This window comes from Lonsdalea quercina subsp. quercina (assembly GCF_000688655.1).
GTDB lineage: Bacteria > Pseudomonadota > Gammaproteobacteria > Enterobacterales > Enterobacteriaceae > Lonsdalea > Lonsdalea quercina.
In genome coordinates this window covers 57,672-160,371 of the sequence record NZ_JIBO01000003.1, presented here as the reverse complement: position 1 = coordinate 160,371, position 102,700 = coordinate 57,672, and the positions used below count along the sequence as shown (strand labels likewise).

Here is a 102,700-nt window from a genome sequence, read left to right as displayed (position 1 = left end):
CGGTAGTGGTCACTTCCGCGTGGATCTGGCTGTTACCGGCCAGCACCTCGCCCGGTACAGAGACGCTCCACACGTTGCCGCTATCGGAGGCGGTCACCGTAGTCTGGTAAGCCTGATCGCCGATAGTCACGGTCACCGTATCACCCACCTGCACGTCGTTGCCGACGCGACCGGTCACGTTCTGGCTCTGACCCGCTTCCGAGATATTGACGGTGTTGTCGGCCGTCACATCGTCGATGGTGATCGAAGCTTCCGGCGCGGCGGTATCGACCGCGTAGCTGTGGTCAGCACCGGCAGTCGTGGCGTTGCCTGCACCGTCGGTAGTGGTCACTTCCGCGTGGATCTGGCTGTTACCGGCCAGCACGTCGCCCGGCACGCTGACACTCCACACATTGCCGTTATCGGAGGCCGTCACGGTGGTCTGGTAATCCTGATCGCCGATGGTCACGGTGACCGTATCGCCCACCTGCACGTCGTTGCCGACGCGGCCAGTCACATTCTGATTCTGACCGGCTTCGGCGATATTCACCGTGTTATCACCGGTGACGTTATCGATAGTGATGCTCGCTTCCGGTGCCGCCGTATCAACGGAATAACCGTGGTCGGCCGTGGCAGTCGTTGGGTTACCCGCCGCATCGGTGGTAGTGACTTCGGCATGGATCTGCGAATTACCGGCCAGCACGTCGCCCGGCACGCTCACGCTCCACACGTTGCCGTTGTCCGACGCGGTGACGGTAGTCTGGTATGCCTGATCGCCAATGGTCACGGTCACCGTATCGCCGACCTGCACGTCGTTGCCAACGCGGCCGGTGATAGCCTGCGGCTGACCGGCTTCAGCGATATTCACCGTGTTGTCACCGGTGACGTTATCGATAGTGATGGACGCTTCCGGCGCGGCGGTATCTACCGCGTAGCTGTGGTCAGCACCGGCAGTCGTGGCGTTGCCAGCACTATCGGTAGTGGTCACTTCCGCGTGGATCTGGCTGTTACCGGCCAATACCTCGCCCGGTACAGAGACGCTCCATACGTTGCCGCTATCGGAGGCGGTCACCGNAGTCTGGTATGCCTGCTCGCCGATGGTCACGGTGACCGTATCGCCGACCTGCACGTCGTTGCCGACGCGGCCAGTCACATTCTGGCTCTGACCTGCTTCGGCAATGTTCACCGTGTTGTCAGCGGTCACATCGTCGATGGTGATGGACGCTTCCGGCGCGGCGGTATCTACCGCGTAGCTGTGGTCAGCACCGGCGGTAGTGGCGTTGCCTGCNCCATCGGTAGTGGTCACTTCCGCGTGGATCTGGCTGTTACCGGCCAGCACCTCGCCCGGCACGCTGACGCTCCACACGTTGCCGCTATCGGAGGCGGTGACGGTAGTCTGGTAAGCCTGATCGCCGATGGTCACGGTCACCGTGTCGCCCACCTGCACGTCGTTGCCGACGCGGCCGGTGATGGCCTGCGGCTGTCCGGCTTCGGCGATATTGACGGTGTTGTCACCGGTGACGTTATCGATAGTGATCGACGCTTCCGGCGCGACGGTATCAACGGAGTAACCGTGGTCTGCCGTGGCAGTGGTCGGGTTACCGGCCGCATCCGTGGTGGTGACTTCAGCATGAATGTCATTGTTACCGGCCAGCACCTCGCCCGGNACGCTGACGCTCCACACGTTGCCGTTATCCGACGCGGTCACCGTAGTCTGGTAAGCCTGATCGCCGATGGTCACGGTCACCGTGTCGCCGACCTGCACGTCATTGCCGACGCGACCGGTCACATTCTGGTTCTGACCCGCTTCGGCAATGTTCACCGTGTTGTCTGCCGTCACATCGTCGATGGTAATGGACGCTTCCGGCGCGGCGGTATCGACCGCGTAGCTGTGGTCAGCACCGGCAGTCGTGGCGTTGCCTGCATCATCGGTAGTGGTCACTTCCGCGTGGATCTGGCTGTTACCGGCCAGCACCTCGCCCGGCACGCTGACACTCCACACATTGCCGTTATCGGAGGCCGTCACGGTGGTCTGGTAAGCCTGATCGCCGATGGTCACGGTCACCGTATCGCCCACCTGCACGTCGTTGCCGACGCGGCCAGTCACGTTCTGGTTCTGACCCGATTCGGCGATATTGACGGTGTTATCACCGGTGACGTTATCGATAGTGATCGATGCTTCCGGCGCCGCCGTATCGACCGCGTAGCCATGATCGGCAGATGCCGTGGTCGGGTTACCGGCTGCATCCGTGGTGGTGACTTCAGCATGAATTTCATTATTACCGGCCAGTACCTCGCCCGGTACGCTGACACTCCACACGTTGCCGCTATCAGACGCTGTCACGGTGGTCTGGTAAGCCTGATCGCCGATGGTCACGGTGACCGTATCGCCCACCTGCACGTCGTTGCCGACGCGGCCAGTCACATTCTGGCTCTGACCCGCTTCGGCGATATTGACGGTGTTATCTGCCGTCACGTCATCGATAGTGATGCTCGCTTCCGGTGCCGCCGTATCAACGGAATAACCGTGGTCGGCCGTGGCAGTCGTTGGGTTACCCGCCGCATCGGTGGTGGTGACTTCGGCATGAATTTCATTATTACCGGCCAGCACCTCGCCCGGCACGCTCACGCTCCATACGTTGCCGTTATCGGAGGCCGTCACGGTGGTCTGGTACGACTGATCGCCGATGGTCACGGTGACCGTATCGCCCACCTGCACGTCGTTGCCGACGCGACCGGTCACATTCTGGCTCTGACCCGCTTCGGCGATATTGACGGTGTTATCTGCCGTCACGTCATCGATAGTGATGCTCGCTTCCGGCGCCGCCGTATCAACGGAATAACCGTGGTCGGCCGTGGCAGTCGTTGGGTTACCCGCCGCATCGGTGGTAGTGACTTCGGCATGGATCTGCGAATTACCGGCCAGTACATCGCCCGGCACGCTGACGCTCCACACGTTGCCGCTATCGGAGGCGGTCACCGTGGTCTGGTAAGCCTGATCGCCGATGGTCACGGTGACCGTATCGCCCACCTGCACGTCATTACCGACGCGACCGGTGATGGCCTGCGGCTGTCCCGCTTCCGCGATATTGACAGTGTTGTCACCGGTCACATCGTCGATAGTGATGGAGGCTTCCGGCGCGGCGAGGTCCACCGTATAGCCGCGATCGACCGATGCCGTGGTGGCATTGCCCGCGTCATCGGTGGTGGTGACCTCCGCATGGATCTGTGAGTTATCGGCCAGCGTGCTGCCCGCAACATCCACACTCCAGACGTTGTTGCCATCGTCATCATCAACAACGGAGGTTTTGTAAGTGTTGCCACCAATGGTCACCGTCACGGTGTCGCCGATCTTAACCTCACCACCGACACGCCCTGTAATAGTTTGCGTCTCGCCGGATTCGGCCAGGTTGATGCGATCGTCAGCAGTAATCGGATCAATGGTGATGGTCGCTTCCGGCGCTAGGGTATCAACGGACACGGTACCTTCCGCGCCCTGACCGGCGTTGCCTGCGTCATCCGTATAGCTGCCGTCAGGCACAGTAACAGATACCGAACCTTCGTAATCGCTATCCGGCGTCAAAATCGCAACCCAATGCGTAGGATCATTAGGGTCCTGTGTCAGGCTCGTAATGGAGCCGTGATCAACTGCGATGTCCGTGAGGTCAAAACCATTCGGCGTTTCCGAAAATTTGAACTCGACCTTTCCATCTTCAGCGAAGGAGATGACAAGCGACGGAGCCGTAGTATCGGCAGAAGCCGCTTCAGAAGAAGTATCAGTCGACACAGCTGAACTACGAGTGCCGCCGGAAGTGTCTTCGGAAGAAACATCTGATGCAGAAGTCAGCGTTCCGGTCTCATAACCAGAAGTGGGATCCACCACGTTGCCCGTCAGGTCCAATACGACGTTTTCACGGTGACCGCCGCCATCGCCGGCTTCACCAATGTCAGTACTGGTATTGCCGCCGGCGGCGGTTGCCTCCAGTGACTGCGTCGGGTCCAGACCTTTCTCGATGGCCTCCTGAACGCTAGCGACATCCTGTGACTCTGACGCACGATGCTCTGTTGTCGTCCCCATGCTCTGGGACTCGCTCCACTGGCTATCTCGTCCCAAGTCCAGAGTCCGTCCATCCGGCAGTGAAATGGAAACGGCGCCAGCATTGCCTGTGGCCACTTGCTCGCCGCGATAGATATGGTCGCCAGCAGATACCTGACGTTGAGTACCATCCTGCGCTATGACAAATACTTGTCCAATGACGAATTTGATGGTACCGATAACGCTACTCACAATGGCATCTCCTCAATATTTCCGATGGAATCCACCGAATGAAAAAACCGATTAAATTTATATGTAAAGCCTTTCCATAACTCAGGCTTTAAAGGATGATTTCAATCTCTTGTTATTACTTTATTATTGCACCTGAAAGTATTTAGCTGACGTCAATGACTTGACTCAGCCCCTAATATAATAAAAAATTTGGAACATTCTTACCAAAATTTTTACTCGATTAGAGCAAAGAATTTGCGGTAATGCGCCAGTTTTTTCGATAAGCGACTAATGGATTGACAGCTATCTTTTTTTACCGGGGTGTTGTTTCCTTAGGTCATTATTGAAAAAGAAATAACTCATTATTAATGGCATTCAGGAAAAAGCGTTATATGAAGCGTAAAAATCCATTTGTTTCTTTACTTTTATTAATCACGGTTTCCCCTATTTCATTTGCTGATACTTTAAAGGATGCAATTGAAAACACGCTAAATACTCACCCAGAAATAAGTGCGGCAAGTAACAGCCGCTATTCAGCGGAGAGAAATGTGCGTGCCGCCCAAGGGGGCTATCTTCCGAGTATTTCTCTCAATGCCGGCATCGGTAAAGAGAACCTCGACACACCTTCCACCCGAGCGCAGAACAGCAACAACGACATTCTTACGCGTAGAGAAACATCAATCAACCTTAGTCAGAGGGTCTTTGATGGTTTCGAGACGTCGAATACCGTTGCGCAGCAAAAAGCGACCGTCAATTCCAGAGCCTACAAAATGCTGAATACCAGCGAGGCTCGCGCGCTCGATGCGGTCCAGGCCTATCTTGACGTCTTACAGCGTCATGAATTTCTGCGTCTGGCTGAAGAGAACCTAAGTACTAACCAGCGCATTTACGATCAAATCAAACTGCGTTCCGATCAGGGCGTCGGTCGTCTGGCTGACCTGGAGCAAGCAGAAGCACGTGTTGCGCAAGCGCGTAACAACGTGCTGACCGAACAAACCAACCTGACCGATGCGGAAAGCAACTATTTCAGCGTCGTTGGTAAAGAACCGGTGGGGTTGCAGATCCCGAGCAACGAGTCGTTGAACGTTCCCGCCACGTTGGTCGATGCCAAACGCGTGATGGTCGCAAATAGCCCGATTCTGAAGTCTGCTGAATCGGACATCGAAGCCACCCGGAAACAATATGAAGCGCAAAAATCAGGATTCTATCCTAAATTTAACGTTGAGCTTGCCCGTACGTTAAACGAAAATATCGACGGTACGCGTGGTAAGTACAACGAATGGCAGGCAATGCTACGCATGCGCTATAACCTGTATGAGGGCGGCAGCACCAAAGCGACCCTGGAATCGAAAGCTTTCCAGGTCAAGGAAGCGGAAGATGTGCGTAACAATACGCTCCGTCAGTTAAACGAAGAGTTGCGTCTTTCCTGGTCTGCGATGAATAATGCGCGCCAGCAGCTACCTATCGCGCAAGAATATGCAGAACGCAGCCGCCGCGTGCGCGACGCCTACCAGAAGCAGTTTAGTCTGGGCGAACGCACCCTGTTGGACGTGCTGGACAGTGAGAACGAACGCTTTACGGCACAGCGCCGAATGGTGGAAATTCGCTTCCTGTCTCTGTATAGCGAATATCGACTGAAAGCCCGCATGGGCGACCTATTGAACAGCCTGTCTATTCCTGCGCCATCCGCAGGTCAAAGCCTGAGCGCTGTCAATACGCAGGTAGATTTGCCTGACTTACAATAATGTTTTAGTCAGCCTATGCCTTTTCCGTCCGCGGGAAAGGCATTCTTAGTTAAGGAATGTTTGGTTACATGATGCCACAGCATGAACAACCACCAGGCAGCGCCGACGTCGCTGCCGCTTCCGTAAACCACGATCCACGCAATCGTCACGACGACCCTTTACTCGACAGCCTGTTGATACTCTGCAAACTTCAAGGCAAAACCGCCAGCCGAACCACGTTGACCGCCGGATTACCTCTCGCAGAGCAAAGATTGACGGTTGAACTGTTGCCGCGTGCCGCGGCGCGCGCAGGCCTGCAGGCTCGGGTGCTTAAGCGACCACTGAATGCGATCTCCGGCATGTCACTACCCGCCATGCTCCTGATGCGAGAAGGCCGTTCCGTCATCCTGCTGGGGTGGAACAATGACGGCAGCGCCCGCATCATGCCCAGTGAAACCGAGGGCGGCGAGATCGTCGTCGATCACAGTACGTTGCAGCAAAACTATCTGGGCCTAGTGATGTTCGCGCAGCCACGACATTCGTTCGATCTGCAGCAAACCTCGTTGATCCCCCGGACAAAATCCTGGTTTAAGGACACGCTGAAGCTGTCCCGCTTCCTGTATATGGATGCGATCCTCGCCAGCCTCCTGATCAATCTCATCGCGCTCGCCACCCCACTGTTCGTGATGAACGTTTACGATCGCGTCGTCCCCAATCAGGCGACGTCTACGCTGTGGGTTCTGGCCCTCGGCGTCAGCGGCGCTTTCTTGTTCGATTTGATATTACGCACGCTGCGCAGCATCTGCCTGGATATTGCGGGTAAAAAAACCGACCTTATTCTTTCCGCCACGCTGTTTGAACGCATCACAGGAATGGCGATGAAAGCGCGTCCTGCCCGCGTGGGCAGCTTCGCGCAGAATATTCATGAATTTCAGCTACTGCGGGACTTTCTCTCCTCGCTGACATTGACCACGCTGATTGACTTTCCCTTTACCCTGCTGCTGTTGCTGGTCATTGGCATCATCGGCGGCCCGCTGGTATGGATCCCTATCCTCGCCTTCCCGCTGGCCTTGCTGGTGAGCTGGGCGCTGCAAAAACCGCTCACCTCAACCATTGAAAAATCGCTGCATCTGGCGAGTGAACGTCAGGCGACGTTGATTGAAACGCTGACTGGGCTTGATGCGATTAAGGTCAATAACGCGGAAAGCGAACGACAGCATCAGTGGGAGCAGACGATCGGGAGCCTGAGCCGTTTGGAGATGCGGGCGAAAACGCTCTCTGCACTAGCGGTCAACCTGACCCAGTGGTTCCAGCAGTTGGCGGGCGTCATCATGATCGTCGTCGGCGTTTATTTGTTGATTGACGGCAAACTGAGTATGGGGGCGCTGATCGCCTGCTACATGCTGAACGGACGCGCCTTGATTCCGATGGGGCAGCTTTCGGGTCTGGTCACTCGCTATCAGCAGGCCAAACTGACGATGGTGACGACCGAGCAAATGATGGAGCTGCCTCAGGAGCGCAAGGAGGACGAACGCCCTCTGAAACGCGAAAGCATCGTCGGCGGTATTGAGTTTCGCGATGTCACCTTTGATTACCCGGAACAGAAGATTCATTCGCTGTCTAACATCAACCTGGTCATCAAGCCAGGCGAGAAAGTCGGCATCATCGGACGTACCGGGTCGGGCAAAAGCTCGCTGGAAAAATTGCTCGTCAATCTGTATCAGCCTACCAGCGGCAATCTGCTGATCGATGGGGTCGACTCGCGGCAGCTGGACGTCAGCGATCTGCGCCACAACATCGGTTACGTTCCGCAGGATATCCAGCTGTTTAGCGGCTCGCTGCGCGATAACCTGATTTGCGGCGCGCGCTATGTGGAAGACGAAGCCATGTTGCGCGCCGCCGAAATCGCAGGCGTCAGTGAGTTTGCCCGCCTTCATCCCGACGGCTACAACCTGCAGGTCGGCGAACGCGGTCAACAGCTCTCGGGCGGCCAACGCCAAGCGGTGGCCATTGCACGGTCCCTGCTACTAGAGCCGCCCATTCTGGTGATGGATGAGCCTACCAGCTCGATGGATAACAGCAACGAAGATCGCCTCAAGCAGGCACTGCAAACCACATTGATCAACAAGACGCTGCTGCTGGTGACGCACCGTGTGTCCATGCTGTCGCTGGTTGACCGCCTGATCATCATGGATAAAGGCCGCATTATTGCCGACGGTCCGAAAGCCATCGTGATGGATGCATTAAAGAAGGGGCAGATCAATGCGTCTCGTTGAAACGACTAAAAAAATACTGGCCTATTTTCAGGCCTCCCGTAAAAACAGCGACGCGCAGACCATGCCCGAAGTCAGCCAGGCCATGGTGGAAGATGCGCCCCGCATTATTCGCGTCACCCTGTGGGTGATTCTGGCGTGCATCGGTTTTTTCCTGCTGTGGGCGGCCTTCGCCGAAATTGACGAGGTAACACACGGAGAAGGAAAGGCCATTCCCTCGACTCGGCTGCAAAAAATTCAGAACCTTGAAGGGGGGATCGTCAGCCAGATTTTCGTCCATGAAGGGCAAATCGTTAAGGCGGGCGAACCGTTGTTGCGTCTGGACGACACTCGCTTTGCGTCCAACGTCGGTGAAACCGAGGCTGACCGGTTGTCTCTGCTGGCGCGCATCGCTCGCCTGAATGCGGAGATCAACGACACGCCGTTCACGCTGCCCCCCGAAGTAGAAAAGCAGGCCCCGACCATCGCCTCGGGCGAACGGGATCTCTACAATAACCGCAAGCGACAGTTCAACAATGAAATCTCCGGCCTGAAAGAACAGCTGGTGCAACGACGCCAGGAGCTGCGCGACTATGTTTCCAGACAAGAGCAGTACCGTAACAGTCTGAATTTGCTCCAGCAGGAAATCAGAATGTCCGAGCCGTTGATCAAGGAAGGCGCTATTTCGAAGGTCGAAATTCTTCGTTTGCGTCGTTCGGAAGTGGAAACTCGCGGTCAGATGGATTCTGTTTCGCTGTCAATCCCGCGCGCCGAGGCGGCATTGAAGGAGATCGATAATAAGATCGAAGAGACTCATGGCCGTTATAAAAGCGAAGCCTTGGCGCAATTAAATGAAGCACAGAACAACCTCAACAAGATCACGGCGACGGGCAAAGCGCTGGAAGACCGGGTCAACCGTACGTTGGTGGTGTCGCCCGTCCGTGGCATCGTGCAACAAATTCTTGTAAATACCATTGGCGGCGTTATCCAGCCGGGTAACGATCTGGTCGAGATCGTGCCGTTAGACGACAACCTGCTCATCGAAGCCCGTATTCGACCACAGGACATTGCCTTTTTGCACCCCGGTCAGCAGGCTGTGATCAAATTCACCGCCTACGACTACACAATTTATGGCGGGTTAAAAGGACATCTCGAGCAAATCAGTCCGGATACCGTGACGGATAAAGAAGGACACAGCTACTACGTGATCCGCCTGCGCACCGAGAAAAATCATCTGGGCAACGAAGACAAACCGCTGATCGTCATCCCCGGTATGGTCGCGACCGTCGATATCATGACGGGTAAGAAAACCATTCTGCGTTACCTGCTCAAACCTATCCTGCGAGCCAAGGCAGAAGCGCTACGGGAAAGATAATTTCCTGTTATTCACAATCGGTAATTGTCGATTGGGATATCTACGTAAGNCGGGCAACCTCGCGAGGGTTGCCCGTTTTTTTTGCATCGCTCGCAGCCCCGCTAGTTTCGAGCGCCTGCCACCTCTACTGAACACAGGGGCGCTGAAGTGAGTATGTATTCACGTCGAGAGTCGGCTGGAATCGCATGCGTGCTAAAGTCTGGCGACACAAAAACGAGCAAGCGCCGTCGCGTTGCCCGTTATTCACCCCTGCCCTTTTCTTCTTTCGTTCAATGCGCCGACGCCCCTCAGCCGGTAGCGCAGTACGACAGGAATTAGTGAGTATTGACATCGTGATAAATCATCGTCTGGCTACGTCCCAACGTTTTGGCCTGATACATGGCGGCGTCTGCGTTGATAGCCAGCGATAGCGCGTCAGCGCCGTGCTCCGGATAAAGCGCAATCCCAATACTGCAGGATATATCCAACGTTTTACCTTCAATTTCGAAAGGCTCATTCAGCGCATAGTGGATCTTGTCCGCCACATACAGCGTGTTCTCCTGCGCCTTAATGCCTTGAAGGAGGATGATAAACTCGTCGCCGCTGCGGCGATACACCGTATCGCTATCGCGAACGGCAAGGCGCATTCGAGCAGCCGCTTCCTTCAATAACAGGTCGCCCACGGCATGCCCGAAGGTGTCATTGATCTGTTTGAATTTGTCCAAATCCAGGAACATCAGAGCAATCTTGCGCCCCGTCTGTTTAGAAAGCTGAATCGCCTGTTCCATTTGCTCGGCAAAAGTCAGACCGTTGGCCAGAGACGTAAGTGAGTCGTAATGCGCCAGCTGGCGGTAGTGTTCCTCGCTACGACGCAGCATATCGATGGCGCGATAGCGTTCAATGGCGACGGAAACCAACTGAGCAGACTTCTCGATGGATTCGATTTCATCTTCAGCCGGAGAGTAGACTTTGCGATGATAAACACTAAGCACTGCTAATACTTCATCATTCTGGCCGAACACAGGTTCTGACCAACAAGAACGTAATCCGGCATATAGTGCCAGACCTTTATAAAGCGACCAGCTTGGATCAGTGGAGATATCTTCTGCGATAACGCGTTTACCGGTATATGCTGCCGTTCCGAACGATGCGGCCCCATCAGCAATCTTCACATTATGAATGGCATTTTTATAAAAGCCCGGCAGACTGGGGGCGGAACCGAGGGTTAAACATTCCTTATCCTTATCAATAAGCAGGACAGAGCAGACAATCCTTCCTGGATTTTTTTCTTCTACGCTGAAAATAATGGCATCAAGAATATCTTTAAGAGGCGCCCCGCTAGACAACAATTCCAGCGCGCGATTGTAGGAATTATCGTGATACTCTTTTGTCTTTCTCTCCGTAATATCCATTTTAATGCCGACATACTGAATAGCGTTACTCGCCTTATTATATATTTTTACTATGCTGGCTTTTTCCCAATATAACTGACCATTCTTTTTGCGGTTAATAAACTCCCCACTCCAAATTTCGCCTTTATTGAGCGCATCCCAAAGCTCCTCATAAACGCTGGCGTTGGTCATCCCCGAACTAAGAACACGGGGATTTTTTCCAATCACCTCTTCGGCTTCATAGCCGGACATGGAGACGAACTGTCTGTTGACATAGATGATTTCGCAATTTTCGTTGGCAATCAGGAGCGCGGCAGGGCTATATTCCGCAGCAAACAGAACCATGTTCAAAAAATCCAGTTTTTTATTTTCGATACTGAACTTTTCCTGGTGTTTACGGTTCCGGAATGAAGAGACACCCAAGAGAATAATCAATAGAGTTATTATAATTTCATACACAATTATACTCTCCTCAGGGCCTCAGGGTCCTGAACGAACACAGCACATTACTAAAGACGCAGGAACCCGGTAATAACATCCCCCTATTCAGTTTTTCAGCGTTGGAAGATTTCCGGAGAGCAAAAGGGGTAAATGGAAGAAATATCCGGTCAGGCTGAGAGTTCAGAAACATAGAAACGTAAGCATAAAGCCCCCCAAATATCACTGCGTGAAGATAGAAACAATCAAATAAAAAGATTCAGCTTATTTGTTATATATATCACTAACACTGTCATAAGATTTACTAATAATCTAAAGCTAATCTTTATGCCTTTAGCATGCGCTGTATTTTGACTATCAATTGCGCTGAAGCAAATCAATTATACCAATAATTAATACCCTTTTAATCATAAAAACCTATCATAAAGAAATTATCGATCGTTGTAAGCAAACATTAAGATTTTTATTGTTTATAATCAGCAAGTTAAAAATCAATCTTTGGCCAATGATGACACAGGCAACAAGCACCATTTCGTATGGCGGAAATCATCAAACCGCAGCATTATTAGCCGCAGAATTAAAAAAGTTAACTATTATTAATTAAAACTAAAGAATTAAACTTCATTAGATTAATATTTATTAATCAAATATTTTGTTTTGAGCGTTGTCATTCTCACGTCATGTTGATCCGAATAGCCCACTATTTCAGGCTATCCGAACACTGTCTTGCCAGGCGTGGAATTAAAAGGAAGGGTAACGTTAAAAAGAGATAGGAATGACTATCGGCGCCGTTAGAATTCGAGTTTTAATGACTCGAAATATTCAAATGACTGAGGACGAGAGAGGAAATAGCCTTGTGCTGCCGTCGCGCTGGATGCTTTAACCATGCCCCATTCTTTTTCCGTTTCCACGCCTTCAACGACAATGTAATTGCAGTAACGGGTCATCAATGTGATTAGTAGATGAAAAATCTGGCGTCCTTCTTCAGTTTGCTGAAGCATGACGAACAGCTCTCGAGCGACTTTGATGCAATCGTGCCGCACCATCAACAGCGATGAAAAGTTGGCTACGCCGCAGCCGAAATCATCCAGCCATAGCCGGCTGGCTTCAGGCAACGCGTTTAGCAGCTCTTTAGACAGACCTTCATGACACTCCACCAGCTCAAAACGCAACCAGGGCATACTGGCAATCAGCTTTTTGGCCTGCAGATTTTTCTGCAATGCCATCAGCACCGGTCCATCAATATTGACGGAGGCCAGCAGGTTGTCCCGAACAAAACGATCATTCAGTCGACGCAACAACTGCATCTGCTCGATGACGATTTTCAGGCGCATGCCAACATCAATGCGAGCAAAGTAGACTTCGGGGGAAAGCGCTTGATGAGGGATGGTCGGATGTGAAATGGCCGTTAATAACTCAATGCCCAGCAATCGTCCGGATGTTCGATAAATCGGCTGAAAAGTGTACTTTCGGCGGCAACTGAGCAAAAAATCAACGTCATCTTTTGTCTCCGGCCCACAATCGGGTGGAATAGGCCCAAACTGATTAAGCTGACTGATTTGCTGCACTCTATATTCCGCCGTTAGACATACGCTGAATGACTAAAATAATCCCACAGCTCCTGAAAACAGCCCTGACCGCGATGAAAGTGAATTCGGGGCAGTTAACGTAATGTGGGCTACATTACGTTGTAAACGTGACGGACACATTGCTGTGTTGCGAATTTGACCGGTTTATCAATGGGCTGTGGGAATCGTAATTTTTAGCACTTTATGATAAAGACTAATTCACATACCGCCTAGGGCCTCAATCCAAAGAGTAAGCGATGATTTTACGCTGTACTCCACCGGATGCTCTACACAGTAAAATGCCGCCCCACGAATAAGGCTGGTTATTGATTATTTCCTATACAACCAGTCAGTTAGCATCGTTCGCTCTCTCCTGGTGCGCGGTATAATACAGCACATAATTGAACGGTATATAATAATGATAAAAACAATTACCCCACTTATGGTAAGCGCGCTAATGGCGATAATCTCAGCAGCGACCCATGCTTAACTGCAAATTGTTGATCAACTCAATCGCAACGTTCCCCTTCCCGACGACGTCAAGCGCGTCGTCGTTTTACAACATCAAACACTCAACCGACTGGTCAAACTCAACGCGAGCGAAAAAATTATTGGTGTTCTACGCAATTGGGAACGACAGCGGGGCCATCACTATGCGCACCTTGTCCCGCCGTTAGTCGGCAAACCTAAAGTGGTCAACCTGGAAAGTCTTGCCGAGCACCATCCTCCGGTCGTTTTCGTCATAAACTATGGGCCGCAGGAGATGATCGATCAGATGACCCAGCTCGGTATCGCCGTCGCAGCTGTTTCTCTACGTCATGACGCATTTGGTCAGGAAAGATAGCTGAATCCCAATCTATTAGCCTTGATAGATAGCACCAAAGGGGCTAGCATTAGAATCAATAACATAATAAATAATTTGCAACCCTCCCTTATCACACAAGAGGTTTTGCAGGTGCAATGATGCGACTAATTAAAGAGTATTCACCACCAACAACTGATGATCTGCTCCGTCTCAAGAAGCAGTTAAGCCATACAGGTAATCAAATGGCCGATTTAGCCGGAGTAGCAAGCAACAGTCAGTGGAGAAAATACACTGGTGGAGAGTCCCCACGTACACTTAGCCTACACATTTTATTTTACATAGCAGCTCAGTTATCATTATCCGATCAACAAATAAATATAGTTGTTAATAAAATGCGAGAAATGGGTGCGGAGATAAATAGTGCGAACTGAGAAGATAATATTTGCCGACCAACTAAGATCTCTCGCTTTTTTGAGTGTAGTTATTGTTCATTGGATTGGTGTATATTCAATACATAAAGACACAGTGTCTCGTTTGACATTTTCTCCAGTATCTGAGAGTGACTTTGGATATATTTATAGAGCCATAACATTACCACTGCCTGAATTTAATTACGGGCCATTTGGTGTCTCTATATTTTTTCTTATTAGCGGTTTCGTTGTCTCATTTTCGTTAAAAAATCGCGATTCTAAAAAATTTTTGACCGCGAGATTAATGAGGATCTACCCCACATACATTATATGTCTTATCGTAATGTTGGCAGTCCTTTATTCAACTTCATATTTTTATTGGAATGTAATACCCTCTCTAGGTTTTGGTAATATCCTTTCAAATGCGTTTTTGATTAACAATCTTATTGGGGTACCGTCTATAGATGCAGTAAACTGGACACTAGCAATAGAAGTTAAATTCTATATAATTTGCGCAATCTTTAGACACTTCATAATAACAAGAGGCCTTACCTCTGCTTTTCTATTTTCAGTGCTATCTTCTTTGCTTTCATTTTTGGCGCGTGAGGTCAGGTTTCCTTCGTGGCTCGTTGAATTATCACATGAATTTTCTTTTATATCATACATGTTTATAGGGTTATGTTTCTATCTCGCTTTATCTGGAAAAGCTAGCAAGTTCAGCGCAGCAGCTACAGCATTAATATGTTTTACATCATTCTCATATTTTATATATGCAAACCATCCGATTAAGTTATTTTTTGTTTTGTTTTGCAATTACTCTTATTCTATATTGTTATTCTTAGCATGCTACATCATCAAAAACAAGTTCAAGAAGATAGGAGTAATTTCATACTTATCGAAAATAAGTTATCCATTTTATGCATTACATTCCGTAATTGGATACGCTATCCTTAGAATATTAGAAGATATAGGTATTAATTTCTACATATCTCTTGCGTTAACTTTTACTTTTGTTCTTATGACATCATCGATAGTATGTTTAACAATTGAAAGGCGCACTATGACAATGCGACAGGGTTAATCAGTTAAGTCACTATTCAACCATGAAACGCCCCTATTTTATCAATAGATAAAAATCGGTTAGAGTTTTTTATTTCAACTCATCATAAAAAGCATCTTTATAAAACTTTCTGACGTAGCGATTTTCATAATTTATCTGGCTGGAGGTCAACCACTATTTTTAGATATATTCGTCGGTAAAAATGTGGGTATGGTGTCGTTGTCGATGACCATGGTCCACATCTGATCCAGTCATAATCGGAATTCACCGGTTTCAGGTTCGCTGCATATTCTGGCAACCCACAAATTGTTCGGCAAGTTCAGAAGGGATACCCCGCCAGCGTTCAATAACTCTCATCGTTGGGCTTTTCGGGGTTCTGTGCTAAAGTGCGCGCCGCCGCCGATGCCTCTTTTAATAAAGCGCGCAGCCTCCCCTGTCTACCGACTGATGCGGAGACCGCGTCGAAAGTGGTGGCTAAGGCGAAGATGACTTCATCGGGTGCGATGGTTGCGGACAGGCCGCTGAATAGCGGCAAGAAATGGGAAAGACCTCTAAATGGCGCTGTTAATTACCAAACGATGCATCAACTGCGATATGTGCGAGCCAGAGTGCCCGAATCAGGCTATATCAATGGGGATTGAGACGTACGAAATCGATTCCGAGCGCTGCACAGAGTGCGTCGGTCACTACGAGACCCCAACCTGCCAGAAAGTGTGCCCGATCGATAACACCATCATCATCGATCCGGCGCACGTGGAAAGTCAGGAGCGGCTGTGGGAAAAATACGTTCAGCTACACCACGCCGACCAGCTCTAAAACTGAATCAGCTTTCCACAATGACGGTGGCGCACGCGTAGCGCCGCTCATCCGCCAGTGATACATGCACATGCCGCACGCCAAGCGCTTGCGCAAACTCAGCCGCTCTCCCCAGAAAACGCAGGCATGGCTTGCCCAAATCGTTATTGAACACCTCGAATTGGGCGAACGCCAGCCCCTGACGAATCCCCGTACCAAACGCTTTCGACGCCGCTTCCTTTACTGCAAAACGTTTTGCCAAAAAACGAATCGGCTGTTGATGCTCCCGGTAAATCCCCCATTCGGCGTCGCTCAGAATGCGCCGCGCGAGACGATCGCCGGAGCGTTCAACTGTCGCTTCAATGCGGGCGATTTCTACGATGTCGGTGCCCAGACCCAAGATCGCCATTAACGACGCGCTTCCCGCATTAAGGATTTCATTTCGGCGACGGCGGCCGTCAAGCCGCTCATGACGGCGCGTCCGATGATCGAGTGACCAATATTCAGCTCATGCATTTCCGGCAGAGCGGCAATGGGCTGAACGTTATGATAGGTCAGACCGTGACCGGCATTGACGAGGAGCCCTTTTGCTGCTGCATAGGTCGCGGCATCACGGATGCGCTCGAATTCATGTTGGCGCGCCTCATCACCGTCGGCATCCGCGTAAGCGCCGGTATGCAGTTCGATGTAGGGGGCGGCACAGGCGACGGCGGCATCAATTTGGGTGCGAGCGGGATCGATAAACAAAGAAACGTTAATCCCGGCAGCCTTCAACCTCTTCACGGCATCCTGCATCTTGTTTAGCTGTCCGGCGACGTCCAGACCGCCTTCCGTCGTCACTTCCTGCCGTTTTTCCGGCACCAGGCAGCAGAAGTGTGGCTGTAGCTCACAGGCGATAGCCACCATCTCATCCGTGACCGCCATTTCCAGGTTCATACGCGTCTGAATAGTCTGGCGCAGGAGGCTCACATCGCGATCTGTGATGTGGCGACGGTCTTCACGCAGATGCACGGTAATGCCGTCCGCCCCCGCTTGTTCAGCGATAAAAGCGGCCTGAACCGGGTCGGGATACGCTGTACCCCGAGCGTTACGCAAGGTCGCGATATGATCGATATTTACACCTAACAACAGCTCAGCCATGATCCATCCTTACTCTCTGTCTCATCAATGACGTCAGTTTACACCGCCGCCGATCCTGTTGGGTACTCCCACGCCTATTCTTCAGGCGGCGCAGGCTTAGGGGGTTTGATCACAAACTGCCGGAACAGCTCTCGGCTTTTGAGGGGTTTACCACCAAGGTAGGGCTTGAGCGCCATGCGGGTAAACCGTTTGGCTGCGCGCAGCGTGTCCGTATCAGGAAACTCCCGAGCCGCCAGCGAACGTAGTTCGCGTCCGGTAAAACTGAGGCGGTCCACCACCAGACTGGCAATAAACCCTTTCTCTTCCCGATAGCGATAGGTCATGCCGTCCGCGACACTCTCGCCGCTGCCTGCGCAGTGAAGAAAGTCGACGCCATAGCCAAGATGCCCCAGCAAGGCCAGCTCAAAGCGGCGCAGCGCAGGTTCAGGCGAACCGTCGAGCGCGGCCAACTGTTGTAGGCAGTGCAGATAATCGAAGAAGAGCGCGGAGAAGTTGGTTTCGAACTCGAGAACCCGAGTCAGCAATTCATTGACATACAAACCGCTGTAAAGGGTGCTGCCGCTGATGGGAAGAGCCAGCGAAACCGGCTCGGCGTTACGAAGCGTTTTGACATCGCCCCGGCCGCTCCAGCGCACCAGCAGCGGCGTGAACGGCTGAAGGCACCCTTTCAGGCTGGAACGCCGTGCCCGAGCGCCTTTCGCCAACATCCGGACACGCCCCTGATTTTCCGTGAACAGATCCAGCAGCAGGCTGGTTTCGCTATAGGGGCGCCCATGCAAGACAAATGCGCGCTGCCAGCCTTCCATAGGCCGACCCCTTAGAGGTCGTCGTTGTAACCCAGACTGCGTAGCGCACGTTCGTCGTCCGCCCAGCCGGATTTCACTTTAACCCACAGTTCCAGATGCACTTTTGCCTCGAACATCTGTTCCATATCCTGACGGGCTTCAATGCCGATGGTTTTGATCTTGGAGCCTTTGTTACCGATTACCATTTTTTTCTGGCCTTCACGCTCGACCAGAATCAGACCGTTGATATCATATCCCCCGCGTTCATTCGTCACAAAACGCTCGATTTCCACAGTCACCGAATATGGCAGCTCTTCCCCCAGAAAACGCATCAGCTTTTCACGGATAATCTCGGAAGCCATGAAGCGCTGAGAACGATCGGTGATGTAGTCTTCCGGGAAGTGGTGTTCCGCCTGCGTCAGGTGCTTACGGACGATGCTGGCGATAGTGTCGACATTCATGCCTTTCTCGGCGCTCATCGGCACGACATCCAAAAACTTCATCTTCTGGCTAATCATCTGAATGTGCGGCAGCAGTTTGCTTTTGTCCGTCACGTTATCGACTTTATTGATAGCCAGCAGCACGGGATGTTTCTGATCGCGAAGTTTGTTGACCACCATTTCGTCGTCTTCGGTCCAGTGCGTCCCTTCAACAACAAAAATAACCAGTTCTACGTCGCCGATGGAACTGCTGGCGGCGCGGTTCATTAACCGGTTGATCGCCCGTTTTTCTTCGATATGCAGCCCCGGGGTATCCACGTAGATCGCCTGATAAGGCCCTTCGGTGTGAATACCCATAATACGGTGGCGCGTCGTCTGCGGTTTACGGGAGGTAATTGAAACCTTCTGACCCAGCAGCTGGTTCAGCAATGTGGATTTACCGACGTTAGGTCGGCCTACAATCGCGACAAAGCCGCAGTAATTCTGTTCTTCGCTCATTCAAGCTCCAGCTGTATTAACGCTTGTTCTGCCGCAGCCTGCTCGGCTTTACGACGGCTCGACCCCGTGCCAACCACCGGTTCGTTAAACCCGCTGACCAGACAGTGTATGGTGAACTCTTGATCGTGCGCTTCACCACGCACCTGCACCACCAGATAGGTAGGCAGCGGTAAATGCCGTCCTTGCAGGAACTCCTGCAAACGGGTTTTGGGATCTTTCTGCTTGTCGCCTGGGCTAATTTCGTTCAGTCGGCTCTGATACCACTCGAGGATCAGCTTCTCTACCATTTGGATATCGCTGTCCAGAAAGATGCCGCCGATCAGCGCTTCGACCGTGTCCGCCAGAATGGACTCACGGCGGAAACCGCCGCTTTTCAACTCTCCCGGCCCCAGACGCAGGCACTCGCCCAGCTCGAACTCGCGCGCAATCTCCGCCAATGTATTGCCGCGTACCAGCGTGGCGCGCATTCGGCTCATATCCCCTTCATCAACGCGAGGAAAACGGTGATAGAGCGCATTGGCGATCACAAAGCTCAGAATGGAGTCCCCAAGGAATTCCAGCCGCTCATTGTGTTTACTGCTGGCGCTTCGATGCGTAAGCGCCTGCAATAGAAGATCATATTGTCGGAAAGTATAGCCCAGTTTTTTTTGTAAACGATTTATGAGAATGGGGTTCATGTGTTACCAATATCAATCGTGCTTTTGACCACAGCATACGGAACAGCCCTGCTGAACTCTTGATTCGTGCCAAAACTGTTTCGTTTGCACTGGCTCCCGGTAGGGAGCCTGCGTTTATTTATGTCGAAAATATTCTACAACGGAAGGCGCAAAGATATCGCGCGTTTATTACGTTGTATTAGTGAATACCGCCAATCCGGCTCAGGCGTACGCCAGTAGGCCATTGGCCTTCCTGTTTTTCAAAGCTCATCCAGATTGCCGTGGCTTTACCCACCAGATTTCTCTCCGGCACAAAGCCCCAGTAACGGCTGTCAGCGCTGTTGTCACGGTTATCGCCCATCATGAAATAGCTGCCTGCCGGTACGACCCACGAGCTCAACGGCTGATGAGGCTGGTGATAGTACAGGCTCAGCTGATCCTGCGCGATCGGCACGGTAAGAATGTCGTGCGTGACATCGCCCAAGGTTTCTTTACGCGTCATCAGACGAATACCATTCGCCTGCCCGCCCGTCGGAACCTGATAAAAACCGTTGCTGCTTTCGCCGCCCATTCCATTGAAAGTCTGGACAAAGTCGCTTTGCTGCACGTTGCTATAGGTTACGGCGAGCGTTTTATCGCACTCGGAGGAAGGTGAACACGCCGGCTGGATCGTCACCTGCTTGGCGACTGGATCGTAACTCACGCGATCGCCCGGCAAGCCCACAACGCGTTTGATGTAGTCCAGGCTCGGGTTTTCCGGGTATTTGAAGACCGCGATATCACCCCGGCTTGGATGGCCGGTTTCAATCAGCGTTGTCTGGGTAATCGGATCTTTGATGCCATAGGCAAACTTTTCCACCAGAATAAAATCGCCGATCAACAGCGTAGGCATCATCGAACCTGACGGGATCTGAAACGGTTCGTAGATAAACGAACGCACTACCAGCACTACCGCCAGAACGGGGAACACCGAAGCGCAGGTTTCAATCCAGCCTGGCTGTTTGATGCTGCTGGAAAGCGTTTGCTCTCCGGCCGTACCGTCCGACTGCTGGCTTGAATGAGCCAGTCTAGCGCGTCGAGCCGGCGCCCATTTAAAACGGTCCAGACACCACACCACGCCGGTGACCAGCGTCGCGAGCGTCAGAATCAAGGCAAACATATTGGCCATGCCAACTCCTCTGAGATTATTTACTGTCCTTGCCCACGTGCAGAATGGCCAAAAACGCTTCCTGCGGCAGCTCAACGTTGCCGACCTGTTTCATTCGTTTCTTACCGTCTTTCTGTTTCTGCAGCAGTTTTTTCTTACGGCTCACATCGCCGCCATAACATTTGGCCAGCACGTTTTTACGCAGCTGCTTGACGGTGGAACGCGCGATAATGTGGTTGCCGATCGCCGCCTGAATCGCAATATCGAACTGCTGACGCGGGATAAGCTCTTTCATTTTTTCCACCAAGTCGCGACCGCGATACGGCGCATTGTCGTGGTGTGTGATCAACGCCAGCGCATCGACACGCTCGCCGTTGATCAAAACGTCGACGCGTACCATGTTGGAAGCTTGGAATCGTTTGAAATTATAATCTAGCGACGCATAACCGCGTGATGTGGATTTCAGGCGGTCAAAGAAGTCCAGCACCACTTCGGCCATCGGAATATCGTACGTCAACGCCACCTGGTTACCGTGATACACCATGTTGGTCTGCACGCCGCGCTTTTCCACGCACAGCGTAATGACGTTGCCCAGAAACTCCTGCGGCATCAGCATGTGACACTCTGCGATAGGCTCGCGCAGCTCTGCGATATTGTTAATCGCCGGCAACTTGGACGGGCTGTCTACGTAGATGACTTCACCTGCTGTGGTTTCCNCTTCGTACACCACCGTCGGAGCGGTGGTGATCAGGTCCAGATCGTATTCACGCTCCAGACGCTCCTGAATGATCTCCATATGCAGCAAGCCCAGGAAGCCGCAGCGGAATCCAAAGCCCAGCGCCGTCGAGCTTTCCGGCTCGTAGAATAAAGAAGCATCGTTCAGGCTGAGTTTGCCCAACGCGTCGCGGAATGACTCATAGTCGTCGGAGCTGACGGGGAACAGGCCTGCATAAACCTGAGGTTTGACTTTTTTAAAGCCAGGCAGCGCGTTTTCCGCCGGTTTACGCGCCAGCGTCAGGGTGTCACCGACCGGCGCGCCCAGAATGTCTTTGATGGCACAGACTAACCAACCTACCTCGCCGCAGTTAAGCGTATCGCGATCCACTCGTTTTGGCGTAAAGATGCCCAGACGCTCGGCGTTGTAAACTTGTCCGGTGCTCATGACCTTGATTTTATCGCCCTTGCGCAGGGAGCCATTTTTAATACGGATCAGAGATACTACGCCCAGATAGTTATCGAACCAGGAGTCGATGATCAACGCCTGTAATGGCGCTTCCGGGTCGCCTACCGGCGGTGGGATATCCCGCACCAGACGTTCGAGGATGTCAGGAACGCCGACGCCGGTTTTCGCGGAGCAACGCACGGCATCCGTCGCATCGATCCCGACAATGTCTTCAATTTCTTCCGCGACCCGATCCGGATCGGCAGCAGGAAGGTCAATTTTGTTAAGGACCGGCACCACTTCCAGATCCATTTCGATCGCCGTATAACAGTTAGCCAGCGTCTGCGCCTCAACGCCCTGTCCCGCATCCACCACCAGCAACGCGCCTTCGCAAGCAGCCAACGAACGGGATACTTCATAAGAGAAGTCAACGTGTCCCGGGGTATCAATGAAGTTCAGCTGGTAGGTTTCGCCGTCGGGGGCTTTATAATCCAGCGTTACGCTTTGCGCTTTGATCGTGATCCCGCGTTCGCGCTCGAGTTCCATAGAGTCCAGAACCTGCGCCGCCATTTCACGCTCGGTTAAACCACCACAAATTTGAATAATGCGGTCAGAGAGCGTCGACTTACCGTGGTCGATGTGGGCAATGATGGAAAAATTTCTTATATGCTTCATTATTAAAGTTTTTCTACCTTGGTATTTCTGAAATCTTGCCGATCGGCATGCGCATTAGCCGACAACGCTGACCGTTGTCATAGGCCCGAATCGCAGCATTCTACATGCCATACGGGGGAAAACCTAGTCATGGGCCGTCTATTAAGACTGTTTATCATCACGTAACTACACCTATTCACGTTGCGGAAGAAGACCGGTCGCTACGCGATATGAAATCCGAGAGTTGATGGCTGAAAAAGACGGGTCACCTTGCCGCCATCAGGCCATTCTGGCCAGGAAACAAGGAAGCGAATCTTATCGCACAGGAAGCCTGGTCGGCTCGTCGGCAATGTATTCAACCTGATGCACGGCACAGCTCATCCGATATTGCGTCCCCTTTCCGATGATCGATCAGGGCGCCGTGAAGGACACACTGTCCGCAATGCGCTTGGCCGTTGCCAACGGCAGTTCGCCAATCACGGTAATTTCGTGTTTTTCTCGCACAACGGAGTGGATCATCCGCCGTCCGAGCAACGCGTTCTGGTCCGGGTGCGTGTCGCCAACCGGGCTAACGTTCACCGAAAAGCTGAATAAACCGTCGCTGTAGAGCCGAGATTCTACCGGCACACCCCCGCTGGGAAGCGGNCGCTGGCTGCGAGAGATCTCTTCAACGCCGTTCGGCAGCCACTGCGTCGACCACGCGAAATCGGCCGATGCCGCCGTGGGTACGCTAAGGAGCGGGGGAAGGCTCATGCGCTCAAGGCTTTTCATCTCTGACTGAACAGAGCCGTCCACCGTCATGGAAAGGACGCGATACTGCTCCAGCAGTTCGCCATTCTGATCCAGCAAATCGACGCGCAGCGGCAGCCTTGTGGTCGCATCCAGGCAAATCACATAGCTAAAGCGCGTGCCGTCCCGGGAGACGATGCGAACGACGTCGCTCTGACGATCGGCAAGGCGAATACGCCCGGTGGGAATAAAGNCGTAATAAGCAGACAGCCGGGGAAAATTGGCATAGATCAATGCAGGCAGCGCATCGACCATGTGATCGCCGGAGAGCGTGAAAGGGTCGAGATTAGCTTCAAAGTAGCTGATATTACGAGCACGTTGAACCACTTCCCGACGAGGGCCGTCAAGATGAAGCAGCTGAGCCAACGTCTCTTTTCCCGCTAACATGTGACGATAGCGGAAGGACTCGATCCCCTGGCGGGACACATTGATAAAATAGATTTCGTAGCTCAGAGACTGACTGGCTCGGCTCATTTGTTGCAACATCGCCCCGGAGTTGTCCTGAGCCGGGGCGATGTTGGAGTAGCCTGCGCCGCCGAAAAGCAGCGCGGTAATAAACAAAAAGCGCTTCATTACTGCGGCTGCATTCCTAATGATTGATTTCCAGGCACCTGAACGGCAGCCTGTTGTTCTTCATGTTGGTCGAAACGCAGTTGGTCAGAATGGACTCGGCGCTGCAGTTCATAGTCCTGCAGCAGCGCATTGATGCGCTCATGCTCAGCCTGTTGCTGACGCTGTCCAACCCTATTGACGCTGTTTTCAGCCGGTATGCTCAGACTGACCGGCGATGCGGAGCCTAAAGCAGGAAGCGTGCTGAACGCCGGAGCTTCAACCGCCCCGTCCGTCGCGACGCCGCCTTGCTGATAGTGCTGCACGCCAACGATGACCGCCAAAGAAACGCAGGCGGCGACACCAATTTGCGTCAGGTTCGCCGCCAATGGACGCACCTTATTCCAGAAGGACAGGTTTTGCCAGGTCCGAGGATGTGGCTGGGATTCGGGCGCCGCCTGCGGGTTGAAGAGAACAGGTTCCTGCTCTAATGCGGCCGCGACGCGGGCTGCGACATCTACGTGCAACATGTGTTCACTGACATCATTGCGCATTGTGTCGCGTATTACATGGTAACGCTGCCAGCTTTCTTGCAGTGTTTCGTCTTTCGACAAAGCGCTCAGCAATTCGTTGTCGACGGCCTCACCATCCATTAAAGCGGAAAGTTTTTCTTTCTGCATACCTTACACCCTTACCTTGTCAAATCGGTCATGATGAACGTTCACAACAAGTTAACGCTGAATAAGCGGTTGTACCTTATTATCAATAGCTTCGCGTGCACGGAAAATACGCGATCGTACAGTGCCCACCGGACAATTCATGATGTCGGCTATCTCTTCGTAGCTCAGCCCATCCAGTTCTCGCAGCGTGATTGCCAGTCTTAAATCTTCCGGCAATGACTCAATCGTGCGGAACACTATCCTACGCAACTCATCAGACAGCATTAAATTCTCAGGGTTCGATATTTCTTTCAACGCGCTGGCATTTTCATAATTTTCAGCGTCGCTGGCGTCTACGTCACTCGACGGAGGGCGCCGTCCCTGCGCAACCAGATAGTTTTTCGCCGTGTTCACAGCAATGCGATACAGCCACGTATAAAACGCACTATCGCCGCGAAAAGACGCGAGCGCGCGATAGGCTTTAATAAATGATTCCTGGACCACGTCCGGAACGTCGCCCGGGGGGACGTACCGAGACACCAGGCTCGCTACTTTATGCTGGTAACGAACAACCAGTAAATTGAACGATTTCCGATCGCCTTTCTGGACCCGTTCANCCAGAACCTGATCTGTCAACTGCTCGCTCATCCGAGGTAAGATCTCCTCAAATTTGTCTCCACGCCTAGGTTACGTAATGCCAGCCACGTTCTAAATCTTTGAGCAAGCACTCGCTTGGAGTCCATACACATCATTAAGTTCCGTTTTAAAAGTCTTTTCTAGTTTGTGTGATCGCTAGTGTAGTTTTCAGTACCAGCCCCGCCTCAACTCTTGCGGCTAGTTGTACCACACTTCCCCCCCTCACGTGCGCCGAATCCCGCTATTCCGGGGTCTATGCATATGTAACACCGTCTTTCCACGCGTTACATCGACAGATAAAAGGCGCGAGTCAGCGCCTGATAGTCAGTGGAATATTGACCATCATCATCTCGAATAATCAGCGAAGACCGTCGGGGGGTGCCCGGCTGCAGTGAGAGCGCAATCAGCGTGCGATGTGCGGGACGTGACGCATACTCCCGCACATCCGTCCGAAGTGACAGGTGCCATCCTTGTTTTTCAGCCAGTGGCACAACCCCCTCCGCGACATCGCAGGGCAACACCACACAAAAAAGCCCCTCAGCCGTCAGCTTCGCTTTGGCGCAACGCAATAACTCTTGATGAGTCAAAGAGGTAGTATAGCGGGCCTGAGCGCGTGACTCCGAACGACAGCTGACTCCCGGAGCAAAATAGGGGGGATTGCTAACAATCAATGCGTAGCGTTCGCGGGTTCGTCCTACGAAGTCGGCGATATCAGTTGTGTGAATGGTCACCTGCTCGCGCCAAGGAGAAGCCACTGCGTTCTCCCTCGCCTGTTGTCCTGCGGCGGCGTCCAGCTCCACACCATCCACCGCCAGCTGGCCTTCTGTGCGCTGCGCTAACATCAGCGTAATCAATCCTGAACCGCAGCCGATATCCAATAGACGTCCCTCTTTCGGCAGCGGCGCCCATGCGCCAAGCAGAATCCCGTCCGTCCCGACTTTCATCGCGCAGCGATCGTGCGCCACGAAAAATTGTTTAAAGGTGAATCCGCCGGAACGTATCGCCGGCGTCGATAAAGGCTGAGTCATTTTACGTCTTTTCCTGTTAAACCGCGGTAGCATAGGAGAAACGCTGACGCAGTAAAAGTCATCTGCATCGCTTAAAGAGATGAACAACCGGGCCAATGAGTCTATAATCGGCGCCCCAAATAGAGGTAGATAATGACAGCGACCAATTTTTCCGAGTTTGATCTTGATGAAAGCCTGCTTAACGCCCTGCAGGATATGGGGTTCTCCCGCCCAACGGCAATTCAGGCTGCCGCCATTCCTCCAGCGATGGACGGACGGGACGTTCTAGGCTCTGCACCAACAGGAACCGGGAAAACGGCCGCCTATCTGCTACCGGCATTGCAGCATCTGCTCGACTTCCCACGTAAAAAATCCGGGCCGCCGCGCATACTGATTCTGACGCCTACGCGGGAATTGGCAATGCAAGTCGCCGAACAGGCAAAAATCCTGGCCGCCCAGACGCATCTGGATATCGCTACCATTACGGGTGGCGTTGCCTATATGAATCATGCCGAAGTCTTCAGCGAGAATCAGGATATCGTCGTCGCAACGACCGGTCGCTTGCTGCAATACATTAAAGAAGAAAACTTCGACTGCCGCGCGGTGGAAACGCTGATCCTGGATGAAGCCGATCGCATGCTCGACATGGGATTCGCGCAGGATATCGAACATATCGCAGGGGAGACTCGCTGGCGTAAACAGACATTGTTGTTTTCTGCGACGTTAGAAGGCGATGCGATTAAGGATTTTGCTGAACGCCTGTTGAAAGAACCAGTAGAGGTCGAGGCCGATCCCTCTCGTCGCGAGCGTAAAAAAATCCAGCAATGGTACTACCGTGCCGACGATCTCCAGCATAAAACCGCGTTGTTGTGTCATCTGCTGAAACAGCCGGAGGTGACTCGCTCCATCGTCTTTGTTCGTAAACGTGAGCGTGTTCATGAAATGGTCGCCTGGCTGCGTGAAGCCGGTATTGAGACCTGCTATCTGGAAGGCGAGATGGTGCAGGCTAAACGCAACGAGGCGATTAAACGTCTTAGCGACGGCCGAGTCAATGTGCTGGTGGCAACCGACATCGCCGCCCGCGGGCTGGACATTAATGATGTCAGCCATGTATTCAACTTCGACCTGCCACGTACCGCAGATACCTATCTGCACCGCATTGGCCGTACCGGGCGTGCCGGACGTAAAGGTTGCGCCATCTCGCTGGTCGAAGCGCACGATCATTTGCTACTGGGAAAAATTAGCCGTTATTTAAACGAGCAGATGAAAGCCAGGGTGGTCGATGAGCTACGACCTTCAACGCGTGCTCCGAGTGCGAAAATAACCGGTAAGCCGTCGAAAAAAGTGTTGGCCAAGCGCGAAGAGAAAAAGCAGAAAGAGAAGCCAAAGACCAAGGCTAAAGTGCGTCACCGCGATAGCAAGAATATCGGTAAACGTCGCAAGCCCAGCAATAGCACAGAAAAGCCGGCTGAAAAAAATAAGTGACAGTCATTTATTAACGAAGAGGCTTAGCTCAAAGGTAGATCCTACTGCGCCCGATGAACATCAGTAGGCCTTCTCGTATCTGACATGTTCGCAAATAACAAAAAAGGGAGCCGATGGCTCCCTTTTCTATACAATTCATCTGTCTTGAATCGTGTTGCTGGCGATTAGAGGCTTTCTGTGAAAGTACGAGTAATCACGTCGCGCTGCTGTTCCGGCGTCAGCGAGTTAAAACGTACGGCATAGCCAGAAACACGAATGGTCAGCTGCGGGTATTTTTCCGGATTCTGAACGGCATCTTCCAGCGTTTCACGGCGTAGCACGTTCACGTTCAAATGCTGACCACCTTCAACGCGAACTTCCGGTTTCAGCTCCAAAGGAATTTCACGATATTCGAACTGTCCCAGATCGCTAACCGGCACAACTTGGTCTTCGTTGTAATCCGCTTTTGAACATACGCAACGCGCTTCTGATTTCTCATCGTCCAGTAACCAGAAAGAATTAACTAATGCGCTGTTGTTTGCTTTGGTGATTTGAATACCTGTAATCATGATTGCCTCCGTAGCACGGCGTGTAAGTCTTAAAGTTGATCTCGTATCCAGTAACAAATCTGCCTGTTGTTTAACATCAGGGTAAACCCGACTGAATCTGCTAACCTGTATACCAGCCAAGCACGGCACAATCATTGATGTAAATCAATTTACGCCATTTATAGATTTCACACCTGAAATCAATCTTTTGTTTTATATCAATTTTAGCATTTCCCCTTCACTGCAAAAAATTCGATATTTTTTCAATTTTTTTGTTAAAACGACGCTTACGCCGCGAATAGTCAGGTTATGGTTTTACCTCTTCAGGATAGAGCGGTAAGCTAGCCCGATTGATCGAATGGACAAGGGCGCATTGATGGCAACTACCCTGACCTGGCACGACGTACTGTCCCAGGAGAAACAACAACCTTACTTTATTGACACGCTGAAGTTCGTTCACCAGGAACGAGAAGCGGGAAAAGTGATCTACCCCCCTCAACAAGATGTGTTCAACGCGTTTCGCTATACCGAATTTCACGATGTAAAAGTCGTTATTCTCGGTCAGGATCCTTATCACGGTCCGAATCAGGCGCACGGCCTCTCTTTTTCGGTTCGGCCTGGGATTCCCGCGCCGCCGTCTCTCGCCAACATTTACAAGGAACTGGCCAGCGACATTCCCAGCTTTGAAATTCCACGACACGGTTTTCTGCAGAGCTGGGCTAAGCAAGGCGTTCTACTGCTTAACACGGTACTGACGGTGGAAGCTGGAAAAGCGCACTCACATGCCAATCTGGGGTGGGAGACGTTTACGGATAAAGTGATATCAGCGCTGAATTCACATCGGGAAGGGATCGTTTTTTTGCTGTGGGGATCTCACGCGCAGAAAAAAGGCAACATTATCGACCAGCAGCGCCACCACGTACTGAAAGCGCCCCACCCCTCCCCGCTTTCAGCGCACCGCGGATTTATGGGATGTCGCCATTTCTCGCAGGCCAATCATCTGCTCGAACAGCAAGGGCTACCACCTATCGATTGGATGCCGCATCTGCCTGAGGAAAACTGATTGTAACGATGGCCTTCGTTCATTCGAACGGGGGCATTTCGTTATAAAACTTGCCGAATTGAAAGATAAGATGCGTTAAAGAAAGTCTGACAGAGGAAAAACGGGGAGGAATATTGGTGGAGCTAAGCGGGATCGAACCGCTGACCTCTTGCATGCCATGCAAGCGCTCTCCCAGCTGAGCTATAGCCCCACACGATAGATAAATTTCAGTTACTCCCAAACATGAAGTTTGGTGGAGCTAAGCGGGATCGAACCGCTGACCTCTTGCATGCCATGCAAGCGCTCTCCCAGCTGAGCTATAGCCCCGTCCTGACACGATATCTGTGTGAACGGGCGCATGATATGCAACGCTACTGGTAGTGTCAACGGCTAAATCTATTTACTACGTCGACCGCTGAAAAAGCCGTCAAGGTGAGCAGAACGCAGCCATCACATCCCCTTGCATCGGACTGTTACCGGCGAGATAGACGTTGAGCAATGAGGCCCATGTCGGGACGAAACCACCTCAGAATGACGGCATCACCGAGGCGTAAACTCGCCGGCAATGTCATCAAGCCCATAAAAAAACCCCGCGCAGCATAGGCCCGCGGGGTCCGATGATGGCAGGTTTTCTATCGTTGATTTACTGCTGAGCTTCGCGTTCAGCAATAAATGATAGCGCGCGTTCGATGCGAGCCAACGCGCGTTTTTGACCTACGCCATGAACGGTGACATCAACACCCGGCGACTGACCTGCGCCCGTGACCGCGACACGCAGCGGCATACCCACTTTGCCCATCCCTTGCTGTAGCTCATCGGCCGTGCTTTGGATAGCATGATGAATATTTTCGGGCGTCCACTCTGTAATGGCAGCCAGCTTGGCGCGAACCAGTTCCAACGGCTGACGAGCGACCGGGCGCAGATGCTTTTTCGCAGCGTCGGCATCGAATGCGTCGAACTCTTCATAGAAATAACGGCAGGATGCCGCCATTTCTTTCAGCGTTTTGCAACGCTCACCCAACAGTTTGACCAATTCACTCAGCTGGGGACCATTGCTCGTATCAATGCCCGCTTGCTCAATATGCCAGGACAGCTGCGTCGCTACATACTCGGCCGGCAAACTATTAATGTAATGGTGATTCAGCCACAGCAGCTTTTCCGTATTGAACGCACTAGCCGACTTGCTGACGGCGTCCAGAGTGAACAACTGTTTCATTTCGTCTATAGAGAAAACTTCCTGATCGCCATGAGCCCAACCCAGACGGACCAGATAGTTTAACAATGCTTCCGGCAGGAAGCCGTCGTCGCGATATTGCATCACGCCTACAGCGCCATGACGTTTAGACAGCTTTTTACCGTCATCGCCTAAAATCATGGAGACATGTGCATATTCCGGGACTGGCGCGCCCAGCGCTTTCAGAATATTAATCTGACGAGGCGTATTGTTGATGTGATCTTCCCCACGTATGACGTGGGTGATTTCCATATCCCAGTCGTCGATCACAACGCAGAAGTTATAGGTTGGCGAACCGTCTGTGCGGCGGATAATCAAATCATCCAGCTCTTGGTTACTGAATTCGATGGGGCCACGGATGTTATCATCAAAGATGACGGAACCTTCCTGCGGATTACGAAAACGCACAACGTGCGGCTCGTCGNCGGCATGGTGTTCGTGGGAATCACGGCAGCACCCGTCATAACGGGGCTTTTCACCATTAGCCATTTGTTGCTCGCGCAGCGCCTCGAGACGCTCCTTGGAGCAATAACATTTATAAGCAGTTCCGTTTTCCAGCATTTCATCAACAACCGCATTGTAGCGATCGAAACGTTTAGTCTGGTAATACGGGCCTTCATCCCAGTCCAGACCCAGCCAGTTCATACCATCCATGATGGCATCGATCGCCTGTTGGGTTGAACGCTCCAGATCGGTATCTTCTATACGTAATACGAATTCGCCATCCTGATGACGGGCGAACAGCCATGAATAGAGTGCGGTACGAGCGCCGCCGACGTGAAGATAGCCAGTAGGACTGGGCGCGAAACGGGTTTTGATTTTCATTGGGATTACGGCCTTATTACTCAACGGCTGTCAGTGAATACCGACGTAAGCTCATATTAAAAGTGGGCAATATTCTATCACTCAACTTCGATTCCTCAACGCAATAACATCGCCTGCCCCGGCACTGTCCCGCCAAAATGCTTACGATTTCAACGCCAATGCACACAAATACGGCTCTCTGACTAATTTTACGACGAACAACCATTTAAGTTTTAAAAAGCGTTGACTCACTATGAACTATCCCTATAATGCCACTCCACACAGCGCGGGTGATTAGCTCAGCTGGGAGAGCACCTCCCTTACAAGGAGGGGGTCGGCGGTTCGATCCCGTCATCACCCACCACTCTTTACTTAGTAAAGAGCTCCGCTGTGAAGAGATTAAGTGTGATAAGTGGGTGATTAGCTCAGCTGGGAGAGCACCTCCCTTACAAGGAGGGGGTCGGCGGTTCGATCCCGTCATCACCCACCACTTATCAGCCAGCGCCTTGGTCTCTAAAATGTGTTACAGAAGNGGGTGATTAGCTCAGCTGGGAGAGCACCTCCCTTACAAGGAGGGGGTCGGCGGTTCGATCCCGTCATCACCCACCACTTCTGCGGGTCGTTAGCTCAGTTGGTAGAGCAGTTGACTTTTAATCAATTGGTCGCAGGTTCGAATCCTGCACGACCCACCATCCCAAGTTTGTTTTCAAATCTCAATAAGCACCTCCGTCTCACATATCGCACGCATCGTGCGGGTGAGAATCTGCGTTCAGATTCGAGCCGAGCGAAGCGAGACAGCCCCCTACCTATCAACACAATCAATTGATTATATTGATATATATTCAGTATATATTTATGTCCCTGTGTTCAAAATCTTCCACCATCAGCACTGAATTAAAACTTTGGACTCTTCATGGCAGCCATACTCCATTCCCTTTTTGCTCAGAACTTAGCCTCTTCTATCACCTGATCCCAGCCACAATAATTCTCGAGGAAGGTGTGTGATAACTGTAGGTAGACGGTTTTTCCGTGGTTGCAACGGATTTTCGGCGGTTTTTTAGCCGGACAATTGTGGAGAGAGGAAAAAGCCGTCACTCATGTGCCGCGGATTTTCGACTCTGGTGCCTCCAACGTTACGCTCGCCCTCCTCTACCTCGACTTCAATATAACCTTTCAACGCGTGACAATTGTCTGCGTCGGTTCGTTTGGGTGGGATGAATCCTGGGAGAAGTCACGGAGTATAGGGTGTCCGAGACATCATTACGGTAGCTCCCCGTCCAAGAGCACAGTGAGCGATGACGAGTTTCAGCGTTATGACCTTTGGGAAGCGGGCATCATATTCATGCGGACGGCCACGTCGATTTCACGAATCATAAGCGTCACAACCGGCCGAACCTCATCGCCTCTTTCGATAACCCATTGATTATTGACTGCGGAAACCACAAACATTCGCCAACGATGATGGACTGCGCTTCAGGCACCGTCTGTCTTTTTCCCGGCAGGGAAATAGCGATAGAGCGTGGATCGACCGATGCCGTATGTAATCGAAATCTGTTGTCGATTATAACCATTAGCCAATAGACGGCCGATCATCTCGCGGTCCGTCGGAGACAATGCCCTCGGCCTTCCTCCTATCCGCCCCTGCGCGCGAGCGGCGGCCATGCCCGCCAGTGTGCGCTCGACGATCAGCTCTCGTTCCATCTCCGCCAGCGCGCTCATGACATGAAAGAAAAAGCGGCCCATCGCCGTGCCGGTATCGATACTGTCGGTCAGGGAACGGAAATGTATCCCGCGATCGTGCAGCTCAGAGATCAGCGCGATAAGATTCTTCACGCTGCGCCCCAATCGGTCCAGCTTCCATACGATAAGCGAATCGCCCTTTTCCATGCACTTCAGCGCACGTTTCAGCCCTGGTCGGTTTTCGACCTTGCCGCTCATTCGGTCTTCGAAAATCTGGTCACAACCTGCGCTAATTAACGCATCGCGCTGTAAATGGTTGGATTGGTCAATTGTTGACACCCTCATATAGCCGATTTTTGCCATTTTCCCTCCCGATCAACGGCTGTGATGACGGGGGATTGTGGCAAATCATGTCGCTATAAGCATTCTCGAAAACCTTGGTTTGGGGGAAGGCTCTGCGCTACCGGTGGGGACCCCGATTCCCTGGCCGTCCGCGACGGTCCCTGCGGGATGGCTCCAGTGCAACGGTTCGAGCTTTACCGCCGCCCAATACCCGAAGCTGGCGCAGGTGTATCCGGAACTCAAATTACCGGACCTGCGCGGCGAGTTTATCCGTGGTTGGGATAGTGGGCGCGGGGTCGATGGCGGGCGGGCATTACTCGCTGCTCAAGGCGATGAGCTCAAATCGCACAACCATGGTTTCATTAATGAATATGGAACAGCCACAACAAGGTTCATTGCTTTCACTGATCAAAACAATGAAGGCGTAGATGGCGGACTTAGAGAAGGGAGTCGAGCGTGGACTTACGTCTGGTTGGGAAATACCGGAGGAAATGAAACAAGACCCCGCAACATCGCATTTAACTACATCGTGAGGGCCGCATAATGTCGACAGCCGAATTGAATCATGACCTGATCGCCGTGGTGGCCGGGGATATCACCGTCTACCATTTTAATGAGTTAACCGGTGAATATCATTTCCCGACTACACAATATCTGCCGGTGGGCGTCGGCCTGCCCGCGCATTCCTGTTTCGATGCGCCGCTGGTGCCTAAAGAGGGATACGCCATTTGTAGAAACGCCGAGCGTTCCGCATGGGAATATATCAGCGACCATCGCGGCGAAACGGTTTACAACACGCAAACCCGGCANCCCATCACGCTGACGACGCTGGGAGCGTATCCGGAAAATACCACGCTGCTTGCGCCCGCGACGGAATACGATGTTTGGGACGGGACAAACTGGGTGTTGGACGTTGCTGCAAAGCATGAAGGCGAGATCGCGCAAGCAGAACAACGCCGGCAAACGCTGCTGACTGAGGCAGATACCGTGACGTCGGACTGGCGGATCGCGCTGATGCTCGGCGATATCAGCGACAGCGACAAAACCAAACTGTCGGCGTGGATGGCCTATAAATCCGCGGTCAAAGCCGTCGATGTATCAACGGCCCCTGACGTGAGCTGGCCTGCGCAACCAGAAGAGTAATTTCTCCATCAGCGCTCTACAGGGGCCAGTCTGGAAACAGGCTGGCCTTTTGTTTCTTTGGATAGTGATATTGCCCTCTGGGGAAAATTAAGAATAAGCATAATTCTCTTATTTTCATTACGTTGACGGGGACTCTGATAGCCCTGACTTGGCACTTACTACTTACTTGATGGCCCCGGCGGCGCAATATAAAAGCGGGAAGGTAAACCTTCCCGTAGTGGTCAAAATAACGATGACTCTTATTTGATGGATTCGTTTATTTAGATGGTGACTCAGGCCACTCAATTTCACTCTCAGCCGCCGAGTTTGTATCTAATCGATTCAATAAAACTCGATACTTACGCCATGCGTTAAGCATCGCTGACTCACCCTCGGACGCTATCCCAAGGTCCACTGCATCTTGAAGTGGCGCAATAGCCGAATCTGCAGTGGCACGTAGTACCGACTTTTTCGCTTCAGCTTCGACGATTAATTCCTCAGCAGAGGGGGCTGGCCGTTCAGTCGCAATCGGCAATCCACCATTGTCAGCCATGATGATTTTACCTGCGGCCTGCGCCGTCAGTAATTCATTCCATGTTGATTCAGGGATTTCTATCACGTCCGCAGGAATCTCGTAGTTTATCGTATCGATGTAAAATCCATTTTCGTGAGCGCTGTAATAGATCTTCATTTAGTACCCCACCGCAATGTAACTGACCACTGGTACCAAACCTTCCTGAGCGGTTGAATATATCCATTCAGCTCCGGTTTGAGTTGCGGCTTCAATTGACGAGCTTGTAAACAAAGCAGGAGCAATCCCAGTACTGATTGAATTGGATAACGCCACTATCGCTGTTGGAAACGTGATCGGAAATGTAAATTTTTGCCTATTAAATGAGTTCACCACTATCGAAGACATTCTCAAAGATCCCCACTGCACAATGAGATTCTTTCTCACGCCACTAATCATCAAAGGTAAAATCGCGTAGCCGGGCGTCGCTAATAATCCTGTGGCAACCCCCGCTTTGGACAAATCCCCCAAACCAAGGTTTTCGAGAAAACGCGTTTTATCCGGGATATCCGCGCCGTTTTGGCTTTTTTCCATTTTTCCGGACAGCGAGTTCGTCACCGTGGCGGCGAAGTTGGCATCGTTGCCCAGCGCGGCGGAAAGTTCCTTCAGCGTGTCCAGGGCGGCCGGCGAACCGTCAACCAGCGCATTGATAGCCGATTTCACGAAGGCCGTCGTCGCAATCTGCGTGGTGTTCACGCTTTGTTCGGCGGTCGGCGCGGTCGGAATACCGCTCAGCGCTGGGCTGTTTAGCGGAGCTTTTTGCGCGATGCTGTTGGTTATCGTCGTCGCAAAGTGCGGGTCGTTGCCCAGCGCGACGGACAACTCTTTCAACGTATCCAGCGCCGCCGGAGAGCCGTCGACCAGCGCGGCCACCACGCTTTTCACAAACGCCGTCGTCGCCAGCTGATCGCTGTTGCTGTCGCTCGCGGGCGTGGGCGCTTTCGGCATGCCGCTGAAGGTCGGGTTCAGCTTCGGCGCGTACTGGGTATGCGGGTCGGCCGCGGCCTCATGCTGCGCCAGACCGGCGCTGGTCGCGTCCAAATTGTCTTTCAGGTAACGCGTGCGGTAGGCCAGTTCCTGCGCCTGACGGTTGGATATGCCGCCGGGGCCGCCCACCACCGGGTCCGAGGTTTCCAACTGGTATATCCCGTCGGTCCACTCGGCTTTTTCTGTTAACTCTGCCATTAGGCACTCCCGTAGTTGTAACTATTGTCATAGATTGCCGTGCGGTTGTAGCGAATCGGCACGGCGGTATATTCGATGCTGGCCAGATGGCAACGCGCGGGGGCGATGGCCTCTAGCGTGCGGCGCAGCATCTGCGCCTGATCGTTGGTGATCGGCTGTTGCAACAGCACGCGGTAAACCGCCCATTTGCTGTCGTCGCCGTACACGAACAGGTTGTTGTAACGGCGTTCGCCGTCGTAATTGAGGCGTCCGATATGCTCGATCAGCTCGACCTCGCCGAAGCCCAGGCTGCGGATCACCGCACGGATCGCCCAGGGAGTACCCTTGTAGCGATGCATTTCGATGGCGGTTTTGATCATCGCCCGGCGCGCGTCTTCCGACTCCGCCAGCACCCAGCCGTCTTCCTTCAGCGAAAACTGTTCGGCCAGCGCGTCCAGGGCGCTGCTGTCGACGATGTCGACGAGGTAAACCATCAGCGCCGACAGATCCAGCTCATCCCAGCGCTCGGCCAGATTCGCCAGCGCGGTCAGGCTGGCGTCCCCCGCCAGCGGGGGAGGAAGCGGCAGATCACTCATCCGACACCCCCGTCGCCACAATGTCGATACCGGTGCAGTGCGCCCACTGATGCTCTTCCACCGTCAGCGACTGCGTGGGCGACGTCAGCGAGACGTCGTAGACGCCGCTCACCGACAGCGCCGCCAGGATCTGGCTGAGCACGATGTCTTTGCCGAGCGTCGCCGCCCGCGCCTGAACCCACGCGGCGGCTGCGGTTTCCGCCGCGGCTTTCACGGACTCGGAGGACTCGCCGCGCTTGATGACCAGCTGCGCATGAATGGCATAATCCACCCGTTCCGGCGCGCTGACGGTGACCGTATCGGTCAGCGGACGCACCTTCTCGGCCGAGCACAGGCTCTCGACGGCGGTGAGCACCGCCTCATCCGGCAGCCCGTCGGACATCAGCGGGTACAGCTCGACCGTCCCCGGCGTCGGCGACACCNCCGCGACATCGACGATGTCCGGGTGCGCGCTCAGCGCGTGGTAGCGGTACGCCAGCCGGGAACCGGCGGTGCTGAAGGCTTCAGGGGCCAGCATGATGCGTTCGCGCAGCTTCTCGTCATCTTCCTGCTCGGAACCGCCGCTGGTGGCCGTCAGGTTGCTGACCTGCAGGTCGAGGAGGTCGCTCACATCGTCCAGCAAGGTACTGATCTGCGCGGGTTGCCAGCCATTGCCGACGGTGCCCGCGTCGGTGCAGGTCGCCGTGGTGCTGACGCTCGTCTCGCCGGCTTTCAGCACGGCGTCCGTGTCGGTCGCGAAAATGACGCTGTCGGAGGCGCTGACCCGCAGCCCGGCCGGGATCAGCACGTCGGNCAGCGGCGCGGCGTCGACGCTAAACGCCAGCGTCGTCTGCGCGGACTGCGCGGCCAGGCGATAAACGCCCACCAGCTCGCCGAGATAATCCAGCATCGGCGCACGCGCGTAGCGCACCAGATTCTGTTTCGCCGCATCCTGAATGGCGCTGCGCAATAGCATTTCGCGATAGGCGATCAGGTCGATCAGCAAGCGCTCCGCCTGCGCCGGATAGAGGGTTTTGCCGCTGTCCGCCTCATAGCGGGCAATCATTTCAGCCGTGATCGCCTCTGCATCACGTTCGATAAACACAGGCTCTGTTGTTAACGCCATACCAGCTCCGTTTGTTGTTCCACGCCTGCGACCGTGCGCCACTGCACCCGCAGCGTCAGATGTTCGCCGTCCACCGTGGGTTTCACGCCCAGCAGTTTGCAGCGCGGCTCCCAGCGCTTGATGGCCTCAACCGACTCCCGCACCACGTGCGGAATAGCCCGGTCGATCGGGTAGTCGAGGTAGCGATGCAAATCGCTGCCGAACTCCGGACGATGCGGGTCGCTGCCGCGCGGGGTGCGCAGAATAATGAAAATGGATTGAGCAATATCGGCGGCGCCCTCGACTAAATCGCCGGGGTGTTGCAGTGCCGGTTGCCAGAAGATTGAGTTCGTTTTCATGTGCTCAGTATCCCCGCCAGCCCGCGCCAGTGCTTGTAAACACAGTTAAAGGCGCACGAGGGACGTAGCGGGAAATTACGCGTTGGCCGCCCTTGCCCAGCCAGGGATCGCCTGAGCGAAGCACGGCCTCAAAACGGTCAAAAAGGGAGCAAGAACGCGTCGAAAAATGGCGTAAACCGGGAGTGGAGAACGCGCCTCAAACGACAAAAAAGGATGCCCGGCGACAGGCTGTTCTCCCGCCGCCCCTCGTGCTGGGATGGGGACACGATCAAGGGGGAGGTCGAGTTATGGCACAACGTGTGGAGTCTCGGTGGTGAGAGATGAGAGAGTGGAATGTGGGTGTCGGAGAAGGGCCGTTTCTGCCCGCCCTTCTCCGCATACCGTTAGTGGGAGTGGTGGTTGGAGTTGCCGCCCGCGTCCATGACGGAACCGGAGGCGCTGACGTTGCCGTTGACGGTGACGTTGCCCTGAATGCTCGCCGTCGTACCGACCATGCCGCCCTGATAGGTGAGCTGCCCCTGAACCAGCACGTTGCCGGTGAAGGTGGTGTCGGGCGCGTCAACGGTAGCTCGCGGCGTTTTAATCACCACGTCCGCCTGCGTTTCGATGATGATGTGCTGAATACCGCCGTTGACCGTCAGCGTGTGCGTGGCGCGATCATAATAGAACGCCGCGCCGTCCGAGTAGGTACAACCGCGGGCCTGCGCGTTGTCGACCGGCGGCGTGTCGACGCTGGAGTAGATGGCGCCGAGGATCACGCCGTCTTCCCCGTTATCGTCCAGCAGCACCCGCACCTGTTCGCCGACGTCCGGCAACCAGTAGTCCTTGTTATTTTGCGTGTTGCGCTGCAACACCTCCAGCCAGGCGGTGCGCAGGTTATCGCACTCCGGCAGCCGCACCCGGGCGCGTACGCCCGCGGCATCCACGGCACTCACGGTGCCGACACGTAACGAAGTCATCGGTCACCCTCCTGACGATTGGCCCGTGCTCGCACGGCGTAAATGCTCGCGTGGTTCGCTTTTTTCATCATGCTCAGACCTCTTTTTTTGTGATGGACGTGGTACGGATGTCAGGCTGATAAACGGCCGACGCCCTGCGAGCGCCTTGGGTTACCGCGCTGCGAACGGCTTCATGGTTCGTTCTTATCATGATGCGCCCTCTTTTTTCGTGGTCTGCGTGGTACTGCCATCAGGGTGATAGACGGACAGCGTGTTGGATTGCCCGGTCGTCGCCGTGCGTGCGCCCTTGGTGACCGGGCCGCGGACAATCTCCNGCTCGCTAACATAACCGCCGTCGCGCGTGAGCGAATGTCGTACCTGATTCAGCAGCCAGTTGCCGGAAAAGCGGCCGAAACCGCTCAGTGAAATTTTGTTGCCGGCGACCAGAGACGTCGCGCCCATCACGGTCAGTTGGCCGCTTTCCTGCTGTTCGTTGTGCTGGTCCAGCGCCGCGTTGGCCTTCGCCTCCGCCGTGTCCTTGTCGGTCGTGCGGCTGTTGACGTTGAGCGTGTCCGCGCTGGTCTCGCTGTCGTCGGTGGACTGCGTCCCGTCGGCCTTGTAAGTCACCAGCTGCTTTTTCGCGGGGTTCTGATGCTTAATCTTCGCCCCCTCATAGACCTGATTGATGGTGTCGCGCACCGAAAAGCTGGCGACGTCGTTGCGGGTCAGCGTCTTCACCGGCTCCTGGCTGCGCAGCGCGCCGAGATGCGAGAAAATCAGCTGGGTGTTGGTCACCTTCACCGCGTAGCCGTACTCGCTGGCCAACCGTCGCAAAAAAGCGACATCGGTCTCCGCGTACTGCGTGATGCGGTCAAAGCGGATCGGCGCGATGCTGCCCACCAGCGTCAGCTTATGTTTCTTGGCGATGCGGTTGGCGATGGCCGCCAGCGTGGTGCCTTCAAACCCCCGGCTGGACTTGGTGCGCAGCGCGGTTTTGACCGAGGTCGCCACCCCGCGCATCGAGACGGTCGAGGGCGGCGAGCGCACGTCGATCTCGTCGATGCTGAAGGTGCCGCAGTCCCGCAGGGCGTCGCCGCGATAGCCCAGTTTTAGCGACAGGGTGTCGCCTTTTCCCGGATACCAGGCGTCAATCCAGCGGCCATCGGTGTCGTCCAGCTCCACTTCCAGCGTGTCTGACTCATTTTTGATGCTGTCGGTATAAGACAGCCGCGTGACGTAGGGCGCGATATCGTTGGTGATATCTTTTTGCAAATACCACAGCGTGAAAATCGGCTGCGGCACTTCCCGATTGGCCGTCGATGCGGCCTGTTGAGCGATCAGCGTAGCCACGGCGGCGTCTCCTCCGTCAGCNCGACATCAGCCTGTTCAATCACCGGGATCGACAGCATGATGCCGGAGTCCAGCACCGGCGTGACGGCCACGTGCGGATTGGCGGCGATAATGCGGTCATAGCCCAGCGGATCGCCGTAGTAACGGTAGGCCAGCGCGTCCCAGCGCTCGCCCTGTGTGGTGATGTGCTCGATAAACATCAAATCCTCCTCGTCGTGATGGCGGCGGTCAGCGAACTCACGACCGGCGCGACTTTCTCCAGCGTGTCACCGGCGGCGCTGAGCTGGGTGGCGACCACGTCCAGCGCAGGCGACAGGTCGTCGATGTTACTGACGCTAATTCCCGACAACGCCGTGTGGGCGCTCTTCACAAAGGTGATGGCCTGATCCGCCGCCTTGGCCACCCGGCTGACTTCCGGGAAGGTCGCGGTGACCGCCGCCAGCGCCGGCACCGCTTTCTGCAACGGTTCAACGGCGGTGCCGATCTGGGTCAGCAGCGTCGGCACCTGGCCCAGCGCCTGCGATGGATTGTTCTTTATCTTCTGCACCGTCTGCACTACCGCTGAGACGTTTTTCACCACCGACTGCGCCGTGCGAACGTAGCCCACCGCCGTGCGGATCGCGCTGGCGATGCCGGATGCGGCGGCCGTCGCCGTCGCTACCGTCTGGCTGTTCGGCACGCCGGTGTTGACGGCGGGCGCCGCCAGCGGATTTTTCGGGTCGCCGACATACTCGCGTAGCGTCACTTCCGCCGTCAGCGCCAGCACGTTACCGGACTTGTCGGTCTGCTCACTGGTGGCGCGCACCTGGGTCAACACAAACCAGCCGCGATAGTCGCCGTTGCCGAAGACCAACGCCTGCGCCTGATGCGATCGCAGCAGATTGCGCAGCCGCGCCAGCTCGACGTCCGGCGTACAGAACATCTGGTTGAACACCAGGCTGATGCTGATCTCATCCAGCTTTTCGCCGATGAACTGTAGGCCCGGCTTGCCTTCGATGCGGGCGTGTTCGGCGTAATCCGCGCCGAACTGCGCTTCGAAGCCGTCCCAATAGGCGATCAGCTCGAATTCAATATCTCCCAATACGGCAAACATTATGCGTACCCCCGACGTTGCTGCTGTTCCATCACCTTCTGCATCATTTTTTCCAGTTCATGCAGGCTCAGATTGAGCGCATTTTTAATTTCCGGCGTCGCCGTCGCAGGCTGGCCGTTGACATGGATGGTCGGCGAAAACGACAGCTTCAGCCCCTCGCCCGCGCCGGCCTTCGCGTTGGCGTTGGCCCCGGTCGTCGCAGGCATCTGCGGGACGTCAGCCGCAGTCTTGCGGGCCGGCGGCGGCGTCACCACGGGGTGTTCACGTTGGGTGATCGTTTTGTTCGAGCTCTTGTCGTCGTCCTTCGGCTNATCGTTAAACCAGCCGCTGATGCTGCTGCCCAGATTCGAGACGACGCTTTTCAACTTCTCCCATTTATCCGTGATGCCTGAGATCAACGAGCCGATCAGATTGCTGCCAAACTCACTGAAGCTGGCCGGCAGATCCACGCCGAAATAGCTCAGAACCCCCTCGAACAGCTTGTGGAAAATGCCGATGGGCGACCAATCCACAAGGATTTGGGTCAGGCGGCCAATACCGCCGCTGAAATTGGTTTTCAGCCCTTCCCACAGCTCGGAGGCCCACTGACTGAGCGAGCTGCCGAAACCGCTGAACACGGCTTTGACGCTCCCCCATTTTCGGCTGATGGCCGCCGACAACGCGCCGATCATTTTGCCGCCCGCGTTGCTCAGATTACTGGGCAGTTTGATGTTGAAGTAGCTCAGTACGGCGGCGAAAAGTTTGTAAATGATGCCGATTGGCGACCAGTTGAGCAGCAGTTTGCTCACGCTGCCGATACCGCCTCGGAAGGCTTTTTTGACGTCTTCCCAACGCGCGCTGAACCAGTTGCTGATGGGCTCCCAGTAGCGGTAAATCAGGTAGGCGCCGACCGCAATGCCGGTAATCAGCAAGCCGATGGGGTTCATCAACAGCGCGCGGCCGAACACCATTACCGCCCGACCGGCGATCAACAGTCCGCGTCCCAGCGCGCCGCCAAAGCGCATAATGCCGGACTGCGCCAGGCTCAGGCCGGATCGCACTAGCCCTGAAACCACACGCATACCGCCCATCACCACCCGGCCGACGGCCAGCACACCCTGCCTCAGCGCGCCGCCGAAACGGGTGAAGACGGACTGCGCCAGCGTCAGGCCGGAATGCAACAGGTTCAACGCATAACGCACCCCGCTGAACACGGCCTTGAAGACGGAGAACGCCTGTTGGGCCACGACGACAGCCTGAATCAGGCCGGGATGCAGCTGAAGCCAACGGGCAAAGCCATCCAACACCGGCATCACGGCGTCGCCGACCGCCATCAGCGCCGGCGCGAGCGCTTCGCCCACGCTGAGACTCATGGTGTCGCCCGCCACCTGCATATGCTGCCACTGCCCTTTCAGCGTGTTGTTCTGCGCCGACGCATCCCGCGCCATCGTCCCTTCCGCCTCCGGGCTGAGCATCGCCTGCTTATTCTGCTGATAGTCGTCCCAGTTCTGACGCATATTGAGCAGATGCGACACCGCCTGGTTGTTGTCGAAGACCTTGGACAGACCGGACTTCGCCATCAGGCGCTCCTGCGTCGCCATATCGCCTTTCGCCACGGCGGCTTGCCATTCCGACTTGAACTTCTCGCCTTTGTCGTCGATAAGCCGTTGGCCGATCATCAGCGAGGCTTCGTAGGTGGAGAATCCCTGCTTGATGTAGTCCGCCATCGACGCCTGATAATTCACGCCCGCCGACGCATAGCGCTCGCCGATGTCGTTGCTATTAACGCTCTCCAGCCATCCTTTGAGATTGGCGACAGCGGTGTCGTCGCTGCCCGACGCCGCTTTGCCGACCGCCAAACTGGAGACAATCTGGCTCAGCGCCGCGTCGCCGGTGATGCCGTTCTGTTCGAAGCTGCCCGCCAGTTCCGGCAGCGATGACGACAGCGAGGCTACGTCGAGATCGCCCGCTTTGGCGCCGGACAGCATGTGGTCGAACGCACCGGTGACGGCTTGTTTACCGTCAAATTTCAGGGTATTGAAGGCCGCGCCCAGTTGCGCCATCTGCTTGATGTCCGCCTGCGTGGCCGCAGCGGCCGTGCCGACGACCCCCAGCAAGTCTTTGCCCTTCATCGGGTCGACACCGCCCTCGATCAGCGTCTCAAGCCCGCTTGTCAGGGCCGACTGCCGCTGACTGCTTTGCAGCGAGTACTCCCGCAGCGCGTCGGCAATCTGTTGTTCCTGTGTGCCGGACAACCCGCTGCTGACGGTGATATTGCGCAGGCTGGCCTGCTGTTCCGCATAAGCCTTGACCCAGTCCACGATGGGGGACGCCGTCTCTTTGACGTTGTCGACGGACTCGGACAAGTCCGCACGCAGCGCTTCCCGCTGCTCGGACAGCGCGGTGTACTTCTCGCTGAGTTCAAGCAGCCGGATCTGCTGCGAAGTGAGGGTGTCCTGAATGCGGCTGACGTCTTGCAGGTCGTCGTTCAACCGCGGTAAATGGCGGCCGCTCTGACTCGCGGCCCGCGCCATCGACTCCATCATCCGCACCTGCGACGTCATNATGCGTTGATACGCCTGGTTGAAGGACGCCATCGAACGGCTATATTCCAGCAGCGACTGCCGAAACGCGGCGGCCCCGCTAGAGGATTCATCGAAGTTGGCCATGATCGTTCTATCCTTAAGCCAATGAAAAAAAGGGATCGCGAGAGGGATTCGGGTGTGCCCGGCCGGGCAGGAAGGGAAAACGACCGACGTTGGCCGCGGACGGCGAACGGCCCGCGCGACGGCGGCTGATGCGAGGGTCGGACGGCGGTCGGCAGGGTCTGCCCGTCAATTTATCCGTCTCGTCCGACGCCGCGCGGAGCGTGTTTTGGTATTCCCTCCTTCAGTCGCCGTGCTCACGTTTAATCTGGTCCCTGGCCATCTCCAGCCAGTCTTCCAACTCGTCGATCGTTAGGTTATTCAACTCACTCGGCTGAAACCGAAACCACCTCGCCAGCAGCGCCTGTGCTTCCATCAGTCCCTTCGGACTTAACCACGCCAGACAGTTTTTGAAATCGTTTGGACAGCTCCATGAAGTCGGCCAGATCCATCTCATCCAGATCTTCCGGCACCATATTGCTGGCGCGAGCCAGCAGCAAGCTGTCCCAGTCGGAGGCGTTGTCGGTCAGTTTCATGACCGCTTTCAGGTCTTTGGCCTTCAGGCGTCGCAGCGTGAGTTCCGTCAGGCGCTCGCCGGCCGGCGNGGAGTAAGGAAACTGCAACAGGTACTTTTCGCTATCGGACATCGTGTGCTCCAGAGTGTGATTGGGGGCCAGCCGCAACGGCGGATGGCCGATATTCGTGATAAAAGGTCGGCGTTTCACCGACGTTCGCGTTCATTTATCTGCCTTAGACGGCCCGCGCGCGCCGTTTGCCTTCGCCCGTGGGCGACCGAGCCGAACGGCGCGTTCTGTCGCGCTTTCGTCGGTCGGCGCAATCGTGCTGCTCGCCAAAACAGGTCGGTTCTCGTAAGAGCCGGGGTGCTTGCCCGGCCAAAGCCGTGCGGCACATGTTTGCTTGGGACGGTCGGGCCGCCGTGAAGGCCCGCCGCGACCGTGGGTGTCGCCTGATGACGACGTTCGAAAATTCGCTGTCGTCCCCAGGCGACGCGGCATTAGCCGCCGATATTGGTGCGGTAGTCGCTCAGCTGATCGACGCCGTTGACCATGAAGATGTTGGCCAGATAATCCAGCTCAAGGATGTCTTCGCCATCCATCACCTGCTTGACGTAGGTGCAGTTGAAGCTGGAGCTGAACTCCGCGTTCTCGTGCGGTTTGAAGGTGCCCAGCGGGTTCTTCTTAAACATCACGGTCAGGTAGGTGATCATCGGCACTTCATCGACGCGGCCCTGCGCGGTGTAGCGCTCCACGCTGGAGCGGCACTGCAAAGACAACGCGCTGTACGGGTTGGCGGTGGCCAGCATCGCTTCGCGGTAGAAGGAGTTCCATTTGATCTCCCCTTCCAGCTTGTCGAACCCGGAAGGCAGTTCGATTTTGCCCACCATGCCGAGCGCTTTGTGCTCCTGCATGGTCATGCTGATGTCCGGCAGTTTGATTTCTTCCGCACGGCCCAGCAGATTCGCTCCGCTCAGATAAATATTCGCATTGGTGATGCGATTGACTTCGATTTTAGCCATTAGCTATTCCCCTTCAGCGTCACCAGATATTCGGAGGTGATCTCGGATTCATAAGACAGACGTTCCAGCGGCGGCGGCGGCGTGAACTTGTAGCTCAGCAGCACGTGGCCTGCGGCCAGCTCGGTTTCTTCGTTGCGCGCGGCGTCGTACCAGCACTTGAAGCCCAACAGCGCGCCGTTGCCGATCAGCGTACGGCCATAGGCGTTGACGGATTCGGTCAGCGCGTCGATCAGCGCCTGGCTAATCGGCTGGTCGATGAACTGGGTGCTGAAGTAGCGGATGGATTCGTTGATCACATCGGCGGTACGGCGCACGTTTTCGAAGTTGCGCATGTGGGTCACGGACGGCCAGGCCGCCTGCCGGTTGCCCCACAGACGCAGGCCGCTGCCGTAGCTGTTGAACACCGTGGTGATGCCCTGTTCATTCAGCAGGTTCACTTCGCAGTTCGGGTCGTCGATCATGGCTGACAGCTGGCGCTCTACGCCGGTGATGCCGGAGATCTCCTGGTTGGAGCTGCTCCACCAGTAGCCTTTCTCGTTGTCCACCTTGGCGCGCAGGCCGGCGGCGCGCTGAGACAGCGGCTCCAGACGTTCGCTGTTGGTGTTCGCGTCGTAGACTTTGACGTGCGGGTAGCAGAGCTTCACGCGGTCAGAGCTGGTGTTGAAGTTGATGGTGCCTGTCGGTCCGCGGCCGCTGATGGCCTGCTGGAACGTGGTGCCGATCGGCGCATCGACGTAGGCGACGGCGCCCAGTTTGTCGGCCAGGGACACCAATTCGGTGACGATGCTGGTCTGCGTGCAGTACACCGGCGCAATCAGGATCTTCGCGAAGAAACCGAAGGCGTTGTAGGTGTCGTTCAGCAGCTTCATGCCGGTGCGGTTGCCCGCTTCGTTCACGCTGCCGATGATGTCGGCCGCGGTGACTTTCGTCGGGTCGGCGAAGTCGTAGCTGGCGATCACGGTGCTGCCGCTGTCGATGTTGGTGCCGACGCGGGTGATTTTCCCGGTCTGCGCATCCAGCGTGTAGTCCTGACCTTCCACGTACGGCTGAGCGTCGTCGCTCTTACGCAGCACCAGGTTGGAGACCACCGGGTTGACCAGCTGGGCGACGCCCGTGCTGTCGAACGTGACCGAGGCATTGCTGACCGAGGTCTTGTGTTTGGCCGGGTCGAGCACGTTGATCACCAGCACCGTACCGGCGCCGTGGTCGTAAATGGCGTCCAGCGCCTGCGGGATGGTGAATCCGCTGACCTGAGAGCCGAACTGGGCCGCGTTGGTTTCCGACACGCACAGCGTGACGTCGTTGACCGGCCCCATGGGCGCGGTGCCGATCAGGCCGATGACCGCGGATTTAACGGTCTTAATCGGGCGAGCGCCGGTTTCGACCTCAACGGTTTCGACCCCATGCAGATAGTTAGCTGCCATGGTTTACCTCATCGTTAGTAGTGATAGAAGCGCCGTTTTCCAACGATTGCAGAAAGCCCAGAGCGACCAACGTTTTCACGTAATCATGCTCGGCGGGCAGTTCCACCTCATGCTGGGGAAACAGCAGCACTTCGGTGCCGTCAGCCAGCGTGACGCCGCTGGTCGGGCCGGTGTAGCGGTATTTCATATTTCGCTTTCCTTGTAAGTGACTTGTGTGAGTAATGGCCCGTCGGGCAGCGACGCGTCCTCGGTTTGCAGGGTTTCCGCGGTGAACCGAAGCGTGTAACGCCACAGTCCATCGCTACTGCCCTTGCCGACGACCGTCTCTTTCTTCAGCCGGATTTTGCGGTTGCAATTCGGAAGCCGGAGTCCGCACAGCACGCGCCGCAGCGCATCCAGCACGGTCACGGCCCCGTTTTGTCCGCTGGATTCGCGGCACACGACGGTGGCGCGCAGCTTGACAAGCTGCGTTTGCAGCACGATCCCGCACTCCTCCGGCTTGCGAAACGCAGAGCCGGCGTAGCGCACCAGAATCGCGCCGTCAGGATGGCTGAGGACGTACTCAGCCGGTTTTCCGGGGAAAGATTCCACCTGCAAGCCGGGAAAGGCCTCGGCAATCCGGGCAACCACGGCATCAATCATCGGTGAGACGTCCATTACGCGTTCCCCCGCGCGGCACGGCGGCAAAGGCCGTTCGTCGTCTGAGCGTCGCGGCGCCCACATGCCGGAAGCGCGTCGCCGCGCCGCGCGGTACGGGTGATGAACTGAACAAATTGAATCGACTGCATGACNCCGTCCTGTTTTCGTAAACTGAGGTCAGTATCGCGGGAAATGGGGGATTGGGCTTTTAACCCTATTTAGAAACACATTGAACATCAACAAGTTGCAATTTTTTCGCCGAGTAGCGGTCCGTCGCGGAGTGCGCGCGCCGCAGAGCCAGCCAGAAAGACGATAATGCGTGGAATGACGTTGAGGTTGGAGGTTCGGAAATGGGGAGTTCGGCGTCGGACGCTGGGAATGAACAGTTCGGAGAGGGGAAAAGTGACGAATGAAAAATGGAGACAGTAGAATTTGAGATGTCGGGTACAGGCGACAACGCTCTAAGCAAAAAGCGACATCGAGATCGAGCCGTCGGGTACAGGCGACAATGCTCTAAGCAAAAAGCGACATCGAGATCGAGCCGTCGCGGAGTGTTGACGTTGGGGGAGAGAAGGAGGGGCGTCGTCGCATCATAAAAACGTCTCCGCAATGAAGAGGACGTGCGAAGACGCTTGGGTTTAGTCGTGCCAATATTTGGTGGGGTGGGCGATGCCGGGCAGGCTGTCGACCGTGTAGTCGACCAGATCCGCGCCAAGGCGGGTCAGGCTCACGGTCCCGCTGCCGTACGGCTCCGGATTGACCGAAAGCGTATGGCTTTCAGTCAGATAGTCCAGCGCCCTACGCAATTCGGGCGCCGTGACATCGGGATATATCCCGCGAATCACCTCCAGCAAAAAAAACAGGCTGACGGGATACGGCCGCGCACGGCTTAGCGTCACCAGGACATGCCAGCGCATGGACTCCTGACGCAATCGAGATATTTCCACCGCTAAGTTCTCCCATGTTGTTGCACCAGCTCCAACTTGTTGTAGAGCGCATCAAGCTTGGCTTCAATCACCGTCTGTCCGCGAATGTAATCCTCGCGGCGCACATAGTTCAGCGGCAAATCGGCCTTGAACGCCATAAACTCGCGCTCCAGACTGTTAAGGTCGCCCATACTGGTTCTGAAGCTGGTGTCCAGCGCCAGGAATTGCTCGGCCTGACGCTTCTCCATTTGGGCAAAAAACATCTTCGCGACCGCGAAAACAAAGCCCATGAAGGAGAGAAGCAGACCGACCAGCGTCCAGAATTCAATCTCGACCTTCATCTTTCCAGCCCCGCGATATAGTCCAGTAGCCCATTCACCTGGGCGGCGAGCCGTTGATAGGCGGCGCCGACTTCAGTGGCGTGAGCGAGGAGATCGCGCTGGGCGACGCCGGAATCGCGTAGCCGGGGATCAACGGCGGCACCGGCTCCGGACGCGCCGCCAGCGCGGCGGGCGGCGGCGGCGGCGTTTCCCGCATCGGCGGTGAGGGAAGACAGGCCGAAGGCGGCGTTGTACTGCTGCACGAAGCCAGCAGTAAACACGCACTCGATAGCGTGACTCTGGCCGCGTTCATCTTGCCAACGATGGGTAACATCATCAATTTTCCTCTGTAGCTGTTGATGGGTACGACGCAGGTCGGACAGGGTGGCGAGATAACGTTTTTCCGCCTCCGCCGCTGAAACAACCTGTTGTTGATAGCGCTGCTGCCAAGCCGTCAGGGCCTCGTTATCCTCTTCGGCCTGCGCCAGCAGCGCCTGCTCGTGGCGGTTTCGCAGCTCGCTCAGCGCCAGCTCGCCGTCGCGGGCGGCCTGAGCCTGTCCGCGCGTATAGCCGTTGTGATACAGGCCCCAGGCCAGCAGCATGACCAGCGTGAGAGCGCCCAGCCAGCGCCAGGGGATCAGATTAGTGAACACAGCTGGCGTCTCCCCATGTCAGATAGCGCGGCGCCAGCTCCTTCAAGATGCGCTGCGGATAGTGGCGATTTTCGCGGAAGTTGGCGGCGCTGCGGCCCGCGTTGACGTTTTCGACGTGGGAGAACCAGCGCTGACCGTTCAACCCTTGCTTCTCCGCCAGACGCCGGTCACGCTGCACCCAACCGAGTCCTCCGTTGTAGGCCGACAACGTCATCGCCATCCGCTCACAAGGGTTAACGCCGCGCAGACGCTCCCACAGCCAGTGGTCGTACTGCGTGAGCGCGCGAATGGCCCATCCGGGATTAAAGGGTTGATTTTTATCGAGTTCCGGCATGATGCCGCTGAACCATTCGGCGGTGGCGGGCATAAACTGCGCCAGCCCCTGCGCGCCGACGGGCGACACGGCCTGCGGATTCCAGCCGCTCTCCTGATGCAGCTGGGCGGCGAAGTCGGCCACCGGCGCTGACAGCCCCCACTCCAGCCGGGCGCTGCGGATTAGCTCGCTGCGATAGCGCTGCGCGGCGGCGGGCGTTTGATCGTCGGCATGAACGAAACGCGGCACGCCGCTCCACGACGCCAGCAGCAGCGCGGACAACAGCAGGCCCACGGTTTGTGGCGATAGCATGATTACAACCCCGTCGCCACAGACACACACACGGCCGCGACGATCATCGCGCGTCGCAGCTGTACGGCGGCAAAGATCAATTCACAGCCTGCCCGCACCGGATAATGCCCGTGCGCCATCTGCTCCGGATCGTGCTCCAGATACTGCCCCAGCGAGGCTTTCGGGAACAACGAACGATCCAGCCAGTAGCCCAGCACCGCCGCCAGCGTAATCAGCGAGATCTTATAGACCACCACCGGCAGCTGCTGCGGCGACACCAGCGCGATGAGCACCAGCAGCAATACCGCCGTCAGTTGCCAGCCCAACAATCGTTCCAGCCGCATGATGCGGCGTTTTTTACTTTGCATAACAGTCTCCTTGAGAAGTGAAATGCACACAGCATTACGGAGACGATCGGGGCGTGATTGTAAACGAGGTTATAGCGTCCACCGCCTTGCAAGCCGCGTGGCTCAAGGGTTTCCGCTCATTTGGGCGAAGAAAAAATCAGCAGAAGTTTTACTCTGAGGGGGCGAAAATGCGCGGTGGATGTGAAAATCCCACGATGCTAAAGCGCCTTGAAAGCGAGCATTTACGGTAGGCCACGAGCGGTGTAATCAACCTGTATCAACACGGCGACACTCGCGCAGCCGGTCTGTATCAACACGGCGACACTCGCGACACCGGCGCAATTCGCTTGTATCAAAAAAGCGACAGGCTGAGCACCACCCACCGTCCGGCCAGTTTTCATACAACGGCCAAGGGTAGACGCACGGATAAAAATCCGCCACCTGCTTTGTCCGTCATTTTCTAATTTATGCAACGGCGGTCACGCCCCGCTTCGCCGCGCCGCTTACCTGTTGCGCGTATCTTGGGCATCGCGATCTGCCGACGCAGGCGCGTCGGGCACTGCCATCCGCCAAAGGAGAGCAAGACAATGGCTCGCTTGATTCGCTCGCGGCTGTCGTCCGTGTGACCTCGGGGAACCACCAACGCCGGAACGCGTGCTAAGGCGGGTCATGCGGCGAGCGGCGAAGCATCATGATGACATCGCTCTTACCGCCGCACGCAGCAACAATATCGGGTGGCGGTCCGTATTCGAATAACATGAAAAATGACATCATAAGAGGGGCCATGTTCCGCACGGGAGGGTGCCGTTGCCGCCCACGCTCCCACGCGGAACTTTATTGGTCTATTTCAGGGAAATAACAATGAATCCAATAAATACATCAGCCTGCGGTTATTGTTGATAGGGACTATCCACAGTCTTTTTTTCGCCTTCGCTTATTTTATGGTCCGGCCGCACAAGCTTATTTTCGCACATCGCCGGATCGCGAGTACGTTACGGCGCCATGAAATGACTTCGGCAAAGATGATGAATGTCTATGCTCGGCACGGAAATCAGGGATAAAACCGCTCCCACCGCGCGATATGGCTTCTGGGGACTCCGCAAGGCGTCAGGTGTTTCTCTTACATGCCTCGGCGAAACAAGATGACATCGATAGTATCAATAATGGTCTGGTTTTCCGTGGCTATCTGAGATTCGATTTTACGAATTTTCTCCAGATGTTTACCCGCCACCGTGACCAAACATACCCAGCTGGCATAAATAATCAGTTTCTTTTCGTCTAAATCTAACAAGGTGGGTTTTTGGTGGAGTATAAGAAAAATATTCCACAGAACAAAAATAAACGCGCCAGAAATCAATCCGAATAAGAGGATGCACGGGATATTGAAATAACAGCGGCGCGAGGATTCATTACGGTTTGATATCAGTGCTTTTTTCATATTCAGTAAAGTGCGGTTATCCATCTCGTGTAACTCTGGGGGTCTCACCGGCGCGGGATTTATATTCACGACGGACCCGACATGTATGGACCCCGGATTATCCCCCCCGACGCTTATCGTTATTTGTCGCTCCAGGTTCTCTTGAGGCAGCATTTTTAAACTGCCCGCGACCTGATCTGCAAGCTCCTGTAATTCATTATCTCTTCTGTCCATGATTAGTCCTTTATATTATCAATGATTTATAACCAACTTCAGCACGCTATCAATCCTATCATTATCGATAGCAGGTTCTTTGATTAGGAAGTTATATATTTTTGCTGATTGTAATACGAGTTCCGCTGACGTCCAGCGTCGTCCCGCTTGTTTAGCCAGCATTTCCAATTTTAGGACAATATTTGCGAGCAGCTCCGCATCCAATGCGTCAGCTCGCGTCCCTGAGGACGCGCCCTGCTCGCCGGTCAAAATGAATTGCACGTTAGCGCCCGACTGCGCGAACGCAGCGAACACATCGCCTCCTGGCACCGCAACGCCACGTTCGTATTTGCTCCACATTTCACGAGAAACGCCACATCTGGCCGCGGCTTCGTCCTGTTTTAACGCTAGCCGACTTCGCTCAGATTTTAGACGCTGAGCACAAAGAGAATCAAAGTTCACAAAAACTCCGTTGACAATGAGAACTAAAGTTCACAAAATCTATTGCACAAATAGATACTTTCTTCGTAGAAAAAGGAGCCATCTCGATGAAAACCCCCGAGCAGGTTAAGCAGCTGTTCCGGCAAAACGGTTGGACCTTCAACCGGTGGGCCGAGGAAAACGGCTACCGCCCCTCAGACGTCTACCGCGTATTGAACGGACTCACGAAGGCGAAATACGGAAAAGGCCATGAAATTGCTGTGAAACTCGGCCTAAAAACGCCCCAACCCGTTTGATGGTTATCAACCTCCGTAACAGATTATCACATATTAAAAAAAGGAGAATGTGGCATGAGCAAGGCAAACGTATCCAGCGCAGGCGTTCGTATTCTGCGCGTTCTCAAAGCACTGCGCGGTCATACCCTGGGCGGCGTTGCGAACGGTGAACTGGCGGCGGCGCTGGATGAATCGCCCGCCAACATCCACCGCGCGCTGCACACCTTGATCGAAGAAGGATTGGCGCAACGGTTAGACAACGGGCGTTTCGCGCTGAGCATGCAGACCCTGCAAATCGCTCAGGCTCATGCCAACGAAATCGCACTCGCACAAGACCGCATCAACGAAATGAACCAGCGCTTGCTGGCCGGCAGCCGGNAGTAGAAGGACACACACACATGGCAAGAATAAAAACTCCCCCGCTTGAATTAGTTGCGGATGCCGCGTTGGCCCGCGATCTGGATGAAAACCTGAACGCGCTGTCGCAGCACCAGACGCGCATCATGCAGCAATACGGCGAAGGCCTGCCCTACGAGCGCGACCGCATCATTCACGAAGCCCGCTTTTACATGGCGCAGAGCGCGGAAGCGATGCTGGAAGCCGGTAAACGATTGGTGATCCTCAAAGAAAACGAGCCGCACGGCACCTTTACGACCATCGTCGAAAACGAACTGGGACTGGCGCCGCAGGTGGCGCGCCGCATGATGCAGGCCAGCGTCAAGTTTCTGGGCTACGGCGACGGCTCGCAGCCAAAGCGCTCATCGCTGCGCGTTCTGGGCAAAACCAAATTGTATGAACTGATGGNGCTGGATGACGACGAACTGGACCAGCTGGCGGAAGGCGGCACGGTGGCGGGCGCGACGCTCGACGAGATCGACCGCATGACCAGCCGCGAACTGAAGGCCGCCCTGCGCGAATCCCGCGAGAACAGCGCCGCTCAGCAGCGGGTGCTGGCGGACAAAAACAGCAAAATCGACGAGCTGGCCACTCAGCTGGAGAAAAAGTCTCGCATCGCCACTCCCGAACCGGACCCGCAGAGCGCCCAACTACGGNCCGAAGTCAGCGCCATCGCCTTCGACGCCGAAGCGCATCTGCTCGGCAAACTACAGGCCGGTTTCAGCGAGCTGCTCAACAGCAACGACGCCCTGGAGTCGCCGCCGACCGAATTCATGAACGGCCTGCTGTGCCAGCTGGAGCGCGCCATCCACCAGCTGCGCGAGCGCTTCTTCCTGGACGAGGCGCCGAACGCCAGCCTGAAACCGGCCTGGCTCGACGCTCCCGAACCTCGACTGCCCCACACCGAGACGGTCTGAGGAGTGATGATGAACGCCGCCCTGACGGAAAAACTGGTCGCCGTCGCCCGCGCCGCGCGCGAAGCCGGACATGGCCGCCGCGGTCCGATCTACGACGCCGCGTGCGCCGAACTGGGGATGTCCCGCGGAACATTGCTGCGCAAGCTGAAGACCGTGGCGATGCCCCGCCGCCCTCGCAAGCAGCGCAGCGACGCCGGCCACAGCGCCCTGACCCGCGAAGAAGCCGCCATGCTGGCCGCCACGCTGATGGAAGCCACGCGGAAAAACGGCAAACGCCTGTACGCGATTGCGGACGCCGCGGACACCCTGCGCGCCAACGGCCTGATCGNCGCCAGCCGCATGGACCCGGCCACCGGCGAGTGCATCCCGCTGTCCCCCTCCACGCTGAGCCGCGCGCTGCGCAACTACGGCCTGCATCCTGACCAGCTCAGCGCCCCCGCGCCGGTCACCGAACTGGCGAGCCGTCACCCCAACCACGTCTGGGAAATCGACGCGTCGCTGTGCACGCTCTACTNCCTCAGCAACGGCCGCAAAGGGTTACAGGTGATGGACAGCGCGCGCTTCTATAAAAACAAGCCCGCCAACCTGGCGCGCATCGCCAGCGACCGGGTATGGAGCTACGAAATCACCGACCACGCCACCGGCTGGATCTACGTGGAATACGTGATGGGCGCGGAGTCCGGCGAGAATCTGTGCTCGGTGCTGATCAACGCAATGCAGGCGCGCGGCGGCGCCGACGTTCTGCACGGCGTGCCGAAAATCCTCTACCTCGACCCCGGCTCCGCCAACACCGCCAGCATGACCCGCAACCTATGCCAGTCGCTCGGCATCGAGCTGATCGCCCACAAAGCGCACTCGGCCCGCGCCACCGGTCAGGTCGAGAAAGCGCGCGACATCATCGAACGCAAGCTGGAGCCGGGCCTCAAGTTCCAGCCGGTCCACAGCCTGGAGGAGTTAAACGCGCTGGCCGCCAAATGGCGCAGCCACTTCAACGCCACCGCCGTCCACAGCCGCACCGGAATGACCCGCACCGCCGCGTGGCTGAACATCAGCGACAGCGAGCTGGTGAAAGCGCCGTCGCGCGAGGTATGCCGCGAGCTGGCGGTCTCCTCGCCGGAGACCCGCAAAGTGACGCCGAAACTGCGCGTCTCGTTCCGCGGCGTGGAGTACGACGTGTCGTCGGTGCCGGACGTCATGGTCGGCCAGACGCTGCGCATCACCCGCAACCCGTGGCGCAGCCGCTGCGCGCAGGTGGTGATGATGGGCGAGGACGGCTACGAGCACTACTGGCAGGTCGAAGAGGTCGAGAAAGACGCCTACGGCTTCGCCGCCTCCGCGCCCGTCATCGGCGAGCGTTTCCGCGCGCAGGCCGCCACGCCCGCGCAGACGGCCAAAGCCGAGCTGGAGCGGCGCATCACCGGGACGGACAACGCGACGGACGCCGCCGATGCCCGCCGACGCCACGCCTTGCCGTTCGGCGGACGGCTCGACCCTTACAAGCAGATCGACGACGCCGTATTGCCGAGCTACCTGCCCCGGCGCGGCCAGCCGTCTCCCGTTCGCGCCCCGCGCGTGGAGCAGCGACCGCTGAGCCACGTCGAGGCCGCCCGTATGCTGCGCGAGCGCTTCCTGGCCCACGGGCAGAGCTGGACCTCGGCGCACTATCGCCAACTTGCCAACCGCTTTCCCGACGGCGTGCCCATCGAGGCCTTGGAGCCGCTGGCCGGCGAGCTGCTTACGCCGCCCGCACGCCTCGTCAACGGGCCTTGATCCCTCGGCGCAACCGCGCCGCAACCTGACCGGGCCGACTCCCTAAGCGGCCTTCCCCGCCGACCCAGAGCGACGCGACATCGCGCCGCCCAGGGGACGCTCAACTTTTTTTCGGCGTGACGGCACGTCGCAGAGACAACGCGAGACGGCAAGTCGCCCCGACGGCACGCCGTCAGGACACGATCGCCACACGTTATGGAGGCAAGGATGTTATTGAAAAAACAGGTGCTGCACCCTGAGACCCGCAAAGCGTTCGGACTGTTCCGCGATCCGTTTGCGGAAGACGCACTGCAAGGCCCCGAGGACGTGTTCATCACGCCCGACATCCGATATGTGCGCGAAGCGCTGCATCAGACCGCATGCTACGGCGGCTTTCTGGCGGTGATCGGCGAGTCCGGCGCGGGCAAGTCCACGCTGCGCCGCGACCTGATTGACCGTCTGGAGCGCGAGCGCGCCCCGGTCGTCGTCATCGAGCCGTACACGCTGGCGATGGAAGACAACGACGTCAAAGGCAAAACGCTGAAGGCCGCGGGCATCGCCGAGGCGGTGATCAGCACGCTGGCGCCGCTCGAACGCATCAAACGNACGCAAGATGCTCGCTTCCGCCAGATGCACCGGTTGCTGCGCGATAGCCGCCGCAGCGGCTACAGCCATGTGCTGATCATCGAAGAAGCGCACAGCCTGCCGATCCCCACGCTCAAGCATCTCAAGCGCTTTTTCGAACTGGAGAGCGGCTTCAAAAAACTGCTCTCCATCGTGCTGATCGGCCAGCCGGAGCTGGCGTCGAAGCTCAGCGAACGCAACCCCGAGGTGCGCGAAGTGGTGCAGCGCTGCGAAGTGGTCGAACTTGAGCCGCTGGACGGAACGCTGGCGGACTTTCTCAGCTTCAAGCTGGGCCGCGTCGGCAAAACGCTCGACGAGGTGCTTGATGACGGCGCGCTGGACGCGCTCCGCGCCCGACTCAGCTTTCACACGGGCGGCCGTCAGACGGTCAGCCTGCTTTACCCCCTTGCTATCGGCAACCTGATGATCGCCGCCATGAATCTGGCAGCCAGCATCGGCATCCCCCTCATCAATTCAGACGTCATTAAAGGACTCTAATCATGGCCAAAATCATCATCAACATCACGCATAAAAAAGAAACAGCGGCGCGCGGACTGAGCGCGGTGGACCTGTCTTGCGCCGTCACGGCGGAGCTGGAGGACCACGAAGAGCAGGTGACGCTGCTGATGACTCAACTGCTGGGCGCCGGGCTGCCGGACCTGATCGAGTCCGCCAACGACCAGTTGGTCATGCTGCTGGAAGACCAGGGGGTGCGGGTGGCGGAGGCGACCGTCACGCCGCTGGACGACGATACCGCCGCGGCGNCGAACGACGCGGGAGGCGCCCGCCCATAAGACATTGACCGGCGTCCGCGCCGGTCGCCATCGCTCCGCTAACGGGGAAAATCGTAGTGATATCAATAACGTTCACATTAAGAAGAGGAATGCATCATGACAAATAACAACAGTTTTCGCAGTAAAGGCCCAGAGCTGCTGGTCGAGCTGGCTCAGCACACGTCCAACATTCTGCACGAGGCCGTGGACATCGACATCCGCACCGCCGACCAGATAGGCGAAGCCGTCGCCAGCCGGATGATGCAGGTCTGGGGCGGACAAAACGTCTACTTCCCGATGGGGATGGCCTGGAGAGTCAGCCAGCGCGACCAGGAGATCTTCAACGACTTCAACGGCAAAAACCACCACGAGTTGGCCCGTAAATACGGCGTTTCGTTGCAGTGGATCTACAGCGTCGTCAAACGCGTCCGCAAAGAGGAACAGGCGCGCATACAAGGCTCGCTGTTTGAAGGCGGCGCCGCCAGAGACAGCACCGAAGACGACTGATTTCCCCGCCCGGACCGCACGCCTCCGCCGTCCGGGCGGGGTTTGTCCCCTCAAGACGCCTCGCCTGAATCGCGTCAAAATATCCTCACGTATCACTCGCCGCCTCCGCTGCACAACTCCGCGCCCCCTTTCACACCGCAACGGCGTGACGTCAATACGCCCACCGATCTCACCACCGTTGGGGCGCACTAAATCCCCCAGGTCTGAGGCAAAGGTGAGACGATAACGCCGCCAGCCACTGCGTCTGGTCTGATCGCAGACGAAACTCCCGTTGACGGGGCAAGCGCTCCCCCCGGAGTCTGCCTATGGGGATCATCAAAGCGGGTGTACTGAGCGCATAGCGGCACTGAAGGCCAAGCGTCGGTATTGGACGCGGAACCGCCGCACAGCGTCAGCGGAAAGCGCGCGTTCCCGTGGGGATGGCGGCCGCTTCCAACCACTTCCCTCACGTTTCTCTACGCTGGCGATAGGTCTAAACCGGCCCGACTGCGCTGGCTCGGCTGATCACGGTAAATCGCAGGCGATCCAGGGCAACACTCCCGCGCCGAAGGCCCGCCGAGGCGCTGGCCGGAGGAACATTTGCATGAAGAACGCAGGACGATAAAACGTGAGGAGATGAGGCGGAGACGCCACGGATTGACAGGCTTACCGGCGGTGGATTCCCAAAAGGCCGCCGCGGCCCGGCAATAGAGGGAGAATACAAGGTTGAAAAAGCAGAGGCGCCCAGACAGAGGCGCTCAAAACCGCGCTCAAAAAACGACGGCGGTTGCCGATCTCTCACCGGCCGTTCGTCACGGGAGTCTTGCCGCCGGATAGTCTACTCCGCGGTCCTCTGACCTGTTGCAATTCATCGCGAGTCTTTATTTCCCGGATAATCCGGCGCTTTGCTTCACGGCTATTCGCTGAATAAAGGTCGCCCACTTCGATCGCACACCCTTTATGGCTATTCTCTATTTGCACTAAGCCTGCTCCGGCGCTCAGCGAACAAAAAATAAAAATACTGATAGGACCAGTTCCCTCGGCGACGCTGAATAACCAATCAACAAAAAAATAAAGAACCCCAAAAATAGACTGGCAACGCGCTTTTATCAAAAAAACGACAAAATGCTAACGAAATAGTTAGTCAAAAAAAGAGAAAATAAAGCCGAGTTATTTTTCGCCTGTCCGTATTATCGACCAGCGATCAATAATAATAAAAAATTCATCTTTCCATTTTCGGGCGGATAATTATTCAAATTTATTTCTTTTTCCACATAGCAAAATATTTTTCACTCATCCGAGTTTCCCATTCTTGCCCCCGCATTCTCAACTCTCATTATCTCTCTCTTTGGACGGGGATTATATTGGGGGGGATCAATAGGATATATCTCTAAATATCATGCAGAAAATAAATAGTGTAAGAACAGAAAATGGACATTGCTGAGACATTATTTTTTCGAGGCTCGTTAAAGATAAAAAATATCTCCAGAGCAAAAAGCCAGCGATAAAGAATAACAGCGAGGTTCAATGCGATTGATAAATAGGTTAATTGAATAGGGAGGTAATAATTTATTGGGTTACTACTGGACTGCGTCTGTGGAATGTCATGACCCGGCTTTGCTTATCGACGCCGGGTCATTCGAAGGAGTTTAAATTTCCCAGTCGTGGTTGTAGGTTTTGGGTTTAAATTGAATAATGTCGCCCCGATGTAGTCCGGCCAGCGTAGTGTCGTCGTGCGCAACTTCTGCTTCAATCAGCTCGGGATTCCCCTCAATCTGCAATGTTAAACGCGTTAACGCCCCCAAAGGTCGGATATCTTTGACGGCAACAGGCTGGTAGTCCGGCTGCGGATCTTTCGACAACACTACTTCGTGCGGACGGAACAAGATAGATTGGTCGGATTCAGACAACGTCAGGCGGTTGCTGTCGCCGAGGAAATGGTACACAAATTCGCTGGCGGGATGGTTGTAGACCTCATGCGGCGTCCCAATCTGTTCAATCACCCCTTTGTTCATCAACACAATTCGATCGGCCACTTCCATCGCCTCTTCCTGATCGTGAGTCACGAACACCGACGTCAAGTTAATATTCTCGTGCAGGCGAGACAACCAGCGACGCAGCTCTTTACGCACTTTCGCATCCAGCGCCCCGAAAGGTTCATCCAGCAGGAGGATGCGCGGCTCGACAATCAGCGCTCGGGCAAGAGCAATACGCTGGCGCTGGCCGCCGGAAAGCTGCTCTGGATAACGATCCGCCAGCCAGTCCAATTGCACCATGTTCAGCAACTCATGCACTTTGGTTTCAATGTCGCGTTTGGACGGACGTATCGCTTTCGGTTTCATCCGCAGGCCAAAGGCAACGTTGTCAAAGACCGTCATGTGGCGGAACAGGGCGTAGTGCTGAAAGACGAAGCCCACATTGCGATCGCGTACGTCGTGTACGGAAACGTCCTCGCCGTGGAACACGATATTGCCGCTGTCCGGCTGCTCTAGCCCGGCGATGATCCGCAGAAGGGTCGTCTTGCCACAGCCCGACGGCCCCAACAGCGCCACCAGCTCGCCGCTTTGAATGGACAGATCGATGTTATTCAGCGCCCGAAACTGACCAAATTGCTTGTTAACGTTGTGGACTTCAATGCTCATTTTTGGTCAGCTCCTGTTGTTGCTCTAACTGTTTCGTCAATCGTGCCTCGCTCCACTGGCGCAGCAGCAGTATCACTAACGACATCACCAGCAGCAGAATAGCCACGCTAAACGCCGCGACAATGTTGTATTCGTTATAGAGAATCTCGATGTGCAGCGGCAGCGTGTTAGTCATGCCGCGGATGTGTCCCGACACCACGGAAACCGCCCCGAACTCCCCCATCGCTCTTGCCGTACACAGCACCACGCCATAAATCAGCGCCCATTTCACGTTCGGCAACGTGATGTTCCAGAACATTTGCCAGCCATTCGCGCCCAACAGACGTGCGGCCTCTTCTTCCTGCGAACCCTGCTGCTCCATAAGCGGGATCAACTCGCGCGCCACATACGGTAGCGTCACGAAGATAGTCGCCAATACGATGCCCGGCACCGCATAGACCACCTGCAAATCGTGCTCCATCAAGAACGGATAAAGTTTACTCTGCGCCCCAAACAGCAGCACATAGACCAGACCGGTCACTACTGGAGAGACTGAGAACGGCAAGTCGATCAAGGCCAGCAATAGCGTCTTGCCGCGAAACTCGAACTTGGTCACACACCATGCCGTCGTCAGGCCGAAAATCATATTTAACGGCACGGAAATCACGGTGGCAAACAGCGTCAGCTTGAGCGCCGACACGGCGTCAGGCTCGGAAATCGCATTCCAGAAGGCGCCCACGCCATTGTGTAGCCCCTGCGTCACCACCATGACCAGCGGCAACACCAACACCAGCACGAAGACCCCCCAGGCAAGCCCGACCAAGGTGTAATAAGTCACAGGCCGCCGGGAAACAGAGCGTGTCGAGTCAGACACGGAGACTGTGTTATCCATCATCATCCCTTAGCGATTCGGTTGAATTCGGCGCTGCAACAAGTTAATCAGCAACAGCATAATGAACGACAGAATCAGCATGAACACGCCGATGCCCGTCGCCCCTCTGTAATCGTACTGGTCCAGCTTGGAGACGATCAGCAGCGGCATGATCTCCGTTTTGAACGGGATATTGCCGGCGATAAACACCACGGAACCGTACTCCCCCACACCGCGAGCGAAAGCCAGCGCGAAGCCGGTCAACCAGGCAGGCAGAATGGCGGGCACCAGTACGTGACGGAATATCTGCAACGGTCTGGCGCCAAGACAAGACGCCGCCTCTTCTACTTCCTTCGGTATGTCCGCCAGCACCGGTTGTACCGTTCGCACGACGAACGGTAGCGTGACAAAAATCAGCGCCAGCGTTATCCCCAAAGGGCTATAGGCGATTTTGAAGGGAAACAAACTGCCCACCAGCCCCGTTGGCGCATAAAGCGACGTCAGCGCAATACCGGCCACGGCGGTAGGCAATGCAAACGGCATATCGATCATGGCATCGATAATTTTGCGTCCTGGGAAGGTATAGCGCACCAGCACCCAGGCCAATAGCGTGCCAATAATGCCATTGATCAAGGCGGCAGACAGCGCCGTGGAAAACGACAGCCGTACAGAGGACAACACCTGTCGGCTGGTGATCAAATCCCAAAACTGGGTCAGTGTGAGTTGGCTGGCGTAGAGGAACATCGCCGCCAGCGGGATTAAAACAATCAGCCCCAGATAGGTGAGGCTAAAACCTAACGTCAATCCAAAACCGGGCATCACCGGCGAAGCACGTCGCGACATAACAAGCCTTTCTTTTATCTACCAGACCACAAAGGNCTCCCGCGTCCCTGCGTGACAAAACCATCCCGCATCGGGACGGTTTAGATCATGAGATACCTTACTGATTAATTTTTTCAAAGATGCCGTCGAATATTCCGCCATCAGCGAAGAACTTGGGTTGCGCTTGCTTCCAGCCGCCAAAGTCGCCGTCTATCGTCACCAGTTTCACCGGCGCGAACTGGCTCTTGAACTCCTCCGCGATTTTTTCGTTGCGCGGACGGTAGAAGTTTTTGGCGATAATACGTTGCCCTTCATCGCTATAAAGGTAGTTCAGATACGCTTCAGCCTGCTTCTTCGTCCCTTTTCTTTCGACCACATTGTCGACAACGGCCACCGGCGGCTCAGCCAATATGGAAAGCGACGGAGTCACGATCTCCAGATTTTCACCGCCCTGCTCTTTTAAAGACAGATAGGCTTCGTTTTCCCAGGCGATCAGCACATCGCCGAGTTGCCGCTGTACAAAGCTGACGGTCGAGCCACGCGCACCGGTATCCAATACCGGCGCATGGCGATAGAGTTCAGTGACGAATTTCAGCGCGCTTTCATCGGTTCCACCCGGTAAATGCCTGGCATAAGCCCAGGCGGCCAGGAAGTTCCAACGCGCGCCGCCGGAGGTTTTCGGGTTAGGCGTAATCACCTGCACGCCGGGTTTGATCAGGTCTCCCCAATCCTTGATCTGTTTGGGGTTTCCTTTACGCACCAGGAACACGATGGTAGAGGTATAGGGCGTGCTGTTATCCGGCAAGCGCGCCTGCCAATTCGGGTCGATCAGCTTTTTGTTCAGATTGAGCGCATCGATATCGCCCGCCAAGGCCAGCGTGACGACATCCGCCTGGAGACCGTCGATAACCGAACGAGCCTGCTTGCCGGAGCCGCCGTGAGAATTCTTTATAGAGATATCTTCACCCGTGGTCGCCTTCCAGTGCTTGCTGAAAGCGGCGTTGTACTCTTGATAGAACTCCCGCGTGGGGTCGTATGACACGTTCAGCAGTTCTGTTGCAGCAGAGGCAACGCCTGAAAACAACAGGGTTGCGGCAGCCAACGACAGCCCCAGACGACGCTTTGACATAGATATCACTCCCTCAAGAAGTCATTCAGTTCGATACCCGCAGGCAACCGGGCTAATAATGGCCCTTCCTGATAGTGTCTATCGTTGCGATAATCTGAGGAAGACATCGCCAGAGCCGTAAATAGCGATAGGCTCAATGTGTTATCAGGCAGGTGGTAAGACTGGACAATAGAGGATATGGGAGGGCGGCAAAAATACTGTTTCGCGATAATTTATGCTATCCCGTTATATTCTTCGCACAATTTTTGGGGTTTTAGATTTTGAAGGCCGCGCGCGAAAATTTACGGGGTGAAAACCGGCGCCGATAACGACGCCGGCCAGGTTAGATTACTGCAGTAGCAGATACAAACTGCTGTCGCCACGGCGGATATTCAACGCCAGAACAGGCGGTTTGCTGTCCAGAATCTTGCGCAATTCGCCGATATTAGCCACGGCCTGCTGATTCACGCCAAGGATGACATCGCCCGGTTTCAAGCCGATGCGCGCGGCGGCGGAACCCGGTTTCACCTTCTCTACCTTCACGCCTTTCTTTCCGTCCAACTGCGTATTGCTCAGTTCAGCGCCTTCAATGCCGGAGTTCAAATTACCCGCGGCCACCTGGGCCTGACTGCTTTGCTGCAACGAGACATCCACGGAAACCGGTTTACCGTCGCGAAGCAGGCCTAGTGTGAGCTTGGTGCCGGCAGGCAGGGATCCCACCTGGGCGCGCAACGCCGCGAAGCTGCTGACCGTTTTACCGTTCAGCGACACAATGACGTCGCCCGCCTTGATCCCGGCGGCTGCCGCGGCCGATTTCGGCTGAACCTGGCTGACGAATGCCCCGCGCTGAGCGTCGATCTTCATCGCCTGCGCCAGCTCAGAGTTCAACTCCGTACCGACGATGCCTAGTTCGCCGCGTTTCACTTCGCCGAACTCAACGATCTGATTCACCAGATTTTTCACCATATTGCTAGGGATGGCGAAACCGATGCCGATGTTGCCGCCGTCCGGCGCCAGTATCGCCGTATTCAGTCCGATCAGCTCGCCGTTGAGATTGACCAGCGCGCCGCCGGAGTTCCCACGGTTGATGGCGGCATCCGTCTGGATAAAATCTTCATAGTTTTCGATATTCAGCCCGCTGCGGCCCAGCGCGGAAATGATCCCGGAGGTCGCCGTTTCGCCCAGACCGTAAGGATTGCCGATCGCCACGGCATAGTCGCCGACGCGCAGTTGATCGGAGTCCGCCATTTTCAGCGCGGTCAGATTGCGGGCGTCTTTGATCTGCACCACCGCGATATCGGAGCGGGGATCCTTACCGATGACCCGCGCATCGTATTTGCGGCCGTCGTTAAGACGCACCTGAATCTTGTCGGCGTTATCAACCACGTGATTGTTCGTCACCACGTAGCCTTTGGCCGCATTGATAATCACGCCTGCGCCCAGCGCCTGGAAGGTCTGCTGCTGGCGCTGCTGCGGATTAGCGTTGCCGTCATCCTCTCCGCCTTGACACATCGGCGAGGACTGGAACGGAGAACCGTCCTGACAGAACGGAGAATCTTCGCCAAAGAACGGTTGCAACTGAGGAGGAATGCCACCGGTGCTGCCCGTCCGGCTGACTGGCGCATGTCCCTGGACGGAGATATTGACGACCGAAGGCATGACTTTTTCAAGCATCGGCGCCAGACTGGGAAGCTGTTGGCTAGAGGAAGAGACCGATTCCGCCGCTATTGCCGGAACCGTCCCTGTTGCCATTGCCAGGCTTAACGTCAATGCACTCAGAACCAATAATTTTCTTTTCATAGGAATAGGTCTCATAGTCAATCAACACGCAAATTTTACGGCCTTTTTGCTGTGGTCGTGAAGATAAGATAACGAAGCGCAGGGGAAGTTCCTCTGCGCAATCCTGTGAAACGTAAGGAAATATTGTCTTTGTTTACAAAATGGACGCCTAGGGCGTATGGCCCCTCGTTTACTCGGCCGCCATCAGCCTGCGATATTCGTCGTAGGCGTAAAGGTCGGTCATGCCGCTGATATAGTCTTGAATCAGGCGACCGCGATAGTAAAACTCCAGGCACTCCTGCTGCTCTGCCGGTTTCTTCTCCAAGGACGCCACAGCCTCTCGATAAGCCAGACAGTGCTTGCGCGACAGCTTATGATAAAGGCGAGTCTCAATAGGATAGTCGCGATGAAACTCCTCCTCCACCAGCGTTCTGAAATCGGCCGACGGCATTTTCAGCAGTGGATGATAGATATCGAGCAAACCGCGCATCACCCGGCTTCCCTGTAATTCCAGCTGTTCGACTTCGTGATGATTAAAGACGTGTTTGAACGCCACGCGCTTAAAGCTTTTCAAGAGGCGGTTCTGCGGACTGTCATCTTCCAGCAGGGCCTGATTGAATGCGCCGTTGAAAATGTCGGGCAGATGTTTGATAAAACGTTTCGACGCATGGGGCACCAGGCGCCCAACGGTGTTGACCCGCAAATTCATGAAGAATTGGTCGTCGCTGCTGCGCCAACGATGATACTCACGGGACTCGAACGCCTTCCCANCCGTTTCCGTAAATAAGTCGCCCGGTTCAATCTCGCCCCAGGCCTCTTCAAGCAGTTGATAGAGGCGCTCGATAGAGAACAGTTTTTTCTCCACGGCATCTTCCAGATCGGCAATGCAATACGAGATATCGTCCGCCGCTTCCATAATGTAGGTCAGCGGAAAACGATGGAACTCTTGCATGTCCAGCTCACGTCGGAGCTGACTCACGAATGCCTCTTCTGACAGATAAAACCCCGGTTTTTTCATCAGGTAGTCATAGTCAGCTGGCAGCTCAGCGACCCAGTAGGCGGGCTTGGTGTATTTGAGGATGCAGGCAACTTGCGAATAGGTCAGATTCAGTTTCAACAGCGTATGCACCATCCGCACCGCCTGGGCATTGCCCTCAAACTGACTCAGATCCTGACGAATACGGCAGCGGAGTTCGTTCAGCGCGCCCTCCCCCTCCTTCAGCGTCAAACAGGCAACCTGACAAGCGTCTTCCCGCTTGTTCGATTGCGTGCAGAACTCGGCATCCATCTGCGTGGAAAACCAGTTTTTCAGCGCAGACTCGCCGAAATGGCCGAACGGCGGATTGCCGATGTCATGCATCAGGCAGGCCATTTCCACCATGCTTTCAAATGGGATTTCATAGTGGCTTAGCCCGCAGGTATCCAGCTTCCCCTGGCGCCTCAGGCTATCAATAATGTTTTTAGCGATGTAGCGGCCAATCTGCTGCACTTCCATCGAGTGCGTCAGACGGGAGCGCACGGCCGCATTTCTCTCCAGCGGAAACACCTGCGTCTTCTGTTGCAGCCGACGAATGGCGGCGGAGTTAATAATACGGCCGCGATCGCTCTCAAACTCCCGGATGACGCCATACTCATCCTTCTTGTCTTTAGGCTTGCTCAACGCCCGTTGATAGCTGATTTTCTTGGCAAAATCGATGTCGGACATGCTGTTCTCCGTTTCTGGCCCTGACCGGTGATAGCATGCCCGACCGGGCGATACAACGGTTAAGGCGTTTTGTTCGCGTGCTCTCGCTATCATACCGGCCATGATAGACTACCGGCCACGATACACCTGTTAATTCGAGCAAAACTTGTGGGGAATCCTATGAAAGTTGGCATCATCGGCGCAATGGAGCAAGAAGTTATCCTGCTGCGGGATCAGATCCAGAATCGCCAAACCATACAGCGCGCGGGCTGTGAAATTTACACCGGACAGCTGCACGGCGTGGACGTGGCGCTGCTGAAGTCTGGGATCGGTAAAGTCGCGGCGGCGCTGGGTACGACGCTGCTGCTGGAACACTGCCGTCCAGACGTTGTGATCAATACCGGTTCGGCCGGTGGTTTGGCTTCCAGCCTGAAAGTGGGCGATATCGTGGTATCCAGCGAAGTTCGCTACCACGACGCCGNCGTCACCGCGTTCGGTTATGAAGCCGGCCAAATGGCGGGCTGCCCCGCCGCTTTTGTCGCGGACGAAAACCTGATCGTTCAGGCTGAACAGGCTATCGCCAAGCTGGCGCTTAATGCGGTACGCGGTCTGGTCGTCAGCGGCGATGCATTTATCAACGGCGCGGAACCGCTGGCCCGCATCCGTAATACCTTCCCGCAGGCTGTGGCCGTAGAGATGGAAGCCACGGCTATCGGCCACGTGTGCCACCAGTTCGGCGTGCCTTTCGTCGTCGTGCGCGCCATTTCCGACGTGGCGGATCAGGCCTCTCACCTGAGCTTCGATGAATTCCTGAGCGTGGCGGCCAAGCAGTCTACGCTGATGGTGGAAGCCCTCGTACAGTCGCTGGGCCAACAGGGCTGATTCGCCTGCTCGCCGCTGCATTCGCTGACGAGTGTATGCAGCGCGCATAAACAAAAAAACCCGTGCGGCAGCCACGCTGAGCACGGGTTTATTAATAAACGCCACCAGGCGTGGCTGAGCTTGAGGATCAGATGCTGAAAGAAGAACCGCAGCCGCAGGTAGTTTTGGCATTCGGGTTGGTGACCACGAAGCGCGAGCCTTCCAGCCCTTCGGTATAGTCCACCGAACCGCCGACCAGATATTGCAGGCTCATCGGGTCCACCACCAGCGACACGCCCTGCTTCTCAATCATCATATCGCCCTCGTTGACCTTGTCGTCAAACGTAAAGCCGTATTGGAAACCGCTGCAGCCGCCGCCGGTGATGTACACCCGCAGTTTCAGATCGGGATTTTCTTCGTCAGCAATCAGGAATTTCACCTTATTGGCCGCGGCATCAGTGAATTGCAGCGGCAGTGCTGTTACGTCGCTCATCTTTCGTACTCCCAAACTCAGTATCGGGCGGTGGTTATCCAACCCGGTGATGCTTCGATTATCTAATAGCCCCCGACAACGTTCAAGAGACGATCGGTTCGCGGCGGGGCGGCAGTGAATGACGCCGCGCTCAGGCAGGCATGTGATTCGGCAGGTAGTGGCGACGATTATCGGCCTTTTACCGCGCCAAAACAACGTCGTTCGCCTACATTGCCCTCCCATCTTGGTCACAAGGATTTCACAACCGCCCTCTCTTCATTAGAATGAGGGCATACTCTGTGACATCAATCCCCAGTCAGGAATCTGTAATGAATAAATCTGAAAGTCTGTACGCGGCCGCGCAGCAGGTCATACCGGGCGGCGTGAACTCGCCGGTACGGGCATTTAACGGCGTCGGCGGCACGCCGCTGTTTATCGAACGCGCCGAGGGCGCCTATATCTATGATGCGGATGGCAAGGCGTATATCGACTACGTCGGTTCCTGGGGACCGATGGTGCTGGGCCACAACCATCCGGCTATTCGCGATGCGGTGATCGCCGCCGCGGAGCGCGGACTGAGCTTTGGCGCGCCCACCGAAATGGAAGTGACGATGGCGAATCTCGTGACCTCGCTAATGAAAGGCATGGACATGGTGCGCATGGTCAACTCCGGAACGGAAGCCACGATGAGCGCCATTCGTCTGGCCCGCGGTTTTACCGGCCGCGATAAAATCATCAAGTTCGAGGGCTGTTATCACGGCCATGCGGACTGCCTGCTGGTGAAAGCCGGCTCCGGCGCGCTGACCCTGGGACAGCCGAACTCCCCCGGCGTCCCCGCCGATTTCGCCCGCCATACCCTGACCTGCACGTATAACGATCTGGACTCGGTACGCGCCGCTTTCGAACAATACCCCGAAGACATCGCCGCCATTATCGTTGAACCGGTCGCAGGCAACATGAACTGCATTCCGCCGCTGCCGGCGTTCCTGCCGGGACTACGCGATCTGTGCGACGAATTCGGCGCACTGCTCATCATCGACGAAGTGATGACCGGCTTCCGCGTCGCGCTGGGCGGCGCGCAGGCTTTTTATGACGTGCAGCCGGACCTGACTTGCCTGGGGAAAATCATCGGCGGCGGTATGCCTGTCGGCGCATTCGGTGGGCGCCGCGACGTGATGGAAGCGCTGGCTCCGACCGGGCCGGTCTATCAGGCGGGTACGCTGTCCGGCAACCCGATCGCCATGGCTGCGGGCGTCGCCTGCCTGACCGAAGTCGCCAAACCGGACGTCCATCCGCGGTTAACCGCGCTGACGAACCGGCTGGCGGAAGGGCTGCTGGAGGCGGCTCGGGCAGAAAACGTGCCGCTGGTCATCAACCGCGCCGGGGGCATGTTTGGTCTGTTCTTCACCGATGATGAAACGGTAACCCGCTATCAGGACGTGCTGAAATGCGATGTGGAACGCTTCAAGCGCTTCTTCCACCTGATGCTGGATGAGGGCGTTTATCTGGCGCCGTCCGCGTTCGAAGCGGGCTTTATGTCCATAGCGCACAGCGAGCAGGATATCGATCGCACCGTCGCCGCCGCGCGTCGGTGCTTCTCACTGCTGTAACACGTTTACTGCCTCAGAACGCATCCGGCTCTGAGGCTCAACGCGCCTGCGTCCTCAGCAGGTAAATAAAGTACGGCGCGCCGATGAACGTCGCTAACAGCCCGGCGGGGATCTGGTACGGAAACAGCAACATCCGCCCGGCCCAGTCGGCCGCCGCCATCAGCCCGCCCCCTATCGCCGCCGCACAGACAATATGCGACATCACCCGATTGAATCCCAGCATACGCGCGAGATGCGGCGCCATCAGCCCGACGAAGCTCATGGGTCCGACGATCAATGTCGCGCCAGCGGTGAGCATCGCCGCCAGCAGCAGAATAGCCAGACGGGCCAATGAGACCGGTACGCCGAGCGTCCTCGCGGTCACGCCGCCCAACGGCAGGATCTGTAACCAACGTTGGCAGAGCGGCGTCAACAATAGCGCCGCTAACGCCAACGCGCCGGTATAGATGACCTGCTTGCCATCCACGCCATATGTGGAGCCAGTGATCCACGTCAGTACGGCGCCCATGCGCGGATCGCCGCTTGCCAACAGTAACGTGACCAGTGTGGTCAGCGCCGTGCCGACCGCAATCCCGGTCGGTAATAATCTTTGTGTGGAAAAACCGCCCCGGCCCGCCGCCGCCATCATCACGGTCAGCGTCAGGGCGGCGCCGATACTGCCTGCGGGTAGACGCCATGCCAGCGCATTGCTCGGCCACAGCAACATCAAAATAACGACGCCAAACGCCGCGCCCGAGCTGATCCCCAGCACTTCGGGACTCGCCATCGGATTGCCCGTTAACCGCTGAATCAAGCATCCCNCAACCGCCAGCATGACGCCCGCACAGAGCGCCGCCGCCAGACGCGGCCATCGCCACGGCAAGAGTTCGGAAAAGACATTGCCGCTGGCCCATTGCCAGCCCTGAGCGTCCCGCCCGAGACATAGTGCTATGATGATCACCGCCGCCAACACTACGCCGCCGCCCGTTAGCCAAAGCGGGCTAAGGCGACGTTGCCGCACGGCGACAGGCGTGTCATTGACCGGAGCGGTTACGCTATTGCGCAAACGCGGCAACAGCCACAGCAGCATCGGCGCGCCGACCAGCGCCGTCGCGGCCCCCGTCGGCACCTCGCGCCAGNCGTCCGCCAGCCAGAGCGTCAGCCGATCGGTGAGGCACAACAGCAGCGCCCCCAGCAGCGGCGCCAGCCACAGCCGCTGCCCGAGACGACGCGCGCCCAACATTTTCGCCAGCAGCGGCGCGAACAGGCCGACGAAGCCGATCATGCCGGCGGCGTTGACCCACTGGGCGCTCAGAAAGATCGCCAGCGTCAGCGTACCGAAACGCGCCAGTCCCAGCCCAAGACCTAAATTGCGCGCCACGCCGTCGTCCAGCCCCAACAGCGTCAACGGCCGCACCAGCAGCCCGGCGGCGATAAAGCCCAGGATGAGACGCGGCAGTACGAACGACACGTTGCGCCAGTCCTGCTGGTTCAACGAGCCGCTGCTCCACAAAAACAGGTTGGTCAGTTGGTCAAAATGCAGCAAGGCCAGCAGGTGATTGACCGCGCCGCAGTACAGGCTCAGCACCAGACCTGCGAGGATCAGCGTCACCGGCGATAAGCGCCGTCCCCAGGCGACGCCGAACACCAGCGCTCCCACCAGCAATGCGCCCAACATCGCCGCCAGTTGCGAAGTCATGGCCCCGCCCGGCAGCGCCCACAGCGTCGCGACGGTAATACCGAGCTGCGCGCCGCTGGCGACGCCCAACGTGGCAGGCTCCGCCAATGGATTGCGCAGCACTTGTTGAAACAGCACGCCGACCAGCCCTAATCCCGCGCCAATCAGCAGAGACAACACCAAACGCGGCAGCTGACTGTAGTGAAATAGCAGTTGTCGGATATCGTCCTGCGAGGGAGCGGCAATGCCTTGTCGCCAGAGGGCGAACGGCAGTTGTCGATTCAGTTGGCTCAGCGTGATCGCCAACATCAGCAACGTCAGCGCACCGACCACCAAGACGGTAAAACGCCGGGAAAATGTCGACATCATCGCGACGCCTCCCGCGCGTCAGCCAGCGTCTCGCAAAAACGCATGGCGGAAAGCGTGCCGCCGTAAAACCAGACCGGCTCCACCCGCCGCCAGCGATGGTGACGCACGAACGGCAGCGCTTGCCACAGCGGATTGGCTTCAACCTCTTCCATTAACGCGCTATTGCCGTGATCAAAACACATCGCTTCCGTTTCAGCGCTCAACGTCGCCAGCCGTTCCATGCCCACGATAATGCTGCCCCAGGCATTGGTTTCCCCCTCCCAGGCATTGTCGATACCGAGTTCATCCATTATCGACTGAAACAGGCTGTTACGGCCAAGGATCAGAACATGGCGCGCATCCATCACGGTAAACAGCAGTAAAGGCCGACGGGTATAAGCATGCAAGTTAATCCGCGCCTGCGCCATGAAACGACTGAACAACGCCAGATGCTGCTCCGCCGCCGGGCGCAGATCCAGGCGATCGCCCAGCGCCCGCAGCGAACGCCGGGCGCTTTCCAGCGGGCCGTCGTCACCGTGAATAAATGAAAAGCCCATGCACGGCGCGATGCGGGCCATCTGCGCTGGCGCGGGACCAAAGCCATCGGCATACAGCAACAGGGACGGCCGCAGTTGCGTCAACAGCTCCAGATTGGGTTCGGTGCGAAGCCCCACGTCCACCACACTGTCCGGTAACGTCGGCGATTTTACCCATCGTTGGTAGTTATNTTTATCTGCGATGCCCAGCGGAGTGACGCCCAGCGCCATCAGCAGTTCCAACGGCTGCCACTCCAGCGCCACGATGCGCCGCACATCGCTGACCGCGGCCCGGCCCCGTAGCGCATATGCGCAGGGCGACAGCAGCAAAGCGGTCAGCAGTCGGCGGCGAGAAAGTCCGCTGGAAAAAAGTCCGGTGGAAGGTGTCATCGTCAGCATACAAAACTTATCGGCGAACCATCCGCCGGATGCGTCAGAATCCCCATAGGGATCCCATAAATTTCCTGTAACACCGATGGCTGCATCAGCGCTGCGGGCGTTCCCTGCGCAATCAGTTTTCCCTGACGCAGCGCCAGCAGGCGGTCACAGTAGCGAGCGGCCATGTTCACATCGTGCAGAACCGCGATCACGGTCAGCCCGCGCTCACGGCTGAGCTGTCGGATTAACGCCAGTACGTCGACCTGATGCGCGATGTCCAGCGCGGAGGTCGGCTCATCCAGCAACAGACAGCGGCTGCCCTGCGCCAGCGTCATCGCCAGCCAGGCCCGTTGACGTTCGCCGCCGGACAGGCTGTCCACCAGCCGCGGTGCAAATGGCGTCAAACCGACCAGCGCAATGGCTTGATCCACCTGCTCCCGGTCTGCATGACCGAAACGCCCGAGCGCGCCGTGCCATGGATAACGCCCCACCGCCACCAGCTCGCGCACCGTCATGCCCTCGGCGGCGGGCAGTTGCTGTGGCAGATAGGCCACCTGACGGGCGAAGGGCGTGTTGCGCCAAAGCGCCAACGGGCGTCCCGCCAGCGAAAGTTGACCGGCGCTGGCGGGTTGGTGACGGCCCAACATCTTGAGCAGGGTGGACTTACCCGATCCGTTATGGCCAATAAGCCCGTAGACTTTCCCGGCGGGAAACGCGACCGACAGCGGATGCAGTAACGTACGGTCGCCAACGCTGAAGCTGGCTTCCTCAAGGGTAAATGTCATCTCGTCATCGACCGGAAAATTACTTGGCATCAGACAGGCCCTGAGCGAAAGCAGAGGTATTCGCCGTCGCGAAAGGTCGTGCGGTAGGACATAACAGGCAAGCGGGCGTCGGCATGGGTCGCATCTCTAATGAAGTATCAATGAATGCAAACGAGAATAGTTATTATAAGCATCGCATTTTTGCAAAAGGGAACGGCTACCGCAAGCGCCTTAAGTCCCTGCGACACAGTCAGCGCCAAGCCAGGCTGATTCATTCCATTAGCACCCGACAAAGAGGCGACGCCGTCGGCATCACGCCTCATAAATCTGAGCGATGCGTCCCGCTGCTGTGCTTTCACTCTCCACAGGACGAGAAGCCTCGGTGACAGGGTTTGTTCATGGGAGGGGAATTCAGACTCTCTCATCCAGAAACCATTACGCGTTCTCTCTGGCGGTTGAGCCTGATAACAAAAAGCCCGCAACCAAGTTGCGGGCTTTGAAGGTCAGGGCGATAGTCACGCCTTAGGCGGCATTACTGCCCGAACATCTCTTTGATCCAGCCGGCGACGCCCTGTCCGTCTTTCTGCTCATCTTGCTGTCCACCCTGCTGGCCTTCCTGCGGTTGCACCGTCTGAGGCGCAGATTGGCACAGGGACTGCGGGTTATCGCTCCAGACCGGCAGCACGCGGCCCGCGCTGCCGTTGCAGATGACATTGCCGTTGCCATCGACCGTCATCGTGCTGATGCCTTCCGGCGGCGTCAGCGTTAACGCCAGCGGCGTCTGGTTTTCCAGATAGCGGCGGTAGAGGGTCAGCGCGCCGTTGGCGCCGGTCAGCTTGGCAGGGCCGTTATTGTCTCGCCCCNCCCAGGCGATCGCCACTTCCTTGCCGTCCACGCCGGCGAACCAGCTGTCGCGCAGGTCGTTGGTCGTCCCGGTTTTCGCCGCCAGATGATAGCGCCCGAATTTCGCCGTCAGCGAGCGGGACGTCCCGCGTTCAACCACCTGTTGCATACCGTACAGCGTCAGATAGGCTGCCTGAGCCGGTACGGCGCGTTCCGCCTGTGGAAAGCTCTGATACAGCACCGTATTGTCTTCCGCGATCACAGAGCGTACCGCCGACAGCGGGGCACGGTTGCCGCCGCTGGCAATCGTCTGGTACTCCTGCGCGACTTCCATCGGCGTCAGGCTGATCGCCCCCAGCAGCATGGACGGCACTGGCTGAATCACCTCTTTGGGGATCCCCAATCGCTGCAGCGTGGCGCTGACCTGATCCAGCCCAACCGCCATCCCCAGATTCACCGTTGGGACATTCAGCGAGTTGGCGAGCGCATCCACCAATAGCACCTGACCGCGGAACTGACGATCGTAGTTCTTAGGCTCCCATATCGCGCCGTTCGGCTGTTTCAGCGACAGCGGTGCATCCGCCAGCATGGTATTGAGGCGATAGTGATCGGGGTCGCTAAGCGCCGTCAGATAGGTTGCGGGTTTCGCCAGCGAGCCGACCGAGCGACGCGCCTGTAGCGCGCGGTTGAAACCGGCGAATTGGGTATCGGCGCCGCCCACCATCGCACGGATTTCTCCGCTGAAACGGTCGACGATCACCATCGCCGCTTCCAGATCGCCCACGTTACGCGCGGCACGCAGCGCAGGAACGCCTGTTTCCACCGCGCGTTCGGCGGCATCCTGCGATACCGGGTCCAGCGTGGTGAAGATCTTCACGCCGGACAGGTCGTTGACCTTGTCGCCAAGCCGCTGCTGAAGCTCCTGACGCACCATCTGCATAAATGCGGGTTGCGGGCTGATCACGCCGCCTTTCGGCTGGACGCCCAGCGGACGCGCGCTCAGCATGTTATAGAGATCTTCGTCGATTACCTGCTGATTTTGCAGCAGACGCAGCACCAGATTGCGGCGCTCCAGCGTCAGTTTCGGGTTACGCCACGGGTTGTACAGCGAGGCCCCTTTGACCATACCGACCAGCATCGCCTGCTGATCGAGGCTCAGCTCATTGACCGGACGCCCGAAGTAGTAGAGGCTGGCCAGCGGGAAACCGCGGATCTGATCGCTGCCGCTCTGACCGAGATACACCTCGTTCAGATACAGCTCCAGAATCCGATCCTTGCTGTAGCGCGCGTCCACGATCAGCGCCATATAGGCTTCATTGAGCTTACGCCACAGCGAACGCTCGTTGGTGAGGAACATGTTTTTCACCAACTGCTGCGTCAGCGTACTACCGCCCTGCACCGCGCGTCCTGCGGTCAGGTTGGCCAGCACAGCTCGGCCGATGGAAAACAGACTGATGCCGTCATGCTCGTAGAAGTGACGGTCTTCGGTCGCGATCAACGTATCCACCAGCAGATCGGGGAACCCTGCCCGAGGAACGAACAGACGCTGTTCGCCGTTCGGCGATTGCAGCATGGTGATCAGTTTAGGATCGAGCCTGAAGAAACCGAAGCTGCGCTGGTTATCCAGATTCTGGATCTGCGACAGACGATCGTTGTTGAACACCAGACGGGCGCGGATCTGACCCTCTTTGCCATCCGGGAAATCGAACGGACGACGCAGCATTTCGATGCTGTTGGCCTGCACCGTAAACTCGCCGGGGCGGGTCATGCGGGTGACTTCGCGATACTGCATCCCTTCCAGCAGATGCACCATTTCCTGCTTGCTGTAGGACATGCCGGGTTCAAGGTTCACCATCCGGCCGTAAACCGTCGCCGGGAGTTGCCAAACCTTGCCGTCGATGCGGCTGCGAATTTCGCTGTCAAGATAGATGCCGTAGACCGCCATGACGACCACGAACACCAGCAGCAGTTTTAGCGCCAGCCCCAGCCAGCGGCGCTTTTTGCCAGGCTTGCGGCTCATTTCTTCGTCGTCCTCGTCATCATAATCATCATACTCTTCGTAATCATCATCATAGTCATCGTCATCCCTGCGACGCCTTACCACCTGTTTACGTGTAGGTTTTCGCGGCGCTTTTCCCTTGCGCCCGATAGGTTCGCGATCGTCCCGAGCCATTGCTGTGACATCTCCATCAGGTTGCTAACGGCACCCGTGCAGTACCTGGCCGTCTACTCTGTGTCTCCCGCCTTCCTCAAGAAAGGGGGAAACGTCCGAAATTACTGATTCTGATACTTTCTAGTGCGCCGGGTCGGCACGGCGTTAGCCGGGTCGTCAGGCCAGACGTGTTTGGGATAACGCCCTTTCATCTCTTTCTGCACATCGCGATAGGCGCCCTGCCAGAAGGCGGCCAGATCGCGGGTGATCTGCAGCGGACGCTGAGCCGGTGACAACAGTTCCAGCACCAGCGCTACCCGGCCCTCCGCCACGCGTGGGCTTTCCCGCTCGCCGAACATTTCCTGCAACCGCACCGCCAGCGCCGGCGCGGTACCTTCAGCATAGCGGATAGGCAAACGGCTGCCGCCGGGCACCGTGTAATGGCTTGGCAACGCGCTATCCAGACGCTGTTTCTGTCGCCAGTCCAGGCAGCGGTGAAGGGCTTCCGCCAGGTTGAGCTGATTCAGCCCTCGGCGATCGCGCACGCCCGTCAACGAAGGCAAGAGCCACTGTTCCAGCGTTGTCAGCAACGCGTCGTCATCCACGGCGGGCCACTCGACCTCAGGCAACCATTGACGGGCGCACTGAATACGAGCGCGCAGCTGCAAAGCCGCCGTGTCCCAATTCAAAACGGACAACCCCTGCTCGCGCAGCCAGTTCAGCATTGCCTGCTGCAGGTCGTCGTCGGAGGGTTTCGCCAATGGCTGAGTACGTAGCGTCAGACAGCCGATTTGGCTACGCCGACTGGCGCGCAGCGTACCTTTTTCTTCATCCCAGTGCACGATATTCCGCTCGCTTAACAACCCCGGCAAATGTTGCAGCAAGCGGTCGATATCCACCGGTAGCGCCAGCTGAATTCGCGCATCGGCATGCTGTGGACTGTGCATCAGCGCGGGGACGATCAGCCACTCGTAGGACGTCAGCGGATCGTCCACCGCCAACTGGGCGCCGACGCCGTTCGCCAACTGGTAGCGACCGTCCTGACCCCGCCGTCGGGCGAGGCGGTCAGCGAAGCCCTGCGCCAGCAACGCCGCCGCCAACCCGTCGTCAAAACGGCCTTTGGCCCCGCCCAGCCGCCGCGCCAGCTGCGAGGCCCGACGCTGCCAATGACCGGCCGGACGGCGCAGACCATCGAACAGATTCGGCGAACCGCTGCGGGGCGGCTCTTCAATGATGGCCGCCAGCAGCGCCGCCGTGGACAGCGCGTCGCCGCCCTCCCGCGCGGCGGCATGCAGCATCACCGCCAGACGCGGATCGCTGCCGATACCCGCAATCTGCCTGCCGGTGGTCGTCAACTGCTGCCGATCGTCGACAATGCCCAGTTGCAGCAAAAGACGCTGAGCAGCGGACAGGGCCGGCGCGGGCGGAGTATCCAGCCAGGTGAGCTGGCCGACGTCGCGACACCCCCACTGCAATAAATCCAGCCAGAGGCCCGACAGGTCGCTATGCAGTATCTCCGGCTCGCTCTGCGCCGCCGCGCGCTCCGCCTGCTCTTTCGTGCACAGATGCCAACACACGCCCGGCTCCAGNCGTCCCGCCCGGCCCGCGCGCTGCGTCATGGACGCCTGACTGATTCGTTGGGTCGTCAGCCGCGTCAGGCCGCTTTTGACGTCGAACAGCGCAACGCGCTCCAGACCACTATCGACCACCACGCGGATCCCTTCAATCGTCAGGCTGGTTTCGGCGATGTTGGTCGCCAGCACCACTTTGCGCCGCCCCGCCGCCGCCGGACGAATAGCCTGCTGCTGCTCCGCCAGCGCCAGCGCGCCATACAGCGGACACAGGTCGATATCCGCCGCGATGCGTTCGTTCAGCAGAAGCTGCAACCGCTTGATTTCCGCCGCGCCCGGCAGGAAGACCAGCATCGAACCGCTTTCCTGCTGTAGCACCTGCGCAATCAGTCGGGCCAGCGAAATCTCCAAACGCTCATGCGCGCCCGGCGACTGGAAGTATCGCGTCACCGGGTAGGCGCGCCCCTCGGAACTGACCGTGCGCGCATCCGGTAATAAAGAAGAAAGACGATCGTTGTCGAGCGTGGCCGACATAATCAGCAGTTTGAGGTCGTCGCGCAGTCCCGCCTGCACATCAAGCAGCAGCGCCAGCGCGAGGTCGGCCTGCAGGCTACGCTCGTGAAATTCATCGAGGATCACCAGAGAGACGCCTTCCAGCTCGGCGTCCTGTTGCAGCATCCGCGTCAGAATACCTTCGGTCACCACCTCCAACCGCGTCTGCGTACTACAGCAGGTTTCGGCGCGCATCCGATAGCCCACCGTCTGTCCGGGCGTTTCTCCCAGCTGTTCCGCCAGCCGGAACGCGACGCTTTTGGCCGCCAGACGGCGCGGCTCCAGTAGAATGATACGACCGGGCAGTTCGGCAGCCTGCAACAGCTGTAATGGCAGCCAGGTGGATTTTCCGGCGCCGGTCGGCGCATGCAGCAACACCTGAGGCGACTGGCGCAACGCGTGGATGACGTCATCCAGCACCTCGCTGACGGGCGGTAAACTCACAGAATTCTCCGTAATGATTAACTTTAAGCGGCTCGCATTGTAGCATCGGAGCACCCTATTATAGAGAGAGCGTCATGACTGCCACCCGCCGCCTGTTTTTTGCCCTGCCGCTGCCGGAAAACACCCGCCGCCAGATTATCCGCTGGCGCGCAGCGCATTTCCCGATGCAGGCGGGGCGTCCGATAGCGGCGGCCAATCTCCATCTCACGCTGGCGTTTCTGGGCGAGGTCGGCGACGGTCAGCAGCGCGCGCTGCAATCACTGGCAGGGCGTATTCGTCAGCCGGGGTTCACCCTGACGCTTGACGACGCGGGTCACTGGCCGCGTCCAGGCGTGGTCTGGTTGGGATGTCGCCGCGCGCCGCGCGGTCTGTTGCAGCTGGCGGAACTGTTGCGGGCGCAGGCGGCGCGNCACGGCTGCCGCCAAAGTCTGCAGCCGTTTCATCCGCACGTCACCCTGCTGCGCGGGGCGACCCACCCTGTGGCCTTGCCGCCCGCCACCTTCGGCTGGTCGACGCAGGTCGACAGCTTCTCCCTGTATGAATCGCAGTTTGAACACGGCAGAACCCGTTATCGGTCGTTGGCAAGCTGGCCGCTTATCGCCAAAGAGTAATCACTATGCAGTTTTCGCCCCCGTTGCAGCCCGCGACGCTGATTAAACGCTACAAACGCTTTCTGGCTGATGTGGTCACGCCCGCCGGCGACGTCATGACGATCCACTGCCCGAACACCGGCGCGATGACCGGCTGCGCCACGCCGGGCGATACCGTCTGGTACGCCACCTCCGAGAATCCCAAGCGCCGCTATCCCTGCACCTGGGAACTCACCGAGACGCAGGCCGGCGATCTACTGTGCGTCAATACGTTACGCGCCAATCAGGTGGTCCGTGAGGCGATTCTGGCGCAAGAGATTCCGCCCTTGAACGGCTACGACTCGCTGAAAAGCGAAGTGCGCTATGGCGAAGAGGGCAGCCGCATCGACTTTCTGCTCAAGACGCCGGGAAAAGCGGACTGCTATGTCGAGGTCAAATCAGTCACATTATTGCAACAAGCACAGGGTTATTTTCCTGATGCGGTGACGCTGAGAGGACAAAAACATCTCCGTGAACTACAGTACATGGCGGCCAGCGGAGCGCGCGCTGTTCTCTTTTTCGCCGTGATGCATTCCGGCATCACGCGGGTCTCTCCCGCCGGCCACATAGACAGACGTTATGCAGAATTATTATGGCAGGCACAGCAACTAGGGGTTGAAATCCTCTGTTACGGGACCCATCTTGCTGCGACAGGGATGACAGTCAATGGCCCGTTACCATTCGATAACATGGCGGCGATACGCGAATAGCGTGATAGGTTATGTTTACGGATGAATTAAACGCTTCCTCACACTTTATCAGGCCGGTGTCAGGAATGATTGCCAACCCAACGTCCATCTGTTATTTATAGCGGCCTGTTTTTTCCCCTCGGGGATCGATACTGCGTGTCGTGTTATGTAGGAGAAGCAACATGCAAGAAGGGCAAAACCGTAAGACATCCTCTCTGAGCATCCTCGCGATTGCCGGAGTGGAGCCATACCAGGAAAAGCCGGGCGAAGAATACATGAACGACGCTCAGCTGGCGCATTTCAAGCGCATCCTGGATGCATGGCGCAACCAGCTGCGTGGCGAAGTTGATCGCACCGTATCACACATGCAGGACGAAGCTGCTAACTTCCCAGACCCCGTTGACCGCGCGGCCCAGGAAGAAGAATTCAGCCTGGAACTGCGTAACCGCGATCGCGAGCGCAAGCTGATTAAGAAGATCTCCAAGACGCTGCAAAAAATCGAAGACGAAGACTTCGGCTTCTGCGACTCTTGTGGTGTCGAGATTGGTATCCGCCGACTGGAAGCCCGTCCGACCGCCGACCTTTGCATCGACTGCAAAACGCTGGCGGAAATACGCGAAAAACAAATGGCAGGATGATCTATTCCTGAACGGGAAGGCTTCGGCCTTCCCGTTTCTTTATATGACCTTCTTCGACATGACGCTCCCGCAGTAGTATGTCCGCATTACATCGAGAAAATCATTACGTCGGACGCTTTGCCCCTTCTCCGTCCGGCGATCTGCATTTCGGTTCCCTGATAGCCGCTCTCGGCAGCTACCTGCAGGCTCGCGCCTGCGGGGGACGTTGGCTGGTCCGCATCGAAGATATCGATCCCCCTCGAGAAGTCACCGGCGCCGCCTCGCGCATTCTGCGCCAGTTGGAGCACTACGGNCTCCACTGGGATGGCGACATCGTTTACCAGTCTCAGCGCCACGACCGCTACCGCCAGATCCTCGACAGCCTCAAACAACAGGGACGCTGCTACTATTGCACCTGCACACGTCGGCGAATACAGCGTCTCGGCGGCCGTTACGACGGCCACTGTCGCACGCTGGCGCACGGACCGGATAACGCCGCGCTGCGGCTGACGCAGACCCGCCCGGTCATGCGCTTCCACGACCGTCTGCGCGGCTGGTTGGACGCGGACCCGGCGCTGGCGCGCGAAGACTTCATCATTCATCGCCGCGATGGCCTGTTCGCCTATAATTTAGCGGTGGTGGTGGACGATCGCGATCAGGGCGTGACGGAAATCGTCCGCGGGGCGGATCTGATCGAACCCACCGTGCGCCAGCTGTCGCTGTTTCGTCAACTCGAGTGGGACGCGCCGGACTATATACATCTGCCGCTGGCGCTGGACGCGGCAGGCAAAAAGTTATCCAAACAAAATCATGCCCCGCCGCTGCCCCAGAGCGATCCGCGGCCGACATTGGCGCAGGCGCTTGCGTTTCTACGCCAACCCTTGCCGGAAAGCTGGCAGGACCTGACGCTTGCGGCGCTTTTGACGTGGGCCGAGACCCACTGGTCTCTCGCGACCATACCAACGGAAGCGGCGATTCCTTTGCCCAAAATCACATCAGCATTCTCAAAGCGCTGAGGGTGAGCTATGATTAGCCGCTATTTTTTGGTTGGGCCGTTCATTTTTCATCATTATCGAGGTGTATTATCTTTACCCGAGTAGCTAATTTTTGTCGTAAGGTACTGAACCGTGAGAACGAGTCCGGCGCTTCCTCAGCACCGCGCGAGTCCATGACGGTCATTCCGCGTGACCAACATACTATTTCACGCAGTGACATTAGCGATAATGCCCTGAAAGTACTTTACCGCCTGAACAAGTCAGGCTATGAGGCTTACCTTGTCGGCGGCGGCGTACGTGATCTGCTGCTAGGCAAAAAGCCCAAAGATTTCGATATCACGACCAACGCAACGCCGGAACAGGTTCGCAAACTCTTCCGCAACTGCCGTCTGGTCGGACGCCGTTTCCGCCTGGCTCACGTCATGTTCGGTCCTGAAGTGATCGAGGNCGCGACGTTCCGCGGTCATCACGAACAGCATCAGGAACAGCTGCTGAAAAACACGTCCCAGCAGGGGCAGAACGGCATGCTGTTGCGCGATAACATTTTCGGCACGATCGAAGAAGACGCCCAACGTCGCGACTTTTCCATTAACAGCCTCTATTACAGCAGCGCGGACTTCACCGTGCGCGACTACACCAATGGGCTGAGCGACCTGAATCAGCGCATCATCCGCCTGATCGGCGAGCCGGAAAAACGTTACCGCGAAGACCCGGTGAGAATGCTGCGCGCCGTGCGTTTCGCCGCCAAGCTGGATATGACCATCAGCCCGGAAACCGCCGAGCCGATCCCGCGTCTGGCCTCGTTGCTGCACGATATTCCGCCGGCTCGCCTGTTTGAAGAGTCGCTTAAGCTGCTACAGGCAGGCTACGGCCATCCGACGTATGAACTGCTGTGCGAATACCAGCTGTTCCAACCGCTGTTCCCGCTGATCAGCCGCAACTTCACCGACACCGGCGAAACCGCGATGGAGCGGATGATCGTGCAGGTGCTGAAGAACACCGACCAGCGTATCCAGAATAACATGCGCGTGAACCCGGCATTCCTGTTTGCCGCCATGCTCTGGTATCCGCTGATCGAGCACGCCCAGAAGCTGGCGCAGGAAAGCGGTCTGGCCTATTTCGAAGCCTTCGCGCTGGCGATGAACGATATCCTCGACGAGCAATGCCGTTCACTCTCCATCCCCAANCGCATTACCTCGCTGATCCGCGATATTTGGCAATTGCAGCTGCGCCTGTCTCGCCGTCAGGGAAAACGCGCCTTCAAGCTGATGGAGCACCCCAAATTCCGAGCGGCTTACGACCTGCTGTGCCTGCGCGCTGAAATCGAACATCAGCCGGAGCTGCAGCGTCTGGCGCAGTGGTGGGGCGAATTCCAGGTGGCTGCGCCGCCGCGGCAGCAGGTCTTACTGAATTCGCTGGATGACGGCCCTACGCCGCACCGCCGCTCTCGTCGTCCGCGCAAGCGCCCGGCAGCGCCGCGCCGAGGTCAACAATAATGACGTGCGTGTATCTGGCGCTCGGCAGCAATTTGTCGCAGCCGTTACAACAGGTACATGCCGCGCTGACAGCGCTGGACGCGATTCCGCTTACCCGGCGGGTTCGCTGCTCGCCCTTCTACCGCAGCCGCCCGCTGGGTCCGCAAGATCAACCGGATTACCTTAACGCGGTGGCGGAGCTTCACACCGAGCTTGAGCCGGAAGCGCTGCTGGACCACACGCAGCGCATCGAGCGAGAGCAGGGGCGCGTGCGTAAGGCGCACCGATGGGGGCCTCGCACGCTGGATCTGGACATCCTGCTGTTCGGCGATAAGGTCATCAACACCGAGCGCCTCATTGTCCCCCACTACGATATGAAAAATCGCGAATTCATGCTTTATCCGCTGGCCGATATTGCCCCGATGCTGATTTTCCCCGACGGTGAAGCCTTGGCCGATCGCCTGACGCTCGTACCGCCCAACGGGCTGACCCTGTGGGATCACTTAGCGCGATAACCGCAGCCGTAAAGCGGCCCACTGCCTTGCCATTTCCAGTAGAATATCGCCGCCCCTTTTCACGTCCTCATTTTTATTCAGGAAGGCAGCCATGAAACCAACGACCCTCACCCATCTGCGCCAGTGGAAGCAAGCCCGTAAAAAGTTCGCCACTATCACCGCCTATGACGCCAGCTTTGCCCGTCAGTTCTATGAACAAGGCATCAAAGTCATGCTGGTGGGCGACTCCTTAGGAATGACCGTGCAGGGGAACGACTCTACGATCCCCGTGACGCTCGAAGATATGGTCTATCATACCCGTTGTGTCCGACGCGGCGCGCCGCGGTGTCTGCTGCTTTCCGACATCCCGTTTATGGGCTGCGCCACGCCGGAGCAAGCCTGTCAGCAAGCGGCCGAATTAATGCGAGCAGGCGCCAACATGGTGAAAATCGAGGGCGGCAGCTGGCTGGTGCCTACCGTACAGATGCTGACAGAACGTGCCGTACCGGTGTGCGGCCATCTGGGCCTGACGCCGCAGTCGGTCAATATTTTCGGCGGCTACAAGGTGCAGGGCCGTGGTGATACCGCCGCGGAGCAGCTGTTGGAAGACGCGATCACGCTGGAGCGCGCCGGCGCGCAAATGATGGTGCTGGAGTGCGTACCGGTCGAGCTGGCCCAGCGCATCACCGACGCGCTGACGATCCCGGTGATCGGCATCGGCGCAGGTAACGTGACCGACGGACAAATTCTGGTGATGCACGACGCATTGGGTATCAGCGGCGAGCAAACGCCAAGCTTTGCCAAAAACTTTTTGGCCCTGGCGGAAGACATCCCCTCGGCCATTCGTCTTTACGTGCAGGAAGTAGAGCAGGGACTGTACCCTGACGACCAGCACGCCTTTCACTAACGCAGGAGAAGCGGAGTGTTAATTATTGAAACGCCCCTTTTGCTAAGGCGCGAAGTCCGGCGCTGGCAGCAAGAAGGGAAGAGAGTGGCGTTGGTCCCCACAATGGGGAATCTGCATGACGGCCATATGGCGCTGGTTGACGCCGCCAAAGCGAGCGCCGATATCGTCATCGTGAGCATCTTCGTCAATCCGATGCAGTTTGAACGCGCGGACGACCTGGATCGCTATCCGCGCACGCTGCAAGAAGACTGCGAGCGCCTGACCCAACGCGGAGCCGATCTGGTCTTCGCGCCGGCCGCGCAGGACATCTATCCCGCCGGACTGGATCAGCAGACTTTTGTCGAAGTCCCCGGTCTGTCGCAGATGCTGGAGGGCGCCAGCCGTCCCGGCCATTTCCGCGGCGTCGCCACGGTAGTCAGCAAACTGTTTAATCTGGTGCAGCCGGATGTCGCCTGCTTTGGCGAAAAGGATTACCAGCAGTTGGCGCTGATCCGTCGGATGGTGGCGGATATGGGATACGACATCAGCATCGTGGGCGTCCCGATTGTCCGGGCGAAAGACGGCCTGGCGCTCAGCTCCCGTAACGGCTACCTCACGCCTGAAGAGCGCAAACTGGCGCCTCAGCTGCCGCGAATTATGCATACCATCGCGGAAGAACTGGCCACCGGCAATCGGCAGATTGACGAAATTCTGGGGCGAGCGGAAGAGGCGCTACGCAATGCGGGCTTTACGCCGGATGAACTGTTTATCCGCGATGCGGACTCGCTGGAACCGCTGACGACAGAAAGCGCGCGCGGCGTCATTCTCATGGCTGCGTGGCTCGGAAAAGCGCGGCTTATCGACAACCTGCAGGTGGATCTCACCGCATAATCAACACCCGGTATTCGCTTATGATAAGAACTATGCTGCAAGGCAAACTACACCGGGTCAAAGTGACCCAGGCGGACCTACACTACGAAGGATCTTGCGCCATCGACCTCGACTTCATGGATGCCGCCGGCATTTTGGAATACGAGGCCATCGATCTGTACAACGTGGATAACGGCCAGCGGTTTTCCNCCTATGCTATCGCCGCCGAACGCGGATCGCGCATTATTTCCGTCAACGGCGCGGCCGCACGCTGCGCCTGCGTCGGTGACCGTATGATCATCTGCTCCTACGTGCAAATGTCAGACGAACAGGCCCGCACTCACCACCCGAAAGTCGCCTATTTCAACGACAACAACCAACTCCAGCGCACTGCCAAAGCCATTCCGGTGCAGTTAGCCTGATCTCCACGGCGTCGTATCTGCGGCGCCGTTTCTCCTCAAGATCCTTCGCTAGTTGGCCAGCCGCGCCGCCATTGTCTCAATAGAGTCTGTACGCAGCAGAAACAGTCTTTTCAGCGTAAACGGATTATCCCCCGGCAGCACTTTTCCCTGTTGCGTCGTCAACGCCATATGAAAACCCGCAGCCTTCGCCGCCTGAACCGCCGTCGGGGAGTAACCGCCAAAAGGATAGGACAGATACCACACCTGAGCGTTAAACGGCGACAATGCGCGCCGCGTATGCTCGAAATCCAGCTCGATATTACGCAGCGTGCGACTCAACAAGACCGGCCGATGGGCGGGACCGAGGCGATGCAAAAAATGGGTATGTGACTGGAGATCGAATACATCAGCGATCTGCTGTAGCTCGTCGATACTCATAAACTGGAGCGAGTCCGGATCCCACGGCTGCGGATGCCGTTTGATGCGCGAGGTGATAATGAACGCGGTGGCGTGAAAGCCATACTGCTTGAGCCGCGGATAGGCGTAGCGACACACGGACTTGAGCCCGTCGTCAAATGTCAGCACCACCGCCCTGCCCGGCAGGTTGATACGATTGTGCAGGTAATCTTCCAACTGATATAGCGAAAGCGTCGTGTAGCCCGCCTCTTTCAGGTAGGCCATCTGGCGATTGAACGCGTCATCGGACGTCGTCGTCGACGTGTGCAGAAAATGGGTGTTTTCGACGTCGGTCAGCAGGTAGTGATATGTCAGCACCGGAATACCGTGATCCAGTTCGCTGTCTTGCTCCCTGACAAACACAGGCCTATCGCCCAGGAAGATTTCATACCAGAGGTGATTAAATCGATCGTGAATTTGCCCTGCAACGGGATAGCGCAGATTTCCTGCCATCATCCCCATCGTCGGGCTATCGTCATCCGGCGCCGTATAGAGCGTCACCGGTCGCGACGTGATGAGATTACGCCGAGGACACGGCGTCATTAGACTGACCTGTGCCGGGGGAGCGTCGACAGGCTCGCCCAGCGCGTGCTTATCAACGAATCCGCTGCCGAACCCGAAGGTCAGCGCATCGCGTTCCTCGGTTCCGGGATAAACCCGGACTATCTCGCCGCGTTTGATGGCGGCGACGATTTTCACGCTATCGCCAATCGACGCGTAGACGTCGCTGTCGCGGATGAGCGTTCGGTATTCGGAAAACGGTTCGTCGTGGCGAGATAAGGNATTGACCCCGGTCAGCAACGTCAGGAGTGCGATGCCAATAGCCGCCGTGGATTGAACGTGCATTGAGAATTGACTTATTGATGCCGATAATTAAAACGCCCCCCGAAGGAGGCGAACACATTAGCCGCGCAGGCCGCGTCCCCGTTGGATAAGCCACCACGCCAGCACGTAAAAGACGATGATGAAGCTCACCAGCACGCCCAGCGTCAACGTCAGCGAGACATCATTGATCCCCAGGAAGCCGTAGCGAAAACCACTGATCATGTACACGATGGGATTCAGCTGGGAGACCGACTGCCAAATTGGCGGCAACAGCGTGAGCGAGTAAAAGACCCCGCCCAGGTAGGTTAACGGCGTCAGCACGAAGGTAGGGATAAGGCTGATGTCGTCAAAGGTTCTGGCAAACACCGCGTTTAACAGACCGGCCAGCGAAAACAGCATCGCGGTCAGTAAGAGCGTCACCACAATCATCCACCAGGCATGCACATGCAGCGGCACGAAGAACAGCGACACGGCGGTCACCAAAATCCCCACGCAGATCCCGCGCGTCATCCCGCCGCCGATATACCCGGCGATGATGATATGCGTCGGCACTGGCGCAACCAGCAGTTCTTCGATGTTGCGCTGGAATTTGGCGCTGAAAAATGACGAAGCGACGTTGGCATAGGCGTTCGTAATGACAGACATCATAATGAGGCCGGGCACGATGAACTGCATATAGGTAAAACCATGCATTTCACCGATGCGCGAACCGATCAGGTTGCCGAAAATGATGAAATAAAGCGTCATAGTAATAACCGGCGGCACCAGCGTTTGCACCCAAATACGGGCGAAACGATTCACTTCTTTGGTCCAGATGCTCTGCAACGCGATCCAATACAACCTGCTCATGCTTTCTCCTCGGTGGCATATTCTCCATGTTGGTTAACCAGATTGACGAACAGCTCTTCCAGCCGGTTAGCCTTGTTGCGCATACTCAAAATTTGGACGCCCTGCGCGCTCAGCTGGCTGAACACGCCGTTCAGGCCCTGATCCCGTTTCACGTCGACCTCCAGCGTCGTTGTATCCACCAGCCGGTGCGGGTAGCCATCCAGGCGCGGCAATGCGCTTTTGGACGCCAGATCGAGAATGAACGTTTCCGACTGCACTTTGGAGAGCAACTGCTTCATCGAGGTATTTTCCACCAGCAAGCCGTTCTGGATGATGCCGATGTTGCGGCACAGCATTTCCGCTTCTTCGAGGTAGTGCGTGGTGAGAATAATGGTGGTGCCTTGCGCGTTCAGCTCCTTCAGAAATCCCCACATGGACCGGCGCAGCTCGATATCCACCCCAGCCGTTGGTTCATCGAGGATCAGCAGTTTGGGCTGGTGCATCAGGGCGCGGGCGATCATCAAACGTCGCTTCATGCCGCCGGACAACATGCGCGCCCGTTCATTGCGTTTTCCCCATAGATCGAGCTGATTGAGGTATTTTTCGGCGCGTTGCTGAGCCGTTTTGCGATCGACGCCGTAGTAACCCGCCTGATGCGTCACAATCTGATAAACGGTTTCAAATGGGTTGAAATTGAATTCCTGCGGCACCAGCCCCAGCTGGCGTTTGGCGTTAACGATGTCCTGATCAATGTCGTAACCGAAGACGTTAACTTTACCTGAGGTCTTGTTCACCAGTGAGCTGATGATGCCGATAGTGGTAGATTTCCCGGCGCCGTTCGGGCCGAGCAGCGCATAAAAGTCGCCGGCCTCCACTTGTAAATCGATCCCTCGCAGCGCGTTGACTCCTCCTGGATAAGTCTTGCTTAATTTTGCTAGTTCCAATGCATACGTCATAAGAAAATGGATGCCTTATTGTCAGTGTGTACGTCAGTTTTCAATGTTAAAAACCCAGTGATTGCTCTATATTAACTCCACTGCCATTTGTTGTTACAGGTCATTTACTTTCATGAAAACAATCGAAACGCTCATCGCTAATAACCAGAATTGGTCCGAAAAGATGGTGAAGGAAGATCCGGGTTATTTTGAACGATTAGCTCAGGCGCAGCGCCCGCGTTTTCTATGGATTGGATGTTCGGACAGTCGGGTTCCCGCTGAGAGCCTGACCAGCCTGGAGCCGGGAGAGCTATTTGTTCACCGTAACGTCGCCAACCTGGTGATCCATACCGATCTAAACTGCCTGTCGGTCGTGCAATATGCGGTCGAAGTGTTAGAAGTCGAACACATCATCATCTGCGGTCACTATGGCTGCGGCGGCGTGCAGGCCGCGGTGGAAAACCCCGAGCTGGGGCTGATTAATAACTGGCTGCTGCATATCCGCGATCTGTGGTACAAGCATAGCTCTCTGCTGGGAGAATTGCCTCCCGAAGAGCGCTTCAACAAACTGTGTGAACTCAACGTGGTAGAGCAGGTATATAACCTCGGCCACTCCACGATCATGCAGTCCGCCTGGAAACGGGGCCAGAAGGTAATGATCCACGGCTGGGTTTACGGCATTCAGGACGGTCGGCTGAGCGATCTGGAAGTGACCGCCACCAGCCGCGAATCGCTGGAACAGCGCTATCGCCGGACGATGNCCTCACTGCTGTCATCTTCCCGGCCAGACTAATCGAAATCAAAAGCCGCGCCAACGGCGATTGTTGAGCGCGGCTTTTTCATTCTCTCCAACAGGCAAGCCCAGGAAGCTTACTCCGGCACAACCTTGCCAATATACGGCAGGTGACGATAATGCTGCGCGTAGTCGATGCCATAACCCACCACGAATTCGTCCTCAATGGAGAACCCGACCCACTCGACGGGCACGTCGACTTCACGGCGTGACGGTTTATCCAATAACGTGCAGATGGCAAGGGACTGCGGTTCGCGCAGTTGCAGTATTTCCCGCACACGGCTGAGCGTGTTGCCGGAGTCGATGATGTCTTCCACGATCAGCACGTCTTTGCCACGAATGTCCTCGTCCAAATCCTTCAGAATCTTCACGTCACGGGTCGAATTCATGCTGTTGCCGTAGCTTGATGCCGTCATGAAATCGACTTCGTGAGACACTTCCAACGTCCGGCACAGGTCTGCCATGAAGATGAACGAGCCTCGCAATAATCCCACTAGCACCATGTCGCTCTGGCTGTTCTGGTAATGCGCGCTGATTTGGCGACCGAGTTCGGCTACACGCGCTTTGATGTCCTGTTCGGAGATCATGACGTCGACGGTGTGTTTCATCATATTGAAAACTCATTGAAAGGAAGTGTTCTGTATCGCCTCGCAGGCCATACCCCGATGCTGAATACGCGACCTGTGCGCACCAGAAGATATGGCCGCGGAGTATAGCAAAAGCCCCTTTCCACTAACAGGCGCTTTCATGCTTGAGCCTAAATGCGTGCGGCGTATTTCCTGTTTGATCGTAGGAATATCGCTAAAAAAAACGCGTTGACCGCAACGTTTGAACAAAATAATCAGGATTGTGTTATGCCTGGATAAAGCTGGGTAAAGCCGGTTGCCCCTTGGACGATGAATGCTCTTATATAGGGCTATTCCTACTGAAGAGGTGCATTTATGAAAACATTGACCCAACGTTATGGCATCGCTGCCGCCATCGCCGCTTGCTCTCTTTTCGCGACCCTGCCCAGCGCCTTTGCGCATCCGGAACAGGGCGCGCCGCAGATGGAGGGGCATGGCCACGGCGAAAAAGACCATGACCGTATGCCGCACCATCCGCCGTTCCCTCCGATGCCGCCAGCGTTGTATCAGGCCTCTCTACAGACCAACGATCCGGTCGCGGGGGTGAACAAACTGGTTTCCAACGTGCCTGCCGGCATCGGCAAAACCTATGAAGTCAGCGTCAGCGTACGTGAAGTGCCGCCCGCACCCCAAAAAGGCGCTGCGGATAAGTGAACCTGCTAAGGTTTACTTAATCGTCTCATGGCAACACAGGAATTTCGTATGAAAAGATTAGTGACAGCTTTCGCCGTGCTGAGCCTCATGCCTTCGGCCTTTGCCGCGCCTGGCGGCCCGGATATGTGGCATGGGCATGGACATGGTCACGATCATGGCCCTGGCCCCGGCCCCGGCCCCGGCTTTCACTACGACCATCTACCGCCTGGAGTCGAAACCGTGCTGGTAGCCGGGCTGACCTACTACGTACTGAACGGGATATTTTATCGTCCGGATCAGGAGGGGTATGTCGTGGTCAACAACCCGGAAAATGTCGAGACCACGAATACGATGACGGTGCTGGACGTCAACGGCGAACGTTTCTACGTTAAAAACGGACGCTACTACCGGCACACCATTGAAGGCGATTACATCGAAGTCCCTAGGCCGCCGGGCCTGTAATCACGGTTTTTCCCTCCTGCGGAGGGAAAAAGACCGGTTGCTCTGTACGAATACTGAGCCGGACCGGCTGGTCTGGCTCAAACCAGTTATTGGTCTGCACCTGCAGCACATCATCCCCAATTCTCACCTGATATAGGTTATTCGTCCCCAGAAACAAACGATCCTCTATCACCGCCGTGCCTTCAGGATCTAACGCCAGTGCGATTTCCTGCGGACGCACCAGCCAGTCTCGCATCATCCCCGGCTCCAGCCCCAGCGATCGCGCCGAATGGTGCTGGCCCAGAAAGCTCTTCCAGTCCTTGTCGCCGGTAATCTTCACCGGCAGATAATTGCCGTAGCCCATGAAGTCCGCGGTGTAACGATTCACCGGTCGGTAATATAAGTCCGCGGAAACGCCTTGCTGGACCAAATGGCCTTTGCGCATCAGCATCAGATGGTCGGCGAAAGCAAAGGCGTCTTCTCTTTCGGTGGTCACGTACAGCGCCGCGATATGGCGCTGCTTCAGTAATCGGCGCAGCTGCGTCAGCAACGGGTAGCGATGCTGGCTGTCTATGCCGGTGAACGGCGAATCAAGCAGCAAAAGCGAGGGGCGACAGGCCAGCGTACGGGCCAGCGCGCCCCGCAGACACTGCTCTTTCGACAATTCGTGCGGGTAACGCTGCGCCACGTCCGTGACGCCCATCAGCGCCAGAGACTCCTCCAGCACGCGGCGCGACTCGTTACCGGGGATATGCTGCATCCCGAAGCGGACGTTCTCCATCACGGTCAGATGCGGGAACAGCGCGTCATCCTGAAACACCATCCCAACGGACTGGGAATATGGAGGCTGGCCGTTGACGGGCGTTCCCGCCAGTACAACTTGGCCCTGCGTCGGTGCGATCAGCCCGGTAATCGCCTTGAGTAAGGTGCTCTTGCCCTCCCCGCTTTCCGCGAGCAGGCAGACCAGTTCGCTTTCATGAATGGAAAAGGTGACGCCGTCCAGGACGGGATGAGATGGGTAACCGCAGTGCAGTTCGCGCACCGACAAGATATCAGGTTGGGTCATGCGGAATTTATCCTTCCCTCTGTAGCAAACGATGAAGTCCGAATAACGGCGGCACGCCGAGCAAGACCAGCAGAAACGCCGGCGCGGCGGCCCATGCCAGCTGATCGGATTCAACAAAGCCGAACACATAGGTCGACAGAGTGTCGACGTTGACGCGCTGCAACAGCAGCGAAGCATTCAGCTCTCGCAGACCCTCGCTCCAGACCAGCAGCGCCCCCACGAGCAGCGTGCCGCGGACGGATGGAAACACGTTCAGCCACACGTTTTGCGCCGTTGAATAGCCCAGCGTTCGACTCATGGCGTTCATTCCCGCCGGAAGTTGGCGCAGCTGCTGGTGCAGAGGGGCGATGATGAGGCTGGCGCCCCGCNCACTATAGACCAGGATCAACATCAATACCGAGCCGGACAAGACGCCCATTGCGAGCGGCATGCCGCGCGAATCAATCAGCATGAGCGCTACCAGCACGCCCATCCCAGCCAGACTGCCCGGCAACACACGATTGAAACCCAGCCAGCGCAGTGGATGCCGAAACGCGGGATTGTCGGCGGTCCGCTTGTCGAACAGATACATCATCGCCAGTCCCAGCGAAATCAGCGTCGCGCACGACGCCGCCAGTACACTGTTGATTATCGCCAGCAGCAGCGGCAGCGTCCAAAGCGTGACCGTCGTCGTCAGCCAGTGGCGGGCCAGCCAAAGAAGCGGTACGCCGAACGCCAGCAGCATCAGTCCGCATCCGGCCCACAGCGTGACGCGGCGGAGCCAGACCGGCGCCTCAGGTCGTTCAATCGGGTAAGGCGATGCGGGACGCTGGTAACGCACCTGCCAGAGGCGACCGTGACGCGCGATCGCCCCGAGCAGCACGATCAGCGGCAACAGGAGCAGCGCCATGCGCGCCGCAGTCCCGAATTGGGCCTTGTCGCGCCAGAAATCCAGGCTGGCGGTCGTCAGCGTCGGCACAGAAAAATAGCTCGCCGCGCCGTAGTCCGACACGGACTCCAGTGCCACCACAGCAAGCCCCAGCCATAGCGTCGGACGAATGAGGGGAAATCGCACGCGAAAAAACAGCCGTAGCGCAGAGGGACAGTACAGCCGCCCGGATTGCATCACGCTCTCCGGCAGACTCATTAACGTAGCGCGCAACAGCAGATAAAGATAAGGGAACAAAGACAGCGCAAGGCACGCGCTACAGCTGACCTGCCGCAGCGATAGGCTCCAGTCTCTCCCCCATCCGGACAGGCTGGCGAACGAGAGCGCATAGAAGGTTTGCCGGACCGGACCGCCGAACTCCAGCAGTTCGCCGTACACGGCCGCCAGCAGATAGGCGGGCATGGCCAGAGGCAGCAGGAGCGCCAAGTGTAGCCAACGCTGTCCCCGGAAACGATATCGGGCCATGATCAGGGCGAACGGAAGCGCCAGCAATAAACTGATTGCCGCGCTCTCCGCCATGATCGTCAGGGTATTTCCCCCATAGCGCGGCAACATCGCCCACAGGGAAGCCATGCCCATGCCGGGTTCAACCACGGCCAGCACAGCCACTGCCCATACAGGAAACAGCAGCATCCCCGCCAACCACCCGCTACTGACGCGCCAGATACTGAGATTCATAGGTAAAAGCATAGAAAAAGTTTCAGATAACACGATTAATAACAGAGCATAACTCGGTCGTCATAAAATCAATCTGCAAGAAAAAGGCACTAATCCGGCTATTGGTCGATACTTAGCCCTGATGGTCGGTCAAAGCCTGCGCGCTGGCGTTGATCGTGGCAGGCGAGGGGCATCTTAACCGCTTAATAAAACTTGGAATCCGCGATAATAACTGTGGTAACGTCTCACCAACGGCAGTATGAAACAGGTCAAACCATGAAAAAATCCGCGCTGGCGCTACTCTTGCTGAGTCTGTTAAGCGTCTCCTCCGCCAGTCAAGCACTGAACGAATTCGAAGCCGAAGATCTCGCCGATCTGACGGCTATCTTCGTGTATCTGAAAAATAACTGTGGCTACCAGGATCTGCCCAACGAGCAAATTCGCCGCGCGCTGGTGGGATTTGCACAGCAGAACCGCTGGGATTTGAGCAACTACAACACTTACGACATGATCACCCTAGGCGAATCCAGCTATCGCGATTTAAGCGGCATCGCCATCCCCACGCCCAAAAAATGCCAGTCACTGGCCCGAAATTCGCTCAGTCTGCTGGCGAATACTCAGTAATTGTCTAAATCCCCCGCACTGCGTGAAATTTGACCGTGCAAGCCTAATAAGAGTTAGCTATCATAGCGCGCCAATTTTCATGGCTGTTATCGCGGAGGAAGCACTAACATGTCCCAGAAAGAAATTTGGTATGAAACACTCCATGCCAACTTCGGTCAGTATTTTGCTGTAGACAATGTGCTCTATCACGAAAAGACCGACCATCAGGACCTGATTATTTTCGAAAACGCCGCACTGGGACGAGTGATGGCGCTCGATGGCGTGGTGCAGACCACCGAACGTGACGAGTTTATCTATCACGAGATGCTGACTCACGTGCCCCTGTTGGCGCATGGCAATGCCAAACGCGTCTTGATTATCGGCGGCGGCGACGGCGGCATGCTGCGCGAAGTCTGTCGTCATCGCGGCGTAGAACAGATCACGATGGTTGAAATCGACGCCGGCGTGGTGGAGTTCTGCGAGCAGTACCTGCCGAATCACAGCGCGGGCGCCTATGACGATCCCCGTTTCCGTCTGGTCATCGACGACGGCGTAAACTTCGTCAAAGCTTGTCAGGAAAAATTCGACGTCATTATCTCCGACTGCACCGACCCGATTGGTCCCGGAGAAAGCCTGTTTACCTCCGACTTCTACGAGGGTTGCGCACGCTGCCTGAACGACGGCGGTATTTTTGTGGCGCAAAACGGCGTTTGTTTCCTCCAGCAGGATGAAGCGGTCACCAGCCACAACAAGCTGAGCCACTACTTTAGCGACGTCAGCTTCTATCAGGCTGCGATCCCAACCTATTACGGCGGGATCATGACCTTCGCCTGGGCGAGCAACAACCCGGCTTTACGCCAACTTAGCCCGGAAAGTCTGCAAGAACGCTTTGCCGCAACGGGTATTGATTGCCGCTACTATAATCCGGCCATCCACGTCGGCAGCTTTGCCCTGCCGCAGTATCTACTGAATGCTCTGTCGGCCGCGCGCTGATCATCGCATCCATAAGGGGGTGAATTAAATTGCAAAAGCTGAAACTACATGGCTTTAACAACCTGACCAAGAGCCTGAGTTTTTGTATCTACGATATCTGTTATGCCAAAACGCCAGCCGATCGCGATGGATATATTGCCTATATCGACGAGCAATATAATGCGAACCGTTTGACAGAAATCCTGACCGAAACCTGTTCTATTATTGGCGCCAACGTCCTGAATATAGCCCGTCAGGATTATGAGCCGCAGGGTGCGAGCGTGACCATTCTGGTCAGCGAAGAACCCGTCGATCCGCGCGACGTGGATACGTCCGAACATCCCGGCCCGTTGCCGAATTCGGTCGTCGCCCATTTGGACAAGAGCCATATCTGCGTGCATACCTATCCGGAAAGCCACCCGGAAGGCGGGTTGTGTACGTTCCGTGCCGATATCGAAGTGTCCACCTGCGGCGTCATTTCCCCGCTTAAGGCGCTTAACTATCTGATCCACCAGCTGGAATCAGATATTGTGACTATCGACTACCGCGTGCGCGGGTTTACTCGTGATGTGAACGGCGTTAAACACTTCATCGACCATAAAATCAATTCCATACAAAACTTTATGTCGGATGATATGAAGTCGCTGTATCACCTGATGGATGTGAACGTTTACCAGGAAAATATTTTCCACACCAAAATGATGCTGAAAGATTTCGATCTGAAGCATTACCTGTTCAACGCCAGCCCGGATGCACTGAGTTCAGAAGAGCATCAGCGGATTACCGATCTGCTGTATCACGAAATGCAGGAAATTTATTACGGCAGAAACATCCCCGCCATGTGACCGCCAAGCCTAAGGGCGCGCGCCCTTAGGCTTTTCTTGTGCTTAACCTCCCTATAAATCCCATATATTGCGTGGTTGATATTTTTCACCACTATATCTAGTATTATCTATCAGAAGACGACACGACGTGTGCCACGGCGGCAGACCGCCATCGCTTCTCGATCGGGCATATCGCCCCCCTTTTTTTGCGCCCAGAGGTGAATACGAATCATGAGCATTACTGTTTACAGCAAATCCAACTGCCCGCAGTGCGATGCCACCTGTCGAGCGCTCGACAAGCACCAGATTGGCTATAATAAAATCGATTTGACTCAGGACGCTCAGGCGCTGGCCTATGTGCGGTCGCTGGGTTACCAGCAGGCGCCGGTAGTCGTGACCGGGCAGGAACACTGGAGCGGCTTTCGTCCCGACAAAATTCACGCGCTGCGTGCGATTGCCGTCTGAGGCCCACTCATGAATCCGTTGTTGATCTATTTCTCCAGTCAGTCGGAGAACACAAGCCGTTTCATCGACCGAGTGGGACTCCCTGCCATCCGCATCCCTATCCGGCCGAGCGCGGTGATGGAAGAGGTCACGCAACCCTATATTTTGGTGGTTCCCAGCTATGGCGGCGGCACCGTGATTNGCGCGGTGCCCCGTCAGGTGATCCACTTTCTTAACAACCCTTCCCATCGGCATCTTCTTCGGGGCGTCATCGCCGCAGGCAACCGTAACTTCGGTGAAGCCTACGGTATCGCGGGCGACATCATCGCGCGCAAGTGCCAGGTCCCCTGCCTGTACCGTTTCGAGCTATCCGGTACGCCTGAAGATGTGGAAAACGTGCGTAAAGGAGTCAACCTTTGGCTACAGCAGAATCAGTGATGACACGGCCCCTCGACAGCGGGCTCGACTACCATGCGCTTAACGCCATGCTTAACATTTACGATGCCGACGGCCGGATTCAGCTGGAACAGGATCAGCAGGCCATCACTCAGTATCTCGCGCAGCATGTCGCGCCCAAAACACAGCGCTTCGCCACGCTGGAAGACAAGCTGGCCTATCTCCAGGAGGAGAATTACTACGAGGCCAACGTGCTGGCCCAGTACGACGCCGCGTTTATCAAAGCGCTGTTCCAACAGGCTTACGGCCATCAATTTCGTTTCAAAACCTTCGTCGGCGCGTTCAAGTTTTACACCAGCTATGCGCTGAAAAGTTTTGATGGCAAACGTTATCTGGAAGGGTTTGAGGACCGGGTCTGTATGGTTGCGCTGACGCTGGCGCGCGGCGATGAGACGCTGGCGCGCGCGTTGGTCGATGAGATGATGACCGGGCGTTTCCAGCCCGCCACGCCGACCTTCCTCAACTGCGGCAAGCAGCAGCGCGGCGAGCTGGTCTCCTGCTTCCTGCTGCGCATCGAAGATAACATGGAGTCCATCGGCCGGGCCGTCAACTCCGCGTTGCAACTGTCCAAGCGCGGCGGCGGCGTGGCGTTCACGCTCAGCAATATCCGCGAAACCGGCGCCCCCATCAAACGGATTGAGAATCAGTCATCGGGCATCATCCCCGTGATGAAAATGCTGGAGGACGCGTTTTCCTACGCCAATCAGCTCGGTGCGCGTCAGGGCGCGGGCGCGGTCTATCTGAGCGCTCACCACCCCGATATTTTACAGTTCCTTGATACCAAGCGTGAAAACGCGGACGAGAAAATTCGAATCAAAACCCTGTCGCTCGGCGTGGTGATCCCGGATATCACGCTGCATCTGGCGCGTGAAAACAAAGACATGCACCTGTTTTCACCCTATGACGTTCAGCAGGTTTACGGTCAGCCTCTGTCGGAAATCGCCATCAGCGAAAAATATCAGGAGATGATCGATAACCCGGCGATCCGCAAGTGGACCATCAGCGCGCGTCAATTCTTCCAGACGCTGGCCGAGATCCAATTCGAATCCGGCTATCCGTACATGATGTTCGAAGACACGGTCAACCGAGCCAACCCGATCCACGGTCGCATCAACATGAGCAACCTGTGTTCGGAAATTTTGCAGGTCAACCAGGCGAGCGAATATGAGGAAGATCTCACCTACCGGAAGATCGGGAAGGACATCTCCTGCAACCTTGGCTCGCTCAACATCGCGAATGTGATGGATGGCAAGGACATCGGCCGCGCGGTGGAGTTCGCCGTGCGCGGGCTGACCGCCGTCTCGGATATGAGCCAGCTTAACGCGGTGCCTTCGATTGCGAAAGGCAACGCGGAGTCCCACGCCATTGGCCTCGGGCAAATGAACCTGCACGGCTATCTGGCGCGGGAAGGCATGTATTACGGCTCGGAAGAGGCGTTGGACTTCACCAATATGTACTTCTACACCGTGGCCTACCATGCGCTGCGCGCCTCTAACCAACTGGCTATCGAACGGGGCGAAACCTTCAAGGGCTTCGAACTGTCCACTTACGCCAGCGGCGCGTTCTTTGACAAATACCTCCAGCAGGACTGGCAGCCCGCCACGGCGAAAGTTCGCGCGCTGTTCGCTGACAACGGCATTCACCTGCCGAACCGTGACGACTGGCAGCAGCTGCGGGACAGCGTGATCGCGAAAGGTCTGTATAACCAGAACCTGCAGGCGATCCCGCCCACCGGCTCCATCTCTTACATCAATCACGCCACGGCCAGCATTCATCCCATCGTGTCGCGCATTGAAATCCGTAAAGAAGGCAAAATCGGGCGGGTGTACTATCCGGCGCCGTTCATGACCAATGAAAACCTGGCGCTGTATCAGGACGCCTACGACATCGGCCCGCAGAAAATTATCGATACCTATGCGGTAGCCACCCAGCATGTGGATCAAGGGCTGTCGTTAACGCTGTTCTTCCCGGATACCGCCACTACCCGCGACATCAACAAGGCGCAGATTTATGCCTGGAAACAGGGGATTAAAACTCTCTACTACATCCGGGTGCGTCAGATGGCGCTGGAAGGCACAGAGATTGAAGGCTGCGTATCCTGCGCATTGTGATTTTATTGACGGAACTAACGCTATGAGCAAACTCCCCCCGCTACGGGCCATTAACTGGAACCGGCCGCAGGATGACAAAGATCTGGAGGTCTGGAATCGCCTGACCGCCAACTTCTGGCTGCCGGAAAAAATTCCGCTGTCGAACGACATTCCTTCCTGGGCGCAATTCACCGCTCAGGAGCGACAGCTGACCATTCGAGTGTTTACCGGCCTGACGTTGCTGGACACCCTGCAAAACACGCGCGGCGCGCCGTCGCTGATGCAGGATGCGATTACGCCGCATGAAGAGGCGGTGCTGTCTAACGTCTGCTTCATGGAAGCCGTACACGCCCGTTCATACAGCGCGATTTTCTCCACGCTGTGCCAAACCCGCGAAGTGGACGACGCCTATCTGTGGAGCGAACAGAACGAAGCGCTGCAAAATAAAGCCGCCCTGATCCTCAAGCATTATGAGCATGACGATCCGCTGATGAAGAAAGTCGCCAGCGTGTTTCTGGAGTCGTTCCTGTTCTACTCCGGCTTCTATCTCCCCATGTATTGGGCCAGCCGCGCACGTCTGACCAACACGGCGGATCTTATCCGTTTGATCATTCGCGATGAAGCGGTCCACGGCTATTACATCGGCTACAAGTTCCAGCAGGGACTCAAGCGGGTGGATGCCACCCGTCAGGCGCAGATCAAAACCTTCACCTACGAGCTGTTGCAGGACCTTTACGACAACGAGGTGGACTATACCGCAGCGTTGTATGACGAGGTGGGTCTGACGGAAGACGTGAAGAAGTTCCTGCACTACAACGCCAATAAATCGCTGATGAATCTCGGCTATGAGGCACTGTTCCCCGCCAGTATGACGGACGTCAATCCGGCGATATTGGCCGCGTTGTCGCCGAACGCCGACGAGAACCACGACTTCTTCTCCGGCTCCGGATCGTCGTATGTCATCGGCAAAGCCGTCGAAACGGAAGACGAAGACNGGGATTTTTAGTCGCCCAAGCCATGACGCCTTCATTCCGCGATGGGGTGAAGGCATCTTCGTGCTCGCTCGCCGCGCGCCGAACTCAGCGACGGCAGAGCGACTACCCACACCGATCGTTTCCTGACGCCCCCTTCTGAAACGGACGACGCTGAATATTGCGCGCCTGACGACATCGCGATCCCCCTTGATCAGGCCAGAAGCAAACAACGAGGGGATGTCGATGGTCCGCTTGACGGCGACTTTTTAACCACTCATAAACTTAATCCCATTTTTCAATCACCTATCTCACTGTCCCATTTTTAACTTGAAGCGCTACCTTAATCCCAAAAGTGAGAATTATTAAAAAACAATAAAATAAAAGAATAGACTAATCATATGGTTAACAGTTGGCATAAAACATGCTTTATCAGCCCGAGTTTAATGGAACGAGNATGTCGAGATGGATATTAAAAGAACAATAAAGAAGGGGCGTCTCAAACCCTTTTTAATCGCAGGGAGCGCGTTGTTCGTGCTCATTGCCGGGTATTTATTGATCAGCTTTGACCCAGGAGGCTTCGAAGTCAGGGCCTCCAATATTTTAATTGGTCAGGTTAAACAGGGCGACATGGTCATCGAGGTTCAGGGCAATGGCATTCTTGCTCCGCGCAATGCGACCTGGATAGCCTCCAATATCGACGGCATCGTCGAATCCGTGAAGGTTAAACCCGGCGCTGCCGTAGAGCCAGGAGACATCATCGCCGTATTAGTCAATCCGGAGCTGATTCAAACCACGGAAGAACTGCGTTGGGAGCTGGGGGCGAAAGAGGCCGAAAATAAGGCGCTGCGAGGCCAACAGGAAAGCGCTTATCTGGCCGCCAAGATCGCCATCGTCAAAGCCGAACAGGAGTACCGTCACGCCAAACTCGAATATGATGTCGCGGAAATGCTGAATAAGCGTAACGACGGCTCAGTTCCCCTTCTGGTCCTGCACCGCTCAAAGCTCGCCACCGAGCAAACCAAGCAAAGCCTGATGTACACCAAAGAGCAGCTTGAAAAGCTGGCGATCGTGCAGAAGGAAAATAGAGAAGCGGACGACGCGCGACTCAGTAAACTGAAAAATATGTTGGCCAGAGCGGAAACGCAGATACGCTCTTTGACGGTAAAAGCGAGCGAAGCCGGTATTATTCAGGTCACCAATATTGAAGTGGGACAACACATCACCAATGGATTTAGCCTCGCTCGCGTCGCGCGTAAGGATCAGCTCATTGCCGAATTAAAAGTGCCTGAGCGCCAGATCCGAGACGTTGCGATCGNCCAATCCGTGCTGATCAATACTCACACCAATCAGATCCACGGCAGAGTTTCCCGAATCGATCCCGCCGTCATCAATGGCACGGTGCAGGTTGACGTCGAGTTCACGGAACCGCTGCCGAATGAAGCTCGACCGGATTTGAGCATCGAAGGTCGCGTGCAGGTAGCGAACCTGAAAAATGTCATTTACGCGCCGCGGCCTATGTACGCCCAGAGCAATACCCCTGGGATCGTATATAAGCTCGCGGCGGACGGTAAAAGTGCGGTAAAAGTACCCGTGAATTTTGGGATGGGATCGGCCAATGAAATTGCGATCTCATCAGGGCTGGTAGCCACGGATCACATTATCTTATCGAGCTATCAACCCTGGGAACACGTCGACCAAATCAGCATCACTCGCTAAAAAGGATTCTTGTATGTCAGCAGTTGTCGAGCTTAAAAACATCAAAAAAGTGTTTTTTACTGAGGAAATGGAAACCCATGCTCTGAGTGATGTGAGTTTCACTATCAACCAAGGGGATTACGTTTCTATTTCCGGCCCCTCGGGATGTGGAAAATCCACGCTCCTGTCTATCCTCGGATTACTGGACAAGGCAACAGAGGGCGAATATGTGATCAACGGTCATAACGTCAATACCCTGAACGCTAAACAGCAGGCGGAAATTCGTAATCTTGAGATAGGCTTCGTCTTCCAGTCCTTTAACCTGATCAGCGATCTTACCGTTGATGAAAACGTCATGCTGCCGCTCACCTACCGCAAGGGCATCAGCAACAAGCAAATGAAAG

General features: G+C 56.3%; 96 protein-coding genes, 6 tRNA genes and 2 pseudogenes (1 of these 104 running past the window's edge). 43 read left to right on the top strand and 61 right to left on the bottom strand.

The features are described 5' to 3' along the window. On the bottom strand, positions 1 to 4,267 hold a 4,267-nt coding region (locus RZ35_RS02920), incomplete at its 3' end, for a beta strand repeat-containing protein (protein ID WP_026741952.1). A gap of 371 nt (positions 4,268 to 4,638) precedes the next feature. On the opposite strand from RZ35_RS02920, the gene RZ35_RS02915 reads away from it, so the two are divergent. The 3 genes from RZ35_RS02915 to RZ35_RS02905 all read left to right on the top strand — a co-directional run bounded on the left by RZ35_RS02915 (position 4,639) and on the right by RZ35_RS02905 (position 9,597). After that, positions 4,639 to 5,991 (top strand): TolC family outer membrane protein, encoded by a 1,353-nt coding sequence (locus RZ35_RS02915; protein WP_026741951.1) that lies wholly within the window; start codon positions 4,639 to 4,641, stop codon positions 5,989 to 5,991. Positions 5,992 to 6,059: 68 nt separating this feature from the next. Beyond that, a complete protein-coding gene (locus RZ35_RS02910; RefSeq protein ID WP_026741950.1) occupies positions 6,060 to 8,246 on the top strand; it encodes a type I secretion system permease/ATPase in 2,187 nt (728 codons plus the stop codon). A 61-nt stretch (positions 8,247 to 8,307) separates the two neighbouring features. Further along, positions 8,308 to 9,597 (top strand): HlyD family type I secretion periplasmic adaptor subunit, encoded by a 1,290-nt coding sequence (locus tag RZ35_RS02905; protein ID WP_394296473.1) that lies wholly within the window; start codon positions 8,308 to 8,310, stop codon positions 9,595 to 9,597. 314 nt (positions 9,598 to 9,911) lie between these two features. Here RZ35_RS02905 and RZ35_RS02900 read toward each other — a convergent pair whose 3' ends face one another. Next, the gene (locus RZ35_RS02900) at positions 9,912 to 11,426 is read right to left on the bottom strand and encodes a sensor domain-containing protein (RefSeq protein WP_026741948.1); all 1,515 of its coding nucleotides are present in this window, start codon (positions 11,424 to 11,426) and stop codon (positions 9,912 to 9,914) included. Positions 11,427 to 12,196: 770 nt separating this feature from the next. Further along, on the bottom strand, positions 12,197 to 12,973 hold the full coding sequence (gene pdeH / locus RZ35_RS02895; RefSeq protein WP_026741947.1) for a cyclic-guanylate-specific phosphodiesterase: 777 nt from the start codon (positions 12,971 to 12,973) through the stop codon (positions 12,197 to 12,199). 963 nt (positions 12,974 to 13,936) lie between these two features. Here pdeH and RZ35_RS17080 point away from each other — a divergent pair. The 3 genes from RZ35_RS17080 to RZ35_RS02890 all read left to right on the top strand — a co-directional run bounded on the left by RZ35_RS17080 (position 13,937) and on the right by RZ35_RS02890 (position 16,064). Further along, on the top strand, positions 13,937 to 14,209 hold the full coding sequence (locus tag RZ35_RS17080) for a transcriptional regulator (protein ID WP_071999742.1): 273 nt from the start codon (positions 13,937 to 13,939) through the stop codon (positions 14,207 to 14,209). Continuing rightward, positions 14,199 to 15,269: an acyltransferase family protein gene (locus RZ35_RS18565; protein WP_071999741.1), complete on the top strand. Its 1,071-nt coding sequence runs from the start codon at positions 14,199 to 14,201 to the stop codon at positions 15,267 to 15,269. Before RZ35_RS17080 ends, RZ35_RS18565 begins: the two co-directional genes overlap by 11 nt. Positions 15,270 to 15,803: 534 nt before the next feature. Next, entirely contained in the window at positions 15,804 to 16,064 is a 261-nt protein-coding gene (locus tag RZ35_RS02890) for a YfhL family 4Fe-4S dicluster ferredoxin (protein ID WP_026741946.1), read from the top strand. Positions 16,065 to 16,071: 7 nt separating this feature from the next. On the opposite strand, the gene acpS is transcribed toward RZ35_RS02890, so the two are convergent. From acpS to trmN, 11 genes are all read right to left on the bottom strand, one after another. After that, positions 16,072 to 16,452 carry a holo-ACP synthase gene (gene acpS / locus RZ35_RS02885; protein ID WP_026741945.1) on the bottom strand — a complete coding sequence of 127 codons (381 nt, stop codon included), beginning with the start codon at positions 16,450 to 16,452 and terminating at the stop codon, positions 16,072 to 16,074. Further along, the gene (gene pdxJ / locus RZ35_RS02880; RefSeq protein WP_026741944.1) at positions 16,452 to 17,183 is read right to left on the bottom strand and encodes a pyridoxine 5'-phosphate synthase; all 732 of its coding nucleotides are present in this window, start codon (positions 17,181 to 17,183) and stop codon (positions 16,452 to 16,454) included. Before pdxJ ends, acpS begins: the two co-directional genes overlap by 1 nt. Positions 17,184 to 17,257: 74 nt before the next feature. Then, entirely contained in the window at positions 17,258 to 17,989 is a 732-nt protein-coding gene (gene recO, locus RZ35_RS02875) for a DNA repair protein RecO (protein ID WP_026741943.1), read from the bottom strand. Positions 17,990 to 18,000: 11 nt separating this feature from the next. Beyond that, positions 18,001 to 18,906 carry a GTPase Era gene (gene era / locus RZ35_RS02870; protein ID WP_026741942.1) on the bottom strand — a complete coding sequence of 302 codons (906 nt, stop codon included), beginning with the start codon at positions 18,904 to 18,906 and terminating at the stop codon, positions 18,001 to 18,003. Then, positions 18,903 to 19,583, bottom strand: coding sequence for a ribonuclease III (rnc, locus tag RZ35_RS02865; RefSeq protein WP_026741941.1), 681 nt, complete (start codon positions 19,581 to 19,583; stop codon positions 18,903 to 18,905). Before rnc ends, era begins: the two co-directional genes overlap by 4 nt. A gap of 178 nt (positions 19,584 to 19,761) precedes the next feature. Continuing rightward, positions 19,762 to 20,730 (bottom strand): signal peptidase I, encoded by a 969-nt coding sequence (lepB, locus tag RZ35_RS02860; RefSeq protein WP_026741940.1) that lies wholly within the window; start codon positions 20,728 to 20,730, stop codon positions 19,762 to 19,764. A gap of 16 nt (positions 20,731 to 20,746) precedes the next feature. Then, complete coding sequence (gene lepA, locus RZ35_RS02855) at positions 20,747 to 22,546, bottom strand: translation elongation factor 4 (RefSeq protein ID WP_026741939.1); 1,800 nt, start codon at positions 22,544 to 22,546, stop codon at positions 20,747 to 20,749. Positions 22,547 to 22,936: 390 nt separating this feature from the next. Continuing rightward, positions 22,937 to 23,887 carry a sigma-E factor regulatory protein RseB gene (gene rseB, locus RZ35_RS02850; protein ID WP_026741938.1) on the bottom strand — a complete coding sequence of 317 codons (951 nt, stop codon included), beginning with the start codon at positions 23,885 to 23,887 and terminating at the stop codon, positions 22,937 to 22,939. Then, positions 23,887 to 24,543, bottom strand: coding sequence for an anti-sigma-E factor RseA (gene rseA / locus RZ35_RS02845; RefSeq protein WP_026741937.1), 657 nt, complete (start codon positions 24,541 to 24,543; stop codon positions 23,887 to 23,889). Before rseA ends, rseB begins: the two co-directional genes overlap by 1 nt. A 51-nt stretch (positions 24,544 to 24,594) precedes the next feature. After that, positions 24,595 to 25,170 carry an RNA polymerase sigma factor RpoE gene (gene rpoE, locus RZ35_RS02840; protein WP_026741936.1) on the bottom strand — a complete coding sequence of 192 codons (576 nt, stop codon included), beginning with the start codon at positions 25,168 to 25,170 and terminating at the stop codon, positions 24,595 to 24,597. Between the two features lie 272 nt (positions 25,171 to 25,442). Beyond that, entirely contained in the window at positions 25,443 to 26,186 is a 744-nt protein-coding gene (gene trmN / locus RZ35_RS02835) for a tRNA(1)(Val) (adenine(37)-N(6))-methyltransferase TrmN (RefSeq protein WP_026741935.1), read from the bottom strand. A 132-nt stretch (positions 26,187 to 26,318) separates the two neighbouring features. Here trmN and srmB point away from each other — a divergent pair, with 132 nt between their 5' ends. Continuing rightward, positions 26,319 to 27,650: an ATP-dependent RNA helicase SrmB gene (srmB, locus tag RZ35_RS02830; RefSeq protein ID WP_026741934.1), complete on the top strand. Its 1,332-nt coding sequence runs from the start codon at positions 26,319 to 26,321 to the stop codon at positions 27,648 to 27,650. 164 nt (positions 27,651 to 27,814) lie between these two features. Here the strand turns inward: srmB and grcA are convergent, their stop codons facing one another. Then, complete coding sequence (gene grcA / locus RZ35_RS02825; protein ID WP_026741933.1) at positions 27,815 to 28,198, bottom strand: autonomous glycyl radical cofactor GrcA; 384 nt, start codon at positions 28,196 to 28,198, stop codon at positions 27,815 to 27,817. 355 nt (positions 28,199 to 28,553) lie between these two features. Here grcA and ung point away from each other — a divergent pair, with 355 nt between their 5' ends. Next, positions 28,554 to 29,240, top strand: a complete 687-nt coding sequence (gene ung, locus RZ35_RS02820; protein WP_026741932.1) for a uracil-DNA glycosylase — start codon at positions 28,554 to 28,556, stop codon at positions 29,238 to 29,240. 114 nt (positions 29,241 to 29,354) lie between these two features. Here the strand turns inward: ung and RZ35_RS02815 are convergent. The 3 genes from RZ35_RS02815 to gltX all read right to left on the bottom strand — a co-directional run bounded on the left by RZ35_RS02815 (position 29,355) and on the right by gltX (position 31,278). Further along, positions 29,355 to 29,430, bottom strand: a tRNA-Ala gene (locus RZ35_RS02815). A gap of 40 nt (positions 29,431 to 29,470) precedes the next feature. Beyond that, a tRNA-Ala gene (locus RZ35_RS02810) sits at positions 29,471 to 29,546 on the bottom strand. A 316-nt stretch (positions 29,547 to 29,862) separates the two neighbouring features. Then, positions 29,863 to 31,278: a glutamate--tRNA ligase gene (gltX, locus tag RZ35_RS02805; protein WP_026741931.1), complete on the bottom strand. Its 1,416-nt coding sequence runs from the start codon at positions 31,276 to 31,278 to the stop codon at positions 29,863 to 29,865. A gap of 267 nt (positions 31,279 to 31,545) precedes the next feature. Here gltX and RZ35_RS02800 point away from each other — a divergent pair. The 4 genes from RZ35_RS02800 to RZ35_RS02785 all read left to right on the top strand — a co-directional run bounded on the left by RZ35_RS02800 (position 31,546) and on the right by RZ35_RS02785 (position 31,949). Then, positions 31,546 to 31,621, top strand: a tRNA-Val gene (locus tag RZ35_RS02800). Positions 31,622 to 31,671: 50 nt separating this feature from the next. Then, positions 31,672 to 31,747 (top strand) — tRNA-Val (locus tag RZ35_RS02795). A gap of 43 nt (positions 31,748 to 31,790) precedes the next feature. After that, positions 31,791 to 31,866, top strand: a tRNA-Val gene (locus tag RZ35_RS02790). Positions 31,867 to 31,873: 7 nt separating this feature from the next. Continuing rightward, positions 31,874 to 31,949 (top strand) — tRNA-Lys (locus RZ35_RS02785). A 781-nt stretch (positions 31,950 to 32,730) separates the two neighbouring features. Here the strand turns inward: RZ35_RS02785 and RZ35_RS02780 are convergent. Further along, a complete protein-coding gene (locus RZ35_RS02780; RefSeq protein ID WP_026741930.1) occupies positions 32,731 to 33,300 on the bottom strand; it encodes a recombinase family protein in 570 nt (189 codons plus the stop codon). A 37-nt stretch (positions 33,301 to 33,337) separates the two neighbouring features. Here RZ35_RS02780 and RZ35_RS02775 point away from each other — a divergent pair, with 37 nt between their 5' ends. Together RZ35_RS02775 and RZ35_RS02770 are read left to right on the top strand one after the other, a co-directional pair. Beyond that, positions 33,338 to 33,823, top strand: a complete 486-nt coding sequence (locus RZ35_RS02775; RefSeq protein WP_026741929.1) for a phage tail protein — start codon at positions 33,338 to 33,340, stop codon at positions 33,821 to 33,823. Continuing rightward, positions 33,823 to 34,422 (top strand): tail fiber assembly protein, encoded by a 600-nt coding sequence (locus RZ35_RS02770; protein WP_026741928.1) that lies wholly within the window; start codon positions 33,823 to 33,825, stop codon positions 34,420 to 34,422. The genes RZ35_RS02775 and RZ35_RS02770 overlap by 1 nt, the downstream gene beginning before the upstream one ends. Positions 34,423 to 34,678: 256 nt before the next feature. On the opposite strand, the gene RZ35_RS02765 is transcribed toward RZ35_RS02770, so the two are convergent. From RZ35_RS02765 to RZ35_RS17600, 24 genes and pseudogenes are all read right to left on the bottom strand, one after another. Beyond that, positions 34,679 to 35,092 carry a tail fiber assembly protein gene (locus tag RZ35_RS02765; RefSeq protein WP_026741927.1) on the bottom strand — a complete coding sequence of 138 codons (414 nt, stop codon included), beginning with the start codon at positions 35,090 to 35,092 and terminating at the stop codon, positions 34,679 to 34,681. Next, a complete protein-coding gene (locus RZ35_RS18660; RefSeq protein ID WP_455709680.1) occupies positions 35,093 to 35,371 on the bottom strand; it encodes a gp53-like domain-containing protein in 279 nt (92 codons plus the stop codon). 150 nt (positions 35,372 to 35,521) lie between these two features. After that, a pseudogene (locus tag RZ35_RS18655) lies at positions 35,522 to 36,157 on the bottom strand (phage tail protein); the annotation flags it as partial. Beyond that, positions 36,157 to 36,732 (bottom strand): phage tail protein, encoded by a 576-nt coding sequence (locus RZ35_RS02755; protein WP_026741926.1) that lies wholly within the window; start codon positions 36,730 to 36,732, stop codon positions 36,157 to 36,159. The pseudogene RZ35_RS18655 and the gene RZ35_RS02755, both read right to left, overlap by 1 nt. Beyond that, positions 36,725 to 37,837 (bottom strand): baseplate assembly protein, encoded by a 1,113-nt coding sequence (locus RZ35_RS02750; RefSeq protein ID WP_026741925.1) that lies wholly within the window; start codon positions 37,835 to 37,837, stop codon positions 36,725 to 36,727. Before RZ35_RS02750 ends, RZ35_RS02755 begins: the two co-directional genes overlap by 8 nt. Continuing rightward, positions 37,828 to 38,175, bottom strand: a complete 348-nt coding sequence (locus RZ35_RS02745) for a GPW/gp25 family protein (RefSeq protein WP_026741155.1) — start codon at positions 38,173 to 38,175, stop codon at positions 37,828 to 37,830. The genes RZ35_RS02750 and RZ35_RS02745 overlap by 10 nt, the downstream gene beginning before the upstream one ends. Before the next feature lie 383 nt (positions 38,176 to 38,558). Next, complete coding sequence (locus RZ35_RS02740; RefSeq protein ID WP_026741924.1) at positions 38,559 to 39,134, bottom strand: phage baseplate assembly protein V; 576 nt, start codon at positions 39,132 to 39,134, stop codon at positions 38,559 to 38,561. Between the two features lie 186 nt (positions 39,135 to 39,320). Continuing rightward, a complete protein-coding gene (locus RZ35_RS02735; RefSeq protein ID WP_026741923.1) occupies positions 39,321 to 40,463 on the bottom strand; it encodes a phage late control D family protein in 1,143 nt (380 codons plus the stop codon). Beyond that, positions 40,451 to 40,663, bottom strand: a complete 213-nt coding sequence (locus tag RZ35_RS02730; protein ID WP_026741922.1) for a tail protein X — start codon at positions 40,661 to 40,663, stop codon at positions 40,451 to 40,453. The genes RZ35_RS02735 and RZ35_RS02730 overlap by 13 nt, the downstream gene beginning before the upstream one ends. Then, the gene (locus tag RZ35_RS02725; RefSeq protein ID WP_026741921.1) at positions 40,663 to 41,556 is read right to left on the bottom strand and encodes a phage tail protein; all 894 of its coding nucleotides are present in this window, start codon (positions 41,554 to 41,556) and stop codon (positions 40,663 to 40,665) included. Before RZ35_RS02725 ends, RZ35_RS02730 begins: the two co-directional genes overlap by 1 nt. Further along, a complete protein-coding gene (locus RZ35_RS18650) occupies positions 41,556 to 43,115 on the bottom strand; it encodes a phage tail tape measure protein (protein ID WP_455709679.1) in 1,560 nt (519 codons plus the stop codon). The genes RZ35_RS02725 and RZ35_RS18650 overlap by 1 nt, the downstream gene beginning before the upstream one ends. 1,309 nt (positions 43,116 to 44,424) lie before the next feature. Next, on the bottom strand, positions 44,425 to 44,556 hold the full coding sequence (locus RZ35_RS17070; protein ID WP_071999740.1) for a GpE family phage tail protein: 132 nt from the start codon (positions 44,554 to 44,556) through the stop codon (positions 44,425 to 44,427). Further along, complete coding sequence (locus tag RZ35_RS02715; protein WP_026741919.1) at positions 44,507 to 44,827, bottom strand: phage tail assembly protein; 321 nt, start codon at positions 44,825 to 44,827, stop codon at positions 44,507 to 44,509. Before RZ35_RS02715 ends, RZ35_RS17070 begins: the two co-directional genes overlap by 50 nt. A 368-nt stretch (positions 44,828 to 45,195) precedes the next feature. Next, positions 45,196 to 45,717: a phage major tail tube protein gene (locus RZ35_RS02710; protein ID WP_026741162.1), complete on the bottom strand. Its 522-nt coding sequence runs from the start codon at positions 45,715 to 45,717 to the stop codon at positions 45,196 to 45,198. Then, positions 45,717 to 47,141: a phage tail sheath subtilisin-like domain-containing protein gene (locus tag RZ35_RS02705; protein ID WP_026741918.1), complete on the bottom strand. Its 1,425-nt coding sequence runs from the start codon at positions 47,139 to 47,141 to the stop codon at positions 45,717 to 45,719. Before RZ35_RS02705 ends, RZ35_RS02710 begins: the two co-directional genes overlap by 1 nt. Then, positions 47,131 to 47,328 carry a hypothetical protein gene (locus tag RZ35_RS02700; RefSeq protein WP_036152488.1) on the bottom strand — a complete coding sequence of 66 codons (198 nt, stop codon included), beginning with the start codon at positions 47,326 to 47,328 and terminating at the stop codon, positions 47,131 to 47,133. The genes RZ35_RS02705 and RZ35_RS02700 overlap by 11 nt, the downstream gene beginning before the upstream one ends. Further along, the gene (locus tag RZ35_RS02695; RefSeq protein WP_026741917.1) at positions 47,325 to 47,798 is read right to left on the bottom strand and encodes a Gp37 family protein; all 474 of its coding nucleotides are present in this window, start codon (positions 47,796 to 47,798) and stop codon (positions 47,325 to 47,327) included. The genes RZ35_RS02700 and RZ35_RS02695 overlap by 4 nt, the downstream gene beginning before the upstream one ends. A 620-nt stretch (positions 47,799 to 48,418) precedes the next feature. Then, positions 48,419 to 48,727: a hypothetical protein gene (locus RZ35_RS02690; RefSeq protein ID WP_026741916.1), complete on the bottom strand. Its 309-nt coding sequence runs from the start codon at positions 48,725 to 48,727 to the stop codon at positions 48,419 to 48,421. A gap of 2 nt (positions 48,728 to 48,729) precedes the next feature. Beyond that, a complete protein-coding gene (locus RZ35_RS02685; protein ID WP_026741915.1) occupies positions 48,730 to 49,047 on the bottom strand; it encodes a hypothetical protein in 318 nt (105 codons plus the stop codon). After that, positions 49,044 to 49,679: a hypothetical protein gene (locus RZ35_RS02680; protein ID WP_026741914.1), complete on the bottom strand. Its 636-nt coding sequence runs from the start codon at positions 49,677 to 49,679 to the stop codon at positions 49,044 to 49,046. Before RZ35_RS02680 ends, RZ35_RS02685 begins: the two co-directional genes overlap by 4 nt. Further along, positions 49,669 to 50,304 (bottom strand): transglycosylase SLT domain-containing protein, encoded by a 636-nt coding sequence (locus RZ35_RS02675; RefSeq protein ID WP_036152483.1) that lies wholly within the window; start codon positions 50,302 to 50,304, stop codon positions 49,669 to 49,671. Before RZ35_RS02675 ends, RZ35_RS02680 begins: the two co-directional genes overlap by 11 nt. 2 nt (positions 50,305 to 50,306) lie before the next feature. Further along, a complete protein-coding gene (locus RZ35_RS02670) occupies positions 50,307 to 50,651 on the bottom strand; it encodes a putative holin (RefSeq protein WP_026741912.1) in 345 nt (114 codons plus the stop codon). 1,099 nt (positions 50,652 to 51,750) lie between these two features. Further along, positions 51,751 to 52,281, bottom strand: coding sequence for a hypothetical protein (locus RZ35_RS17905; RefSeq protein ID WP_139171509.1), 531 nt, complete (start codon positions 52,279 to 52,281; stop codon positions 51,751 to 51,753). Between the two features lie 18 nt (positions 52,282 to 52,299). Continuing rightward, positions 52,300 to 52,722, bottom strand: coding sequence for a helix-turn-helix domain-containing protein (locus RZ35_RS17600; protein ID WP_164477202.1), 423 nt, complete (start codon positions 52,720 to 52,722; stop codon positions 52,300 to 52,302). A gap of 86 nt (positions 52,723 to 52,808) precedes the next feature. Between RZ35_RS17600 and RZ35_RS02655 the strand changes: the two genes are divergently transcribed. The 6 genes and pseudogenes from RZ35_RS02655 to RZ35_RS02625 all read left to right on the top strand — a co-directional run bounded on the left by RZ35_RS02655 (position 52,809) and on the right by RZ35_RS02625 (position 57,942). Then, positions 52,809 to 52,997 carry a DNA-binding protein gene (locus RZ35_RS02655; protein ID WP_026741174.1) on the top strand — a complete coding sequence of 63 codons (189 nt, stop codon included), beginning with the start codon at positions 52,809 to 52,811 and terminating at the stop codon, positions 52,995 to 52,997. A gap of 54 nt (positions 52,998 to 53,051) precedes the next feature. Continuing rightward, on the top strand, positions 53,052 to 53,360 hold the full coding sequence (locus RZ35_RS02650) for a helix-turn-helix domain-containing protein (protein WP_026741910.1): 309 nt from the start codon (positions 53,052 to 53,054) through the stop codon (positions 53,358 to 53,360). A gap of 14 nt (positions 53,361 to 53,374) precedes the next feature. Then, positions 53,375 to 54,289, top strand: coding sequence for a hypothetical protein (locus RZ35_RS02645; RefSeq protein WP_026741909.1), 915 nt, complete (start codon positions 53,375 to 53,377; stop codon positions 54,287 to 54,289). Positions 54,290 to 54,298: 9 nt separating this feature from the next. Continuing rightward, positions 54,299 to 56,059 carry a DDE-type integrase/transposase/recombinase gene (locus RZ35_RS02640; RefSeq protein ID WP_026741908.1) on the top strand — a complete coding sequence of 587 codons (1,761 nt, stop codon included), beginning with the start codon at positions 54,299 to 54,301 and terminating at the stop codon, positions 56,057 to 56,059. Between the two features lie 198 nt (positions 56,060 to 56,257). Then, positions 56,258 to 57,160, top strand: a pseudogene (locus tag RZ35_RS02635) (ExeA family protein); the annotation flags it as partial. Positions 57,161 to 57,552: 392 nt separating this feature from the next. Further along, positions 57,553 to 57,942: a Mor transcription activator family protein gene (locus RZ35_RS02625; RefSeq protein ID WP_026741905.1), complete on the top strand. Its 390-nt coding sequence runs from the start codon at positions 57,553 to 57,555 to the stop codon at positions 57,940 to 57,942. Positions 57,943 to 59,570: 1,628 nt separating this feature from the next. On the opposite strand, the gene RZ35_RS02620 is transcribed toward RZ35_RS02625, so the two are convergent. From RZ35_RS02620 to dgt, 6 genes are all read right to left on the bottom strand, one after another. Continuing rightward, the gene (locus RZ35_RS02620; protein WP_026741904.1) at positions 59,571 to 60,563 is read right to left on the bottom strand and encodes a sulfate/molybdate ABC transporter ATP-binding protein; all 993 of its coding nucleotides are present in this window, start codon (positions 60,561 to 60,563) and stop codon (positions 59,571 to 59,573) included. Then, positions 60,553 to 61,434 carry a sulfate ABC transporter permease subunit CysW gene (gene cysW, locus RZ35_RS02615; protein ID WP_099049232.1) on the bottom strand — a complete coding sequence of 294 codons (882 nt, stop codon included), beginning with the start codon at positions 61,432 to 61,434 and terminating at the stop codon, positions 60,553 to 60,555. Before cysW ends, RZ35_RS02620 begins: the two co-directional genes overlap by 11 nt. 9 nt (positions 61,435 to 61,443) lie before the next feature. Continuing rightward, complete coding sequence (cysT, locus tag RZ35_RS02610; protein ID WP_026741902.1) at positions 61,444 to 62,256, bottom strand: sulfate ABC transporter permease subunit CysT; 813 nt, start codon at positions 62,254 to 62,256, stop codon at positions 61,444 to 61,446. A 97-nt stretch (positions 62,257 to 62,353) separates the two neighbouring features. Beyond that, the gene (locus RZ35_RS02605; protein ID WP_026741901.1) at positions 62,354 to 63,364 is read right to left on the bottom strand and encodes a sulfate ABC transporter substrate-binding protein; all 1,011 of its coding nucleotides are present in this window, start codon (positions 63,362 to 63,364) and stop codon (positions 62,354 to 62,356) included. 327 nt (positions 63,365 to 63,691) lie between these two features. Next, on the bottom strand, positions 63,692 to 65,143 hold the full coding sequence (gene degP, locus RZ35_RS02600; protein WP_026741900.1) for a serine endoprotease DegP: 1,452 nt from the start codon (positions 65,141 to 65,143) through the stop codon (positions 63,692 to 63,694). 169 nt (positions 65,144 to 65,312) lie between these two features. After that, positions 65,313 to 66,827 carry a dGTPase gene (dgt, locus tag RZ35_RS02595; RefSeq protein WP_026741899.1) on the bottom strand — a complete coding sequence of 505 codons (1,515 nt, stop codon included), beginning with the start codon at positions 66,825 to 66,827 and terminating at the stop codon, positions 65,313 to 65,315. Between the two features lie 159 nt (positions 66,828 to 66,986). Between dgt and mtnN the strand changes: the two genes are divergently transcribed. After that, on the top strand, positions 66,987 to 67,688 hold the full coding sequence (mtnN, locus tag RZ35_RS02590; RefSeq protein ID WP_026741898.1) for a 5'-methylthioadenosine/S-adenosylhomocysteine nucleosidase: 702 nt from the start codon (positions 66,987 to 66,989) through the stop codon (positions 67,686 to 67,688). A gap of 127 nt (positions 67,689 to 67,815) precedes the next feature. On the opposite strand, the gene erpA is transcribed toward mtnN, so the two are convergent. Further along, the gene (gene erpA / locus RZ35_RS02585; protein WP_026741189.1) at positions 67,816 to 68,160 is read right to left on the bottom strand and encodes an iron-sulfur cluster insertion protein ErpA; all 345 of its coding nucleotides are present in this window, start codon (positions 68,158 to 68,160) and stop codon (positions 67,816 to 67,818) included. Positions 68,161 to 68,468: 308 nt separating this feature from the next. Between erpA and hemL the strand changes: the two genes are divergently transcribed. Next, positions 68,469 to 69,749 (top strand): glutamate-1-semialdehyde 2,1-aminomutase, encoded by a 1,281-nt coding sequence (gene hemL, locus RZ35_RS02580; protein WP_026741897.1) that lies wholly within the window; start codon positions 68,469 to 68,471, stop codon positions 69,747 to 69,749. Positions 69,750 to 69,786: 37 nt separating this feature from the next. On the opposite strand, the gene fhuB is transcribed toward hemL, so the two are convergent. The 5 genes from fhuB to hrpB form a co-directional block, all read right to left on the bottom strand. Further along, complete coding sequence (gene fhuB, locus RZ35_RS02575; protein ID WP_394296472.1) at positions 69,787 to 71,775, bottom strand: Fe(3+)-hydroxamate ABC transporter permease FhuB; 1,989 nt, start codon at positions 71,773 to 71,775, stop codon at positions 69,787 to 69,789. Then, entirely contained in the window at positions 71,772 to 72,680 is a 909-nt protein-coding gene (gene fhuD / locus RZ35_RS02570) for a Fe(3+)-hydroxamate ABC transporter substrate-binding protein FhuD (protein WP_026741895.1), read from the bottom strand. The genes fhuB and fhuD overlap by 4 nt, the downstream gene beginning before the upstream one ends. 2 nt (positions 72,681 to 72,682) lie before the next feature. Further along, complete coding sequence (fhuC, locus tag RZ35_RS02565; protein ID WP_026741894.1) at positions 72,683 to 73,483, bottom strand: Fe3+-hydroxamate ABC transporter ATP-binding protein FhuC; 801 nt, start codon at positions 73,481 to 73,483, stop codon at positions 72,683 to 72,685. Between the two features lie 481 nt (positions 73,484 to 73,964). Next, positions 73,965 to 76,448 (bottom strand): bifunctional glycosyl transferase/transpeptidase, encoded by a 2,484-nt coding sequence (mrcB, locus tag RZ35_RS02555; RefSeq protein WP_026741892.1) that lies wholly within the window; start codon positions 76,446 to 76,448, stop codon positions 73,965 to 73,967. A 101-nt stretch (positions 76,449 to 76,549) separates the two neighbouring features. After that, positions 76,550 to 78,994, bottom strand: coding sequence for an ATP-dependent helicase HrpB (gene hrpB, locus RZ35_RS02550; RefSeq protein ID WP_026741891.1), 2,445 nt, complete (start codon positions 78,992 to 78,994; stop codon positions 76,550 to 76,552). A gap of 74 nt (positions 78,995 to 79,068) precedes the next feature. On the opposite strand from hrpB, the gene thpR reads away from it, so the two are divergent. The 9 genes from thpR to panD all read left to right on the top strand — a co-directional run bounded on the left by thpR (position 79,069) and on the right by panD (position 86,071). After that, a complete protein-coding gene (gene thpR / locus RZ35_RS02545; protein WP_026741890.1) occupies positions 79,069 to 79,605 on the top strand; it encodes an RNA 2',3'-cyclic phosphodiesterase in 537 nt (178 codons plus the stop codon). Positions 79,606 to 79,610: 5 nt separating this feature from the next. After that, entirely contained in the window at positions 79,611 to 80,333 is a 723-nt protein-coding gene (sfsA, locus tag RZ35_RS02540; RefSeq protein ID WP_026741889.1) for a DNA/RNA nuclease SfsA, read from the top strand. A gap of 161 nt (positions 80,334 to 80,494) precedes the next feature. Next, a complete protein-coding gene (gene dksA, locus RZ35_RS02535) occupies positions 80,495 to 80,950 on the top strand; it encodes an RNA polymerase-binding protein DksA (RefSeq protein ID WP_026741198.1) in 456 nt (151 codons plus the stop codon). 77 nt (positions 80,951 to 81,027) lie between these two features. After that, entirely contained in the window at positions 81,028 to 81,945 is a 918-nt protein-coding gene (gluQRS, locus tag RZ35_RS02530) for a tRNA glutamyl-Q(34) synthetase GluQRS (RefSeq protein WP_026741888.1), read from the top strand. Positions 81,946 to 82,013: 68 nt separating this feature from the next. After that, positions 82,014 to 83,420, top strand: a complete 1,407-nt coding sequence (gene pcnB, locus RZ35_RS02525; RefSeq protein ID WP_235195072.1) for a polynucleotide adenylyltransferase PcnB — start codon at positions 82,014 to 82,016, stop codon at positions 83,418 to 83,420. After that, positions 83,420 to 83,914: a 2-amino-4-hydroxy-6-hydroxymethyldihydropteridine diphosphokinase gene (gene folK, locus RZ35_RS02520; protein WP_026741886.1), complete on the top strand. Its 495-nt coding sequence runs from the start codon at positions 83,420 to 83,422 to the stop codon at positions 83,912 to 83,914. The genes pcnB and folK overlap by 1 nt, the downstream gene beginning before the upstream one ends. A gap of 91 nt (positions 83,915 to 84,005) precedes the next feature. Continuing rightward, complete coding sequence (panB, locus tag RZ35_RS02515; RefSeq protein WP_026741885.1) at positions 84,006 to 84,800, top strand: 3-methyl-2-oxobutanoate hydroxymethyltransferase; 795 nt, start codon at positions 84,006 to 84,008, stop codon at positions 84,798 to 84,800. Positions 84,801 to 84,815: 15 nt separating this feature from the next. After that, on the top strand, positions 84,816 to 85,670 hold the full coding sequence (gene panC / locus RZ35_RS02510) for a pantoate--beta-alanine ligase (protein WP_026741884.1): 855 nt from the start codon (positions 84,816 to 84,818) through the stop codon (positions 85,668 to 85,670). 20 nt (positions 85,671 to 85,690) lie between these two features. Further along, positions 85,691 to 86,071 carry an aspartate 1-decarboxylase gene (gene panD, locus RZ35_RS02505; RefSeq protein WP_026741883.1) on the top strand — a complete coding sequence of 127 codons (381 nt, stop codon included), beginning with the start codon at positions 85,691 to 85,693 and terminating at the stop codon, positions 86,069 to 86,071. A 48-nt stretch (positions 86,072 to 86,119) separates the two neighbouring features. Here panD and RZ35_RS02500 read toward each other — a convergent pair whose 3' ends face one another. From RZ35_RS02500 to RZ35_RS02490, 3 genes are read right to left on the bottom strand one after another with little or no spacing between them, the layout of a single operon-like run. Next, positions 86,120 to 87,352 carry a polysaccharide deacetylase family protein gene (locus tag RZ35_RS02500; RefSeq protein ID WP_026741882.1) on the bottom strand — a complete coding sequence of 411 codons (1,233 nt, stop codon included), beginning with the start codon at positions 87,350 to 87,352 and terminating at the stop codon, positions 86,120 to 86,122. Positions 87,353 to 87,409: 57 nt separating this feature from the next. Then, on the bottom strand, positions 87,410 to 88,180 hold the full coding sequence (locus tag RZ35_RS02495) for an ABC transporter permease (protein ID WP_026741881.1): 771 nt from the start codon (positions 88,178 to 88,180) through the stop codon (positions 87,410 to 87,412). Next, positions 88,177 to 89,115 carry an ABC transporter ATP-binding protein gene (locus tag RZ35_RS02490; protein ID WP_026741880.1) on the bottom strand — a complete coding sequence of 313 codons (939 nt, stop codon included), beginning with the start codon at positions 89,113 to 89,115 and terminating at the stop codon, positions 88,177 to 88,179. The genes RZ35_RS02495 and RZ35_RS02490 overlap by 4 nt, the downstream gene beginning before the upstream one ends. A 112-nt stretch (positions 89,116 to 89,227) precedes the next feature. Between RZ35_RS02490 and can the strand changes: the two genes are divergently transcribed. Next, entirely contained in the window at positions 89,228 to 89,887 is a 660-nt protein-coding gene (gene can, locus RZ35_RS02485; RefSeq protein WP_026741879.1) for a carbonate dehydratase, read from the top strand. Between the two features lie 77 nt (positions 89,888 to 89,964). Here can and hpt read toward each other — a convergent pair whose 3' ends face one another. Next, on the bottom strand, positions 89,965 to 90,495 hold the full coding sequence (gene hpt, locus RZ35_RS02480) for a hypoxanthine phosphoribosyltransferase (RefSeq protein WP_026741878.1): 531 nt from the start codon (positions 90,493 to 90,495) through the stop codon (positions 89,965 to 89,967). A gap of 333 nt (positions 90,496 to 90,828) precedes the next feature. On the opposite strand from hpt, the gene RZ35_RS02475 reads away from it, so the two are divergent. Both RZ35_RS02475 and RZ35_RS02470 read left to right on the top strand, forming a co-directional pair. Next, positions 90,829 to 91,167: a hypothetical protein gene (locus tag RZ35_RS02475; protein WP_026741877.1), complete on the top strand. Its 339-nt coding sequence runs from the start codon at positions 90,829 to 90,831 to the stop codon at positions 91,165 to 91,167. A gap of 48 nt (positions 91,168 to 91,215) precedes the next feature. After that, positions 91,216 to 91,608 (top strand): DUF6515 family protein, encoded by a 393-nt coding sequence (locus tag RZ35_RS02470; protein WP_026741876.1) that lies wholly within the window; start codon positions 91,216 to 91,218, stop codon positions 91,606 to 91,608. Here the strand turns inward: RZ35_RS02470 and RZ35_RS02465 are convergent. Continuing rightward, positions 91,589 to 92,653, bottom strand: coding sequence for an ABC transporter ATP-binding protein (locus RZ35_RS02465; protein WP_051625451.1), 1,065 nt, complete (start codon positions 92,651 to 92,653; stop codon positions 91,589 to 91,591). The genes RZ35_RS02470 and RZ35_RS02465 overlap by 20 nt on opposite strands. Positions 92,654 to 92,660: 7 nt before the next feature. Continuing rightward, the gene (locus RZ35_RS02460; protein ID WP_455709678.1) at positions 92,661 to 94,100 is read right to left on the bottom strand and encodes an ABC transporter permease; all 1,440 of its coding nucleotides are present in this window, start codon (positions 94,098 to 94,100) and stop codon (positions 92,661 to 92,663) included. Between the two features lie 414 nt (positions 94,101 to 94,514). Between RZ35_RS02460 and RZ35_RS02455 the strand changes: the two genes are divergently transcribed. From RZ35_RS02455 to RZ35_RS02415, 9 genes are all read left to right on the top strand, one after another. Continuing rightward, positions 94,515 to 94,862: a YacC family pilotin-like protein gene (locus RZ35_RS02455; RefSeq protein WP_026741874.1), complete on the top strand. Its 348-nt coding sequence runs from the start codon at positions 94,515 to 94,517 to the stop codon at positions 94,860 to 94,862. Between the two features lie 108 nt (positions 94,863 to 94,970). Further along, complete coding sequence (speE, locus tag RZ35_RS02450; protein ID WP_026741873.1) at positions 94,971 to 95,834, top strand: polyamine aminopropyltransferase; 864 nt, start codon at positions 94,971 to 94,973, stop codon at positions 95,832 to 95,834. A 29-nt stretch (positions 95,835 to 95,863) separates the two neighbouring features. Next, a complete protein-coding gene (gene speD / locus RZ35_RS02445; RefSeq protein ID WP_026741872.1) occupies positions 95,864 to 96,658 on the top strand; it encodes an adenosylmethionine decarboxylase in 795 nt (264 codons plus the stop codon). A gap of 210 nt (positions 96,659 to 96,868) precedes the next feature. Next, positions 96,869 to 97,102, top strand: coding sequence for a glutaredoxin-like protein NrdH (gene nrdH, locus RZ35_RS02440; protein WP_026741216.1), 234 nt, complete (start codon positions 96,869 to 96,871; stop codon positions 97,100 to 97,102). A 9-nt stretch (positions 97,103 to 97,111) separates the two neighbouring features. After that, positions 97,112 to 97,519, top strand: a complete 408-nt coding sequence (nrdI, locus tag RZ35_RS02435) for a class Ib ribonucleoside-diphosphate reductase assembly flavoprotein NrdI (protein WP_026741871.1) — start codon at positions 97,112 to 97,114, stop codon at positions 97,517 to 97,519. Beyond that, positions 97,519 to 99,648: a class 1b ribonucleoside-diphosphate reductase subunit alpha gene (gene nrdE / locus RZ35_RS02430; protein ID WP_099049231.1), complete on the top strand. Its 2,130-nt coding sequence runs from the start codon at positions 97,519 to 97,521 to the stop codon at positions 99,646 to 99,648. The genes nrdI and nrdE overlap by 1 nt, the downstream gene beginning before the upstream one ends. A gap of 22 nt (positions 99,649 to 99,670) precedes the next feature. Next, positions 99,671 to 100,633: a class 1b ribonucleoside-diphosphate reductase subunit beta gene (gene nrdF / locus RZ35_RS02425; RefSeq protein WP_026741869.1), complete on the top strand. Its 963-nt coding sequence runs from the start codon at positions 99,671 to 99,673 to the stop codon at positions 100,631 to 100,633. A gap of 430 nt (positions 100,634 to 101,063) precedes the next feature. Then, positions 101,064 to 102,317 (top strand): efflux RND transporter periplasmic adaptor subunit, encoded by a 1,254-nt coding sequence (locus tag RZ35_RS02420; protein WP_026741868.1) that lies wholly within the window; start codon positions 101,064 to 101,066, stop codon positions 102,315 to 102,317. A gap of 13 nt (positions 102,318 to 102,330) precedes the next feature. Further along, positions 102,331 to 102,700: the 5' portion of an ABC transporter ATP-binding protein gene (locus RZ35_RS02415; RefSeq protein ID WP_026741867.1), read on the top strand. 338 nt of this gene lie beyond the right edge of the window; 370 of the gene's 708 nt are visible here — the first part of the coding sequence; its start codon is at positions 102,331 to 102,333; the stop codon falls past the right edge of the window.

Excerpts from the sequence above, each read along its gene's own strand:
- RZ35_RS02915 (WP_026741951.1), top strand. The coding sequence starts at position 4,639 with ATGAAGCGTAAAAATCCATTTGTTTCTTTACTTTTATTAATCACGGTT.
- RZ35_RS02765 (WP_026741927.1), bottom strand. The coding sequence starts at position 35,092 with ATGAAGATCTATTACAGCGCTCACGAAAATGGATTTTACATCGATACG.
- hpt (WP_026741878.1), bottom strand. The coding sequence starts at position 90,495 with ATGAAACACACCGTCGACGTCATGATCTCCGAACAGGACATCAAAGCG.
- RZ35_RS02490 (WP_026741880.1), bottom strand. The coding sequence starts at position 89,115 with ATGACGTATGCATTGGAACTAGCAAAATTAAGCAAGACTTATCCAGGA.
- RZ35_RS02625 (WP_026741905.1), top strand. The coding sequence starts at position 57,553 with ATGACAAATAACAACAGTTTTCGCAGTAAAGGCCCAGAGCTGCTGGTC.
- RZ35_RS02465 (WP_051625451.1), bottom strand. The coding sequence starts at position 92,653 with ATGACCCAACCTGATATCTTGTCGGTGCGCGAACTGCACTGCGGTTAC.
- RZ35_RS02725 (WP_026741921.1), bottom strand. The coding sequence starts at position 41,556 with ATGTTTGCCGTATTGGGAGATATTGAATTCGAGCTGATCGCCTATTGG.
- RZ35_RS02710 (WP_026741162.1), bottom strand. The coding sequence starts at position 45,717 with ATGGCTAAAATCGAAGTCAATCGCATCACCAATGCGAATATTTATCTG.
- nrdE (WP_099049231.1), top strand. The coding sequence starts at position 97,519 with ATGACACGGCCCCTCGACAGCGGGCTCGACTACCATGCGCTTAACGCC.
- nrdH (WP_026741216.1), top strand. The coding sequence starts at position 96,869 with ATGAGCATTACTGTTTACAGCAAATCCAACTGCCCGCAGTGCGATGCC.
- RZ35_RS02685 (WP_026741915.1), bottom strand. The coding sequence starts at position 49,047 with ATGAAGGTCGAGATTGAATTCTGGACGCTGGTCGGTCTGCTTCTCTCC.
- RZ35_RS17070 (WP_071999740.1), bottom strand. The coding sequence starts at position 44,556 with ATGGAAGCACAGGCGCTGCTGGCGAGGTGGTTTCGGTTTCAGCCGAGT.
- RZ35_RS02905 (WP_394296473.1), top strand. The coding sequence starts at position 8,308 with ATGCCCGAAGTCAGCCAGGCCATGGTGGAAGATGCGCCCCGCATTATT.
- RZ35_RS02740 (WP_026741924.1), bottom strand. The coding sequence starts at position 39,134 with ATGACTTCGTTACGTGTCGGCACCGTGAGTGCCGTGGATGCCGCGGGC.
- RZ35_RS02745 (WP_026741155.1), bottom strand. The coding sequence starts at position 38,175 with ATGAAAACGAACTCAATCTTCTGGCAACCGGCACTGCAACACCCCGGC.
- acpS (WP_026741945.1), bottom strand. The coding sequence starts at position 16,452 with ATGGCGATCTTGGGTCTGGGCACCGACATCGTAGAAATCGCCCGCATT.
- RZ35_RS17905 (WP_139171509.1), bottom strand. The coding sequence starts at position 52,281 with ATGGACAGAAGAGATAATGAATTACAGGAGCTTGCAGATCAGGTCGCG.
- erpA (WP_026741189.1), bottom strand. The coding sequence starts at position 68,160 with ATGAGCGACGTAACAGCACTGCCGCTGCAATTCACTGATGCCGCGGCC.
- recO (WP_026741943.1), bottom strand. The coding sequence starts at position 17,989 with ATGGAAGGCTGGCAGCGCGCATTTGTCTTGCATGGGCGCCCCTATAGC.
- RZ35_RS02470 (WP_026741876.1), top strand. The coding sequence starts at position 91,216 with ATGAAAAGATTAGTGACAGCTTTCGCCGTGCTGAGCCTCATGCCTTCG.
- trmN (WP_026741935.1), bottom strand. The coding sequence starts at position 26,186 with ATGACTCAGCCTTTATCGACGCCGGCGATACGTTCCGGCGGATTCACC.
- RZ35_RS02605 (WP_026741901.1), bottom strand. The coding sequence starts at position 63,364 with ATGTCAAAGCGTCGTCTGGGGCTGTCGTTGGCTGCCGCAACCCTGTTG.
- rnc (WP_026741941.1), bottom strand. The coding sequence starts at position 19,583 with ATGAACCCCATTCTCATAAATCGTTTACAAAAAAAACTGGGCTATACT.
- RZ35_RS17080 (WP_071999742.1), top strand. The coding sequence starts at position 13,937 with ATGCGACTAATTAAAGAGTATTCACCACCAACAACTGATGATCTGCTC.
- dksA (WP_026741198.1), top strand. The coding sequence starts at position 80,495 with ATGCAAGAAGGGCAAAACCGTAAGACATCCTCTCTGAGCATCCTCGCG.
- RZ35_RS02475 (WP_026741877.1), top strand. The coding sequence starts at position 90,829 with ATGAAAACATTGACCCAACGTTATGGCATCGCTGCCGCCATCGCCGCT.
- RZ35_RS02700 (WP_036152488.1), bottom strand. The coding sequence starts at position 47,328 with ATGAAATACCGCTACACCGGCCCGACCAGCGGCGTCACGCTGGCTGAC.
- degP (WP_026741900.1), bottom strand. The coding sequence starts at position 65,143 with ATGAAAAGAAAATTATTGGTTCTGAGTGCATTGACGTTAAGCCTGGCA.
- era (WP_026741942.1), bottom strand. The coding sequence starts at position 18,906 with ATGAGCGAAGAACAGAATTACTGCGGCTTTGTCGCGATTGTAGGCCGA.
- RZ35_RS02675 (WP_036152483.1), bottom strand. The coding sequence starts at position 50,304 with ATGCTATCGCCACAAACCGTGGGCCTGCTGTTGTCCGCGCTGCTGCTG.
- RZ35_RS02755 (WP_026741926.1), bottom strand. The coding sequence starts at position 36,732 with ATGAGTGATCTGCCGCTTCCTCCCCCGCTGGCGGGGGACGCCAGCCTG.
- rseA (WP_026741937.1), bottom strand. The coding sequence starts at position 24,543 with ATGCAGAAAGAAAAACTTTCCGCTTTAATGGATGGTGAGGCCGTCGAC.
- RZ35_RS02695 (WP_026741917.1), bottom strand. The coding sequence starts at position 47,798 with ATGGACGTCTCACCGATGATTGATGCCGTGGTTGCCCGGATTGCCGAG.
- RZ35_RS02620 (WP_026741904.1), bottom strand. The coding sequence starts at position 60,563 with ATGAGCATTGAAGTCCACAACGTTAACAAGCAATTTGGTCAGTTTCGG.
- folK (WP_026741886.1), top strand. The coding sequence starts at position 83,420 with ATGACGTGCGTGTATCTGGCGCTCGGCAGCAATTTGTCGCAGCCGTTA.
- cysW (WP_099049232.1), bottom strand. The coding sequence starts at position 61,434 with ATGGATAACACAGTCTCCGTGTCTGACTCGACACGCTCTGTTTCCCGG.
- RZ35_RS02495 (WP_026741881.1), bottom strand. The coding sequence starts at position 88,180 with ATGAGCAGGTTGTATTGGATCGCGTTGCAGAGCATCTGGACCAAAGAA.
- RZ35_RS18660 (WP_455709680.1), bottom strand. The coding sequence starts at position 35,371 with ATGATTAGTGGCGTGAGAAAGAATCTCATTGTGCAGTGGGGATCTTTG.
- cysT (WP_026741902.1), bottom strand. The coding sequence starts at position 62,256 with ATGTCGCGACGTGCTTCGCCGGTGATGCCCGGTTTTGGATTGACGTTA.
- speE (WP_026741873.1), top strand. The coding sequence starts at position 94,971 with ATGTCCCAGAAAGAAATTTGGTATGAAACACTCCATGCCAACTTCGGT.
- fhuC (WP_026741894.1), bottom strand. The coding sequence starts at position 73,483 with ATGCCAAGTAATTTTCCGGTCGATGACGAGATGACATTTACCCTTGAG.
- RZ35_RS02780 (WP_026741930.1), bottom strand. The coding sequence starts at position 33,300 with ATGGCAAAAATCGGCTATATGAGGGTGTCAACAATTGACCAATCCAAC.
- RZ35_RS02890 (WP_026741946.1), top strand. The coding sequence starts at position 15,804 with ATGGCGCTGTTAATTACCAAACGATGCATCAACTGCGATATGTGCGAG.
- RZ35_RS02655 (WP_026741174.1), top strand. The coding sequence starts at position 52,809 with ATGAAAACCCCCGAGCAGGTTAAGCAGCTGTTCCGGCAAAACGGTTGG.
- lepB (WP_026741940.1), bottom strand. The coding sequence starts at position 20,730 with ATGGCCAATATGTTTGCCTTGATTCTGACGCTCGCGACGCTGGTCACC.
- RZ35_RS02455 (WP_026741874.1), top strand. The coding sequence starts at position 94,515 with ATGAAAAAATCCGCGCTGGCGCTACTCTTGCTGAGTCTGTTAAGCGTC.
- srmB (WP_026741934.1), top strand. The coding sequence starts at position 26,319 with ATGACAGCGACCAATTTTTCCGAGTTTGATCTTGATGAAAGCCTGCTT.
- sfsA (WP_026741889.1), top strand. The coding sequence starts at position 79,611 with ATGCAGTTTTCGCCCCCGTTGCAGCCCGCGACGCTGATTAAACGCTAC.
- RZ35_RS02705 (WP_026741918.1), bottom strand. The coding sequence starts at position 47,141 with ATGGCAGCTAACTATCTGCATGGGGTCGAAACCGTTGAGGTCGAAACC.
- grcA (WP_026741933.1), bottom strand. The coding sequence starts at position 28,198 with ATGATTACAGGTATTCAAATCACCAAAGCAAACAACAGCGCATTAGTT.
- hemL (WP_026741897.1), top strand. The coding sequence starts at position 68,469 with ATGAATAAATCTGAAAGTCTGTACGCGGCCGCGCAGCAGGTCATACCG.
- ung (WP_026741932.1), top strand. The coding sequence starts at position 28,554 with ATGGCAACTACCCTGACCTGGCACGACGTACTGTCCCAGGAGAAACAA.
- RZ35_RS02670 (WP_026741912.1), bottom strand. The coding sequence starts at position 50,651 with ATGCAAAGTAAAAAACGCCGCATCATGCGGCTGGAACGATTGTTGGGC.
- pdxJ (WP_026741944.1), bottom strand. The coding sequence starts at position 17,183 with ATGGCTGAGCTGTTGTTAGGTGTAAATATCGATCATATCGCGACCTTG.
- RZ35_RS02910 (WP_026741950.1), top strand. The coding sequence starts at position 6,060 with ATGATGCCACAGCATGAACAACCACCAGGCAGCGCCGACGTCGCTGCC.
- panB (WP_026741885.1), top strand. The coding sequence starts at position 84,006 with ATGAAACCAACGACCCTCACCCATCTGCGCCAGTGGAAGCAAGCCCGT.